This window comes from Hallella mizrahii, assembly GCF_009695775.1.
Classification (GTDB): Bacteria; Bacteroidota; Bacteroidia; order Bacteroidales; family Bacteroidaceae; genus Prevotella; species Prevotella mizrahii.
On sequence record NZ_VUNG01000007.1, the window covers coordinates 1 to 104,037 of the forward strand.

Below are 104,037 nucleotides of genomic sequence, written 5' to 3' on the forward strand. Positions count from 1 at the left end.
AATCTTTACAGTCACATTCTTGCGGGAGTACCTGTCCTTTCTCAGAACCTCGATGCTATAAGCACCTGATCTGTGGCGTTTCTTGTGTACGAACATGATGCAAAGATAGCTTGCGCCACCCAAAAATTCAAATACAAAGTGTCACTTTATTGATTTTTAATGATTTACGGCCGTTAACGGCTATTAACGTGGAAAACAGGTGTTTTGTTCTTTCATTTTGCAAAAATACAATCCAATTATTACCGTGCCAACTTTTTACTCATCTTTTTTAGATTTTCCTTTCATCGCATTGAGATATGCGAGGGTTCTCGAAGCGAAGCGGAGAGGTTCATCGCGTCTCTCAATGCGAAAAAATCTATACTCCGCAGGGTATCAATGAGCACACCGGTCGGTTCACAGTTGCAAACATAGTAACTATTTTCCTTGAGTTATGGACCTCTCTAACCAATTATGAACATATCGGCCCACGGGAAATATCCAGTGCGCCATAAAAACATGTGGCACGGGAGTGGAATGATTACCATCACGGGGGTGAGGGCGAGGAGAACGATTACCGACAAGGGGGTAGGGGCGGGGATAAACCCCGCCCCTACTCCCACCTCTTCAAACGACGTTTAGGGTCGGAGACAATTCCCCGCAATTCAGTGTCAAGGGTGACAATGTAGGGGCGGGGTTCATCCCCGCCCTAACCCCGCAAAAGATATAAAAAACGGCGCACTGGATATTTTCCGTGGAATCATAGTGAGAGGAAATATAAATCTTTATACTGCCATTATCGCTTTGGCATTTTCAAACGGAAAAGAGAAAAGAAAATCATGGTCATGCTTATGCTCCCCAAGGAGCAATGGGTCTAAAGCTATGGGATAGTCTTGCGAGCAAGCTCGCCGCCTACCCCATAGCTTTAGCCCCACACCTTTGGTGTCAAGCCTGACCATGACGAAAATCGCTAACGCGTAAAATTGCCCCTTGGGCATAAAATCCTGCAGCCGAAAGATAGTCCATAGCGTCTTGAAAGTCTGCCCCATCACTTACACACCATAGCTCCATCGGGAGCTTAAACCTGCCTATTTTCCTTGAGTTATGGACCTCTCTAACCAATTATGAACATATCGGCCCACGGGAAATATCCAGTGTGCCATAAAAACATGTGGCACGGGGGGAGAATGATTACCGACAAGGGGGTTAGGGCGGGGATAAACCCCGCCCCTACGAACCCACCACTTCAAACGACGTTTAGGGTCGGAGACAATTCCCCGCAATTCTGTGTCAAGGGTGACAATGTAGGGGCGGGGTTTATCCCCGCCCTAACCCCGCAAAACATATGAGTGGACCGATATAGTCACCAATCTTAGAACTTGGGTGTCCCAATAACGAAAGCAGGAAAAACATCAATACCTGCGTCGGTATTAATGGGTTTTGTCGTATGGGCGGGGTTTATCCCCGCCCTCACGAACCCACGATGTAGCGACGATGGCATCCGCCCCTACACTAAAACCGGGTGTGTACCGCCACCTTTTTGCTCCGGTTGTTCACCGTCACGATATACACGCCTTGTACCAAAGGCTGAGTGACAAAAGTGTCGGACATAGCCCGTCCGCGTGTCACCGACATACCGGAAAGCGCACGGACAGTCACCAGATCACCGGCCATAACACCCTTGACTTGCAGACAACCGTCTACCACATGTACCGTCCACAACGCATCGGCCTCATCACCATGGAGCTTTGTGCCATCGGGCTGTACACCTCCGATCTGCAAGGTCAGGCGGTTGTCGGTGTAACCTTTGGCTGCCTGGAACTGATAACTGCCTGTGGTGAGGTCCGTGACGATACCCGTCTCATGATCCGTGAGCCATACCTGCTGTCCGTCGAAGGCGTCCGCGTCGGGCAGCGACACCGTGAGCACACCGTCCTTCGCGGCACGGTAGCCCATCGCCATCTCCACGCCCACCGGGGCGTTGCCTGCCAACGAGAGCGCCACACCACTGTTGTCCAGGAGATAGACCTGCGGCACGCTGTCGTTGAAGCTCTGCCATTTCACGCCGTCGGAACCGAGGTTGAAGGCGAGGGCTTTGCTGTCCTCAGAGGTCCTCACGACTACATCGTCGGTCACACCGTTCTCATCGGCAAGCGACACGAAAGGTTTGGCGGCAGGGCTCAGTGTCTTATTTAGCAACTGCGGCAGGGCGAAGGTCACCGTCTCGGTGTTCTTATCGCCAATGACTGCCGTCTGGGTGAAGAAGGCGGAACCGAAGTCGAGCGTGGAGCCATCATTCCAGCTCTGCTTGGTGGTAAAGTTATTGCCGTCGGCGGTAACGGTGTAGAACATGTGTGGCGCACTCATGTCGTAGCCCTTGCCGACAGCCCAGGAAGCGGTGTTGTATCCGCTGACGAGCCACGGCATACCCTTGAGGTTCCAACCCATGTTCTCCAACTTCGTGAAGTGAGCGGAGCCGTCGTTCAACACCTTATTATATTGTATCAGCGTCACGGTCTTCGCCGAGCCGTCCTCACTATAGACGTAATCGCCGTCGGTACTGCCGAAGCTGGTGAAGCGGATGTCGACAGCGTCGTTGAGTGGTGAGCCGAAGTTCAGCAGCCATCCGTCGCAGGCGTTCACCTGCGTGGATTTCATCGTCTCCCAGCATGGCGAGTCGGAGTTGTGGAAATCATAGTCCCAGGCAGAACGTTTCTCTCCGTCGTAGGTCTTACCTGGCGAGATCGGATACTTCGCCTCCGAGATATTACCATTACCGTCCGTCGTTGTTGTCAGCGCGTTGGCGTAGTCGTAGGGGAACGGCAACGACATCAGCGTATATTGCATACCCTTGGGGAACGAGCGCTCGGCAGCGACGTAGGCAGCATGGATGATGTTGCCGTTGCCATAGAGCGACGCCCCGGACTTCAGCAGCAGATAGCCCGGCATGAAGGCGTTCTCACCGGTGAAGATCTGCTGCGATGCATCCTCTGTACCTCCAAGCGACAGCGACGCGTTCTTGCCGATATACACCACCGAGCCCTCATGGGGATAGTGGTTGTTGTCGGCAGTGGCGTAGCGCGATTCACCGTCGGCGATGCTCCAAGTCTCGAAGCAGCCCATATCGACGGCACCGCCAAGGGTGCGTGGATTGCCGAGGAGGTCACGGTCGTTCGACAAATCGACATAGGCCTTGAACCTGTCAGGCAACGTGAAGTCCTTCGTGCATGCATTGATAGCCAGGCTGTTCTCGTGCAACTGATAATAATACGGTGCATGACCGGTGAGGAACGCAGGCAACGTATAGGTATTGCCCGTGTTCAGATACGGCGCGAAAGGATTACCCGTGACGGCGTAGCAGTTCGTATATGTCCCGCTGCCCGACTTGTTCTCCTCGTCAGCCGCCTTGTCAGCACTGTTGTAGTCTAGGCCGTTGATGACCGCCCCGGCATTGTCGACTGTCTTTTGCCCTGCAGCCTCAGCCACCACGGTGCAGTTGAGCATCGTAGCGTCCGTACCCACACTGACAATGGACTGATTGGCAGCGACGGTGTTGCCGTAGAGCAGTGCGTTGTAGAGCAGACCGTACTGGAGGTTGACCACGGGCGCTCCGGTACCGTTGTTCTCACTCACCGTATTGCCGTCGATGATCATATTGCGCAGCACGAGGTTGCCGATATCGTCTTTGATATTGATGACGGGATCCGTAATAGTCTTTGTATTGTCGCCACGCACCTCCACGCCATCGACGAGGGTGCCGAAATCATAACCCGTCTTCATCGCCATGGTGGAGATGGACGCCACGCGCGTGCGGTGCGTCGTCTTCGCAGCTAAACCCGGACGGGACGCCTTGACCTTCTGGATATAAGTATCTATCGCTTCATTCTCAAAGGTCCGCGCCCCATTATTAAGGAGCACGTTCCCGGTTTCCTTATCTTTCGTGCCTTCCGGTTCCTCGGTGTATCCCGCGGCGATACTGCCGTAGACGCTCACGCCGTTGCGCAGCGTGATGGCCTCCGGAGTGGCATTGTCGTTGTTGGCGCCTTTGACAAACACGTACGACTTTGCCCGTTTGGCATCCGTGGCATTCTTATTAAAATAGGTATATACCGCCGCGGCGTCGATGGCGCGCTGGATGGAGCCACTGCCATAGGCATTCTCCCACGACAGTCCCGTGGTCTTATTCGTATTGATCTTCACGGGGTCGACGAAAAGCACGCGCTGCATCGCCGACGAGCACTCGTAGGCGCCACGTTCCATACTGCCGTCATAGAGACGTACCTTGTTGGCAAGGTCCTTGGTGTAGGCAGTGTCGGCAAGCATCGTCAAGATATTCTTCTCATCAAGAGTTACTGACGCACCATCCTTACCCTTGATGGTCATCTTCGGCACCCAGCCGAGTACCTTTCGGGCATAGAGCAGGTAGTTGGCACGTGTCAGCGTGCGCACACCCGGATTGATATGGTAGTCACGCAGGCTGACATCCTTGCCGTCGCCGTTGACGAAGTTAGGACCCTCCATAGCGTTGTAGTTACGGTCGTCGAGACCCACGTTATGCCGATACGCGTCATTCTCTTCAACATTCTCAATGCCAGTGATGGCATTGTACTGTACCGAGTCGGTTGCAGCATTATAGGCGGTAAAGCCCTCGTACTGCGTCTTCATCTCATTGTTGCGGTCGTCCTGCCATATGATGGAGTTGTAAAGCGAGGACGTACCCGTAGCAGCGCCGCTAAGCTTAATATGTCCGCCGTTCATGGCGAAGGTGCAGTTGACGATACTCACGGCGTCGGTACTCTCCAACGGATTGCCCGAACCGGAGTGGAACACGCTGTTGTAGATGAGCGTGCGGCCGCCACCCTGCTCCACACGCACGGCAGGCACCGTCGTGGCTCCTTTGGCACCGTTCTGCTGGAAGATACAGTTTTTGATGGTCAACTTCGGTACGTCGGTGGCGTCGAGGTGATCTGTTGACTTCGTGCCCGTGTTACCCGGACCGGTTTCTATGGTCTTGAACTGCTCCTTATAGTAGATAGCCGCGCCACCGATGGTCCCCGTGCTTTCCGTATGTTTGGCATCCGCATAGTTGTTGACGAAGGTCAGACCGTCGAAGGTGATCGGCATCACCTTGCCGGTGGATCTGGAGGATTTAGTGATACCCCCCTGAGTAACATCTGTAACGTCTATCGTCTCTCCCGTTGTGCTACCTCGGTTTCCCTGCGTCTCCCACTGTTCGGCATCGGAGATAAGGAAGAGGTGCGCCATGTTGTCTGCTGTCGATGTCGACTTGTTCGCCATCTCCAAGATGGTGGGGTACTGTTCGATGTCGCGTGCCCCGACGATCTCCTTACTGTATCCGCCCTCGATGGTCAGACTCTTCGCCTGATAGTCATATCCAGACTTAATCGTCTTCTTCAGTGCCACCATCCCGTCGTTGGCGCCGGTGTGGATCTGGAAACCGTTGTTGCTCTCGTCGAGGGTGTAGGTCGGCGAGTAGGTTCCTCCCATGATCTTCACCACCTTCGGCTTGTCGTTACGGCTCAGAAGCAAGGTCTCGATAGCACGCTGCAGGTCGCTGGTCGGGGTGTACCAGGAACGTCCGTCGGCGGTTTTCGCACCCGTGCGCTCCTCGTCCGACACCCACATCACGTCGATGCTGTCGCCGTCGGCGACGGTGAGCTGAGAGTGCTGGTACTCGTACACGCCGATGTCGATATAGTCCTTGGTGGTGTTACCCAACGGGTCGGCGGAGATGCGATTCATATTCTCCTTGGTGTTCTCCTCGTTCTTGTCGTCGGCGTAGTTCATGTACTTATCCTTGCCCAACGGCAGGAGGGTGAGCTTGAAGCTGTTCTTATAGTAGGTAGAGAGCAACGGATAGATGCCATGCGCCTTATACTCGCCATTAGTATCCGTCTGATAGTTTCCTTTCTCATCCTGGTCTATCTCTCCCCATCCGGCATCGGTGAGCAGGTTGACGCGCGAGATAAGCCAGTTGGCACTCTGCATATAGCCGTCGACACCTGCCTTCGACGACGGCAGGATGAAGTTAGGACCGTCCACAGCTTCGTTGTTGTCGCTGATGATGACATTGTTGTTGTTGTTGCCTAAGAAAGAGAAGAGATTGCTCAAATTTTTATAGGCGACATCCGTGCCTCTCAAATCTTCTGTCGATGTCTTCACCGTTTGTCCGTGTCCATCCTGGTAGGCACAGAAGAACAGCGCCTCGGCCTGGTCGCTGCCGAAGTTGGCAAGCCGTTTGTCGCCGTCTGCATCGACCTCGTTGCCCCAGAAGATACTGTTGACGGCGATGTGCATCTTATTCGACGAAGAGTTTGGCATCGTGTTGTAGATAGACGGGAAGCTGTGTGCCTTGTTGCGCACGGAGTTGCAGTTGAGGATGGCGATCGACGAGTTGTCGCCTGCCCACAGCACGCCGCCATAGCCCAGCGCATCGTTGTTCTTCGTACCGCTTCCATCCGTATGCTCCGTTAACGTTCCCGTACCTTTCTTTGCTTCGTTGTTGGCAAAGATACTGTTTACGATCGTCACCTCATCATTCGTAGCGATGGCACCGCCACCCGACCAGGCGACATTAGCACAGTCTTCGGTATCGGTTTTGTCAGGACTCTTCGAATAGTTCTGCACGAAGGCACAGCCTACGACGTCGAGCTGTCCGTTGGTGTAGATGGCGCCGCCGAGACGCGCGCTGTTGTTCTGGAACAGCGTGTTCGACACCACCATCGGGATGCTGCGCATCGGTGTCTCCATGCCGGAAGTGGCATCCACTTCCTTATCCGCAATCGTCGTACCGTCGATGAAGATGCCGCCGCCGCGGTAATACCACTGTTTGTTCTGTACCGTCGTCTGATAGCCCATGGCGGACCCGTCACGGATGGTGAGGCCGTCGAGGATGATCGTCCGGTTCAGACGGGATTCCAACGACTCACCCTTGGCATCCGTCGTCGGGGTCGTCAGATTGGGATCACTGAAATATTCCGGCAGCTGCCCCACCGACTTCTCGTCCGCATTGCAGTTGATGACATGATAGACGTTTTTCACCTGCAGGTCACTGCCCACGGAGAGTCCGGAGAGGATGGTCTGACTCTTCATCTCCCACGGCTCGACGACGGAGTTCTTGTTGATGTCATACCGCACGCGACTGTTACGAATCTCGTCGGTAGTACTGCCATAGAGGGTGACCGTGACGTCTTTGGCAGTAATTGTTTTCGTCCCCGATGTCTCCTGACAGTACATGTGCTTCGGATCGCTCACGTCGATACCTCCGATGACGGTCACGCCCTCGGGAATATTAAACGTATTGGAGCGCACGTCACCCTGCTCACCGTACATATTTGTATATGGATAGTAGGTGCCGCCCGCCACGAAGACCTCGAAGCGGTGATTGCGCGCCTTACTGGCGTCGATATCGGTGCGCTTTCTCACATTCATGATATAGTCGAAGGCGTCGCCGAGGCGCTGGAAGGGGTTGGCGAAGGAGGAGCCCACCTGCTTGTATATCTCATCTTTACTCTCCAAGAGCGCGTTGGCATTGCTATTGGAGACGTTCGTAGGATGGACGACGAAGAGACGGTAGAAGACCTTGGCGGCTTGAATCTTGAAGGCGTAATTGATGGCACGGGCGCCGATATCCGTCGTGACATTATCCTTCTCGACAAGTGCCGTACCATCATAAGCAGATTTCACCGCGTCGTTGGCTGTCTGTGCCATACGCTTCACGCCGCTGATGTCGACGGAGTCGATACCTGGGAAGAAGCGAATCATATTGCGCATAGTCGTATAAGGTAGGGCGGCACGGGTCAGCACCGACGACTTCTGTAAGGCGTAGTACTGATACTGTCGGGTATCGGTCTTCAGCTTACTGTCCGCCTGCCAGCGCACGCCCTCGTCGGACTGACTGTTGACACTGATATTGTTCACACCTGCCTCACGGACATTCGTCACGGCGGTGTAGTTGACGGGGAAGTTCCACACGTCCTGCGAGGCATCGACATTGACGACGCCGGCGATATCGCTCTGGTCGTTGCTTATGTTCTGCCATACCACGTTACCGATGGAGCGTAGGTTGGTGTTGAAGAAGATGCCGCCGCCGTTCACGGTGGCGTTGTTGTACACAATCGTGTTATAAGCCAGAATGGCCCAGGTGGCAAGTCCGACTTTGTCGGGCTCGTCGATGGCGATGCCTGCCCCATACGCCGCCTTGTTGTCCTGGAGGATACATCCCGAGACGATGCCCGACGGCTCCACATACAGTCCACCGCCATAGCCGGAGGCACTGTTATTCTGTATCACACAGTTGGAGATATCGGCGAAGCCCGTGACGACGGCGGCACCACCGCGCTGGTTCTCCGGCAGCACACCGTCGGCCTGCCCTTTCTCGATGTAGCAACCGTTGATAAGGGAGCGCGAGAAGAGGTTGTTGACCGGCGTATTCTCCCAGGTGGCCTTGTAGGTAGTAAACTTGTCACTGAGGAGTTCGTATATAGGCAGGCCGTCGGCATCCTTTTTTTTGCTGATACGGTTTCCATTCTCATCGAAGACATAGTCGGTGAAGGTCACCACATGATAGGCGGTCGAGGTACCATCACCGTAGTTGAATGTACCCTTGAGGAGTGTCTTGTTGTTCAACGGGTCGCGCTTCGTGAAGTCGTCGTTCCAGCCGCCCTGCACCTCCACGCCGTGTGGTATCTGGATACTGAACTGTCGAGGATTGATATCCACGTTCGTGTTATAATCGGTGGTGCGCGACGGGGCATAGCCACCATCTTGCACTTGAGCAAGCTTCACCACAACATGATGCGTTGGGTTGGCGTACTTATACCGTCCGGCGGCGTCGAGCACCTGCTGCAGCTTGCTGTTACAGGCGGCATTTTTTGCCGAACTGGCATCGGCGACACCATCACCGTTCTGAGAGACGTAGAAGGTGGCGACTTGAAATTCGGTATCGGTACCCTTCATATCGCTCACCTTTGAGTACACCCTGTGTTTCTCCGTTCCCATCTCTGGCGAAATCTTGCTGGCACCATTATACTCATAGGCTCCCTTGTCGATACGACAGTCCTGAATGCGGTCGGCACCGGCAATGTCCTCGGTGATGCCGTAGGTTGTCTTCAGCGTCCCGTCATCCTCACCCATGTTGATACAATACTTTGCAAGGTCGGAGCCAGAATTGATACTATAGGGGTTGTCGGTCTCAATATACCCTAACTTGCTGGTCGCAGAATTGTCAGGATAGCCACTATATTGGCTTTCGTTGAACAAATCTTGCGCCTTGCATAAGGTATAATAATTATTAATCGACTCTACAGTATAATCATCTACAGAAGTAAGATTGTTCGTATTATAGACGCGAGTAGGATCACTCACAGTCTTATTATCACCAGAACCTTGAACGCCCTCATTTGCATAATAGGCTCGAGGCACAGAATGATAACAGTTGAACATATAACCACTCACACCAAGGGCACTTTTCCACCATCCTCGACAAATGGTATTATAGTTTTCACCGGTGCCGCCATAGCCGAAATTACTCCAAAAAATAGTATTATAAAATCTTGAGGCATTGGGCACCCAATTACCGGAGGCTCTTGTGGCATTATCCCAAACAGGAGAGATGGCATCTGTATCATAACCTTGATTATAGGCGATGGTACAATCGTAAATATCTGATTTTGTGCCGATGTAAAGAGCAGAGCCCAAGATATTAGTCCCTGGATGGTCCTTGTCACTATGGTTTTCTACTATCAACGAATTGATAAGCGTTGCACCAGTCATATAGATACCTGCCCCACTTCCTTTTTTATTACATCTAACCATGTTGTTGCGGATGATACTATTCTCAACTATGCAGCCTTTCATATACAATCCACCGCCACCATGATCATAGTCCATCGCATAAACATAGTTTTTCCTAATGAGGCAGTTTTTCATTTTTATCCCACTACCATCCAAATAGGCTCCACCTCCAAGGCCATTGGTTGTTAGTGAGCCGTTCTGTATCGTCAGTCCTTCCCACATGGTAGCCGTTGTGATACCAGAGCCATATACCACCCGCTTATTTCCGCCACCATCCAATATCGTCTGGTACTCGCTCTTGAGGTTGGAGATATCGCGTTCTCCCTCACGCATTCCCGGGTTGCCATAGGCTTTGAAGCCGCCATAGACGTTCACGCCATTGACCATATTGACGGTACCCGACTCTTTATACGTACCTGCTGCAATCCAGATATTCTTAACGTTATTTGCTTTGGCTTGAGTCAGGGCTTTTGACAAGGTTTCGAACGCTGTAGCCCACGACAATCCGTCATGGTCAGGGTTATCGTCGTCGCCGCCCGTGTCCGGAGTCCTCACAAAATACGTGGTGCCGTTCTCAGGCTGTGTGGTGTTCTCGATGGCGCCGACATCCGGCTTGCCGCCGTAGTTGCGGTGGTTAAGGACGAAGTCGGTCTCGGTCGTGACATCCTCGCCCTCTGTCACGGAAGCAGCGTTGACCATCGGGTTCATATTCATCGGGGTGTAATCGATGGTACCGCCATAGAGTGTCGGGTCGTCGGCATTGCGCTGTACGAAGATGGTGCGCACGGGGTTGACAAATCGCGGATAGGTATGGTCGTTACTGCGGTCGTTGCCGAAGGTAGGCTTGAAGTCATCCTTGCTCGCATCACCTATGCCTTTCGTATTGTATAACAAGTCTATCTGGTTGTTGCTGCCCGTGGGCGCGTTGCCGTTAGTGCCGTTGTAATATAACGCCGCGAGGTTGGTGCCATCAGTTTTTAACTGCGTACGGTCGGTGAGCGAGTCGGTGGCATTGGAGTAGATGGCGGAGTTGGTCACGGTAATAGTGGGCGAAACATTGCCGTTGTGTCTCATGGCAGAGAACACCGTACCGACATTGTTCACCACGGTGCAGTGGTTCATCGTGATCGTGGCTTTGCCCACAGCCTCGATGATTCCCGCCGACGCGCGCCACTGGTTCACGGTATTTTCCGGCTTGTTACGTACGCCATTGTTATGGATGATACAGTTCTCCATCGTCAGCTCAGCCTTCTGCAACGTCGACGTGTTGTCGGTGCGATAGTTATCTCCACTGACGAAGACGGCGGCGCCACCCATCGGTGCCCAACAGTTGGAGATGACGCAGTTGCGCACGACATTCCCCGTCATGTCTTTACGGTCGGAACGAGAACGGGCACCGATGAAAATACCCGCCCCATAGCCGTACGCCTGACGGTAGCTGTAGGAACCCTCCGGGTCTTTGTTGTCGTAATTGGGATCGTCCGGCTTCTCGGCATTGCCGTAAGAGATATAGAATCCGTCGAGGACAGCATTCTGCACATTCGGGAAGATGACACAGTGCACACTGTTATACTTATACTCGCCGACGATGTTTCCGTTGATACGTGTGACGTTCTCCTTCGGGTTGCGAAGACTTACATCGGTGCTTTTCAGAGATGACGAATAACCCCCGTACATCAACATATTGTCCAGCAGGTGGAGGGCGGCACTTTCAAGGTCGGCCTCTCCGGTTATCGTGTCATAGAGATAGGAGCTCGAACCGGCCGTGGTGATAGTACCCTGCTTGACGAGGATCTGAGTCTTCGAGGTATTAGGGTATTGTTTGATATATTCCTCCATGTGCTTGACAGCCTCACTCACATTGTTCAAAGGCGTGTCCCAACTTATCCCGTTGTTTATTTCATCCTTATCTTTTACGACACGGTTCGGGTCAACGAAGAGGGTCGGGATTTCTGTATTTGGATCTTTCCCGTCCACCGCAGGCAGATAGGCGACTTTATACTGCTCATCCATAATGGTGAACGCACCGAGTGCCGATATGGGGTTGAAGACATTGCGGACGAAGTCTTTGGCCGAATGACTCTTGGTGATGATATCACCGAAGTTGTTGAGCTGTGACACCTGCACGCCTTTCTCCTGGAGATAACTCATTGGATTTGGCATCCAGTCCATAGGTGTCGCGGTAGCACCATTGGCTCCCGCCGTCGTTGACGGTGACGTAAAGATAGGATAGTTGCCCGCCGTTCCAGAGGTGAAATTCTCCTTACTGATCTGGAAGACATTACTGCGCAACGTATTACCCCAGTCGGTGATATCGAAGTTGCTGAACGCCATATAGCTTAAGCGCGGACGCTGGGCGGTGGCATTCGCATAGAGGTCGGTAGTGGCATAGTAGCCGTACTGGATGTTGTCGTTGGCGGCACAGGTGTTACCCCATACCACACTGTTGAAAGCCGAGCCGGCGCCATAGATGAACAGACCGCCGGTACGGCCGTAGCGCACGCCGCCGATGGTGATGTCGGTACCCGTGCACTCATTGTTGGCGATGGTGCAGTGGTTCAGTACGCCACCTCGATATAATACCACGCCGGCACCCTCCGTATTGGCGTTGTTGTTACTGAAGACGCACACCGAGGCGTAGGGGTCGAAGTCATCCTTCGTGTATTTGGTGGAGTAAGGGTGCTTCTCTGGGGTGTAGACGACCATCAGTCCTCCACCGGTACGTGCCATATTGTTCGTGACGTTACAATGGCGCATCGCGCCGTTGTTCTCCATGCACACACCGCCGCCGTAGCCGTCGATGACGCCGATGCCGAGGGTCTGGCACTGGTAGATGTTACAGTCTTTCACCGTTCCGCCGCGGTCCATATACACACCGCCGCCGCGCCGTGATGCCGAGCAACGGCGGATGACGCAGTTGCGTACCGTGGCATGCTGCACCATATACACACCCCCACCGAAGGCGTTCAGGTCGCGGTCGGCCGTGGAGCGTCCCGAGGCGTTACCGTCCTGGATGATACAGCCGTCGAGACTGGCACCATAGACGAGGGAGTCGGCATAGAGAGTCTCCTTACCCTCGGCGTCCTTGACGTAGCCGTTGGTGGCAAACCACACCACATGGTACGAGTTGCCGGGGAAGCGGGTGTCGTACTGCTTCTTGTTGTCGTTCCATTTGAAGGTCCCCATCACGGTGTTGTGGTTGCCGGAGAAGATGGTGGCGTTCTTGAAGTCGTAGCGCATGATGGTAGCGCCAGCCGTCTTTTCCTTCTTCACCAAGTCGCCCATGGTGATGGTCTGTTCATCCGCCGTACTCGTACTCTGCTTGTCATTGGCTAAGCCCGAATGACCGTCGCGCCAGGCGGGCGCAGTGGAGAGGACACGCAGGTCAGGCGTGGCCTCCGGACTGTCAGCATTGAATCCTCCATAGACATGGATGCCGTCGTAAATCTTGAACGAGGTCGACAGTACCGATGAGCCGTCACCGGTACTCTCCGACGGGGTGTAGGTGCCAGCGGCAACGTACACGCTGCCGGAGTGCACGTTTTGCGTCTGCATGTAGTTGTACAGGTCGTTGATGGCGTCCTGCACGTTGTCCTTGGCAGTGTCCCATGTCTTGCCGTCGTTGGCGTATTTACCCGTCCTGGCATTGACATATCGGATGGTGTCGCGCTGGGCAGAAGCCGAGAGAGCCGACATCAAGAGTATAAGTATATATAATAGTCTGTTGCGCATAGTCGTTGTTTTTGTTGTTGTCCGTCGGGGCGGGGTTCCGGTGCGTCCGTAGGGGCGGCGGTTTATCCCCGCCCTAACCCCGTTCGTAAGGGCGGCGGTTTATCCCCGCCCTAACCCCCTTGGCGGTAATCATTCATCCCCCACGCCACATATTTTGATATGTTTTGCGGGGTTAGGGCGGGGATAAACCCCGCCCCTACGGTGTCACCATCAATACCGCCGTGCGGTGGTCCGTCGGGACGGTGTCACCATCAATACCAGTGATCAAGGGTGGCACCCGGTGCGTTCGTAGGGGCGGGGTTTATCCCCGCCCTAACCCCCTTGGCGGTAATCCTTTCCCCCCCGTGCCACATATTTTGATATGTTTTGCGGGGTTAGGGCGGGGATAAACCCCGCCCCTACGGTGTCACCATCAATACCACCGTGCGGTGGATTCGTCGGGACGGTGTTACCATCAATACCCGTGAGCAAGGGTGGCACCCGGTGCGTTCGTAGGGGCGGGGTTCATCCCCGCCCTAACCCCCTTGACGGTAATCATTTCATCCCCCCGTGCCACATATTTTAATATGTTTTGCGGGGTTAGGGCGGGGATAAACCCCGCCCCTACGGTGTCACCATCAATACCGCCGTGCGGTGGGTCCGTCGGAACGGTGGCACCATCAATACCCGTGATCAAGGGTGCCGTCCGGTGCGTTCGTAGGGACGGCGGTTTATCCCCGCCCTAACCCCCTTGACGGTAATCCTTTCCCCCCTGCCACATATTTTAATATGTTTTGCGGGGTTAGGGCGGGGATAAACCCCACCCCTACGGCGTCACCATCAATACCGCCGTGCGGTGGGTTCGTCGGGACGGCGTCACCATCAATACCGACGGGCGGTGGGTCCGTCGGGACGGTGTCACCATCAATACCCGTGAGCAAGGATGGCACCCAATGCGTCACCGTGCCTTCACCGGCGGGGGCGTACCCAACTCCATATCGCGGACGGTCTTCATGATCTCGTCAGGATCCTTACAATCCGGGTTGAGATGATCGGCGGTCCAACGGATGGGATTCTCATCCACATATCGCAGGATATACTCAAAGGCACGCTCGTTACGGATGACATGGTCGTAGTAGCTCCGCTGCCACAACCTATCATGATACCGGGGCCATCCCTGTTCCTTCACACCGACACCGTAGCGGTAGGTGGTGAACCCTTTGAACCATTCTATCATTCCCGGCACTGAGACCCGTTCGTCATACTTGCCAAGGACAAGATGGATATGGTTGGGCATGATAACCTGCTGGAGCATCTCCACATCAGGATAGCGGTCAAGGAGGACACTTAAGGTGTCGCGTACCATCTCCCCTGCCGGTGAGAGGTTGACATGATCATCTTCGACCCTACCGAAGAGGTTCAGACGGTCGTGGACCACGAGGGTGATAAAATAATCCGCCGCCGTGGTGTAGTCGAAACCCGTCCACCGCATTGTTTTCCGATTGTGGAATGGGTGCGGCGCATGTGGGTCATAGGGTGTACCATCCTTGCGTGCCATATCGTGTGTTTTTTATTCGTTTTCCGTCAGGGCGGGGTTTCCGGTGGGTCCGTCGGTCAATACCGCCGTCCGGTGCGTCCGTAGGGGCGGGGTTCATCCCCGCCCTAACCCCCTTGGCGGTAATTATTCCGTCCCCCTTGACGGTAATCATTTCATTTCCCCCCTGCCGCATATTTTAATATGTTTTGCGGGGTGAGGGCGGGGATAAACCCCGCCCCTACGGTGTCACCATCAATACCGCCGTCCGGTGGGTTTGTCGGGACGGTGTCACCATCAATACCGCCGTGCGGTGGGTTTGTCAGGACGGTGTCACCATCAATACCGCCGTCCGGTGGGTTTGTCGGGACGTGTCACCATCAATCCCCGTGATCAAGGGTGGCACCCGGTGCGTTCGTAGGGGCGGCGGTTTATCCCCGCCCTAACCCACTTGACGGTAATTATTTCATTCCCCCGTGCCGCATATTATATATGTTTTGCGGGGCGAGGGCGGGGATAAACCCCGCCCCTACCATTTGGTCACCTTCACCGTACCGTATATCCAGGGGACGAAAATAGCGGAAGAAGTCGACGGTTCCGCCTTGGCGGTGGTTGATCTGTCTTTGTTTTCCTCGCTACTCAAACTGTTCGTGAGGGTCATGGGAAACTGGTATTTGCCATCCGTCTGCACCGGAATGACATACGTGGCCTTGCGACCGTACCACTGGTTGCCTGCGTCGAGGGTGAACGTCTCATCGTAGGTCGATGACGACTCCGTGTTCTCCAACGGCTTGAAGAGTTTGCCTCCTCTGCTGAGTCCCGTGAGTGTTATCTTACTGAGTTTTACCTTGTCTTGCACCTTCGCATCAACATTCCACTGCACGTCGAGTTTAGAGGCGACATGGTAGAGCACCATATTGATATATGGACTGTTACTTTTGTAATCGTTGACAATTCCGTAGTAGCCGTTGGAATTGTTGAGGTTATAAGGCGAGGAATAGAGATTCTTCAGTGCCTCACTTTTGTCTTTGACATCATCACCGAGGGTGAAAGTGGCATCTTCAACGCCCGTACCTGTATAGGTTACTGCTATCGGCACCGTGGACATGGCGGCATAGACGACACCCTCGCTACGGTTCTCGGGAATGATGATGCGTATCTGGTCGGTGTAAGTGTATATGGAGTCCTTATTGTCGGTGGTGATTGTCTTCGTCCATTTGTCGGCTTTTAGAGTATAGCCGCTCTGCAGGTTCATGCCTTCCGGTGTTAGGACCACCTTATCAGTCCCGTTTATCGACGTGTTTATCAAATAGATATATAAGTATTTGGGCAGTTCGAATTTCTCATACGTCCCCGGGTCACCCTCGGCACGCGTAGCCTTGGCACCCGCCGAACCGGTAGTGAGTTCAGCATTGTTGGCGGGAATGGCGAGTACAATGGGCATGCGCACGACATGGTCGTCTTCCACCGACGGATCGGTAGAGGAGCAGGCAGTGAGCGTTCCGATCCCCAGAACGAGGAATGCCATCCGATGTATTATGTTTTTTATTGTCATCATTGTTATGAACGTCGGGGCGGGGTTCCGGTGGGTTCGTCGGGGCGGGGTTTATCCCCGCCCTAACCCCCTTGACGGTAATCATTCCATCCCCCTTGGCGGTAATCATTTCCTTTCCCCCTGTGCCACGTATTATATATGTTTTGCGGGGCGAGGGCGGGGGATAAACCCCGCCCCTACGGTGTCACCATCAATACCGCCGTCCGGTGGGTTCGTCGGGACGGTGTTACCATCAATACCCGTGATCAAGGGTGGCGTCCGGTGGGTTCGTAGGGGCGGGGTTCATCCCCGCCCTAACCCCCTTGACGGTAATCCTTTCCCCCTGCCACATATTTTGATATGTTTTGCGGGGTTAGGGCGGGGATAAACCCCGCCCCTACGGCGTCACCATCAATACCGCCGTCCGGTGGGTTCGTCGGGGCGGCGTCACCATCAATACCGCCGTCCTAACCCCCGTGGGTCATATCTCCGGATTATACTCTCCGCCTTTTTTCCAATCCAATGTCACGCTGGCGCCGACGTTGCTGTCGGAGGTGCTGACACCACCGTCGTCATTGACGTGGATGCGGATGACACGGATGTCGCCGGCCTTCAACGGCTCGGTCATATACAACACGGAGCGCGTGGTGGTGCCGTCGGGCAGGTCGCTAAGGATGACGACACGCCACACGGCACCTTTTGCAGCGGCGACATCGGGGTCGATGGTGCCGGGAGCCTCCATCCGTGAGGGGAAGGCGATGCCACAGTAGGCCACAGAGTCCGTACCCGTGACATCGACGGCATCGGTGCGTACCAGACTGTTATGCTCCCAGTGCCACGTGCTGTCGTTAGGAGTGAAACTCGTGGCCAGGTCGGCGAGGAAGACGCGCGTCCGCACGACATTGGGGTTCTTCTTCATCACAACGGCCACAGCGGCATCTGCGGGATAGAGGTTGATCTCCCAACTCTGGTTGGTGTTGTTCGTGACGGACATGTCAAGTGTTCCCGCGAGGGCCGCATGGTTATGGCTGTCCACGGTGTCGTTGAGGAACTGCGTCAGGCGGGTTGTCTCGGCAGAAGTATTATCATTGATGAAGATGGAGGGATCCTCCTGACCGATGATGGCGATATGCCGGTAGTCGGCAGCTGGGATGGCGAGAGAGAAGGCCGTGCGCAGTCCCTCTGTCTCCCGGTCGTAATGGACAGGGTCACTGCCATCGGTGGGAAAGAAGCTCAGGTGCACTGCCGACGCCGTCGGCTGCAGGATGGGATCTAGATAGCTGTTGAGCGTTGCCAAGGTCTGCGACCCCGTACTCATCTGCAGCTGTTCACTGAGCTGCAGGTTGATATTGCTGACCACCTTCAGCTGATAGTTGAGTGAGAACGAGGTCTCGCAGTCTGAACGGTCGTCATCAATAAACGTGCAGCTCTGCAGTGTGAACAAGAACAGAAGTGCCGTGGCCAATGCCTTGAAAAAACGTATCATTGGTAATATTTTTTAACGTAGGGACGGGGGTCATCCCCGCCCTAACCCCCTTGACGGTAATCCAAACACCCCGTGGCGGTAATCCAATTTTCCACCCCCGCGCCACATATTTGATATGTTTTGCGGGGTGAGGGCGGTAATCATTTCCCCCCGTGCCGCATATTTTTAATATGTTTTGCGGGGTGAGGGCGGGGATAAACCCCGCCCCTACGGTGGATGGCATCAATACCGGCAGCGGGGAGGGTACGTAGGGACGGGGTCCATCCCCGCCCTAACCCCCTTGACGGTAATCCAAGCGCCCCGTGGTGATAATCCAATTTCCCACCCCCGCGCCACATATTTAATATGTTTTGCGGGGTTAGGGCAGTAATCATTTTCCCCCCGTGCCGCATATTTTTAATATGTTTTGCGGGGTTAGGGCGGGGATAAACCCCGCCCCTACGGCGGATGGCATCAATACCGGCAGCGGGGAGGGTACGTAGGGGCGGGGTTCATCCCCGCCCTAACCCCCTTGACGGTAATCCAAACACCCCGTGGTGATAATCCAATTTTCCACCCCCGCGCCACATATTTAAATGTTTTGCGGGGTTAGGGCGGGGATAAACCCCGCCCCTACGGTGTCACCATCAATACCACCGTCCGGTGGGTTCGTAGGGGCGGGGTTCATCCCCGCCCTAACCCCCTTGGCGGTAATCCAAACACCCCGTGGTGATAATCCTATTTTCCACCCCCGTGCCACATATTTAATATGTTTTGCGGGGTGAGGGCGGGGATCCAAACACCCTGTGGTGGTAATCCAATTTTCCACCCCCGTGCCACATATTTAATATGTTTTGCGGGGTTAGGGCGGGGATAAACCCCGCCCCTACGGTGGATGGCATCAATACCGAGGCACAATGCAATATTACATGCCAATATTGAATGTCAGGCCCGTCTGCCAGTTCAGGTCAACACTCAGACCGATGCTCAATGCCGGTGTACGCAGGTCTGGGATGACGTTGTAAGCAGCACCAAGACCCTTGTCGTGATTGGCGACGTCACTGCCGTTCTCCAAGATAGTCAGGTTAGCCGTAGTAACATAGTCCTGTTGGAAAACCTTCGTCAGACTTGTTGACGTTTCCGGCTGTTTTACCTCACCGTCCGTCGTACTTTTAGGATCGAGTTTGGCTACCATGTAGAAGTTAGCGCCATTCTTGATGATGTCACCATTATGTCCGGCAAAGTCCTTACCCGTATTGTTCTCCAGTTCCACGACCATATACACCGCCTGATTTTCAGCGGTCTCGAGAACGAGTGTATGGTTCACTGTAGAACCATTTGAGATTGCCGCCATACCAGTGGGCACATCCTTGTCATAAATTGTATACTGTGGCGCATCGTTTGCGCTGACAGGCACAAACTCCCAGTCGACAGCTTTCTGACCACCAACGAGTACCGACTTGATGGGGAATCCAGCATTATTAGGGGTCACTGTAGCACCAGTGTGGTCATAGAGCGTACTTGCGAGCGTCACCTTCGTATCCAGACGACCTACAGCATACTGTATCTGATTCTTCAGCGCAATAGAACGTGTGGAAGTCTGAACGGTCGCATCTTTATTGGCATATTTTCCAAGAATCGTTTCCCATGAATTGTTATCCACATAGTCTCCGTTTCTCTCTGCGTCGTCGGTATTGATCTTCGTGTTAACAAAATACCAGAGGTTGGCAGGATAGACATAAGAGTTCATTGCTGCGATGCTGGTACCATCGTCCAAGACGCTCTTGGCGGTATTGGCAGAGAACTTCTTATTGGCGTTGTCCCACGTCACCGTAGCGGCACCATCAGGCAGGTTGTTGTCCTCAGGATAACCGGAAATGGCATCGGTAAATGTCAGTTTGTCACCAGTTGAAGCGGAAGCATAAGTCGCATTTGTAATTGCTGTCTTAATAGCATCAATGATGCCTTGGTTGTCCGTTGTCTGGTCTTTCAATCCGACAAGTGAGGTATAGAGATCCTGTACCGCCAGCTGGATATTCTTAGAAGAGCCGGCAGTCATGGAAGTGAAGTTCTTGTATAAGGTAGCTAAGGCTTTGCCTTGACCAGAAGTACCATCTTCTTTGACATCGCTCCAAGCCTTTCCATTATCGCCTGATGCTTTTGCATTTGCGATAGACGTCAGATAAGTGGCAATCGCCTCACCCTTCGTTGTCGATGGCTTGGCAGCTATAGCAACGGGAGTAAAGCTGACAGCGGAGAGTGTAGCCTCACTGAGTCCGTCGGCCGTCAACGTGCCATATTTAAACATATCATCGGTCGTTGACGCATTTGTTCCTGCATTAGCATCGACGGCTTTACCATAAAAGAGGAAAGCGTTGGTGCCCACCGGAACGCTCACGTCGTTGTACACATGTGCGTTGCCCGTATTGGTAAGATTTGTCAATGAGTTAGGAGTGGTATTCGGCAATGTGATGTTCTGGTCACCTTCGCGGGTATCAGTACTACTAACATTATTCCCTTTAATGGCAAACGGAATCAGGCTGATGTTGTCAATACCCCGGAACACGGGCGTCCCTTGTGCCTGGGTGATGTCTTCGCTCATACGTGTGCCAAAGTTACTTTTGGCACCGTTGGTGCTGTTACCTTTCGGCAGACCTACGGACAGGGTGAAGGATGTCTTCACAGTCTCGCCGGTATATGGTACCGGTGTATCATTGGGTGCATCATCCGATGACGAACACGAAGAAAGGAAGAGAGGGGTGGCCAAGGCCATGGCACCCATTCCAAGGAATAAAAAATTCTTCTTCATAATGTATAATTTTTATATGATATTTTTTTCGTTTCGTGGGGGGCTCTCAGAACGAGTAGACGAGGTCCACGGCCGCCTTGGGGAGGAGGTAGACCTTGTTCTTTCGCGCCACGGGAGCACCGCAGTGCACACAATCGTAGACCCGGTAACGGGTCCAGCTCAAATCTACTCCGGTCTGCACGTCCACGCCAAAGCCACTGCCAAGGTCCCAGGCATAGCCCGCAAACGAGCCTCCGCCATAGAGATTGCCTTGCATGCGCCGGTGACGGGCATCGCCAAACATACCAAAGTAATTGAGCTTGAGATTAGAGAGATTATAGTGAATCCACAAAGCATCAAAACCATAATAGAAGCCACGCCACGGCGTACCCCTTGTCCACTTACGAGTATAGAGATCCAAACTCAGATGACGGTATTTGCGCAGTGCCTTGTCATCAGTAGGCCATGGGCGAAAGCCTCCCCACAGCCCCACCGTCCAAGTGCTGTCCACACGCGTTTCAAAACCGAGATTAGGAGTGAGCGTGGCCGAATAGACCACATTATTACTAAGAGAGAAACTTTGGGCGTCTCCTCTCACTGCTACAATAAGCCCTAACACTATACTTATTATAACCTTTTCCCTGTATAGTCTCCATACTCGCATCATATACTTCTACAACAACTAACTTATACATCTCTTTTACGAGACTCTATTATATCCTATTAGTTAATATCAAATAGTTATTCCCTTTATGTTGCAAAGATAATGATTTTAAAAAAAGAAATGTGTGATTAGCCTAATTTTAACATAAAAAATTGTTCTTTCTTCATCGATTATTAATAAAAAACAGAAAAACACCCTAAAAAGAGGGTTGCTTTACCATTTTCTTTCCTCTCATCAATAAAACGAAAAGGTTGAAACAAGATTATACAAGGACATTCCGAATATCATTCCGGACGAGATGACAATACATTCCGGACGGGGTGACAATGCATTCCGAATGGGATGACAATACATTCCGAATGGGGTGACAATACATTCCGAATGGGATGACAATACATTCCGAATGGGATGACACCGTAGGGGTGGGGTTCATCCCCACCCTAACCCCGCAAAACATATATATATGACATTCGGGGGCAATTAAATACCATGCAGGGAATACAGCGGACGATTAATTACCAAGTTGGGGTTAGGGCGGGGATAAACCCCGCCCTTACGGTGGATGACATCAATACCGGCAGCGGGGAGGGTACGTAGGGGCGGGGTTCATCCCCGCCCTAACCCCCTTGACGGTAATCCAAGCGCCCCGTGGTGATAATCCAAATTTCCACCCCCGCGCCACATATTTAATATGTTTTGCGGGGTTAGGGCGGGGATAAACCCCGCCCCTACGAACCCACCACACTCCTCTCCCTTTGGAGGGGGGGAGTGAGGCAGTAGGCTTCCTCTTAATTATTGAGAATTCTTCTTGCGCCCTGATAGCGGTTGTCGTAGTAGTTCTCGTTGATATCAGAAATCGTGATGCCGTTGGAGCAGGAGGCGTGGATGAACTTGAAGTCACCGTTGCCCTCAACCTCTGCCACAATGCCTACATGGTTGATGCGGGCGGAAGAACCGAAGAACACCAAGTCGCCCACATGCACGTCGTCGCGGTCGTTGATGGCGAGCCCCTCCTGCCATTGGTCACGACTGCTGCGACCCAGACGGATGTTGAGCGACTTATAGACAAAACTGGTGAAACCGGAACAGTCGAAGGCGTAGGGACCCATGCAGCCACGACGGTAAGGCCGACCGATATAGTCCTTGGCTTTCTCGATGATCTGAGAACCCGTAACGTTGAACAAGGCTTCCAGCTCAGAGTGCTCCATCTCGTCAGGCATGATATAGGGAATCATTTCCTCAGTGTTGGCAGAACTGTTTTCCGGTGTGCCAGTGCCGGCGAAGACGGGAGTGACTGCAAAAGCCACAAACATGGAAGCGATGGTTACGAGTTTCTTTATCTGCATGTATATTTCTCCTTATTTATATATAGTGTTGGTGAATTGTCGTTTTGTATTTTCAGCCCTTCAAAACAGTGCCAAATGCACCAAAAGAGCTGCTGGGTTTTTAATTCTGATACAAAAATAAGAAAAATAATCGAGAAATGAAAATGCCCGTTTACACTCTTTTGCACGAAAGTGCTTAAATGTGCAAGTAAAGCGAGAGGCTCTTATTTGACCTATATCAATCGTTTAGCCTCTTTCTTCTCCTATTTCGCTACTATATTGTTCTTGTTTTCCTTAAGGTCTTTTTGCGGATTTTAACGGGAAAGAAGAAAAGCAGCCTCACCCCCTACCCCTCTCCAACAGCCTCACCCCCTACCCCTCAGCCTCACCCCCCTTACCCCCTCTCCAAGGGGAGAGGGGGAGTAGAATGCTGGATAAACAATAGTCATCTACTCGTTTTTTAGGATGATTAAATTTGTCTGGCCTCGATCGATAAAGTCGTGTAGTAAAAGGAAGAGAACATTCATCCCTTGAAGGTAATTACTCCCCTCGCCTTTGGAGAGGGGTTGGGGGTGAGGCTGTTGGAGAGGGGGCGAGGGGGGTGAGGCTGAGGGGGGTGAGGCTGAGGGGGTGAGGCTGTTGGTGAGGCCGCTGGGCTACTAATACGTATTTGAAACATTTGATACGTAATAAAGTAACATACAGCAAAGCAAATCTGCGGCAAAAAGTGTATCTTTGCAGCAAAGAATCAAAAAACAAATAACTAAGCAAACCTAAGTAATGGAAAAACAATCTCAACAAGGGGGTAGCCGTGCCTACCTCATCAGCATCGTCATGGTGGCGGTGCTCGGCGGTCTGCTCTTCGGCTATGACACCGCCGTGATCAGTGGTGCCGAGAAAGGCCTGCAGGCATTTTTCAAAGGCGCCAAGGATTTTGAGTACAACGATTTTCTTCATGGCTTCACCTCATCGAGTGCCCTCATCGGCTGCATCATCGGGTCAGGGCTCTCCGGACTCTTCGCCTCACGCTTCGGGCGCAAGCGCTCACTGATCTTTGCCGGCATCTGCTTCTTCCTCTCTGCCTGGGGTTCGATGACGCCGGAGACGTTTGGACTCCTGCCCTACGGCAAGCCGACATGGACGCTGCTCGTGGTCTTTAACCTCTACCGCGTGCTCGGCGGCATCGGCGTGGGTATGGCATCGGCCATCTGTCCGATGTATATCGGTGAGGTGGCACCCTCGCGCATCCGTGGCATGCTCGTCAGTTGGAACCAGTTTGCCATCATCTTCGGCCAGCTCGTGGTCTACTTCGTCAACTTCCTCATCCTCGGCACCCATGCCAACCCCGTCTACGACGCTGCCGGAGCCATTGCCAACATGGCCGACGCCGAGTGGACGATCACTACAGGATGGCGTTATATGTTCGGCAGCGAGATGGTGCCCGCCGGTCTCTTTGCCCTGCTGATCTGCTTCGTCCCCGAGACGCCGCGCTATCTCGTCATGGTCGGACAGGACCAGAAAGCACTCTCCATCCTCAGCCATATCAACGGCAGCAGCGAGGCACAGACCATTCTGAATGACATCAAAGCCACGATCACCACCAAGACCGAGCGTCTGCTGACCTACGGCTGGATGTGTATCTTCGTTGGTATCATGCTCAGCGTGTTCCAGCAGATCGTCGGCATCAACGCCGTGCTCTACTATGCGCCGCGCATCTTCCAGGACATGGGTATGCAGAGCCCGATGGTGCAGACCGTGATCATGGGCATTGTCAACATCTCGTTCACCCTCGTCGCCGTGTTCACCGTGGAGAAGGTGGGCCGCAAGCCACTGCTCATCTGGGGTTCCATCGGCATGGCCATCGGTGCCTTCGGCGTGGCACTCACCTTCGGCAACGCCTCGCTGAGCATCGTCACCATGCTGAGCATCATGGTCTACTCGGCCAGCTTCATGTTCTCGTGGGGACCTATCTGCTGGGTACTCATCGCCGAGATCTTCCCCAACACCATCCGCGGTGCCGCCGTAGCCATCGCCGTGGCCTTCCAGTGGATCTTCAACTTCCTGGTGAGCTCTACGTTCGTACCGATGTTTAACATGCATCTCACTGCCGGCGATGACTTCGGTCATTGGTTCACCTACGGCTTCTACGGTCTGATGTGTGTTCTCGCCGCTCTCTTTGTCTGGCGACTCGTGCCCGAGACCAAGGGCAAGACACTGGAGGACATGACCAAGCTGTGGAAAAACAGAAAATAACACCACGGAACAAAAGACTCCTGGCGAATGTATAGAGAATAAGCATATAAAAAGACAACACCTGCTTTCGTCATTGGGACACCCAAGTTCCAAGATTGGTGACTATATCGGCCCTCTCATATGTTTTGCGGGGTTAGGGCGGGGATGAAATGATTACCGACAAGGGGGTTAGGGCGGGGATAAACCCCGCCCCTACGAACCCACCACTTCAAACGATGTTTAGGAGCGGAGACAATTCCCCGCAATTCAGTGTCAAGGGTGACAATGTAGGGGCGGGGTTCATCCCCGCCCTAACCCCGAAAAAGATATAAAAAACGACGCACTGGATATTTTCCGTGGAATCATAGTGTGAGGAAATATAAATCTTTATACTGCCATTATCGCTTTGGCATTTTCAAACGGATAAGAAAAAAGAAAATCATGGTCATGCTTATGCTCCCCAAGGAGCAATGGGTCTAAAGCTATGGGGTAGTCTTGCGAGCAAGCTCGCCGCCTACCCCATAGCTTTAGCCCCACACCTTTGGTGTCAAGCCTGCCCATGACGAAAATCGCTAACGCGTAAAATTGCCCCTTGGGCATAAAATCCTGCGGCCGAAAGATAGTCCATAGCGTCTTGAAAGTCTGCTATGCTGCTTGTGTTCTGTTGGGCGGCACAATATTTTATGCGCCTTGGCGCAATTTATTATTTTATGCGCTTATGCGCAATTTATTATTTTATGCGCCTTGGCGCAATTTATTTTATGCGCTTATGCGCAATTTTATGCCAAGGCAATTTTCGTCATAGGCTGGCTTTTAACCCGTCAGGGATGGTGTGGAAGTGATGGGGCAAACTGCGAGCTTGCTCGCAAAGGCTGCCCCATCACTTCCACACCATAGCTCCATCGGGAGCTTAAGCCTGCCTATGATTTTCCTTGAGTTATGGACCTGAGTTATGGACCTCTTTAACCAATTATGAACATATCGGCCCACGGAAAATATCCAGTGCGTCATAAAAACATGTGGCACGGGGGGAGAATGATTACCGACAAGAGGGTTAGGGCGGGGATAAACCCCGCCCCTACGGTGGATGACAGCAATACCAGGGTGGGTTCGTAGGGGCGGGGTTCATCCCCGCCCTAACCCCGCAAAAGATATAATGAGGGTGGAATGATCCCCGCCCTAACCCCGCAAAAGATATAATGAGGGTGGAATGATCCCCGCCCTAACCCCGCAAAAGATATAAAAGCCATGTGCACGGGGGTGAAATGATTATCGTCATAACCCCGCAAAAGATATAACGAGGATGGAATGATTACCATCAAGAAGGTTAATATTTTTTATCTCAAACCCTCGCTGAGAATCGATTCTTTGGAAGCGAGACAAGAAGTAGCATGAAAAGAACGGATTTTTAGGCAAAATAAGTAAGTTTCTGTTTATCAGCCTATTATAAACACAACCATCTTTGAGAGCTTTTTCTTACACTCAAAAAACGGACTTTTACCTTGTCATCTCAATGAGATGACCTGCACATCTCAGTGAGATGACCTCTTCATCTCGGTAAGATGACCACCTCATCTCAGTGAGATGACTGACTCATCTCACCGAAATTGAACCAAAGCGCCGGTTGTTGCCCTCTCTTTTGCACCTTTTTCCATCATTTTCCACTTGCTGTCCCCTACTCCACTTTCTATTTTATTTATTTTCGTTGACAAGGCTTTTTACTTTTTGTAAAATATTATCCTAACTTCGTCAATGCGTCACCTTGAATCGAGAATAAGTTTTTGGAAAATAGTCGCGTACAGACTTTAGCTCCCCATGGAGCTATGGTGCTGAGGTGATGGGGACAGCCTTACGAGCAAGCTCGTCGGCTGCCCCCATCACCTCAGCACCACCCCCCTACACAAAGCGGGGGACAAAGCCTGCCCGTGACGAAAATCGCTATCGCGTAAAATTGCGCAGAGCGCATAAAATATTCAGTCCCCCCCTAAATCTGCTCACAATTATTTTAGAAAGCCCTGATGATATCGTCGTGGTAATAATAACGCTCTATCTGTGCTTTGGGCCATGTACCGAAGTTCACCAGAATGGCTATTGGAAACGATGTGCCGCGAAGATAACCAAACGTCTGAAATTGCTCTTTGTTCGTGATAGCCTTGATGGACTTGCACTCTATGATGACATTGCCACGGGGCATTATCACGACCATATCCATCTTGATGTAGCTTTCGAGTTGTTCTCCGTCGAAAAACGGATGATATATGAACTCCTTCCTTGCATCAAATTTTTCTTTAACCAATTTTCTGCACAAAGCCTCCTAGTAGATATATTCCGGCATTCCGGGTCCCAATTGTCTGTGGACATATTGCATACAGCCAATAATGCCATAAACATATTGAATGAGGGACTGATGAAGATCAGGGTCGAGGAGAGAACGGGAAATAGACAAATCATTCATGTACCGCGTTTTACTTTTACGTTTTACTTACAAACGACTATTCAGCCGCTATATTTTATGCGCTATGCGCAATTTTATGCCTTGGCAATTTTCTTCATGTACAGGCTTTGACCCCGAAAGGGGTGAGTCTCAACCAGTGGGATAGCCGTCGAACTTGCTCGTAAGGCTATCCCGCTGGTTGAGACTCAGAGCTCCTCATGGAGCGTAAGCCTGTACATGATTTTCTTTTTTCGTATCATCTGGAGATGGCAAGGCAATATGAGTCAGGACAAAGACATTGACTGTCTGCCGGGCTGTTAAGGAGGGATATCATTCCATAATTCGTAATTGCGTCACCATCAATTGCTGAAATAAGCTTATAACTAACTGATAATCAATGATGACACTTTATCCAGCCAAAGATGTGATGAAGTCAGGAAAAAGACGGGGAAAAGTAGTCGGTAAGAGAATCGAACTCTTATGCCAAGATTGAGAATCTTGTATCCTAACCGTTAGATGAACCGACCGTTAAGCGATAAAAAATCCTCTCTGTACGAGGCGGAGAGGCTAATGAAGTAGTCGGTAAGAGAATCGAACTCTTATGCCAAGATTGAGAATCTTGTATCCTAACCGTTAGATGAACCGACCGGTTGAAGGTATAAACCTTGCGGAAGCTGGGGGATTCGAACCCCCGGTACGCGAAAAAGCGCACGGCAGTTTAGCAAACTGCTGGTTTCAGCCACTCACCCAAACTTCCAAAGTTGGTAAACAACTTACAGCATTTTCCAAATGCGGTGCAAAGGTAATACTTTTATTTTGTTCCACCAAACTTTTACTAAACTTTTTATTACTAAAGCCTGTATAATCCTCAAAATCACCTTGATTCTGGTGTCGTTACAGTGCCTCGATGGTCTCTCTGCCGTCGATGGATGCCAGCCTGGTACTCGTTGACACGGAACAATGGACGGAAGGATGCCGCGCTTCACCGCTGTGCAGAATGGCCGCCTATGCTGACTCACCATATATATAAAGGAGAACACAGGCGGATCCGAAACGCCAAGAAAGAATCAGCAGCACCCAACCGCAAGCCGGGGCTAAGGCAGACTACCAAGGCAACGTGTTCTTGAAGAGCACATCCTTGATATCCTTCTCGTGGTCGTAGAAGAAACGCGCCACGATGGACGAAAGAATGGCGGAAGTCGGCAATTTCTCGTCACCGGCATACTTCAGGCGGTCGAGCACGTTTTTCAGCGTCTCGTCGATATAGATCGTTGCCAGCTTTCCACCCCCTACCTTGTAGTCATGAGCCAAGTCGAGGAAGAGCTGCCAGGAATCCCTGCTGTCGTCGCGCGTCACATGATACTCACGCTCAGCGCCAGCCTCTGACTTAGGACGGCGTCCTCGACGCGACTGAACATCCTCCCTATTTGTCGCACCTTGCATGTAAGCAGTTGATGCTGAACGCGATGGCTGCACACCATTGCGCACGTTTGCCGGACGGATCACGCCATTGCGCTGAGAAGGCTGCTCCACAGGCTGGTCGTCGTGATGGTAACGGTCTTCATGCACCGCAGAGGTATCGTCACCACGCTCCTCCGCGCTCTCAGCCTGCTGATAACCATTGCTGTCTGCAGAATCCGGAGTAGGGGAGAGCGGACGCTCATCCACAGCAGCAGACTCCACCTGATCCGTAGCAGTCTGCTCAGCCGTCTCCTCGCTCTCAGCCTGCACTGTCTCTTCGCGCTGGTGCTGCTCTTCCCGCGCCTCGTCGCCCTGTTGCTCACGACTATTTTGATTCGGCTGTGCTCCACTCTGGAGACCTTTCACAAGATCAGAGATGCTGCCGGGAAGCAAGACTGATGTTTTCTTCTTAGCCATATTTATATCTTTATATATTTAATTGTTTAGATGTTTAATTCAATATACTTATATATTATATAAAAATATAAAGGAACAAATATAAAAACATACTATGTAACATACAGATTTCCAATGGTTTATTTTATACATATTCAGTTATACATAAATATATAAAAGAATAGAACAAAGAAACAAGTATGCTTATATATAATAATGTGTTTATATCAGTCTCTAAATATTTTTATTGTTTGTCTCTGAAGCGTTATTCCTTGATTCTGCGGATGATAAACTCGAAAGCAGGACGTACGGCATCGCGCTGAGAGGGGGTAATCTCGAACGTGTTGATACGCTTCAGTGCGGCACGGGCTGTGATGCGGGGCGTCACAGCACCCAATTGTTTGAAGATGGCATCCGTCTGCTTCCACATCTTCAGTTCGTCCGTCGTTCCGATACGCACGTCAATACGGTTCGGCACGAAAAAGAGTTTGGCTTGCATCTCAGGCGTCAGCTTACGCAGGGCATTGATCACCTGCACAAACATGCCGGTGGAGTCGAGGGTCTTCTCCTCGTACTCGTAAGGACAGATGATGTAATCGGCATTGGTGAACATCGGAACAAGTCCGTCCTCTGAGACATTACCCGGTGAATCGAAAAGCACATAGCCTTCGGTCTGGGAAGCTGAATCCATAAGCTGCTGCATGGTTTCAGGATCTGCCACGTCGAAATCCTGTACATTGTAAGGCTCATCGGTGTCGGGGTAGAGCTCACAATCTTTCTTTCGCTGCATCATGATGGTTTTCTGCAAGTCGGTATCGATGATACATACATCCTGCTTCTTCCATGCCAGATAGTTGGCAAAGAGGATACAGAGGGTGGACTTGCCGACACCACCTTTTTGGTTAGCGAAGACTATCTTTTTATTTTTCATCTTTATCTATTCGTTTATCTATTCAAATATCTAAGTATATAAATAGTGGAGTAGGGCGGTATATGAACATATAAACCTATACATATATAAGTAAATAAAAACATATCCACACATCCACTGATTTACAGTTGCAAATATAAGAATAAAAAATGATATAGACAAATATACCTTTAAGTTTTAATACTTTTAAATATAAGAATAAAGGTATTTAAGCATATAGATATATAAAAACATTCATTTAAAGATACAGATATATATAGATGTTTTTATGTTTTAAATTATATACATATATACACATAGGTTTCTTTATACTTTTATATTTGTATACATGTACATAAATAGATCTATCTTTATATTGCTACATAATCATATATAGATATTTGTATATATTTAAATAGACATATAAAAAGACTTATAAGCAAATCAATAACTAAATATACACTACATAAAAAAAGAGCAGCTGGTATCGATGAATTCGTTGAAAAAAAGAGGTGGTTTCTATTTTTTATATATTTATGTATATATTTCTTTAATTGTTTACATAATTTACAATTGTCTATCATTTAAGGAGTTAAATAAAAGATTTCCAGAATGGAGTAGGGGAACAATAACAATAATACGCGTCGATTTCATCGAAAGTCCATAAGATCAGAATCAAGAAAGATAATGGAAAAACTGGTCGGGATATAGAAAAATAAGTATGGATAAAAGCGAATATATGTTTATATAAAACATTGTATGTCTAGAAATATATAGAAATAGAACTATATTAGATTGTTTATATACGTGATAATATAAATCATTATTTATATATAGATATACTTTAATAGAAAGTTTTATATATTTATAAATACGTATATAGATATATTTTACGATATAAATATACTAATATAAATAGTATCTTATATATGTATATATAGAATTAATAATATATTTAAAGCTAAAGACAAATAAATGTATGAGTGTATACGCTAAAGAATAAAGAAATAGATATATATTGCTATTGATAAAGGAATATATAAAAGGAGGTATGCGTAAATGAATATATAAATAGTGATGCATACAGATAAATGGATAAACAATTGCGTAGACGGATGTATATCAAAAGAAAAATTTAATTTTGAAAACTTCAAAAAGGTAGACTATCTTTAGAGATCTTTTAGTATCATTGATTAGTAGGACGCTGTATAACCCTTTAAATCAATTAGTTACACGGTTGTTTGACGACATATTAGTAAGGTGGTGCGACATATTAGTAAGGTCTCTGCGACATATTAGTAAGGTCTCTGCGACATATTAGTAACATGTTTGCAATGTCTGCGACATATAGGGAGACTGTTGGCGACATATAGGGAAACTGTTTCTGTGATCGTGAGTTTTGTTTTACGTATTCTGCCTCTATTGCGCTCTTTTCTTGATCGATGTATCTTTGCGGTATTGTTGCTTTGCTTTTATTTGATGGCTATAATATGTTGATATACAATATCTTTATGTTTCTCTGCGACAAATTAGTAAGGTTTTGACGGGGGCTCCTGTTGGGGAAGTGCGACAAATTAGTAGGTTGCTGATTATCTTTTACAAATTCCGCACCTTCTATTTTTCGCGATATTTCGACCAGATGGCCGTTCGCTGGATTTTTTTCAATTCTCATGGCTGTTTTTCTTTTGTCTTTCCCTTTATTTACTGGGGTTGACGCAAAAAAAACGTGTTCTGTTTTCATTGTGTTTTAGAAGTGAAGATGGGCATTTTGGCTGTTTTTCCTGCTTTATCTTTAGATAAAGCTGAATGATTGCGTGTGGGTGGCGATTGTAAAGGGGAATGGTTTGGGCTTTTGGTGTGAGGGTTTATTCTGTGGTCGGGAAGGTCTTGATGTCTCCGGCGACACATCAGTGATGTATGTCTCTTTGCCGTTTGAAAATGCCAAAGCGATAATGGCAGCATAAAGATTTATATTTCCTCTCACTATGATTCCACGGAAAATATCCAGTGCGTCGTTTTTTATATCTTTTGCGGGGTTAGGGCGGGGATGAACCCCGCCCCTACATTGTCACCCTTGACACTGAATTGCGGGGAAATGTCTCCGCTCCTAAATCCGTTTGAAGTGGTGGGGGTAGGGGCGGGGTTTATCCCCGCCCTAACCCCCTTGTCGGTAATCATTCTCCCCCCGTGCCACATGTTTGAATATTCCCCACGCAGATTCCGCGGATCTCGCAGATTTTCTAATCAGATATTATTATGTAGTGCATGAATGCACTATAGATCTGCGTAATCTGCGTAATCAGCGTGGGAAAGAAATATTCAGCGTGGATATTCCCACGCATATTTCGCAGATCTCGCAGATTTCTATTCAGATGCTATTATGTAGTGCATGAATGCACTTGAGTGGGATCTGTTTAATCCGTGAGAAAAAATCAGCGGGAATATTCGGCGCACTGGATATTTCCCGTGGGCCGATCTGTTCATAATTGGTTAGAGAGGCCCATAATTCAGGTCCATAACTTAGGTCCATAACTCAAGGAAAATAGTCATAGGCAGGCTTAAGCTCCCGATGGAGCTATGGTGTGTAAGTGATGGGGCAGCCTTTGCGAGCAAGCTCGCAGTCTGCCCCATCACTTCCACACCACCCCTGACGAGGTAAAAGCCAGCCTATGACGAAAATTGCCTTGGCATAAAATTGCGCATAAGCGCATAAAATAAATTGCGCCAAGGCGCATAAAATAAAATAATAAATTGCGCATAAGCGCATAAAATATGATACCGCCCAACAGAACACAAGCAGCATAGCAGACTTTCAAGACGCTATGGACTATCTTTCGGCCGCAGGATTTTATGCCCAAGGGGCAATTTTACGCGTTAGCGATTTTCGTCATGGTCAGGCTTGACACCAAAGGTGTGGGTCTAAAGCTATGGGGTAGGCGGCGAGCTTGCTCACAAGACTACCCCATAGCTTTAGACCCATTGCTCCTTGGGGAGCATAAGCATGACCATGATTTTCTTTTCTCTTTTCCGTGCGGTCGTGTATTGTATCGGCTGTTGTTTATATCTCGCAGAAGAAGGTGACAAGGAAGGGGACGCTGAAATCCATGCAGAAGCCATGGAATACGGAGAGCGTGACGAGGTCTTTGCCACTGTAGCGTGAGATGATCGGCAGTGTGGTATCCATCGAAGTGGCGCCTCCTACACTGATGGGTGCCAGGGGACCAAACCACCGGACGAGTAGGGGAGAGGCGAGCAGGGTGATGAGTTCTCTGGCGATATTGGCAAGCAGGGCCACTGTGCCGAGTGCCGCACCGCGGTATTGGGTGATGAAAATGCTGGAGAGCGAGTAATAGCCGAAGCCGGAACCAATGGCCAGACAGTCGGTGAGCCGGTGTGTGGACGTCAACAGGCTGACGGCGAGGCAGCCTGCCATCGTGCCTACGAATGTGCAGAGCGGCAGAAGCAGCAGCCGTGGGTTGGTATGCCGGAGCGTTTGCAAGACACTGGAGTCGTTGCCGATGCTGATGCCTACGCAAAAGATCAGGGCACAGAGAGCGAAGTAACTCGTGTTGCCTTGGGTGAGCTGGGATGGCACGAGATGCAGCAGGCCGCAGACAGTGCCAAGAATGAAAAAAGCGATGATGATGAGACTGCCTTTCATTCCTGCCCTCCTTTCGACTTGCCAGCATAGTGCCATAACCTATTCGCTGCCACCGCGGATCCTACGGCACCACCTGCCGCGAGCAGAAGAGCATCCTTTCCCAAACGGCTGATACTGTGAAGGATGGTCTGATCACCGCCTACCTCCAGTCCTAAGAGAAACAGTAGGATCCAAATGAGAACTGTCGTCAATGGTGACAGCCACCTTAGCTTTCGGTGTCGTAGTGTGCGACCTATGATGATACCGCACACCATCATCAGCATAATCTGTAGCATAGCTCCTTATGGTTTGTCTGTTTGCAAAGTTACACATTTTTTCTTTCTTTCCGTCATGTGGGGGCACATAACGGTGATACTACAAGGTAGCTAATCAGCGAATTCCTTTCGGCAGATAGCATCCACATCGTTTGGGTGGTTGTACCCTGTTAACGGCTTCACCGCACCGTTAAAACGATGTTAATGTCATCTAAAGTAGGGGCGGGGTTTACTCAGTGTTCTCAGTGTGAGAATATTACAGACAAGGGGGTTAGGGCGGGGATGAACCCCGCCCCTACGGCTTCACCGCACCGTTAACAGGGCAATACCATAAGAACGATGTTAATGTCATCTGCCGTAGGGCGGGGTTTACTCAGTGTTCTCAGTGTGAGAATATTACAGACAAGGGGGTTAGGGCGGGGATGAACCCCGCCCCTACATTGTCACCCGTGCCTCTGAACTGCGGGGTTAGGGCGGGGATGAACCCCGCCCCTACGGTGGATGATGTCACTACTGCTGGAGAAGTTAGTAAGTGGTGATTCGTTAGAAGTAGACTTTTGCTGCGTTGTGTTTGTATTTTTTCTGCCTCTCGGCCTATATCCGGTGAATCGTTACAATACAAAGCGATAAGGCTAAACTTTCAGAAGAGATTTTTTCTCATTAACAAAAATTATTAAGATCTTCGGGTTATAACATAAAATAAAACCGTAAGTTTGCAGTGATTTGACCTCAACGCTTCCAACCCATGACGCAATACCTAACGACATCTATGAGAAATACTCGCTGTGCTTCACACTGTTTGCTGAAGTCTTTTCTTCGACAGAGGAAGGCGACAGCCTTGCTGCGTATGTTGCTGCTCTTCGCTTTCACCTTGTCTGTGCCCCTCAGTCTCCATGCTCGGCAAGACATCATCGACATCAGTGGAACGTGGATGGTGAAGCTTGCTGACGGACGTAGCGTGGCGGTCAGGCTTCCCGGTACGACAGATACCAACCGTCTCGGCGACGCACCTGACGACACCACCGAGACTACGCACCTGACAAGAGCTTACAGCTACAAGGGTGCGGCAGCATACAGTCGCTATATCGACGTGCCGAAGACGTGGAAGCACCGTCGCCTCACGCTGTTCTTGGAGCGCACCAAGCCGACGTGGATCTACCTCGACGGCCTGCTTCTCGACTCGTGCAACGACATCTCCACGCCACAGCGCTATGTGCTGCCCCGACGGGTGAAGGCGGGACGCCATCTGCTGACCATCGTGGTGGACAACAGCCGGGGCGTGCCGTCGCAGCTGTATGCATCTTCCCACGCCTATACCGAAGACACACAGACCAATTGGAACGGCATCATCGGCAGGATGGAGCTTTGGGCCGATGATATGCGTCAGGAAGAGAATGGAGTGGGGCAGGGCAGTAGGGCAGAGGCCACATACGGGCGTACGGCATCAGCGAGTGTCCGTCCCCGGCTGACAACCGACGGACATCATTTCTACGACCATGGCAAGATGGTGTTTCTGCGCGGCAAGCACGACGCCTGCGTATGGCCGCAGACGGGACATGTGCCGATGGACACGGCGTCGTGGTTCGCCTATCTGCGTCTGCTCACCGCCTACGGCATCAACCACGTGCGCTTCCACTCCTGGTGTCCGCCTGAGGCTGCTTTTGTCGCTGCTGACAGTCTGCATGTCTATCTGCAGCTCGAGTTGCCGTTCTGGGGCGACTTCAATGAGAAAGACTCGCTTCTGATGACGTTTCTGCACAAAGAGGGCATAAACATTCTGAAGGAATATGGTCGTCATCCGTCGTTCGTCATGATGGCCTTGGGCAACGAGCTGTGGGGCTCTGTGACGGCGATGCGTCGCTTTGTCGACGACTTCCGGCGGGTGGCACCACAGATTCTTTTCACCTTCGGCTCTAACTATTATTTGGGTTACAAGGGCATTCAGCCTGGCATGGACTATGTCACCACCTGCCGTCTCGGCGGTGAGGCATGGGGCACATACGGCACGCATACGCGAGGCTCGTTCAGCTTTGCTGATGCTGCTGACGGTGGACTACTCAACCACCGGCGGCCAAATACCTCGATGAACTTTGACGCGGCTTGTGACACGGCCTCTGTTCCCGTCATCAGCCATGAGACGGGACAGTTTCAGTCTTACCCCGATTTCGACCGTGAGATACCAGAGTACTGTGGTGTGTTGCGGCCTTACAACATGCGTGTGTTCCGTCAGCGGCTTGCCCGTGCCGGCATGCTCGACCAGATGGCAGCGTTTCACCGGGCCAGCGGAGCATGGGCAGTGGAACTCTATAAGGCCGACATAGAGATGGATCTGCGCACGCGCAATATGGCAGGCTTTCAGTTGCTCGACCTCCAGGACTATCCCGGTCAGGGCAGTGCCTACGTGGGTGTGCTCGATGCCAACCTGCACGACAAGGGTCTGGTCACCCCCGGGCGATGGCGGCAGTGGTGTGCCCCTGTCGTGCCTCTGCTTGTCGCCGACAGTCTGTGTTGGGAAGAGGGTGACACGCTGAGGTTGGACGTAGAGGTCGCCAACTATTCGGGGCAGAAATTAGTGGGGAAGACCTTGCGATGGACGTTGGAGGCTCTTGATCCCCAGGCCGCCGCCGCTCAGCCCATCGGCATGGAAGGCTCGCTGACACTGCCCGACGATGAAGGTCTGATCCGTGTGGGGACACTGCCACGGACGAGTGTGGCAGAGGTGCTGCGACGTGTCCGTGCGGCGATAGGAGAGGGCTGGCAGCGTACGAGTCTGCAGCTGTCTTTGGCTATTAAGGGTACAGACTATCGCAACAGCTACCAGCTTTGGTGCTATCCTAATGATGATTTAGAGCAAGCGAAAAAGGGTATTCTCATCACCCGGCAGATGAATGACGCCATGGTCAAGCGCTTGCAGCAGGGAGCGCGCGTGCTGTGGATGCCCGACACCACAGCACTGAAGAATACCGTAGGGCCGCTCTTCATCACCGACTATTGGAACTATCGTATGTTCAAGACGATTTGTGAGAACAATCATAAGCCAGTTTCGCCGGGCACACTGGGCATCCTCACCGATCCCAGCCATCCGCTCTTCAACAGCTTTGCCACCGAGAGCCATACCAACTGGCAGTGGTTCCCGGTCATCAAGGATTCGCGGCCGCTGATTCTCGATAACCTGCCGACCGCTTACCGCCCCATGGTGCAGGTCATCGACAACATTGAGCGTAACCATCGTCTTGGTCTGGTCTGTGAGTTCCGTGTGGGTCGTGGCTCTTTGCTGGTGTGCATGAGCGACCTCGAGCAAGCCGCCGCTCATCCCGAGGGCCGTGCCTTCTATCTGTCGCTGCTTCGCTATATGCATTCCCCGGCATTCTCGCCAGCCGCCTCCTTCTCATGGAGCGAGCTGCACAGCCTGCTGACGGGCAACGTCAAAGAGGGAAGGCTCAACCAGCTGTTCAACACCACGCAGTACTAAGCTCTTGGATCCTTATTAAGCCAGAGCATACAGTTATTTGTATGTGAAGGTAACCTCCACGGGCTCACCTTGATGATAATAAGGCGCCTTGAAATAGAAGTGACCGGTAGCGTTGGCACTGTTGTCGCGTACATTCTGCATTGTGATCGTGTGCGTGCCGGTTGTGTAGGCTTTATAGACAAACCAGCAGTTCCAGTCTTCTCCTCCACTGATCTCTGTTGTGGAGCCCACCTCCACGCCACAGTCCTTAGGGTTGATGTCGTTGGAGGCAATGCGCAGCTCCACGGGCAGCAGTTCCACGGGATAGTTGTCAGGAACGGTGAAGGTCAGTGTCGCCGTGGCGATGTCTTGTGAGTTCATTGTCGTTGGGAAGTGGTAGGTATATCCAAACTCCTTGATGCTGTAGATGTTGATTTTCCGGCTCATGCCGTGCTTTTTGTCGATCAGTCGCAGAGCAGCTTCCTTGAGGTTGTTGGTGATGGCGGCGAGGGCGAAGGATACCTTTCCCTCTCCTGTGGAGCTGTTGTATGTCAGTGAAGGCTGCGTGTCGGGCGAAACCGCTTCGTTTTTGAGCCACGTCACGTAGAAGTCAGAGGGCGACAGGTCTGAGCCGACAGATCCGTTGAGGTTATAGGAGAAGAGGATCTCTGCCCTCGATCCCGACTGCACGACGACGGACGTGCCCTGTTTGATGGCGAGCGTATAGGTGCCGTTGGTGATCTCCGGGACGATGTCTGCCACGGCAATCCACGGGTTGTTGGCCGCCGTACCGGATACGGCCCCCTCGAAGGAGTCGTAGCCGAGGGACTCTTCGAGTTTGCTGATGAGTATGTGGTATTCGTGGTTGCGCTTGATGAGGTATGGCTCGTGGTCGTCGTTTTCCAGCAACACCTGGTGATATCGCACCGTGCCGTCGTTGTATGTCACCTTGAGGATGGCCTTTACCGGATTGTCGCTGCTGTTTTTCGATTCAAAGGTGTATGCCACGTCTGCCAAGTCTTCCTCGGTGCCATTGATGGTCTGTGTCGCCGTAGGCAGGGTGATGGCCGCGGCCTGCCAGTTTTTTGTGATTTGTGGAAAGGCGAGCGTCTCCCGGTCAAAGGGAGCCATGGAGCCCACACCCTCGCCGTTGACCACGGTGAGCAGGATGTTGCTGATGTGGGCGTCATCGTCGGCTGCGACCGTGATCTTGGCGCGGTCGCGGAGCATATAGACGACATTGGCCGGGCTGTCGGTCATAAAAGACTTTAAGGCTTCCGGCGATTCTTTCTTGACATATCCCCAGTATACCACCTTTTGGTTTTTTTCGGCGTTGCTGACCATGGCGGTCATCAGCGTGTTTTCGTGCATACCGATCCACGACGCCTGGTAGTCAATGCCACTGTTGGCAAGGAAGTGGATGCGTGCCGTGGCGTTGGGAACAAGTGCCGAGAGTCGATATTGTCGTGTGTCGCCGGAGGTGTTGGCCTCGTTGGATATTTCCTCACCGAGTCCGAGGTAGAAGCCGTCGCTGTCGAAGCAGAGTATTTCCAACGTGTTGTCGTCGATGCCCTCAACTCCTTTCACGGCGGCGCGTGTCTCAAGAGCATAGTCGGGCACAGCGACGGTGAATGTCATCTTCGTCGTGTTGGACTCTGGTCTTGTTGTCGTGTCGTCGGCGATTCTGTCGGCCGTGCAGGCCGTGAGCAGTACGAGGACGAGGAGTCCTGTGAGTCTTATGAGTTGCTTCATCTTCGTTGGTTTTTTGCGTGGTTAATCTTTCTGCTGTTCCAGTCTCTCAATCTCGGCGGGTGTCAGGTCGCGGACGCATCGTACAAAATTTCCATTGTTGTCACCGCTGATGCCTGTTGCCTGTCTCTCCTTGCTCAGCGTACGGTAGTGGCTGCCGGCAAGCACTACATCGATGGGTGAGTTGCTGTCGCCTTGGTAGTCGATGATGATGTTCACCTCTTTGTTGGTGGGCAGTCGCCATCCGTCGTAGACGGTGCCGTCGGTGCCGACTTCGCGGTAGGTCTCGCAATGCTTGAGGGCTTTGGTGGCATCGAACCCTGAAGAATTCACTGCTCCGAGCTGCGAGGCGATCATGAAGGCGGGCGAGACGACCTGGTCCTGGGAAGAGCCGTCGGAGGCAAGCTTTGGATGACCGATGCTGTACTTGCCGTTGGTGCTTTTCACCTGGATGACATACATGCGGTTGTTTGTAAGGCCGTTGACATCGTCTCCATTGTCATATCCGCCTAAATAACGTACATAACCGTCAGCATAATATTTTGCGTAATATCCATAGTTGTTGGTCCAGCCAATCCGATAGTCACGGTAAGTCTTCCCCCTTTGGTTGTTGGGTGTGATCCAGCCGTTTGTGCTTCTCGACGAGTACCATCCCGTGATATTCTGTGCAAACTCCAAGGGATATTGTTTGATGGTCAGCGTCTTGCTGAGGTTGCCGCTCTTGATGGTGAACTTGATAAACTTCACTGTCAGGTTGTCAGGCACTCGTGAGTTGATGGCTATTTTTCCGTCTTTGTTTCCCGCGACGCCGGAGATGGTGGGATACTGTGCGCTGTAGCTGGGAATGTTGATTTTATTGCCGTTCTTGTCGTAGTAGTACACCGCGTCGATCGTGTAGGAGCAGTAGTCCGAGGCAAAGAACTGTATGGAGTTGTCCATGCTGATGTTGTGCATGACCAGGAAGTCCTCGGTGACCATGAGGTAGTGCTGCTTGTCAGCGTTGATGTTTGTCGTGTGCACTGTCCATGGCAATATGGCGTATGTGGCTTGCAGTGGAGTCTCATTGGTGAGTTCCGTGCTGCTGCCGAGCGTGGCGATGGTGACGTTGGCCTCATAGAGATGGTTGCGCTTGATCTCTGTGACAGACTTTCCGACGAGAGGGATGCGATAGTAGTAGATTGTGGTAGTGGCATCCTTGGTCAGTGGCAGGCGCAGTAGGATCATGGGAGCGTAGTTGTGTCCGTCCCATGTCTGTGCGTAGCTGTAGGTGTTGATGCGGTATTGGTTTGTGACAGTCTTTGTCACGATGCTGTTGTAGGGTCGGGTGCTGACGTCAGCGGTGGTTTCGTCGTCGGTGGGTTTGAAGACGTGCGTGTTGGTATTGAAGTTGTCCACGCGCCATGATGGAGTGCCGATCTCATATCCTGGTAAGTCCACGTTCAGGTTGACGACCAATTTTGCGGCGGCCCTTTCAAGCTGCACGTCGATGGTCTGGTCAGCCCGTGTGGTGACGGTGTAGTCTGTCGAGCCGCTCATGAGGAACGTCTTACCGTTGTTTTCCGTGGTGTCGTAGGGCTTGTAGATGTCCACGTCCTGCTGCTCGAGTGCGCCGAGTGCCTTTTCGTCGATGCCCGTTGCGGGTTGCTGCGTGGCGTTAGCGATGGCATATACCTTGAGGCGACTTCCTTCCGGCATGATGCTTTTCCAGTCTCCGGTGACGAGCAGGTTGGCTTGTCCGGTCTGCACGCCCGTGAGTCTTTTTTGCATCACACCGTTGTTGGTGTTGTAGATGATCACGTCGAGGTGTTCGATAGCCGTTTCGTTCAGGCTCTCATCGGAAGCAGTAGACGCCCGTGTCACCGCAGCGGCATTCTCTATCTGTGGACTGAGACGCAAAGCCTCGCCGGAGGATGCGGGCATGTCGTCGGCTGCGCATCCGCCTAACAGTGCGGCGAGCGCCATTGTGCCGACGGTATGGAGGAGATGTTTGTCAAACGTTGCCATAGTGGTTGTGGTTTTTTATCGGGTTGTTACTTTTCCTTTAGCTTCTGATAGTCGTCGGGAGTGACCTGACGGAAGTCGATCTCATAGGGTGTACCTTCCAGTTTGCCGTCGCCCTCATTGATGACAGCCTTGATGTTTCCCAATTCCGGAATGACGAGAAACACTTTTGCATCGCGGTTGTGCGGGTTCACCATGTCGATGGGTTGCCGTGCGACGAGTTGGAAAGCGAAGGATGCCGTAGTGCCGTTGCCTGTGATTTTTTCCGAGACGGTGCCGTCTTTGTAGAAGGCAAACGCCGGGTTGTCGGTCTGTATCGTCCATTCCAGTCCGCTGGTCATGAGTTTTTCCACGGTGATGACCGGTGACATGCTTGGCGCACCGTTGGCCTGATAGGCGATAGCCACCGCTGGTTTGCCGTTTTCTTCAGAGAGTTTGTAGGCTCCGCGTGAGATTTTCACCTCAATGCGGTTGCTGTAATCGACCGAGGAACCGTCGTACCAGTCCATGACGACGGGTTTGACGTGCAGGTTGCCGCCCTCAAGGAAGTAGGCATAGACGAGGAGCTCGTGGTTGCGTGCTGCTGCGGTCTTGTCGGCGGGAATGGTGAAGGGCACGCCGCGCTCACGCGAGTCAGCGTCGATCTTGTAGTAGATCATGCCGGTGAGAGCTTTGTCGGTTTCGCGCAGGTAGACTCTGTCTTGCGAGTAGAGTCCCGCGGTTTGCAGCCGGGCAATGTAGTGCATGGCGTCTTCGTCGTCACCGCGTTCCAGGTCGGTGGGGTCGTCGACTTCGGGGATTTGTGCGTTGTCGATAGCTCCGAGGGTGATCGTGGCATCAAGGCGTCTGGTTTCCGAGGTGTATCCTGTGGCAACAAGTCCTGTGGTCTTTGTCTGTGCGTAGGGCGTGGCGTCGGGGAAGACATAGCTATAGTCCGGCAGCAGTTGTCTGTCGATGACGATGCGTGTGATGTGTGCGCGCTCTGTACCAGCGTTGGCTTTGCGAGCCACAAAGAAGTGGAGTTTTGACACTGCCCGGACCAAAGCCACCTCAATGCCTTTGGCGGCTGCCTCGGTCGGAGAAGTAGAGATATGATCATCCAGGTGGATGCTTGTCACAGCCCGCGAGAGCGGCAGTCCCGATGACGGAATCTCGGTGGCCTGCGGTTTTCCGTCGTCGGTGATGGCGAATCGCTGTCTGATCTGTGCGTTTTGCAGTTCGGCGCGTGTGAGGCTCATGTTTGAGCCGTCGGCAGCTTTGAGCGTTTCCAGGCTTTCGGAATTAGCGAGGATGAATAGGTCCAGTCCGTTGTAGCTCATTCCCGCCACTTTTGGCGGCAGTGTCATGCTCAGCGTGTGCTGTGTGGTTTCTCCGCTGACGGTCTCTTCCTTGTATCCGATGGGCAAGTCAGCGGCCCCGTTACCGGCACGGAAAGCCCAGACGCGCAGGCTGTGGATGTAGCTTTCCGCGGTGGGGCTGGCCTCGCTGTTGTTGTCCACGGCCCTTGTCACGGTGGGTTCCTGGGTGTAGAAGTTGAGGTGGAGATAGGTGCTGTTTTCGCCCTCCGTGTCGGTCAGGACATCATCGTTGATGCACGACGCGGCGGCGATGGCCACGAGGGTCAGGGCAAACGCCCTGACGGTGTGGCGGAAAAGTTTTCGCGTGTTGTACTTCATGGTGTGTCCTCCTTATTTATTTTAGTCCGACTTCTTGCAGGTTGACGACCCAGTCGTTGATCTTGACCTTGGCCGAGAGATAGAAATCTGTTGACGGGTTGGCGACGTAGAACGTCAGGAAGTAGTTGTCCTGTCGGTCGAGATATTCCTGATCACCCCATTGCAGGTTTCTCAGCGATCCGTTGTACAGAGCCATGAGCCATGGCAGCGAGTGGTTGAAGAGTTCCCGTCCGGTGCGTTTGTCGGTGATGATGATGCGCTGTTCGGGATGATTCTCAAAGAGGCGCGAAGACTTCAGGTCGTAGACCAGTGCCTTGTCGACCGGTTGTCCGTTGACGTTGGCCTCGTTGCTTTCGTTGGTGATGAGTGTAGACCGGTAGGGCGTGTAGATGATGTTGCCGGTACCGACGCTCTTGCCATTGATGTCGAGGGTGTTGGCGATGCCAGTAATACGCACGTCGAAGTTTTCGACATCGAAGCCGTCCATGTTGCTGGAGTATGGGATGAGGACGACACGGTATCGGTTGGTCCATTTTTTCAGACAGATCGTGTCGGTGATGCTGCGTCCGTTGTATTCCACCGTGGTGTGTCCGCTGAAGAGAGGTGTAAACTCGTAGTCGTTGACAGGGGCGTTGATCGAGGCGTTGAGGTCGTCGACGCCTGAGGCAGAACGTGTGAGCTGAGAGAACAGGAACTCCTTATCGGTGTTGGTGATCTCGCTCTCCTGCTTGCCGCGTGCCATGCAGGCGAAGGTATACTTACCAGGCTCCAGCCCAGTGAAGTCCATGGTGTAGTCGGCGGCGAACTGCTCCGCCGACTGACACTGCTTCATGAGATATTTCCCGTTGCCATCGAACACGTACACGTTGACATTTCTTACCCTTGTCGAGAAGGCATCGGCATCCTTCAGGTTATAGGTATAGTTAAACTGGATCGACACCTTGCTTGCCGGGCAGTCGTCCATGTCGTCCTTGACGCATGATGACAGTGAGAGCAGCGCCATGGCTGCGCAGAGAAATGTTTTGTGCCAGTCGATGTACATAACAGTTGGTATTTAAGGTTTCTTATTTCAATATCACGTTTTGCGTATTGAGGACCCAAGGATTGACAGATACCTCTACTTTGAGATAGTAGAATTCTGTCTCCTTGCCGTTGTCGCCATTGGGCACGTCAGCCCCGATATTCCAAATGCTCTTGACGTTGAGTCTGTAGATGGTGTTGCGCAGGATGGAGAACCAGTTTTCCCGTGTGTAGTGTGTGTCCTGGATGAGCTGGCGGTAGTAGACCATTCCTTGCGGGAATATCTGGATGTTGTGAGCGTTGCGGAAGGCCTCGAGGGCAGCCTCGTTGGCACCGAGCTTGCCGTCGGTGCGTTGCAGATCCTCTGAGAGCACTTCATCAGCGGTCTTGCCGAAGGGGTTGTTGCCATACTCGTTGCTTTCGATGATGTCGGCCAGACGGGTGAAGATCTTGCCGTCGTAGCGATAGAAGGTGCCGTCGGTGAAGTCGGCTTTCTCGTAGGACTTCAGCTCCACCTTGTACTGGAAGTACATAGCCGTAGCGTCATTGTTGAGAGACGTCGTGTTCTCGAAGACATAGTCAGCAGAGGCACCGGTGACTGCCTTGAAGAAGTCGGGGTTGTCCTGTCTTGTCGCTGTGCCAAACTCATCAAAGGTCTGCCAGTAGCCTAAGCTGTTGGTGGGGAGGGTGAGGTATCCATTGTCCGACCAATGCTGCATGATATAAGTCTTTTTGGAGAGGTTGGAGATGGCATACTTTTCCAGGGTGATGCTCTTGACATTGTCGCGAGCGTCCTGAAGCGCCTCCTTCTGCTGCGTGGTCATATTGGCGAGGTCTTCAGCCGAAGGCTCCGTGAGGTTGGTAGCTTCGTTTGTCGGTACATCGATACGAGCTACGGCGCGCTCGATGAGAATGGGACTGGACAGCGTAGCTGGCTTATCCTTGTTCTTGTTCTCTTCGGTAAAGGTCACGGTGTACTGGTTGGCAAGGTGTCCGGGATCGTTCTGGCTGAACATGATGAACTCTCCGGGCTTGGCATAGCTATTGACAAACTTTACATCTCCGGCTTCGATGGTGCTGTTGCCGGGATCGTCCTCAACACCTTTGCCGTTGGCGAGGAAGTAGACCCTATAGGAGGTGCCGACGGTGACGTTCTTGATGGGTAGTTTCACCGTGATGGAGCCGTCCTGTCCTTGTGCGGGCACCTTGGCGTCGTTCCACTCGGCGGTACTGATAGTCTTCTTGTAGGCCAACGTTCCGGAGCCAACAACACCGCTGAAGAGGTAGAGCGTGCCGCTGTTGACGGTGCTCTCGTCGGCGGTGGCCGCCTCTGTGGGTTCTTGCACCGCGGTACGTGTAGCCTTGGCGTTGGTGCCGTTGGCCTCGGTGCCCTTGATGGTAAGGGTCATGTAGAAACCATCCGCGGTCTGCGGAGTCGGGGCGCTGTCGGTAGTGTCGTCACTGCTGCATGCAGTGAAAGAGGCGCATGCCGATAGGGCAAGCATTGCCGTGAACAGATAATGGATCGTTTTCATAAGCTTAAGTGTGTTTTAAAGGGTTTGAAATATGATTATGTACGGAATGTCTATTTTTCTGTCTCGCGCTTGTAGACATAAAATATGGTGTATTCAGTGCGTCGCAGGGTGGGATAGACCTGTTTGATGAGGTAGCGGTGGGCTTCGCCGGCCTTAGCGGCGATGGCGCGCTCTTTCTCATCGGGCGAGAGGCTTCCGGTGAGGATATTTTGCACGATGGCTTTTTGTGGCATGTCGTTGTGCTCAAGCCAGTCGCTGAGGCCTTGCCAGTCTTCGGCCGTGGAGTTGGTGGTGACGATGTTGGGATCGACATGATAGACCTTGGTGATGTAGTCGGTGATAGCCTTTGCGCGCATGAGGGCGAGTCGCTCGTTGTTGGCATAGTTGCCGTCGGGTGAGGCGTAGCCGTGGATGAGGATAGAGGTGATCTTCATCGTAGTGTCGTTGCGCACCTGTGAGATGGTCTTGTCGATTTTGGCGAGTTCCTCGCGGTTGTTGCCCATGTCGGCCTGTATGTCACCTTTGTTGACCGGGAAGGCGAGGCGTGCCACTCCCGTGACATTGTAGGTCTTTACCTCTTTGGTTTTCGGTTTGGGCATGACGACAGGTTTGTCGGGTTCCAGCCACTGTCCGGCTCCGGTGAGACGATTGTCGGCGATGAGCGTCTGGTCGCATCCGCATGTGCCTTCGGCGATGAGCAATTGCGAGCGTTCCATCCATTTTTGGAAGTCAGTCTCGTAGAGATAGTTCACCGTCTGGTCTACGCCGTTGATTCTCTGCCTGACGGTCATCGGGTTTGGCGTGGCAGATCGTTTGTTGCGCAGATAATAGATATATCGTTTGTGGCCCATGATCTCGACGGGCGGCATCCTTAGAGTGTCGCTGCCGTTGGCGAGCATAGGGGTGAGCACCAGTCCTTTGTTGCTTTTGAGCATCAGTTTGTCCATGTTGAGGTCAATGGCGACGTGGACCTTGTTGCCTTGTCGTGTGACCTGCTTGCTGTGGACATCCACCTGTCCGCCGGCGAGCTGTTGGGCCTGGGCTCCCGTGCCGTAGGCCACGAGGAGCAGGGCTGCTGCGAAGGCACGTCTGATTGTGCCGGAGATGATGTAGCTTTTCATGTTTTGGTCCTCCTATGGCTAAAAGACATACACTAAGTTGAGGGCGGCCTTGGTGGGGCCTACATAGTGGTGGGGTGTGTTGGTCTCGACTTTCTCGCCGCATTTCTCACATTCAAACTTGTCGTGTCGCGAGAAGGCGTAGCCGATGCCGATCTCTGCCTCCATGTTCCAGTGGCGAGACAGTGGCCAGGCATAACCGTAGGCGATGCCAGCTCCTACTGCCCATCCTTCGAAGCGGTGGTGCTTGAGTTCTGAGAAGTCAATGCCCAAGAAGGAGAAGTTGGCATTGAGGCCGCCTATATTATATTGTCCGCCGATGGCGTGGAAGCCTACAAACGACCCCATCATCTTGTTGCAGAACCAATAGCGAGCCTCAGGCTGCACAAACCAGTGCTTCCACTTCTTGTTGTCGGAAAACGTCCATGGATTGTAGTTGCCCGACACGTCGAGAGTCCATTTCGGAGCAAGAGAGAGTTCCACACCTAAGTTGAAGGTCGTGGTGACATCATAGACGAGGTTGCTCTTTACGGCCACGCGCTGCGCATGGGTGTGAACCGCTAACGTCAGCAGTGTCAGCAAGGCCAGCAGCCTCCTTGTCTTGAGGGTGAGAGAGGATGTGTTCATATCATTTGCTGTTTGATGAAACCAGAGATTTTCTGCGGCAAAGATAGGAAAGAAACTTTAAACAGATGGTGACAAAGGCGTGTCACTTGGTGACACTGTCTAACAGTTGTTGTGACATTAATACATTTTTTAATAGTAAGATTTATGCGAAATAGTTGCATGATTTTGTAAAATATCTTATCTTTGCCACAGAAAGGTGACAGCAGTGTGTCATTCCCCTTTATTTAAAGGGTGTCACCTTGCCATCAGTACGAGAAAACCTAAACGCGATATATATATGAATTCTCATCGAGTCATCATAGCTATCATAGAGCTCATTTTTGCCATGATGGCGTCTGCTGCCACAGGAAAAACGGTGGATAGTTTGGATATTGAATTTATTGACAAACTCTATGTCAAAGAGCCTGAGCGGGCCTATCAGTTGCTGGGTGCCGCCTACCACCGTTTGGTCCAGACACGGTGGCGGGGCTGTACGCGTGAGCGTTACGAGTATGTGGCGGGTCACGTGTGTCTTTACAACTTCCACTACAATGAGGCTTTTCAGCATGCCATGGCCCTGCAGCGCATGGGAGGGAGAGGTAAGCTGGATGTATGGGTGAGGGGTATGAGCCTGCAGTGTGCCGTGGAGCATGCCTTGGGCGACTATGGCCGTCTTTCCGACACCTTTTGGAAGCTGCGCCGTGCCGTCACCGAAGCCAGCGACGATGCGCTCTCTCCCGAGAGCAGGGTCTACAGCCTGTTGGAGTGTGACTATTACCAGATTCTCTGCGAATTGAAGCCCCATCATGTCTCGTGCGTGCTGAAGGCGTTGAAAAAGGCGCGCGGCGACATGCAGAAACTGCAACAGCGCTATCCGAGTTCCAAGGACAACTGCCATATCTTCGGACATATGCTTGACCGGCTGGAGGCCGACATCTATCTCGACAATAAGAAATACGCTCAGGCGGCGACCTATATCCCCAAGGTGCTTGCCGCTCTCGATGGAGAACAGCGGCGCGGTGGCGATGGTGTCACCGATGCTCAGGGCTATGATATCTATCGGCTCGACCTCATCGTGCGGCTCGGACAGGCTTATGCGGCACTGGGCCAGCGGCAGAAAGCCTTGCAGGTGGCTGACAAGGCTCTGGCACTGCTCCGCGTCTATCCTCATAGCGATCAGGTCACAGGACGTCTGCTCGGTATCTACTGCACGCTGAGAGAGATGCCGCCCAAGGAGGCCGTGGCCTTGGGAGAGAATTTTGTGACTTGCAACATGGGCAGCACATCGTCGGAGATGAGGCCAGTGTGTGAGAGCCTTATAGAGATCTATACCCATGAGGGAGACCACCAGAAGAGTCTCGCCGTGCTTGGGGTGCTCAGAAGCTATGGTGAGGATGTCATGGAAGCGCGGCAGAGCTATGCCCTTGTGAGCGACAGCATTCATCGCGAGGTGACGAGTTTGAGAAGGGATCTTGAACTCTTCCATCTGAGGAAATGGGTGATGAGCGGAAGTATCGTGATCTGTCTGCTGGCCATCGTACTGTTGATTTATCTTCACCATCGGCTGATGCACGACTCTCATTATCTCTATCGGCACGTCAAAAAGGCAGTGAACCGCACCGTGAAACAGAGCGCAGAGCCTGTGGTGGTGGGGGACATCCGCGACCGTGTCTCGGCGGTGCTGTCGCGTGACAACCTTTATCGCCAAGCCGACTTTGAAGCCTCGTGGTTGGAGAAACCGATGGGGATGAGCCTGGACGAGATCAACCAACTCCTCGAGCGGCAGCATACCTCAGTGGCGGATATTGTCACGGAGTTGCGCCTGCGTTATGCGTGCCTGTTGCTGGAGACGACAGACTACGTGCTGCAATACATTGCGGACGAGGCGGGCTTCAATACGCTCCGCACCTTCTACCGGCAGTTTAAAAAGAAATATAAGTTCACTCCCACGGAATACCGCCGGCTGTGTCTCCACATCAACAAGCAAAGGGAAGCGAGCAGGTAAAGCATATGCCCTCTCCCGGCTCACTCCCTAGCCTCGTCTCCAAAGGAGAGGGGAGTGAGATACGTGATAAGCGGGTACTATATGATGGATGATGATAAACGGCTTGCGCATGATGGATGATGAATAAAGGCTGAAGAGAGAAAAACAGCTCTCGCGGTATGGATGATCGTTTCTTTTTTATATGCGGGAGATGGAGACGTTTATATGCGGGAGATGGAGAAGAAATCCGTCGTAACCAAAAATTCATATTTGCCTGTTGTATCGTCTTGTTTTTTTTAGTATCTTTGCATCGTGTAGCAACATATATGTTATATCCATATCTATATAATTTATTTATTAACACTTTAAAATACAATTGTCTATGAACAAAATTCTACGCTTAACTTTCGTGGCACTGCTGGCAATGGTCAGCAACATGGGCTTCGCTCAGGATGCTCAGCCTGCCGTCACTTTGGACTTTACTTCCAATGCTGCTTGGAAATTACCAACGAAATATGCTAAGGATAAGCAGTCGTTTACGAACGGTACTTATACCATTACGCTTGAAGCAGCAAATAGTGGTTATAAGTTCAATACTAACAAAGACTCAGGATATCTTATTTTTGGAAAGAAAGACGCAACGCTGACTCTTCCTGCTTTTGATTTTGACGTGGAGCGAATTGACATCGTCGGTGCATCTAGTGCTTCTGGAAAGACTACTCAGAACATCTTCGTTGATGGAAATGCAGTGAGCACGGAGACAACAGGTGCAAAGGGTACGCATGAGTACAAGATCGCAGATGCTTCGCAGAAAGCTGGTACTATCTACACTTTGAAGGTGACGAATGACAACAACACCCAGGTATCGAAGATCATGATTTGGAAGAAAGGTACAGCACCAGCGCCTGTAAGCATCAAGAACACGCCGGAGACTGCTTACACAGTAGCTAAGGCTAAAGAGTTGTTTGATGCGGGCAAAGGCTTGGACGACTTCGTTTACGTCAAAGGTATCGTGTCAAATGTTGATTCAAATCCATTTGAGCAGTATAAGGAACTGAATATCTACATCAGTGACGATGGTCAGGTAGAAAAAGAGAATGCTTTTGAAGCTTATAGTTGCAAGAGCTTCGGTAATACTGATTTTACTGCTGCAGATGCAGTGAAGACAGGTGACAAAGTGGTTATCTATGGAAAGCTCACTTCTTTTAGTGGTAAATACGAACTTGATCGCGGTTGCTACCTCTATTCTTTGAATGGATCTACCACCGGTATCTCCAAGATCCAGACTTCTGCTGCCAAGGCTGTCCGCTACAACCTCGCCGGTCAGAAGGTTGGTGCCAACTACAAGGGCGTAGTGATCGAGAACGGAAAGAAGATCGTGGTGAAGTAATGCCCCCCCTCTAGCTCCCCCCGAGGGGGGAGGACAGCAATACACCCGTGCTGTCGATATGTGAAGAGGTTTTAGGGTCTAAGGAGAGCACAACAATAAAGAAATCCCCTTACACCAGCGTGTTGAGCGCATGGTGTAAGGGGATTCTTGTTTCTGATCTTATGACATTGCCTGTCCTAATCGGTTGCACCATCACCCCTTGAAGGTAACTTGCTCCCCCTCTCCCTTTGGAGAGGGGGGGTAGGGGGTGAGGCTCCTCCCATTGGAGAGGGGGCAAGGGGGGTGAGGCTTGTAGGCTCCCTCTTATTTTATTTTTACTCTACCGTATGTATCTTTCCGTCTTTGTCGACCTGCAGTTCAGCGACCTTGAGGCTGCGCAGCCATGTCGTGTCGTGGCTGGGCACACAGTCGTGGTGGAAGAGATACCAGTGGCCGTGATACTCCAGGATGCTGTGGTGCGTGGTCCAGCCGACAACGGGGTTGAGGATCACACCTTGATAGGTAAAGGGACCGTAGGGATTGTCGCCGACAGCATAGCAGAGCAGGTGACTGTCGCCGGTGGAGTAAGAGAAATAGTATCTGCCGTACATCTTATGCATCCAGCTGGCCTCGAAGAATCGGTGCGGATCGTCGGCGGTGAGTGGTTGTCCCTGCTCGTCGACGACGACGACGGGACGTGGCATCTCGCTGAACTGCATGCCGTCGGGTGTCATACGCGCCACACGTGCGGGGATGGCAGGCTCCTTGCCCTTGGGGAGGTACTCGTCTTTGAGTGCTTTGTTGTCGCGGTACCACTGTAGCTGTCCGCCCCAGATGCCACCGAAGTAGACATAGATCGCCCCGTCGTCGTCTTTGAAGACACAGGGATCGATGCTGTAGGACTTGCGGATCGGGTCGGGCTGCGGGATGAACGGACCCTCGGGGCGGTCAGCGATGGCCACGCCAAGGCGGAAGACGCCATTGTAGTCCTTTGCCGCGAAGATTAGGTGATACTTGCCGTTGACTTCCACGACATCGTTATCCCACATCTGCTTCTCCGCCCAGGGCACGTCCTTGACGTCGAGGATCTTTCCGCAGTCGGTGACGTCGGCTTCCATCGGGTCGCCGTCGATGCGCAGCACGTGGTAGTCCTTCATCTGGAAGTGACCGCCGTCGTCGTCGAAGGCCTCCCCGCTGTCCCAGTCGTGGGAGGGGTAGACATAGATTTTGTCGTTGAACACATGGGCTGATGGGTCAGCCATATAGTCCTGAGGAAAAAGATATCTGCTCATAGCTTTTATGATTAGTTGCTGATTAATAAAGGAAGGAGGGGGAGGGCAGCGGGGCTGCCCAGTGGGACGGTGCACAGCACCGTCGTACCGAACCGAGCACAACCTACAGAGGAACAGGGCCCTCAGCGCTGTATTGCCCTTAGCGCTGTGTTGCCCTTTAAATGGTGCTGCCCTCAGCGCTGTGTTGCCCTCCGGTGCGGCGCTCCCGACCCCTTGAAGCATTTTACTCCCCTCTCCTTTGGAGAGGGGTAAGGGGGTGAGGCTTGTACATCTTCACGATCTCCTTCACCACCTTCTTAGCCTTTCCCGCTCTGTCGAATAGCAGGGGATAGTTGGTGCGGCCGGGGATGGGCCAGTCGTTGAGCCATGACGTGGCGTCGGTGACCCCCCACAGCGTGACGCGCTCTATCTGAGCGGCGTGGCGGCGGTAGATGTCGAAGAGAGTAAGGTAGCGGCTGTCGAAGACTTTCTGCGCCTTCTTGTCGAGGCCTTTGACATAAGGGTTGTACTCCTTATTATATTGATAGCGCTGGCTGATCTCCGCGCCGCCGAAGCTCTTTGGGTTGGGCAGCATGTTGAGATCCAGCTCCGTCATCTGTACCTTCACGCCACAGGCAGCGATGGAGTCGATGCTTGCCTCGTATTGTTTCAGGTCGGGATAGTTGTATCCATTGTGGCTCTGCATGCCCACGGCGTCGATGCGTATGCCTTTGGCTTTCAGTGCGCGCACCAATTTGCAGACGCCCTCGCGCTTAGCCGGTGTCGACATGTTGTAGTCGTTGTAGTAGAGTTCGGCGTTGGGGTCGGCGGCATGGGCGAAGCGGAAAGCCAGCTCGATGTAGTCCGGACCGATGATATTATAATAAGGAGTGTGTCGCAGCGTGCCATCCTCGTTGAAGGCTTCGTTGACGACATCCCATCCTTTGATGCGCCCACGGTAGTGGCTTACCACCGTGGTGATGTGGTGATACATGCGGTCGATGAGCACCTCGCGTGTGACGGGCTTGCCCTTGTCGTCGGTGAACATCCAGCGTGGCGGCTGGGAATGCCACACGAGGCAATGACCAAAGACGGTGAGACCGTGCTTCTCAGCAAAGGTCATCGTCTGGTCAGCGTCGCGCCAGTCATAGCGGTTCTCTTCGGGGTGAATGATCTCACCCTTCATGCAGTTCTCGGCCACGATAGAGTTGAAGTTATCCTTTACGATGTTTGCCTCCACCGTGTTTCGCTCCCATACGCAGGACGTGTTCACGGCGGCACCGATGTAGAAATACTTTCCTACGGTCTCCTTGAGCGTGGGCGTGCTGTCCTTGGCACTGGCGGCCATCGTGGCTACGAGGCTGAGAGCAACCAGCAGGTTGCGTTTGATGTTGTTCATGTTGGATTAGTTTTGTTGTTTTGGGAATCTTTTCTACTCCTTTATATTATGGTATCAATCCTATGATATGCTTCTTTTATTCCTCCTCCAAGTGTCTGCGCTCGATCTCCTCGTTGATAGCGTCGACCTTCTCGTCGGTGAGCTCATATTTTGAGATGATGAACATAGCGAGGACGAGCAGCATGGCGGGGATGACACAGACGAGCCATCGGATGCCTTCCTGAGCCTCAGGAGACTGCAGTTCCAGGTCGTTCATGAAATAAGCGCCGGCGGCATTGCCCACCGACATCATGGCGAAGGCGGTGATGAAGAACAGGGCGAGGACACGCAACGGACGGTTGCGGAGAAACTCCTTCCAGAGGTCGCTGACCTTGACGTTGGCGGTCTCTTTCTGATCCATGACCACGCGCTCCTTGGTCTGAGTGAAGCAGAAGAGCAGGAGCACACAGCCTACGAGGGCATAGATGAGCATGGCATAGAACCACGCGCTCGGGTCTTTCGGCAGCGTGTTGGCCTGTGCGGTCACATGATAGCCCGTCATGGCCAGTACGATGCCGGGAACGACACCGCCGAGCGCCATGCCGGCTTTGAAGAAGATGCCCGTCAGCGCATTGACAATACCCGAGATGCGGCGTCCCGTCTTGTATTCCGCAAAGGAGATCACCTCCGGCACGAGTGCCCACATATAGCCTGTGGCGACGATGACACCGGTGGACTTGATGAACTGGGCGATATACACGGCCGTCATATTCGTCTTCATGTCGAAGAACTTGCTGATGACATAGAGTGCCGCCATGCCGATGATGGCAATGGTGAGGAAGACATAGAACATGTTTTTCTTGCCGATCTTGCGCTTGATGGCCGGTACCATCGGCATGAAGATAAACGAGGGCAACGAGCCCAAACCCATGAAGAGCGCCATCTGCAACGGCAGTTTCTGTGCCGCCATGACGGCGACGAGGATGGGCACGCCCGCTGAGACAGCCAGTCCACCGACGTTGGCCATGAACATACGCACGGAGGTGAGGATGGTGATCTCGTTGGTGTCGCGCGTCAGTGAGCTGTTGAGGGCACCGTAGGGCACGTTGACGAAGGTATAGCACATCGACATGCCGACATAGGTGACGTAGGCATAGAGCAGCGAACCGCTGAAGCCGTCCCAGAAACACAGGATGGCAAACGCCGTCAGCGGCAAGCCCGCAAAGACAAGGTAGGCACGGTACTTGCCCAGTCGTGGGTTGTGCTTGTCGACATAAGTGCCCACGATGGGATCCCAGAGCACATCCACGAGACGCACCACAAGAAACATCGTCGCTGCCGCTCCGGCATCGAGACCATAGATATCGGTATAGAAGAACAGCAGGTACATGCAGATGGTCTGGTAGATCAGGTTCTGAGCCAGATCACCGGAGCCAAAGCCGATACGCTGCAGCCAGTTGAGCTTGTAGAATCCGCGCGCAGCCTGAGCATCCTGGGCCACGGCGGTAGAATTGTTTACGTTTTCTTTCATCAGATATTAGGTTCTTTTGTCTGCAAAGTTACTCATTAGCGTTGGAATGACCTTGTTGTAGTGTTACAAATACATTCTTATTTGTTTCATCAAATAAAAAAAAGCCATTTTAGTTTGCTTTAGCTTCTTTTTCGCTGTAACTTTGTACATCATCAAATCAACCATCACCATGCACCAACACCTATTTATATTACGTTATGTCTTCATCGTACTCTCTGCATTGGCAGTGACACCTATTTACAGTATGTCGTCCGAGGTTCCAAGCGACAACGACGAGGTTGGGGCAACGCTGTGGCTGCCGCGCAAGGCCTCGATGCCCGCCCATGTGGTCTGTCCCAAAATGGCTGACCATACCGCTGCGTCTACCATCGCCATTGCCCGCCACGAGTTGCAGGAGAGCTGGCAGGGTGGTCAGGTGACGCTGCGCCTTGTCTCTGAAGGCAGCGACAACGACGGATACCATATTAAATATAAGGTCGCCGACCATAGTGCCGTGGTCTCCGCGCGCCGCCCTCTCGGCCTGCTCTACGGCACCTACGCGCTGCTGCGCTGGCAAGAAACTAAAGAGGGCAATGACCGGGACACCACCTGGACGTCGGCACCCGCTCTGCAGCGGCGTATGCTCAACCACTGGGACAACCCAGACGGGAGTGTGGAACGTGGCTATGCGGGAAAGAGCATCTGGAAATGGGAGCAGATCACGAAAAACGGCATGACCGACTCGTTGCGACAACGCCTGACCATCTACGCGCGCGCCAACGCCTCGGTGGGCATCAACGCCATGGTGGTGAACAATGTCAACGCCAGTCCCAAGATGGTCACGCGCCCTTATCTCGAAAAACTCAAGGTCATCGCTGACCTGCTCCGCCCTTACGGCATCCAGGTTTGGCTGAGCATCAACTTCGGCTCGCCGCTGGCTTTGCATGAGACCAAGACGGCAGATCCTCTCGACGCTGCCGTGCAGCGGTGGTGGCAGCGCAAGGCACGGGAAATCTACAAACTGATACCGGACTTCGGCGGTTTCCTCGTTAAGGCCAACAGTGAGGGACAGCCCGGGCCGGGAGACTATCACCGCAGTCATGCCGATGGCGCGAACATGCTTGCCGACGCGCTGAAGCCCTACGGCAGTACGGTCATCTGGCGCTCCTTTGTCTATGGTGCCAACCACAAAGGTGAGGACCGCGTGATGCAGGCCGTGTCGGAGTTCAAGCCCATGGACGGGCTGTTTCATGACAATGTCATCCTTCAGTCGAAAAACGGACCGCTCGACTTCCAGCCGCGCGAGCCTTACGCGCCCATCTTCGACAACATGACGAAGACACCGCAGATGGCTGAACTGCAGATCACGCAAGAATATACCGGGCAGTCGCTCCACTTGGTCTATCTCGCTCCGATGTGGAAGGAGTTCTTCAGCTACGTCGATCCTGTGGCCCGCGGACTGAAAGGCATCGCGGGAGTCGCTAACACGGGCGACGACACCAACTGGTGCGGACATCCGTTCTCCCAGTCCAACTGGTATGCTTTCGGCCGTCTGGCGTGGGATCCGTCCCTGACCTCTGAGCAGATAGCCCATGAGTGGCTGCTCCAGACCTTCGGCCGCGGCGACTCGGTGACGGTGGCGGCACTGGAAGATATGATGCTCAGCTCGCGTGAGGCGTGCGTGGACTATATGATGCCGCTGGGCCTGCACCATATCTTTGCCTTTGACCATCACTATGGACCACAGCCCGATGGCTACAAGGCAGAATATCCTTTGGAGTGGTGCCCCGTCTATTATCATAAGGCCGACAAGCAAGGATTGGGGTTCGACCGCACGGTCGCCACGGGGTCAGGAGCCACGGCACAGTATCGTGAGCCTTACCGTTCGCTCTATGAAAACGTGAAGACTTGTCCGGAACAGTATCTGTTGTGGTTCCATCATGTGGCTTGGGACTATCGTCTCGCCAATGGCCGCACGCTGTGGCAAAGCCTTTGCGACCACTACGATGCCGGTGTGCGACGCGTCGCCGCCTACCGCGTGCTGTGGCAGTCTCCGGCCGTGCGCAACTATGTCGACAAAGTACAATGGCAACAAGTCGACAAGCTCCTCGCCACGCAACTCGACAATGCCCGACAGTGGCAGCATACCTGTCTCGACTATTTCAATGGATTCAGAAGCTATTGATATTTAGGAGTAAAGCGTATGAAAAAAGTTATGATGACAGTTCTTTTCCGTTTGAAAATGCTAAAGCGATAATGGCAGTATAAAGATTTATATTTCCTCTCACTATGATTCCACGGAAAATATCCAGTGCGTCACGGGTAGAGATCTCTGTGTTCTCTGTGTGATAATATTACAGACAAGGGGGTTAGGGCGGGGATGAACCCCGCCCCTACATTGTCACCCTTGACACTGAATTGCGGGGAATTGTCTCCGCTCTTAAATCCGTTTGAAGTGGTGGTAGGGGCGGGGTTTATCCCCGCCCTAACCCCGCAAAAGATATAAAAGCCATGTGCACGAGGGTGGAATGATTACCGCCCTAACCCCGCAAAAGATATAAAAGCCATGTGCACGAGGATGGAATGATTACCGTCCTAACCCCGCAAAAGATATAACGAGGATGGAATGATTACCATCAAGAAGGTTGATATTTTTTATCTCAAACCCTCGCTGAGAATCGATTCTTTGGAAGCGAGACAAGAGTAGCACGAAAAGAACGGATTTTTAGGCAAAACAAGTAAATTGCTGTTTATCAGACTATTATAAACATAACCATCTTTGATAACTTTTTCTTACACTCAAAAAACGGACTTTTACCTTGTCATCTCAATGAGATGACCTGCACATCTCAGTGAGATGACCTCGTCATCTCGGTAAGATGACCACCTCATCTCAGTGAGATGACTGACTCATCTCACCGAAATTGAACCAAAGCGCCAGTTGTTGCTCTCTCTTTTGCACCTTTTTCCATCATTTTCCACTTGCTCTTCCCTACTCCACTTTCTATTTTATTTATTTTCGTTGACAAGGATTTTTACTTTTTGTAAAATATTATCCTGACTTCGTCAATGCGTCACCCTGAATCGAGAATAAGTTTTTGGAAAATAGTCGCGTACAGACTTTAGCTCCCCATGGAGCTATGGTGCTGAGGTGATGGGGACAGCCTTACGAGCAAGCTCGTCGGCTGCCCCCATCACCTCAGCACCACCCCTTACAAAGCCTGCCCGTGACGAAAATCGCTATCGCGTAAAATTGCGCAGAGCGCATAAAATATTCAGCACCTCCTAAATCTGCTCACAATTATTTTAGAAAGCCCTGATGGTCCCAATTGTCTGTGGACATATTGCATACTGCCAATAATGCCATAAACATATTGAATGAGGGACTGATGAAGTCAGGAACTAAACAGACATCGACGATGAAGAAAGATATCAATCCCGAGTATCTCGCTTGTCCCATCCGGCAGGTCATCAGCCGCTTTGGCGACTTTGCCACTTTTTTGAAGTAACAAAGTTAATAGCTTAGAAACGAGCCTGTGAGCCTTGGAGATCTTGCGGATTTGGGTGTCACAATGACGAAAACAGAACTTTTTCATCATCCTTCTCTTTTCATCAAATGAAGTGGTTGATGTGTCGTGTGTAGGATATTACAAGCCTTTCAGCCATTGAGCCATATCAGCCAGCACGTCCTCGGAGATGGTTTCCTCGATGTTGGTATATTCTGCTGGTTGGCCTGTCTGACAGTGCTGAAACAGATGGTTCAGGCCGGGATAGCTCTTCACCATTGAGAACTTATTAGCCGGCAGCAACTCCTTGATAGCTTTCAGATTGTGGGCTGCATCAACCTGAACATCCTTGTCGCCATTGATGGCCATGACGGGACAGGTTGTTGCCTTGATGTCGTTGGAAGGGTCGTAGTTCAGAAAAGCTACCATCCAAGGGGAAGGGTCGCTGTCCATGATCTTTTTTCTCACTTCCTCCTTGGTGATGTTTGTGGGCATGCCAACCTGTTTAAGGGTATTGACATTCTGGAGATACAGGATGCTGTCCATCGGAATGCCGGGGCCGGCCATTGATACCAGGAAGTCCAATTTCTTTTGTGCGCCGAGGATAAATCCGATGCTGCCGCCCTCGCTGTGACCGATGATACCAACTTTAGAGAATTGTCCTCGTTTGCGTGCATAGTCTAACTCATGAGATGCGTCTTTGGCAAAGTCAAATGTGGTGGCGTTGGCCACATCTCCCGTTGAGCCTCCCACGCCACGGTCATCGCAGCGCAGGGTTGCGATTCCGTTTCTTGCTAAGAAGTCTGCAATCACGAGGAAAGGCTTATGACGAAAGATCTCTTCGTTACGGTCTTCCTGTCCGCTGCCAGTCACCAAGACAGCTAATGGTACCTTTTTGCCCTGTTTCCAGCCCACGGGATAGGTGATTGTTCCGGCAAGCTTGGCGTCCGGTGTACTGATGGTCACTTCCTCGGTCTTGTAGGGATAGGGCTCCTTGGGCTCTTGTGGTCGGTTATATACTTCTTGAAAGCGGGTGAGGGTGAGGGGGAAGGTCATTCCCATCTGCGTGAACGTGCCCACAAACTGCCCGTCTTTGATTTTTCCTTGATAGCCGGCCTCCAGACCGTACATGATAACCGTCAGGGACGTGTCAGTGAGCTCTTTGAGCGAGGCGGGTATGCCGAATGCACATTGTGCGGGAACATCCAGTGTACACGTGTCCTTGCTTACATGAAAAATCAAGGACAGCTTCACTTGGCCTACTTTCAAGTCGCCTTTCCATGTGCCTACAACAGCCTGAGCAAAAGCACTCAACTGAAGCAGACAGACCAGCAGTAACAAACAGATTCGACGCATCATCATATGGGTTTACGATTATTATTTTTTAAACACCTTGCCACATTCAATGCATTGGTAGTACTTGTAGTCTTGTTTGGGTAATACCAGCAAAACGCCACCAAGCAGTACAAACGGAGATATGATATAACCATATAGCCGAAGAGACGCAAGAGCCTCCACAAAACTAGGCAGGATTAGCCCTGCGCAGCTAAGAATCATCAAGACAATGCCAAGAAGGATTGCAGGTGTTGATCTTTTGCCCTCTTTGTTCGGCAGGGCTTTAATCTTGTCACTCCCACAACGAGGACACCATGGCAACTGTTCTGAGCGAGACGTCCGTATCTCCTTAAGGATGCGCAGACTTTGCTCATAGTCTTTCTTGAACACCCTCACCTCAATGCCTGGATTCGGCCCGTATGCGCCATACGCAGGGTCGTTGAGTTCGTCATGAAGGGAAGCGGTGATACCATTGCTCGCCAACTTCGAGGCGATCTCGTCGGCAGCAATCGTGTTGCCGCACTTTGTTAAGGTAATGAGTCCCTCGTTGTCCATAATCGAGATTGTTTAGAGTGGAAGTTTATCTTTGCTACAAAGATACGTTCTTTTTTCATATTTGTCCGGTTGTGGCTCAAAAAAGTTCAAGAGCCACCATGTTTCCTATTTACGAGAGTGAGATAACGGACAGGCAATGGAAGCCATCGCAGGGGTAGCCAAGAAGATGTTGTCCGCAGGATATATTAAACAGGCATGGATACTCCTTCCAAGGAGAAGACATCAGAAGTGGAAGTTGAGCGTGGCGGTCAAGTCGTGGAAGTGGTAGGATCCGGATTTCCCAGGGTAGTCTTTTTCCAGATTGAGCAGTCCGACATGCCCTTGCAGTCCCAGTCTCCAGTGCTTGCCCAGTTGGTAGTAGATGCCGGGCTGCAGACCAAAATCGAACGACCGGTAGATGTCCTTGTCGTTCAATGGATGGTAGGGATTGGCATCATTATAATATTGGTTGTTGGAGGCAATGAAAGAGAACACGGGGCCGCATTCCACCACAAGTCCGCTCTTACGTGGATTGGAGAGATGATATTGGATTAGGACGGGAACATCGAAGTACGAGCAGTCGTAGGAACCTATACCTGCCTCGTAATCTCCTACTTCAAACTTCGCACGATAGCCGATGCCCGGCATGACAGACCAATGGCGCGTAAGATAATAGTTCAGACCATAGCCAATATGAAAAGCTGAGGGGTCATCTTCGCCTTCAAAAGAATGCGCACCACCTAAACCTATGTAGATGTTGTGTTCGAAATGTTTGTCTTGTCCTGAAATAGGAAGACTGAGCAACATGGCTACACTCAGAGTAAGCAGCACTCTCTTAAATAAACTTGTCATTTTACAAATTAGTTTTTATCACTAGTGTCCCGTTAAAACGAGACGATTTAAATATAAGTTATTAAAATAGAATGATTTAGACTCGATATTTCTTGTACACGATTTGAATTGACTAACTTTGCTGTCTTTATCAAAGAAGCGTGTTACATGAATGTCGGAAAGATCGTATTCGCACAGATTATGCAGTTCATACCTCGTAGGGAATTCAATGATATTGTTGCCAAGTACAGAGGCAATTACAGGGTGAGAAACCTCACCTGCCATGACCAGTTGCTGGTTATGTGCCTGGCTCAATATGCTGATAAGAATAGTCTGCGCGATATAGAGGCAAGCCTGAGATGGATGAGCCTTTCGGCCTGTCGTCAGGACGGCAACACGCTCATCGTGTTGTCGCACTTGGTCAAAGTAATGATTTCCTCGTTCTCCATAATTGTAATTGTTTAGGGTTGAAGTTTATCTCTGCCACAAAGATACGTTATTTTTTCCGTATTTGTCCGGTTGTAGCTCAGGATAAATCACTCTACCTTCCATTCGTCCACCGTGTGCTTGTCGGCATCGAAGCGGATGCCGACCTTGATCACCCGCCGGCCGTCGGTGAGATAAGGCTTTGCATAGCCACGGGCATCAATCTGGTCAAGAGCATGGCGTGCCGTGTCACCCACCTTCAACTCCATGACGTAGATGGTGTCGGGCATGAAGATGACCATATCCACACGTCCACCTGCCACCTTCACCTGCGTGCGCACATAGACATTGAGCATAGAGAAGATGAGATAAAACGTGTATTCATAGAAGCCTTCTTTCGTAGTTGCTTCGGCCAGTTTCTGCTTGAAGCCTTCGATATACGGAATTCCGGCGAGATAAGACTGCATGTGACTCATGGCAAGGTCGATATCGTCCTGCTTGAGTGCTCTCCAGAATTTCAAGGCAAAGCCTACTTGCACGTCACCGCTGTTTAAGCCTGTATAAGTAGGCAGCAAACCATTAACATAGCCTACGCGTACTTCTTGATTGGGAATGGACAGAAAGTAGGTCTCGCCTTCTGCATCGTAGTCCTTAATCGTGAGATAACCGCTCTGATAGAGCAACGGCAGAGCATCTTTCATATTCTCTGTGGGCTGGTCGAAAGCCGACTCGGGCACATCGAGCGAATCGAGCGTGGTGATGTCGGTATGGAAGTGCTGCATCTGCTTGATGAGGAAGGTCGGAGTGCCGGAGGCAAACCAGTAGTTTTTCAGCAATCGGTCGCCTAAGGCATTGAGCAGGCTGAATGGATTGAACACCGCATCAGCACCACCGGCAAAATGGTAGCCGTCGTATTTGAACTTGATTTTGGCGTACATCTCCTTCGGAGTCAGCTTGAAGTCCTTGGCCATTTCGCAAATGTCCTGTTTAAAAACAGTCTGAACCTCATGCTCGGTAAATCCACAGATGGTGGCAAACCTTGGGAGCAAGGAAACATTCTTCAAGTTGTTGATAGTAGAGAAGATGCTCAGCTGCGAAAACTTTGTGATGCCGGTGATGAAACAGAACTTGATATACTGCTCATTAGCCTTGAGTGGCACATAGAACTCCTGCATGACCTTGCGCATCGCCTCGAGCGTGGTTTGATCGTGAAGCGAGTCAAGCAAAGGGGCGTCGTACTCGTCGATGATTACCGCTACCTGCTTGCCCGTCTTCTTATAAAGTAGTCTGATCAGTCCGTCGAGTTTCTCTCCTGGTGTCAACTCGTCGGGATTATCCTCGTAGACGTCCAACCGCTTCAGCATCAAAGTCAGCGCCCGTTGAAGCTCTTTGGCTGTAGACCTTCCTTTTGTGGTACTCAAATCGAGATGAAGCACGGGATATTGCGTCCATTCCTTCTCAAGGTTCGTGATCTTCAATCCCTCAAACAACTCGCGGTCACCTTTGAAATACGATTCCAAAGTAGACGTGAGCAGCGACTTGCCAAAGCGGCGGGGACGACTCATGAATACAAAAGTAGCATAGTGGGCCAACTGCCATACCAAGTCGGTCTTGTCTACATAGACAAAACCTTCTTTAATGATTCTCTCAAAGGTCTGTATCCCTACCGGATATTTTCTCGTCAATAGCTCCATCGCGCGTTTATTCTTGTTCCTTTTGCAAACTTACGCAATTTATTTGGTATTTGCAAAAGCTGATGATGAAAAGTTATCTGTATATCGGAACATGACTTATCTGCCTAACCATGCTTTCAGCGCTGAGGCTTTCTCTCGGCTGCACAGCACTTAAGACTTCATTAAGATTGACTTAAGGTAAAGTTGTATCCGATTTGCCTCTTGATTTTGTTGCCTGCCAAGCGATCGTTCGCTGCGTAGCTTTTGGTCATTGCCTGCGTAGCAAACGATCTTTTTAAGATTACAACAATAAAGGCGCAAAGAAGGGGTCGTTGCGAACCTACGTTCTCCCTATCTTCGCGCCTATATGGCACCATGAAACAAGTGGATGCTATCGTGTCACTATCAGCCGCAGACTGTCGGCATGGGTGCGTTCCTTTAGCCACGACTGCATGCGGGCGCGCTCACTGGCACTGAGTACGCGCTGGGTGCTGACCACCGCCATGACATAGTGCGAGGCCTTGGTCGTGTCGGTTTTCCAGTCAGCAACCCGCGAGACGCTGACTGCCGTCACTCCCGGCCATACTGTCCGGGTCTCTTTGCCAATCTCTGCTCCTAAGGAAGCATAGAGCTCGTAACCTTCGAGACGCTTTTCCAACTCTTGTATGCGCGCACTCTGCTCCACCATTTTCTGTTTGCTGGCTTCCGTGGTGGTGTTGGCCGAGGCGAGTGCCTGGCTGAGCAGTATGCTGTCAGATTGTGAGCCTTGGATGATGTTAAGGCGGTAGTCATCGAGCTGGTATTCACCCATCATGGTCCTTGCACGGCTGATCTGCTGGCTGCTGATGGATTTGCCGACAGCCACCAAGTTGAGCGTCTTCGACTTTTCGTTGGTCGACTGCGAGATGATCTGCGTACCGGGGAACGAACATTCGTTCTTGACAAACTTGCGGATGTTGTTTTCCGTGACACTCTTTCCAATGATTCCTACGGTCATGTATCCGGCAGGCAACATCGTGAGCACCACCACGCCCAGGATATATCGGTTGACGACCTTCAGTCTCTCGGCATTGACAAATTGCTTTCTCCTGAAATGCATCATGCGCACGCCGAGATAGGTGGCCAGCGAGATGAACACCGTGTTGATGAAAAACAGATAGAAAGCGCCGAAGAAGAAAGAAGCCTTGCCCATGGCCAGTCCATAGCCAGCCGTGCAGAGAGGCGGCATGAGGGCCGTGGCGATGGCTACGCCGGGGATGACATTGCCCTTGCCCTTTGTCGAGAGCGCCAGAATACCGGCAGCACCGCCGCAAAGCGCAATCAGCACGTCGTAGAGCGTGGGCGAGGTACGGGCGAGAAGCTCGGACTGTGCCTCGTTCAAGGGCGTCAGCAGGAAATAAACTGTAGCCGTGAGCACACTGATGACGGTGGCGACAAGATAGTTCTTGGCCGACCGCTTGAGCAGTTCCAGATCGCTGATGCCCACGGCGAGGCCCATGCCGATGATAGGTCCCATGAGCGGTGAGATGAGCATGGCGCCGATGATGACGGCCGTAGAGTTGACATTCAGTCCTAACGAGGCAATGAAGATGGCAAAGATGAGCACCCAAAGGTTGGCTCCATGGAAGGTGACGCCACTGCTGATCTGGCTCACGGTGTCGGCTTCGTTCTCTTTGTCGGGCATGACGTTGAAATAACCTTTCACGACTTGCCACAGTGTTTTAGGTTGCTGCTGTTCCATAGCTGAAAGCGTATATATATAATAATGTGTAGATTATCTCCGTGAGAGTATTCTGTAGCCGATGATGCCGCCGAGGATCGAAGCGGCAAAGATGCCCACTTTGGCCTGACCATAGGCTTCGGCAGAGTTGAAGGCCAGCGTGGTGACAAACATCGACATGGTGAATCCTATGGAAGCGAGGAAGCCCAGTCCGGCAAGCCGTCGCCATGTGAGTTGCTTGCTGCGTCGGCCCAGCCCCAGCCGTTCCATCAGCCATACCGAGGAGAGAATGCCAAGAGGTTTGCCGGCAAGCAGGCCCAGCATCACGCCCACGGCGATGTGGTTGTCGAAGAGCTGCGCCAGATCCATGTCGACAAACGACACGCCCGCATTGCCCAGCGCAAAGACGGGCATGACGAAGAACGACACGAAGGGATGAAGGCTGTGCTCGAGCCGCTGCAAGGGCGGCAGGGCCTGGTTGGCATCGGTCTTCACGCGGGCGATGATCTCAACCTGGTCGGGTTCCAATGTCCTCACGTCGTTGGACTCGGCCTCGTCGAAGCGGCGGGTGAGCTTTCTCATGCGGGCCACAAACGAGTCCTCGCTGATCTGCGAGTCGGCGGGGATGACCATGGCAGAGAGCACGGCGGCTATCGTGGCATGGATGCCGGAGAGCAGGAAAGCTGTCCATACACCACCAATGCCCAGGATGCCGTAGAACCAAATAGACTTCACGCCCATCTTGTTGCCAACAAACATCACGAGTAAGAAGGCTAAACCCACGAGCAGGTTGACCATAGAGAGCTGCGATGTGTAGAACAGGGCGATGACGAGCACCGAGCCCAAGTCGTCGACAATGGCCAGCGTGGTGAGAAACACCTTCGCCGACACCGGCACGCGGTCGCCCAGTAGGTAGACCACCGCCAGAGCAAAGGCAATGTCGGTGGCCATGGGGATTCCCCACCCGTGTGCCACCGGAGTGCCGCCGTTGAAGACAAGATAGATGAGCGCCGGGAAGACCATGCCCATGATGGCGGCAGCCACGGGGAGCGTGACCTTGCGCAAGTCGCGCAGCTCGCCACCGATGAACTCCCGCTTGAGCTCCAGTCCTACGACAAAGAAGAACATGGACATCAGTCCGTCGTTGATCCAATGCTCAAGCGTGAAGTTGAGGCAGGGTTGACCGTCCACGACAAAACCGAAATGGTGGTGGAGAAAGTGGGCATAGTCAAATCTTAGCGGACTGTTGGCCAGCACCAGTGCCAGCACCACGGCAAGTCCCAAGACGATGCCGCCGGACTTTTCCTGATTGATGAACTGCATGGCAGGCAGGACAATCTGCTGCCGTATCTTTTGTTGGTAATGTATCATAACTAAGGGGTTGTAAATGAAATAATGTTTTCTGCGCTGTCCTACATCACTGTGGTTTCTTGTCGACAAAGACCATGGCGTTTCTGTTGTCACTGATCGAGCTGATGTATCTGCCATACTCCCTGAGCACGTCGGCGATGATCTCATCCTTGCTGAGATATTGTATGTCGTTGCCCGTGCGTCCGTCGGAATAGTAGGTCACGGGGATGTATTGTGTGCCGTTGTCGGCGTCAGGGGTGTTGTCCTCATCGACGAGATAGTCGGAGAGCACCCGCTTCTCCGCGGTCACGCCATAGCGGATGTTGCCCAACTTGCTGAAGGCGACAGCCAACAGGAAGATGACAAAGAAAGAAACCAGCAGAATGTACATCCAACTGAGATTCTTGTAGATAAACGACTGTACGAAGGTCAGCCAGTTGTTGACTCTTAAGGGAAATAACGCCGAGAGCAGCGAGAGCAACACCAGCACGATGATGCCCGGAAGAGCTACATTACGGGTAAAAGTAGTGTTATGTATGATTTTCTTTAGCATAATCTGAAATAAATATTAAAGATGAGAAAGACTGTCAGAATGGAGAGAATCCGTGGTAGGTGACAAAAGCTTTCACCCGCCCACAGCTACAAAGGTAATAAAAAAAATCGAATCTGCAAAGCTTTTCTCTTATTAACTGTAACTATCTTGCCCGTTCTGCTTCATTTTTCTATTTTTCTATTTCAGTCACTTTTCTGCTTGCTCGACGGTGGAAATACGATACTTTTGCAATCAAAAGTTATATTATGTCACGTCATACTCTCATACTCAGGATAACGCTTTGTCTGGTCATAGGTCTTCTATCTGCAATACTCCCCGATCATGCTATCCTATGGCTTGGGCGCACTGGGACTGAAAAGCGAATATAGTATAGTGGAAAGAACGGAGCGGCTGGGGCTGTCGTTTGCTGTTATCACGTTCATCCCCTCGGTGAGCATCGTGGTGTCGCTCATCGGCACCTTTGCCTTCATGCAGTTCATGGGCTTCAGTCTCAACCTGCTGACGCTCTTTGCCCTCGTGCTCGCCATCGGTATGGTGGTCGACGATGCCATCATCGTCGTTGAGGCCGTGCAGGCTAACTTTGACAAAGGCTACCGCTCGCCTTATCTGGCCTCTACCGATGCCATGCGCAGCGTAGCCATGGCGTTGCTCACCTCCACGATCGTGTTTATGGCGGTCTTTATCCCCGTGAGTATGATTGATGGTACATCGGGAGCTTTCTACCGTCAGTTTGGACTGACCATGGCTGTCGCCGTGGGCATCTCGGCGATCAATGCATTCACGCTCTCGCCGGTTCTCTGTGCCCTGCTGCTCCGGCCTTATACCGACGAGAACGGACAGCAGCGCAATAACTTCTCGGCCCGTTTCCGCAAGGCTTTCAATGCCGTCTTCAGCGTGATGAGTCAGAAATATGCTGCCATCGCCTTTCGCTTCATCCGTCATAAATATCTTTCGTTTGGCATCATCGCTGCTGCCGTGGCATTGCTCCTCTTGCTCGTCAAGGCAACGCCGACCTCGCTGGTACCCGATGGGGACACGGGTATGCTCTATGTCAACCTCACCACGAAGCCCGGCATGACGCTCAACGAGACCGACCGTGCGCTGCAACAGCTCGACAAGAAGCTCGCCACCCCCCCAGCATCGCCCACCGTGCTAAGGTCAGCGGCTATTCGTTTACCGCGCAAGGCAGTAACTCGGGAATGTTCTACGTGCCGTTAAAGCCTTGGAACGAACGCGGCAAGGGGGAATCGCTCAACGATATCACGGAGAAGATCAACCGCGCCGCTGCCGACATTGCCGGAGCGAGTGTCGTAGTGATGAGTCCGTCGCTGGTATCGAGCTTTGGCATGAGCAGTGGCTTTGACCTCAACTTGGAGGACCGTAACGGTGGAAGCATCTCACAGTTCCAACAGGTGAAGGACCGTTTCGTCAAGGAACTCAGCCGTCAGCCGGAGATTGGTTCAGCCTATTCTCACCATGCTCCTTGGCATGTTGCCCCTGATGGTGGCTACGGGAGTCGGAGCCAATGGCAGCCGCTCATTAGCCTCCTGTGTGGTGGGTGGCATGGTGTTGGGTATCCTTGCCCTGTTCTTCCTCGTGCCCGCCCTGTTCATCATCTTCCAGTGGTTGCAAGAACGGCTGATGCCAAGGAAAATGGTGGCGTGATAGAGGTTAATTATTCTAAATAATATCGCGTTGAGCAATACAATGTCATAGGCATTTTGTAATATTGCAGGCAGATATGATTTAGGATAACATATATGACTTCAAAGACAGTTCCTTCGGGAAGTATGGCCCATCGGCTCAGCGTGATGGGTCTGTTAGTGACTTTAGGCATCGTTTATGGCGACATTGGAACGTCACCGCTCTATGTCATGAGAGCAATCATCGGTGCCACTCCTGTTATTACCACCGACTACATTATTGGTGCAGTGTCGTGCATCATCTGGACGCTCACTATTCAGACAACATTGAAATATGTTGTACTGGCACTGCGCGCCGATAACAAAGGCGAGGGTGGCATCCTGGCGCTCTATGCGCTCGTGAGGAAACATGGCAGGGGGTGGCTCTATCTCCTTGCCATCATCGGAGCGAGCACACTCGTTGCCGACGGAGTCATCACACCTTCCATTACTGTTTTGTCAGCCATAGAGGGGCTGCGCGCTTATGAGCCTTCCACCCCCGTCATCCCTATTGCCATTGCCATCCTTACGGTGCTGTTCTTTATCCAGCAGTATGGTACCAGTGCCATCGGCAAACTTTTCGGTCCGTTGATGCTATTGTGGTTCTCGATGCTTGGCATACTGGGACTGACACATATGGGTGACAGTTGGGTGATCCTCAAGGCTTTTAATCCCTGGTATGCCATCCGTCTGTTGACTACCAGTCCGGAATGGTTCCTCATTTTGGGTGCTGTGTTTCTTTGTACAACAGGCGCTGAGGCTCTCTATTCCGATTTGGGCCATTGCGGTAAGCAAAATATCCGGGTGAGCTGGGCCTTTGTCAAGACAATGCTCATCTGCAATTATCTCGGTCAGGGTGCTTGGATCATTTCCCACGCCGACCAGCTTGCGACGGGCACGAATCCTTTCTACGCCATTATGCCGCATGCCTTTCTACCTGTGGGCATAACGATGGCCACCATAGCAGCCATCGTGGCCAGTCAGGCACTTATCAGTGGGTCGTTTACTATCTTTAGTGAGGCCATGAATCTCCATTTCTGGCCACGGCAGCGCATTAAATATCCTACCGATATCAAAGGGCAGTTGTATATACCGTTTATTAATGTCAGCCTTTACGTACTGTGCATCGTCGTCATCTTGTTTTTCCAGACTTCCAGTAATATGGAGGCAGCCTACGGACTGGCTATCACGGTGACAATGCTGATGACCACCTTGCTCTTAGGTTGCTATCTCAAGCAAGGCAAGATGCAACGGAGTATCGTGATTCTCGTCATCAGCTTTTTCGTGGTTTTGGAGAGTATCTTCTTCGTGGCTAACCTGGCCAAATTCATGCATGGCGGTTGGGTGACGATGCTATTAGCTGGAACCATCTGTCTTGTGATGTATGTGTGGTACAATGCCGACAAGATCAGAAACACCTTTGTGGAGCACCGCGACATCCGGAAGTACTATGATATACTGTCGGATATCAAGGCTGACACGTCAATCTCTAAGTTTGCTACCAATGTCGTTTATATGAGTCGGTTCGGTGGCAAGTACGATGTGGAACAGAAGGTGCTGTACTCCATTATCAACAAACATCCCATGCGCGCCGACCACTATATCTTGCTGCACACGGATTATGAGGACACGCCCAATGAACGCAGCTACGACTTCTATGAACTGATACCGGGTACGCTTTACCGCATCAACCTTCACTTAGGATTCCGCGTGCAGCCTTATGTCAACCTCTATCTCCGTCAAGTTATCGAGGATCAGGTGGAGAAAGGCAGCTTTGCGCTTGAGAGTGGCTACGACTCGTTGCGTCGCCATCATGTGGCGGGAAACTTCATCTTCGTGTTTATCAAACGAGTATATGCAGAATTCAATGTGTTTACTCCCAAGGCCCGTTTCATCATGACCATCTATAATTTTGTACATCATCTCAAGCAGAGTGCTCCGAAGGCCATGGGCTTGAGCACCAGTAATGTCTTTGTAGAGACCGTTCCGCTTGTAGTTCGGACAAGGAAGGTGGAACGTGTGAAGCAGAATTAATAGGATAACTACCAAAGGTTTCCCGCTTTTCTCTTTGTAGTTTGCAGAAAGTTTGTTATTTTTGCAGAAAAGACATCCTATGCCGACCATATTTATTTTCTTTGGATTTAGATTCATGTTCTATAGTAATGACCATGCTCCAATTCATGTACATATATTGAAGGATGGTCATGAGGCCAAATATAATGTTGATCCGGTAGAGCAGGTTTTTAATCATGGTTTTAAGAAACATGATATATTACTCATAGAATCAGTACTCGAAGAGAATCGGGAGATTGTCATCGACCGTTGGAAAAATTATTTTAAGGAGGAAAACAATGGATAAGCTTTATATTACTCGAATTTGGTTGGACGGACATCACCTCTATGCGATGACAGAGTCGGGAGAGATTGCTGATTATGACCTTTCTACGATGAGAGGATTCCGTCACGCATCACCCTCGCAGCTCGGTAACTTCACAGTAGTGAACGATAAAGACATTCACTGGCCAGACCTTGGTGAGGACATCAATTTGGAAGGTATGCTCTATGACAATCATCTCTGTCTACTTACTGCTACAGAGGACTCGGTTTTATACCGGCCGGAGCCGCAGAGTCACGACTGTGTGGCTGACCCTATCGGTTCTGCTGATCCCGCTACCTCAACCTCTATGAATTCATAGGATTTGACAAAAAAGTTGCAATTACACCTAAGGTGGCAGTTGGTATAGGTTGGCAAAAAGAATCATCCCGTTAGCATTTCTCCGGAAAATAGTTGTCAACTTGATGGTCAAACGTTCGTTGTACGTTCGGTCAAACATTCGTTTTACCTTTGGTCAAACGATTGTTTAACTAATAGTCAAACGTTCGTTTGACTATCTGCTGAAAACCATTTTGATGCCTAATGCATTGCGTGATATGGTGTTAAGACTTTAGGTGAGTGATGGAAAAAATGTCTCGAAGGCAGTACGTCTGCGCATAGAGGATACTTGCACTCATGCGATACTTCATAAGATCTGTATGGATAAAAAGGTCATGCGAAGAGAAAAATTGGCCTTAAGGAAATCTTAAGAAACAGTTAAGGTGATCTTAAGATTCTTTCGTTTGAAAGTCCGTACCTTTGCAGCGTCAAAAGAAAACAAGACTCACAAACGATTAAAAATATACAGATTATGGACAAGAAGGTCCGACGGCAGGAAGACAAAGCTTAGGGCAAGCAGTCCTTTTCGCCGTTTCTTCATGATGGCTACTATATATAATAAGGTATATAGTTCATTATTTCTTTGCCGGTCTGAACAGCATCCAATAGGCGTTTTCCTTGATCTTGTTCATCAGAGCGGCGCGCAAGCCTTGCTGCCATGCTTTTTGTCGCTCATGGTCGGCAATCCATGAGTTGACGGTTTGCCGGGCTTCGGCAGAGTGATGGTCGTCCATCAATGCTGAGAGCCAGTAACCGGGGAAGAAGATGTCGGAGGTCTGTTGGATGTCGACGATGGCATCCAAGGCAGGCTTTAAGTAGTTGTTGGCTTGCGTCTCTCGTGTTGGGTCGCATAAGAGCGACAGGGCACTCTCTGCCCACGGCTCAACGAGCCGGCCCGACTTGGGAATGAGGCTGAGGAACAAGCGGTGCTGCGCGGCTGTGTCGGACGTGCAGGCGCGGGCGATGAAGTCAAACTCGCGTTGCTCGTCGGTGGTCTTTAGCCGTTGATGCTGCGTGGCGAGGATATGTAGACAGCTGTCGGGTAGGATGAGTGCGAGGTGATAGGCCAGTCGGGTGTAGTCGCGCTCGTTGAGCAGTGTGTCGTCGTGGCATAGCCATTTGCGGTAGAGGCTCCCGGTCACGACTTTCGAGGTGGCAACGTTGGCCAGACTGCGTGTCAGCTGTTGTCTGACGGCTTTGAGAGGATGGGAGGCAGACAGCGCGAAGAGTCTGCTCTCCATGCTGTCGCGTTGCTGTTTGTCAGTTGTCAAGTGGAGTAGGGAAGCGAGATTGCGGCAGAGTGTGGAGGCAGTCTGCTGGCCTTGGCATTGCGTCAGCGAGTTGCACAAGAGTTGGAACAACGCTGCTGTGGAGGCATCGGACACGCCTTGTCGCTCGGTGCAGAGTAGGTAGTTCTCATAGAGTGTGAGAAGCACGCTGTATGCTGCCGTGTTGTCGTCGTGGATATGCCGTGTCATCCATGCGGCGCAGCCCTGCCGGTCACTGTCGTTGATAATAAAGCGGCCATAGCCCTGTCCGTTGATGTTGGGAATGATCGTTTCGGGATGGCAGGGAACTTTGACGTGGACCTCAGAGTGATGAAAGTCCACGGTCATGGGGATGAGGCTGTCGCCACACAGCAGTCCATAGGTGGCTCGCTGAGGCCAGAAGAGTGAGCGATGGAAAGGATCGGACTGTCGGACGGTGAGCGTGTCGCCGTGCAGGCGGTAGGAGATGACGGGCACTCCCTTTTCGCGAACCCATACGTCAGAGAATTGGCGCACATGAGCCTGTGGCGCTACGGAGTCAAAGATAGCTACCAGATCGTTCCATGTGGCGTTGGCGTAAGCGAAAGTCTTGAGATAGCGTCTGAGTCCCTCGCGGAAAGCATCGGGTCCCATCTGTTGCTCCAGCTTATCCATCATGATAGGTGCTTTCTCGTAGATGATGTTACCATAGAGCAGTCCGGCACGGTTGAGGTTGTCCAAAGGCTGCTGGATAGAATGTGTGCCCAGGGTGCGGTCGGTCGACATGGCTCTGGGATAATACGATTTGAGGAAGTTCAGGTCGTGGTTGATCAGTGGGAATTGCTCGCGTGCTATCTTGCTGGCCATGAAATTGGCAAACACCTCCTTTGTCCATACGTCATCGAACCAGCGCATTGTGACCATGTCGCCGAACCAAAGGTGGGCAGTCTCGTGGGCGATGAGCTGCAGGCGCGTCATCTCCTCATCGGGAGTGGGCTGCGGTCCGAGAAAGATCTCTCTGTCGGTGAACTGTATGGCACCGGGATGCTCCATGCCACCAAACTGATAGCCGGGCAACACCACAAAGCCGTAGTCGCCGAAAGGACACGACCGTGCCGTATAGCGTTCCAACCATCTCAAGGCCAGAGCAGCCTCGTCGAAGCATTTGTCGAGTTGGGCTACTTTGGCGGGATCGGTCTCACGATAGAGCGCAGTCATGTGCCGTCCGTCGCGTACGACCGTCTTGGTCTGGAACTTTCCGGCTACAAAAGAGAACAGATAAGTCGGCAGCACATGGGTGGAGTCACTGCAGCGTGACACCCAGCCGTCGGGAGCCTGCAGCGTGCATTTGAAGAGCGCCTTCAGGTCGGGCTGGTCGAAGCAGGGGAACACCGTACGGGCATTGGCAGGAACAAAGAGAGAATAGAGATAGTCGGCATGGCGGTTCAGGCTCTTGTCGGCAGCGGTGAAAACCAGGTCAACGACGTTAAGACCTCGGCGCAGTGCCTGATGAGGGAGCAGGATGTGCTCGCTTTGCCATTCGGCTTTGAAGGACTTGCCATTGATGTGACCGAGATGCTGTACGTCCTTTCCCGCGAAGTCTAAAGGGAGGTCGGTCTTGGTATTGGTCAGATGGAAAGAGAGACGCAGTCGTCCCGTGACCGGCTGAGCGAGGTTGTCGGGAATACGGAAGTTGAGTTGGTATGTGATGTTGCTGACGCGGATCGCCCTTGTGACGGCAAGGCTACGTGCCACGCCCGGCTCCTGGGCACTCAAGGACAGAAAGGCGAGAAGGGCAATGGCTGTCAAAGCCAATGCCCTGCGAACTGTATCATTGATTTGTGGGAAGGGTATGGAATGTATCATCTGATGGAGTTTTCTGCAAAGTTAAGTAGAATCCATCAGATATGCAAGCGATCCGAAGGAAACATGCGGGGCTTGTCCTCGCGGAAGGTTCAGCGCTACGCTGCAGACCATGCCTATGGGCCGGTTGTAGATGGTGGAGGCCAGTACATAAGTGGCAATGCCTATCAGTGCAGCGACTAAAATCACGCAGGCCCAAAGGGCGAGAGGGTGCAGGAAGAAAAGCGCAACGGCGATGCCGGCGGCCACGATGACGGTCAGCGAGCCTTGAACCTTACAGAGTATCCGACTGACTTTGTCCGTAGCGTCTTGCCAGTGGTAGAGCAGACAGACCACACAAAGCGCGCATTTGGTACAGCCCGTACAAAGCCGAGCATTTTTGTCATCAATGGCACGGCCTCTTTTGAGATTCTTTATTATATCCAAGGCTCTTGGGTCGATTACCAAGTCGGCCTTAGTTATTTAGCTCTTCTGGTTTTCGCCGATAGCCTTCCTTACATATCGGCTGATGCGCTCGATGAGGTTGACATCGTCTATCTCCTTAATGGAGTTGAGCAAGGATGCTTTTAGTTCGATTGCTGTCATAATTCCATTTTTTAATCCTTACGTTGCAAAGATAGCGTTTTTATTTCAAAGTTCAAAGCGAAGAGGGGGGTGGAAATGTGTTTTGGCGGTCTTCCTTTCAGCATTGCGATAGAAAAAGGTAGAGAAGATTCGGGTATGACCAAGAAAAGTAGTAATTTTGCCTGAGATAGAATCTTATGTTGACAGCAATGGACAAAGATAAAGTTTATCAGCAACTGACGGCACAGGCAAAGAGTCTGGTCGATGGTGTAGACAACGTAGTAGGGGCCTTGGGCAATGTAGCAGCTCTGCTGAAAGAAGAGCTTCCATTTTTCTTTTGGGTCGGCTTCTATGTGGTCAAAGAAGGGAGCCTGCAGTTGGGACCCTTCCAAGGTCCGGTGGCCTGCTACAGCATCGAGAAGGGTAAGGGCGTCTGTGGCACGGCTTGGGAAAGAGCGCAGACTCTTGTGGTGCCCGACGTGCATCAGTTCCCCGGTCATATTGCCTGCTCCTCACGCTCCAATTCCGAGATTGTCGTGCCGGTCTTCCATGGTGGAGAGGTCGTTGCCGTTATCGATGTGGACAGCGAAGACTTTGATGCCTTCGACGAGGAAGACAAACGCGGCTTGGAGACGATAGCCCAAATCGTGGCACCGCTCCTTGCCGCAGGCTATTGAGAGCTGTCCTACTCTTGCAATAGTCACTAAACCTGTATGAAGAAGTTGAATATGGACATTCGCATCATCATCCGTAAGCTCAAGGACAAGATGGAGACCAGCTACAGTCTGCCTTGGCGGGAAGACTTCGGAGGGTATCTGCTCCAGCGTGGTTATCTGCTCTACCAAAATCTTTTTATCAACCGTCACTGGGGCTTCGCTGCCCAACTCACTTATATCATTCACTAAAGTTTCCATCCTGACTTCGTCAATGCGTCACTCTGAATCGAGAATAAGTTTTTGGAAAATAGTCACGTACAGACTTTAGCTCCCCATGGAGCTATGGTGCTGAGGTGATGGGGGCAGCCTTACGAGCAAGCTCGTTGGCTGCCCCCATCACCTCAGCACCCCCCCCTAAAGGGGGACAAAGCCTGCCCGTGACGAAAATCGCTAACGCGTAAAATTGCGCAGAGCGCATAAAATAAATTGCGCCAAGGCGCATAAAATATGATACCGCCCAACAGAACACAAGCAGCATAGCAGACTTTCAAGACGCTATGGACTATCTTTCGGCCGCAGGATTTTATGCCCAAGGGGCAATTTTACGCGTTAGCGATTTTCGTCATGGGCAGGCTTGACACCAAAGGTGTGGGTCTAAAGCTATGGGGTAGGCGGCGAGCTTGCTCGCAAGACTACCCCATAGCTTTAGACCCATTGCTCCTTGGGGAGCATAAGCATGACCATGATTTTCTTTTTTCTTCATCACCTGGAGATGGCAAGGCAATATGAGTCAGGACAAAGACATTGACTGTCTGCCGGGCTGTTAAGGAGGGATCTCATTCTATAATTCGTAATTGCGTCACCATCAATTGCTGAAATAAGCTTATAACTAACTGATAGTCAATGATGACACTTCATCCAACCAAAGATGTGATGAAGTCAAGATATTCCTTTGTCTTTGTCGTATATATCCGGCAAAAGCCCTTCCGCCATATTGCTTCTACATGGCGAAAGGGCTTTATTTTGTGTCTGCCAGACAGCTGTGGTTGCCTGTGCGACAAAAGGTTTCTCCCGATGGGGTAGGTCCTTACTTGATATTGTCGTAGGCGTTGATGGCCTCAGTGAATCGCTGGGCCACATCGTCAAACGAATACAGGCCGTCGGCGTTGGCGGTGAGACCGCGCAGTTTGAGCGGATAGACCATCGGCGGATTGTTCAAGTCGAGCATCGTCAGTCCGCGCAGCTGTGCGGTAGACTGGTAGACGAGGTTGACGGCCACGAACTGTTTTCCGCTCTTGTCGGTCCATTTCTCAAAGACCACCTTTGAGCCGATCGGTGTCTTCTTCTCAATGGAGTTGGGCAGCGAATAGTCTTCCACGCCCAGTGCGGCGTCGACGCTGGCAATGTTGCTGTCGTGACCACAGAGGAAGGTGAACTTGCGGTTTTTGGCGTGAAGCTCGTCGCTGATATACATCAGCAGGGGATGAGCGACATTGACCGCAACGATGGGAGCGGTGAAGAGCACGTCGCCGTAGACATCTTTGATCTGTGCGATCTTCTCCCAGTCTTGGGCAGTGATGTCGTGTCCGAAGGCTGCCTTGCGGGCGTCCGGCTCCTCGTAGTATTGCAGGATAAACGCGTCGGAGGCAGAGTTGGCGAGTTTGAGCGAGCCCTTCATCTGCGGTTCGTCGCCTAAGCGGAAGATGATCTGCGTGTCATCGTCCTTGAAGCCACAGGTCTCACCGCTCTTGCAGGCTGGCGAGTCCTTGAGGTCGAGGACTTTGGCGGTGACGGCATAGTTGGCCTTCAGCTTCTCGCCGATCCCTTTCAGTCCTTTCTTGCCGCCCATGGCGGCGATCTGCTTCATGGCTTCTGCCTGGAAAGCGTCACTGACCTTGGTAAGCTTGGGACAGAAGACCGGGTCCATCGTGCTCGCCGAGAAGCGGTGGTTGACATGGATGTTGGCCAGAGGCATGAAGCCGGAGGAGAAATATAGTGCTGTGGCGATGGTGCGCTGCATGCTGTTGGCATAGAAGTTCACGTCGTCGGCCGACGGTGTGGCGTTCTCCTTGAAGAGCCCCTCACTGACGAGCCACTTGCGGAAATACTGTCCCATCATCGTCTCCAGCACACCGCCGCGCAGTGTCAGTTCGCTGGCTGCCGAGGACCACTGTGTCCACTGATGAGGCGTGAGTCGGCCCAAGGCACTTCCGTTGGTCGAGAGCGGTGAGCGGATGCTGTGGCGGCTCAGCACGACGACCTCGGTGAGCCGGTATTGCTGTCGAAAAGCCTCGCTGCGCTGCAGCTGAGCCCATGCCCATGACGGGCAGAGCATCATCAGCAGCAGAAAGGCAGAAAATATTTTTCTCATAATCAAATGAATCTTTAGGGTTGATTAGAACTTGATCTGCAGACGGGTCTCCAGTGCCGTGAAGTGATCATCGTCGTATCCGGCGCGGTTGCTGACCTTGGTATAGGATCCTCTGACACGCCAGATCATGTATTTGTTGATATAGTAGTTCATCGTAGCGGAGAAGTCGTTGCTGCGTCCGCCGCGGATGTTTGCTTCGGGATCCGACATGTCGAGATAGTCATAGGCCAGCACCAGCTCGAGGCTGCCGCGCGCCGGCGTGTCGATGCCACCGTCCCAATAGTTATATTTGTATTGCTTGCCAAGGATAAGACCGCGCAGGGCTGCGTAGCCGCCGGTAGCCTGGAAGCTGTGATAACCGTTGTCGCGGGTGACCGAGTTGTAGAAGTACTGTGCTTCCAAGCCCAGTCGGTTGTAGGCAGCGCAGACTTCGGGCGTGAACTTATACATGGCTTTGGCGTGGTCGACGGTAGCCTGCATCGAGGTGACCTGGGCGATACGTGTGGGCCAAGTGGTGGAGAGGACAAACGACTTGTGGTTGAGTTCGCTGTTGCTGTTGTAGCGCGGACTCTCGTAGGCACCCGAAATACCCACGTGGAAGATGCGGCCCGGTTCGGTGAGCGGACGGTAGAGGGCGCGTGCCATGACGCCGATGCCCTGGTTGCCGGTCTTGTCGCTTGTCATCTTCATGGCATCAGTCTCGGAGAAGAAACTGGTGGTGACGAGATAGCGGAGGTCGGAGTGCTCAAACATAACGCCGAGCAGACGAGAGTTGTTGAGTGCTTGGTTGCTGCGAGGTTCCTCCATGGAAATCTTGAAAGAAGAGCTTGTTGCGCTCTGCAAACCGTACTGATGAACGAAGTAACCGGCGCGGATGAGGCTCTTCTTGCCTAAGGAGTGCTCGATGAAGACGTCCTTCATGCCTACCTTGCCGTAGGCGTAGCCGATGTCGACCTTAGCGGTCCAGTCCTCATAGGTAGCCTTGAATCCCACACGCATGTCGGGGATGCCCATACCGTCGTTGAGTTGGTTGTTGACTTCGTCGCTGGCGTCAAAGACTCCGGCATCCAAGAGAACACGGCCCGAAGGCTTGACGACAAGTTTGCTTTCTGTCTTTTCCTGGGCTTGCAGCGTCGTGGCGGCGAGCAGTGCAAGTCCGAAGAGTATTGTCTTTTTCATGGTGTTTACTGTATGTACGATGATTTGCGGTTGTCCGAAATGTTGTTTATTTTGCAGTGTCTTCTGCCTTGCGCTCTACTTTGGCTACTTTTCCCTCCTTGACGAGTTTTGCGAATTCCTTCTTAGCCTTTCCGAGTTGTTTCATGAAGTTGTCGTTGGCGTGGAGACGTGCCACAACGGCGCTGGCTACGAGGCGTGCGGCGTCTACGTCGCTCTGGAAGTGATAGCCACAGATCACGCGGCTCTGTCCCATCTCATAGCCACGCTTGAGAATAGAGTCCTGACGGTCGGGGTTCACCTCAGCGAGAACGAGAGCAGTGGCCCAGCCAATGGAGGTGTGACCAGAGGGGTAGCTGCCGTTGGTGGAGAGCTCTTGCTGCTGCTCGGGGTTGCAGGTCATCTCGTGATAATAAGCGAAAGGACGCACACGCATATAGTGGTTCTTGGCAGCACGTGTGGCCAGGTCACCGGCATCCTCGCGCATGTTGATGACGAGCTTATAGATTTCCGGTGTCTCTTCCTTGCTGATGCGCACACCGAAAGCGTCGGAGAAGGCGTTGGGCACACCGTCGCCGTTGACACGTGCGTCGGCGGCAGCCTGGTCACCGCGTGGCGTGTCGCGCTGGAGCTTGCCCCACTGATACTGTGCTTCATCGTTGAGCCACAGGATGGAACCCTGCTGGGGAGGAGGAGGCAACAGCGAGAGACTGTTGGCGACTTCGTCGGCACGCAGGAAATAGAGGTCGGGATTGGTACGGACATCCTTGATCTTGGACTGACCGAAAGAGGAAACAGCGATGAGCGTCAGCATGAAGCTGACAACAAGTGACTTGACGTTGTTCATGATCTGTAATATGTTTAAGTTTTGAAAATGTTGATTTCCGGTTTTTGCGATTGCGCTGCAAAGTTATGATGAAAGGCGGAATAAAAAAAGTTGCATTTGATGTTTTGTGCGATTCTCTCAAATGCAACTTTTTACAAAGTGTTGTTTATGAGACGGTTATGACAAATCGGTGACAACAAAAATACTTTTCTTGTTTTCGTCATTGGGACATACAAATTCCAAGATAGGTGACTCAATCGACCCAATCATATAGTTTGCAAGGTTAGGATGGGGATCAATCAAAGCTGCAGAAAAAGTCTCTCACAAGTTACAGATTGAATGTAACATTACCCCGTTAACGGTGCGGCAGGCGGTGAGTAGGGGCGGGGTTTATCCCCGCCCTAATCCCGCAAAGATATAACGTGGGTGGAATGATTACCGCCAAGGAGGTTAGGGCGTGGGTGGAATGATTACCGCCATAATCCCGCAAAAGATATAGCGGGGGTGGAATATTACCATCAAGGAGGTTAGGGCGGGGATAAACCCCGCCCCTACGGTGGATGACAGCAATACCGGGGTGGGTTCGTAGGGGCGGGGTTCATCCCCGCCCTAACCACGCAAATGATACAAAAAACATGTGGCATGGGGGTGGAATGATTACCGTCAAGTAGGTTAGGGCGGTGATAAACCCCGCCCTACGGTGGATGATATCACTACTGCTAGAGAGGTTAGTAAGTAGTGATTTGTTAGAAGCAGGCTTTTGCTGCGTTAACTTTTTTATTTTTTCTGCCTTTCGGCCTGCATTCGGAGAATAGTTACTTGTCGATTTCTAAGCAATTAACTTTTTGACCCCGAAAAAGTGACGAAAACAGGAAAGAATCGATTCTCAGCGAGTGTTTGATGAAAAAATATAACCATCGGACAACGCGGACAAAGTATAGAGGGAGTGCGGTTCGTGTACGTCCGTGACGTCCAATGGCTATGTTTCGATATTGTGTATGTCCGTGTTGTCCGATGGCAGGCATTAATCCTTGTTATGGTTGTGGAAGTACTTCCACAGCGGTGCGACCATCATGGCCTGATGGATCCTACCGTCCTTGAGCATGGAGAAGAGCTCGCCTTCCGTGACAAAGAAATAGCGGAGATCCTCTGTGGCGTCGAGGTGTTGCGTAGTCGTCTGTTCCACGCCGCGTGCCACGAAGGTATAGCAGTGGTTCGTCGCCGTACTGCTGTTGGGTGTGGTGACGAGCAGTTGCTCCCATGTGCCGCCGGTGAATCCCGTCTCTTCGGCGAGCTCACGTTTGGCAGCCTGCAGGGGCGACTCGCCTTTCTCCACGACGCCGGCGGGAATCTCCAACGACACCTCGCCGACGGCCTGCCGCCATTGCTGTTCCATGATGACGCGTCCGTCGGTGGTGATGGCGATGACGTTGATGAAGTCGGGATATTCCAGTACATAGTATTCCGGCTGCACGCGGCCGTCGGGATGCACGACGACGTCTTTCCGTGCTGTGAGCCACGGCCGGCGAATGATGTATTCGCTCGACCGTGTGGTGCATTTCATGTCTTTTTCTTTCATGATGATCTACCTTATATGATTATAGGTATAACGTGAGCTTCGCCGTGATATTGCGTCCCATGTCGAAGAGTCCGGTTCGTCCGTTGTCAGGATTCACGCCACCGATATATTTCAATCGGCTGAGATGGTTTTGATAGATGCGGTCGAAGAGGTTTGTGGCCGTGAGAGACAGTGCTGCCAGACGTTTGCCGCCGTGCCTGAAGTCGGTGCCGGCCGCGAGTCCAAAGAGCGTGTAGCTGGGCGTTGCCGTCTCCGTACCACCGAGCATGTAGTAGTGGTTTTGTCGCAGGTTGCACTCCATGTTGGCAGCCACAAAGGTGTGGTCGAGTGTCTTGCCGTCGCGGATGAGTGTGTAGCGCAGTTCGCCGTTCCAGCGTGGGGCAGGGGTGAAGGGCAGGTAGCGCGACGCGCGCGGCTGATGGCGCAGCACGCTATTGACATAGGAGAAGCTGTTTTGCCAGTGCAGACGCTCCACGGGATGGAAGTCGATCATCGCCTCGCCGCCGAGCAGGCGTGCGTTGCCTTGTGTATACTGGTAGAGTGGCAAGTCTTCGCGTTGCTGGTCACCCTGTCGGGCGGTAAAGATGTAGTTGTCGATGTAGTTGGCGAAGAGCGATAGCTGCGCCGTCACCCATCGCGAGGTGAAGTCCCACCCGGCATCCACCTGCCAGCTTTGTTCAGCCTTAAGCTGTCCGTTGCCGATGACATACTGTTGCGTGCCCTCATGCACGCCGTTGGCCGATAGTTCACTGATGCCCGGTGCGCGGAATCCTTTCGCCGCGTTGAGTCTCAGCGTCATGTTGTCAGCGACATGATACACGGCACCGATGGATCCCGACAGGCTGGTGAAGTCACGTGACAGAGGATCGAAATCATCGTCCAAGGCGAAGGCATGTACATGTCGGTGGTCGAGGCGCAGCCCGCCCGACCACGTCCAGGCATCTCTTTTGAAGGAAGCAGTGGCGAAGGTGCCCAGATCGAAGAGCTGATAACCGGGAATGAGATATTCCGAGCCTTTGTTCATGTTGCGCTGCCACATGCCGTTGGCACCGATGGTAGCCTTCCATCCGCTCTTCTCCGGCAGGATGTAGCGGATGTCGTAGTTCAGCGTGTGGAGCATCATGTCCAGTCCCGGCTGTTCGGCACTCTCCTCGTATTCCTGTCTGCGGTTTTGCTGATATCCGACGATGGCGTGCAGCGTGCTGTTGCCGATATAGTAAGCGTTGTCGCTCACCACCTTGTAGTGATGGATCTGCTGGAAGGGCAGCGTCTTGCTGTAGCTCTTGCTGTCGTCGTCGCGCGCTCCTTCGGCGATGCCCGGGGTGAGGTGATAGATGCTTGCCGTGAGATGGCTGTAGCCCCATCCGCCGTTGTATCCCGCCATTGCTTCCGCGTCCTGCTCGCGGAAGCGTGAGCCAACGACATAGTTGTCGGCGCGGTTGTGGTAGTCGTGTGCCCGCTTATCGGTCCAGCGTCCGTTCCATACCCATCCGTTTTGGTTTCCGCGGAAGTTGAGCGAGTAGTTGATGAGTCCTGTGTTGCTTTGGTATTCCGTGGAGGCCTCCCCGCCGATGGTGTTGTGTGCCATGACGGGATCGCCGTGGAAGATGATGACGCCGGCGAGCGCGTCCGAGCCGTACATGAGCGAAGCGGGACCTTTGATGATCTCTGCAGAGGAGATGCCTTGTGCGTCGATCTCCACGCCGTGCTCGGCGCCCCACTGGTTACCCTCCTGACGTATGCCGTCGTTGACGACGACGAGGCGGTTGAAGCCAAGGCCGCGGATCACGGGTTTGGAGATGCCGCCGCCCGTGGTCACCTGCGACACGCCTGGCTGATGGCTCAGTGCGTCGATGATGTTGGTGGAAGGCGTCGTGCGCAGCATGTCGGCGTTGACGAGAGAGATGGGTGTTGGGGAGTCCTTCATGAGCGACTTGCCTGTCAGTCCCGTGACGACGACCTCGCCGAGCATGGCATTTTGTTCCTTCATGACGAAGTCGAGTTGCGTGGTTTTCTTCAGGTCGATCTTCTTCACCTGAGTCTGGTGTCCCAGGTAGCTGGCCTGCACGCTGACCGTGCGCTGGGGCAGAGCGTCAAAGACATAGTTGCCGTCGGCGTCTGTTGTGGTACTTTCCTGAAGTTCAGGTATAGAAACGATGACACCTACGAGCGGTTCGCCGTCTGAGGCATCAGTGATATGACCCTTGAGCGTGGTGGTGATCAGCGCAGGGTCTGCTGTTGCTGTCAGGCTCAGTATGAGTCCTAACAGCAAAAGATATAATGATTTCATAATGAATATGAAGCCCTAACCTAACCAAGCCCAGCCTCACCCCCTACAGCCTCACCCCCAACCCCTCTCCAAAGGGAGAGGGGAGTGATTACATTGGGTGTTGGGGTAGTATTGCAATTTCCTCACCAAGTGGGAGGGAAAGGCAGTACACACAAGAGAATGGTTATGAGAGCTTTGTTGTTGTTTTGTTGTTTTATGGTTTTGGTGTAGGGGCGGCCCTCTGTGGCCGACCTAACTTCAATCCCCAGCCTTTAACACTTCTGGCCTCACCATCAGTACTTCCAGCCTCAACCACCAGAGCTAACACTATCCCTGTCTATTTATGAGAAGGATATTGTTTATCACTCATTTTACTCCCCTCTCCTTTGGAGAGGGGTTGGGGGTGAGGCTGTAGGGGTTGTTAAGTGTGAGGTTTAGTATATTGGAGGCCCTCTTAGTGTAGGAACGCCATGACAGTACGATGATAGGCGCGAGACTGTGGCCGTCGTGGCGGTGAGTATAATATAATAAGGTGTGGCGATGGCTAACGCGGCAGTCGCCAGGAAAGGCAGTGAGAGGAAATGGCAGAGCACACAGTCACCGGTATGATGCGCCATCGTGTTGAGATGCGCATCGTGGTGGATGTGGTGGAGACAGGCATAGCATACCCCTGCCTGACTTTGCTCCACAGGTACGTGGCGGTGGAGCGAAGCCAGGAAAAGCATAGGGATGAATACCGCCATGAGTATCCATGCCGCCGTCTGTCTCTTGTGGCTATTCCTCATTGCCGTTTGTTTGTCGCAACCATGTACAATCAGCGATGTACTTTTTGCGGCATTTTCTTTTCTTTATGCAAAGTTAAAGATAATAATCTCAAACGACGTGGTTCTTGTCTTAAAAGAGATTTATCGGGTGTTAGAAAATTCTAAGCGGTCTACTTCTTGCCGAGTATGCGGTTGTTGACGTAGGTGAAGAGTTTGTCGCGGTACATATCACCGATGGGCAGTGGGATGTTGTCGCTGAGGAAGACGCGTGTCTTGTTCAGCTCCGTGATGCAGTGCAGGTTGATGAGGAAGGATCGATGGATGCGCATAAAGTTTTTGGGCAGTCGGTCCTCCATCGTCTTCATGCTTTGGAGGATGATCACGGGTTTCTGTTCGCCTTGTGTGTGTATTTTCAGGTATTCGCTCATTCCCTCGACATAGACGATGTCTTTGATGGGAATCCTGACCATTTTGTGTTCTGTGTGCACGAAGAGGTCGCCGTTTTCCTCGAGTTTTGTCGCCGAGGCATTGGCGTTTGCCGTGCTACTGTTTTCCTGCAGTTGTCTGTCAGCGGCTTTTAGTTTGATTTCAAAGATTTTTTTCACTTTTATCGCTACTCTTTGGAACTCTTCCAAGGAGAAAGGCTTCAGCAGATAGTCAATTGCGTTGACCTGATAGCCCTCAACGGCGTATTCGCTGTAGGCCGTTGTGAAGACGATGAGAGGAGGGTCTGCCAGACTTTTGACAAAGTCCATCCCATTGACATCCGGCATGTTGATGTCGCAGAAGATCACGTCGACAGCGTGTTGCTTCATCACCTTCCAGGCTTCTTTCGTACTCAGGCAGCTGGCCATAAGATGGAAGAAAGAAATTTTTTGAATATACGATTCGAGCTGCTGGAGAGCCAGAGGCTCATCGTCTACTGTAAGTACTTCAATCTTTGTCATTAGAGAAAATTCTTGTTATGAGGTATCGTTAGCACAACGCTGTAACTTTCTATTCCGTCGTTTATCTCCAAATGGTAGTCGTCGCCATAGATGAGTTGCAGTCGTTTCTTGACGTTCTCCAATCCGATGCCACCCGGAATTGGCATGCGCTTCTCGTGTTTGGAGTTGGCACATTTGAAAACAATACGTTTGTCAATGACCTGCAAGCTGATATGGATGAAACTTGGCGCGTCGTAGCTCACACCATGCTTGAAGGCGTTCTCCACAAAGACGGACAGGATGAGCGGTGGCATCTGATAGCTGTCGGGCAGGTCGCCCACCTCAAAGCGGATGTCCACCCGGTCGGCATAGCGCAGTCGCAGCAGATGGATGTAGCTGCGGATAAACTCAGCCTCCTTGGTCAGCGGTATGGTGGTGTGGCCTCCGTCGTAGAGTAAGAATCGCAGCAAACGGCTCAGCTCCATGATGCTCGTCTGTGCCTTGGCAGCGTCCAGCCCGATGAGCGCGTGGATGTTGTTGAGTGTGTTCATCAGGAAATGAGGATTGATCTGGTGGCGCAGATGTTGCAGTTGGTCGTTGAGCTTCTCCTGGGTGAGTTGCGCCAATTGCTTGTCGCGCCGCTCACTTTGGAAATAGAACTTCACGCCGGTGTTGGCTCCCATGATGAGCAGCATCATGGCCACGCTGAGGATGTCGCTCTCGGTGGTGTCGATGGAGGGATGCTCCGGTGTCTTAAATTCGGCCGTGGCGTGCTGCCCGTCGCTTCGATCCTCCCTCTGTATGGCCTGTTGCCCGCCGAGCTCAAAGTGTTTCCACTCATACTGCTTGAATTTGGCTTGCAGTATGGAGAAAACACAGATCAGCACCAGCGAGGCAAAGACATACAGATGTACTCTCTTCCTGTAGATCAGCATGGGTGCCAACGCAAAGTTGTGGATGATGAATAATATCAAATAGACACAAAACAACATCCACACATGGAAAACTGGCCACCAGTGGAAGGTCAGGTCGCTCTCTACTTGGCTGCGTATATAGAAAGCAAGGAAAGGCGCGAGCAGGAAAGTGGTCCAAACCATGCTGTAGATCAGCCATTCCGACCGACAGTTGGTCTGTTTAATCACATATTTGATAGTCTTCCGTAGTCTCATCTTCCACTGTTTTTATGTCTTCCACCTTATTTCGGCAACTTGGCGTCGCCGATGCACTCATTGGGCATCTGTATGTGGAGCAGCTCACAGATCGTCGGCGCGATGTCGACGATATGGGTCGGCTCAGCAGTCTGTCCGTGTGGGATCTGCCAGCCAAAGAGCACGAAGGGGATATGTGCGTCGGTAGGGTTCCACAGTCCGTGGCTCGTGCCGCGGTAGTCGGCGGCGTTGCTGACATCCTCCCAGTCGGGGCGTGGCACATAGAAGAGGTCGCCGCTGCGCTTCTTGTTATATCCGTTGACGATCATCTCGCGCAGGCGGGATGGCAGCGACGTGGTGAGCACCTTGTCGTAGTCCACGACATAGAAGATGTTGGAGTCCTGCTCCAGTGTCTCGATCATCTGCTGCTTCACGTCGGCGAGTTTCTTTCCGCTCTTGGCGATGGCTGCGCGGTTGAGGTAGATACGTCCGGCGTCGACACCGGTCACCAATGGGCTGATGCCGGTCTCCTTCTCGAGTTGCGGCAGCCGGCTGTTGAGCCAAGAGTCCTTGCCCCAGGTGTTGAGGCCGCCCGACGGCAGGTTGTGAGCCTTGAGGAAGTTGGGGTTGTGGGCAGCACCGTGGTCGGCAGTGAGGAAGAGCAGGTAGTTGCCGCGTCCCACTTTCTCGTCGAGGAACTTCAGAAACAGTCCTACCTGTCGGTCGAGTTCCATATACACGTCGTGGTTTTCCTGTCCGCGTGTGCCGTATTGGTGCCCGATGGCGTCTGTCGACGACACACTCATGGCCAGCAAATCGGTGATGCTGTCCTGTCCGAGCTGTTCCCCGTCGATGGCAGCTTCTGCCATCTGGAAGGTTTTGGTCACGCCGGGCACAGATGTCTTGACGTTGGTGCCGGGTTTTGTCTGTATCTTCTTGTTGATGTCCTTCACCCATTTCGGCAGTTCCTTCATGTAGTAGGAGGAGGTGATGAAGTGTCCCGCACTCTGGTCCCACCAGTAGGCGGCATTGGCAGCATGTCCGGCGGGCAGGATGGCGGCGCGGTCTTTCAGGGCGATGCCGATGACCTTGCCTTTGAAGTCGGTGGCGATGCGCAGCTGGTCGCCGATGCCGGAGGCCAGCAGGTTGCGTGGCGACATCTTTCCCTCTTTGGAGTTGGAGCCCACGGAACGGACGTTGTCGTCGTCGCAGCAATAGACTTGCTTGCCGTCTTTGACAAAGTTGTTGCCGGCAATGCCGGTCAGCGCGGGCACCGAACCGGTGTAGACGCTGGAGTGGCCTATGGCGGTGACGGTCGGCACATAGTTGATCAGCGTGTTCTCGTAGCTGTAGCCCTCGTCGACCAGGCGGCGCAGACCGTCAGTGCCGAACTGTGGGTAATAATAATAGAGGTAGTCCCAGCGCATCTGATCTACCATCAGACCTACAACGAGTTTGGGTCGCTGGACGTTGCCGCCTGCCAGCATGGGTGCTGCCAACAGGATGGCAGCCAAGAGCGTGAAAATCTTTTTCATCTTTTACGTATAGAGTTTTATGGAATTCATAGGATCTATAGCCTCTATAGAGAAGCTATAGGTGCCGTCTACCACAGTCCCAGGTCGGCTTCTTTCTCTACCTTGTCCTGCACCTTTTTGTTCAGTCCGTGGAAGAAGTCATAGCCGGTGATGCGCTCCACCTCGTCGATGCTGTTGACATAGTCGCCTTTGGGTCGGTTGCCGTCGGTGTTGCGATAGATGAAGCCGATGGCCTTGGGCGTTCCTTTCAGGCAGAGCACCACCTTGAAGAAGGCTTCCGGCACGGTGACGCGGTGCTCCTGCCCGATGGTAGCATGCTTGCCGCGGTAGAGGATGGGGCCGGCGACGATATACACCTCGCCGTATTCCTTGGCCCAACGGCGGCACTGCATCTCCATCTCGTTCCAGTCGCCGGCGTTGAGGCCGTGGTTCTGTGGACACATATTGGTCATCAAGAAGCACTCGTCCATGGCCCGGCGGTCCCAACGGTTATCAGCGGCGGGGCACATGTGGCCACGGTCGTAGCCCGACTGCATGTAGTCGTAGGTGGTCACGCGGTAAGGCTCCGGCACGTCGTCGTCGGGATGGAATTTCACGCCCTTGCGCTGGATGTCGCCGTCGGTATGTGCCGCGGTGAGCTTCCATGCTACCCAGTTGGGCATGAGCGTGGTGCGGTTGAACGAGCTGACGTAAGCCTTCCGCCTAAGCCGTTGCTCCGGTATGCCTTTTGGGGTCAGAGGCAGGAGTGAGTCGGGCACGGTGTAGGAGGCGTCGCCCGCTGACGCGCTTTCGTCAGCAAGGCTGCTGCCGGCGTTGTCGCCAGTCTTGCTTGTTTCACTGTAGTTCCCGGTGGTTTCCGTCTGGCTGTTGTCGGCCGCAAGCGCACTCCGCTGTCGTGGCGAGAGACCGCAGGAGAGCAGCGTCAGCGCCACGGCGAGAAGCGCAATATGTTGTTTGTTTCTGTTCATGATGTCAGCTTTTCGCTTCTTCTTTGTAGAAGAGGACAGAAAAGAGAACTATAGTCAGGCTTCCTCCAGACACTTGTCGAGCTCGGCCTCGATGGCCTTGCGGTCGAGGTTCTGGCCGATGAAGACGATCTTCTCCATGCGGTCGCCGAACTTCTCGTCCCAGTCTTTCTTCACGCCGGGGTTCTGCTCCATGAACTCCTTGAGCTGGTCTTCGGGCATCGTGGCGTACCATTGTCCCGCATTGGTGATGTTGAATTGCTTGCCGCTTTGCTCGAAGAGGTAGCAGGTCTCCGGTTCGTCGCGGAACCAGCAGATGCCTTTGGCTCTGACCACGCCCTTGGGCCACTTCGTAGAGACAAACTCGTCGAAGCTGCCAAGGTTGAAAGGCAGACGGCGACGGTAGACAAAGGTCTGAATGCCATACTCCAGCGCCTCACCGCTCTCCTCGTTTTCCAGACTCTCGTCATCGTCGTCCTCCATGGCCTCAATCCACCGTGCCGACGTGGCTACCTTGTCGAAGTCGAAGAGATGGGTGTTGAGGATCTTGTCGAGGTCGATGTCGCCGTAGTCGCAGGGCATGATGAGAGCCTGCGGCTGTATCTCCTTGATGACTGCCGTGAGATGGGCGAGGTCGTCGGGCGAGATCTCCGATGCCTTGTTGAGCAGGATGATGTTGCAGAACTCGATTTGCTGGATCACGAGACTGGCGAGATCTTCCTCACCATGCTCCTGCTGGAGGTGGTCGCCGAGTCCGAACTCATCTCTCATGCGCAGTGCGTCGACGACGGTGACGATGGCGTCGAGGCGTGCGGCACCGTTTTTCATGGCTGAGGGAGCCACAAGCTGAGGATAGGTGCTGATGGTCTGTGCGATCGGCGCGGGCTCGCAGATGCCGCTCGCCTCGATGACGATATAGTCGAAGCGCTTGGTGTTGATGATGTCATTGAGCTGTTTGACGAGGTCCATCTTCAACGTGCAGCAGATACATCCGTTTTGCAGTGCCACGAGGCTGTCGTCGCCCTGCCCTACCACGCCGCCTTGCTGGATGAGGCTTGCGTCGATGTTCACCTCGCCGATGTCGTTGACGATGACGGCGAAGCGGATGCCTTTCTCGTTTTTCAGAATACGGTTCAGAAGAGTGGTCTTGCCGCTTCCTAAGTAGCCCGTAAGCAGCAGAACGGGTGTTGTCTTTATTTCTTTGTCCATTGTCTTTGATAGTGCTGAATGTACTACAAACTGATTTTTGTTGGGCAAAGATACAAAAAAGTGTTTAAACATTGTAGAAGCGCAACGTTTTTTAAGGCTTGACATCAAAATGAGATATTGGGGAGCCTCACCCATACTTCCCTCAACGGCCTCACCCCCAAACCCCTCTCCAAGGGGAGAGGGGAGTGATATGCTGCGAGGGACGATAAACTACCGTAAAGCCGCAATGGCCGCAAAGAAGGTGGTGATATGCGCTCGCAAAGGCACAAATGGAGTAAAGAATGTGGTGATAAAATCCTTGCAAAGCTTTGGTGAAGTCGTGGAATAGTGCTATATTTGCAAATGGTAATGGCCATTACCGTAATGGCGGTTACCGTTTAAGCAAGAAACAGAGGCAGACCATGAAGTTCTACGATCGTAAAGAAGAGATAGCGTTGTTGGAGCGCATCGTGAAGCAAAGTCGTGAGCAGTCGCGCATGACGGTGCTTGTAGGGCGCCGGCGTATTGGCAAGACCGAACTGGCCAAGCGCTGCGGCGACTCGCTCGTCCTTTATTTCTTTGTTGCCAGGAAGGCTGAGAGCCTGTTGTGCGACGACTTTGTGCGGGAAGCAGAGGCGAAGCTCGGCATTCCCATCGGTCATTTCACCTCGGTGGCAACGCTTTTCGGCTATTTGCTGCAGCTGTCGGCGCAGCGCCCTTTTACGATCATCATGGACGAGTTCCAGGATTTCTATCGTGTCAATCCGGCTGTGTTCAGTGAAATTCAGAACCAATGGGACAGGTATAAAGACCAAGGTCATCTCAATCTCATCATCAGCGGCAGCATCTTCACGATGATGAAGCATATCTTTGAGGATTCCAAGGAACCGCTTTTCTCGCGTGCTCAGAAGAAGATCACCGTTCTGCCTTTCAAGACCGTGGTCCTTAAGACGATTCTCAAAGATTACAATCCTCACTACACGCCCGACGATCTCCTGACACTCTATGCCATCACCGGCGGTGTGGCATGGTATGTCACGCTGCTCATGGACGACGGCTATTGCGACCGTGAATCGATGCTCGCCGCACTCACAGCGCGCGACTCGCTGTTCATCAATGAGGGGCAGAATATGTTGGTCGAAGAGTTCGGCAAGGAATATACCACCTATTTCTCGATTATGAGTTGCATTGCCGATGGGCTTTATAGTCGTGGGGAGATAGAGAATCGGCTGAACATGACTAATCTTGGCAGCTATCTGAAGCGGTTGGAGAACGACTTCCTGCTGATCAAGCGTCACGTGCCTGTCTTCGAGAGCGCCAGCTCCAAGAAGACGCGCTATGAGCTGAACGACAACTTCCTGATCCTATGGTTTCGCTTCTTCTATAAATACCAGGCGATGGTGGAGAACGATGCGCTCGGGCAACTGGCTCGTATCGTCGTTCGTGACTTTGACCAGTTCTCGGGGCTGTGCCTTGAACGTTATTTCCGTCAGAAGCTGCGTGAGTCCGGGCGCTATACGCGCATTGGCGGCTACTGGAACCGAAGTGGTGAGAACGAGATCGACCTTGTCGCTGTCAATGAGATCGACGGCGTTGCTGACATCTTCGAGGTAAAGCGCCATAGGAGTCGCTACGACGAAAAGTTGTTGCAAGACAAAGTCGCCGAAATGCTGAAGACCTGCAAGCCGTTGCAAGGAATGAAGATCACGCTTGGTTGCCTCTCGTTGGAAGATATGTAGGAGCAAAGGGAGTATGCCTCTGTTTTTCTTTAACTTAAAAAACGTTGGGCAGGATGCTGTCTTTGTCTCTATTTGTGTAATTTTGCAGGCGATAAAAAACAATATCAGAAAAAAGACACAAAATGATGAAGACAAAGATGATGATTGCCGCAGTGGCTGCTGCTACGCTTGTCAGCGGCGCCGCGCTGGCTGCCGGTAAGGGAGATAACGTGATGTCCAAACTCAAGGACGGTACCTACGTGGTCAACACCACGACGCTCGCATCGAATGTGCGCGGCTATCATGGCGCTACACCACTGGAGGTGTATATCAAGAAGAACAAGGTGGTGAAGGTGGTGGCCTTGCCCAACAAGGAGACACCGAATGTCTTCGCCAAGGTGAAGTCTGGCATGCTGCCCAAGTATGCTGGCAAGAAGACCTCTGCTGTCAGTGGTGTCGACGGCGTGACGGGTGCCACCTATTCCTCCAAGGCTGTCAAGGCCAACGTTGAGGCTGCTGTGAAATACTACAAAGCACATAAATAATCTTCATGCTTATAGATAAGGAGTTGCCCGTCGGTTGGCTACGGGCTTATCTGTCAGCATGCATATAGAAGTCCCGCGACAAGTGCTCTCAAGCGCTTGGGGGCATCGACAGAAGAAAGGGCGGAAAGAAGATTCCCGCCCTTTCTTCGTTTCTGTCATCCTTTTGCCCTTTTTACCCGCGAACGGCAAAAAAAGCATAAATTCCTTTGTCGTTACGTCCATTTCGCTTAACTTTGCAAGGGATAAGTGACGTTTTTATCGAGTTATTTGTTAAGATTTAGGCTATGGAAGAAGAGAAGTTTGCGTTTACACCGGAAGAATTGAAGGAAACAAAGATACTCCATGACGACCTTAAGGACAAGCTCGCCGACAGCTTGATGCCTGGCGATGAGGAGCATCTGACCGCTTTCATAGAGCACACGATGGAGCAGGGCGGCGTCCACCGCGATGTCTTCGGACTGAACCCTATCCTCACCTCTTTGCAGACAGCACGCATCACCGTCGACGAGATAGGATTGCGCCGCGACGGTGTCATCGCCACGATGCTCTATGGCTGTCTCGGCGATCACCTTGAGGCAGTGGAAGAGATACGCAAGGCTTTCGGTGACAACGTGGCGCGTATCGTCCACGGACTTATCCGCATCCAAAAGCTCTATGAGAAAAATCCCGTCATCGAAAGCGAGAACTTCCGCAATCTGCTCCTGAGCTTTGCCGAGGATATGCGCGTGATCCTCATCATGATCGCCGACCGTGTGAACATCATGCGACAGATCCGCGACACGCCTAACAAGGAGGCACAGCACGAGGTGTCGGAAGAAGCCAGCTATCTCTATGCGCCACTGGCCCATAAGCTTGGACTCTATACGCTCAAGAGCGAGCTCGAGGACCTCTCGCTCAAATATCTCGAGCACGACGCCTACTATATGATCAAGGAGAAACTCAACGCCACCAAACAGGCGCGCGACGCCTACATCGACCGATTCATTGGACCTGTCAAGGCGCGGCTCGAGGAAGCTGGGCTGAAGTTCCACATCAAAGGGCGCACCAAGAGCATCCACTCTATCTGGCAGAAGATGAAGAAGCAGCAGTGCGGCTTCGAGGGCATCTACGACCTCTTTGCCATACGTATCATCCTCGACTCTCCATTGGAAAAAGAGAAACAACAGTGCTGGCAGGTATACTCCATCATCACCGATATGTATCAGCCCAACCCCAAACGACTGCGTGACTGGCTCAGCGTGCCGAAGAGCAATGGCTACGAGAGCCTGCACATCACTGTGCTCGGACCGGAAAACAAATGGGTGGAAGTGCAGATACGCACCGAGCGCATGGACGATATTGCTGAGCACGGACTTGCGGCTCACTGGCGCTACAAAGGTATCAAGAGTGGCGGGCAGATGGATGAGTGGCTCGCCAACATCCGCTCGGCCCTCGAAGCCGGTGACGGCTTGCAAGTCATGGACCAGTTCCGCATGGACCTGACACCCGACGAGATCTATGCCTTCACGCCCAAGGGCGACCTCTTTAAGTTCCCCGCTGGCGCTACGGTGCTGGACTTTGCCTATCGCATCCATTCCAAGATCGGCAACAGCTGTGTGGGCGGACGCGTCAACGGCAAGGTAGTATCCATGCGGCAGGAACTCCACTCGGGCGACAGCGTGGAGATCATCACACAAAGCAACCAAAGTCCAAAGCGCGACTGGCTCAACATCGTGAAGACCTCCAAGGCTAAATCCAAGATCCGCCTTGCCTTGAAAGAGACGCAGGCCAAAGAGGGACTCTATGCCAAGGAACTGCTTGAGCGGCGATTTAAGAATAAAAAGGTGGAGATGGAAGAGAGCGTCATGGGCCATCTCATCAAAAAGATGGGCTTCAAGGAGACCTCTGACTTCTATCGGCAGATCGCTGATGGAAAACTCGACTCCAACGAGGTCATCGACCAATACGTGGCTGTGCGCGACCATCTGCAAAACGCTGCCAAGGAGCACGAGATTGTCTCGGCCGAGAACTTTGCCTATGAGAGCCCCAACGAGGAACTCACCCACAGCGACGACGACGTGCTCACCATCGATCAAAATCTTAAGGGCATCGACTATCAACTTGCGCCCTGCTGTCATCCTATCTATGGTGACCGGATCTTCGGCTTCGTCACGGCCGGTGGCGGCATCAAGATCCACCGCACCGACTGTCCCAACGCTGCCGAGATGCGACGCCGCTTTGGCTACCGCATCGTCAAGGCACGCTGGAGTGGCAAGGGACAATCGAAATACGCCATTACTTTGCGCGTCATCGGCAACGATGATATCGGTGTGGTGAGCAACCTGACCAACATCATCTCCAAGGATGAAAAGATCGTCATGCGCTCCATCAACATCGACAGCCACGACGGACTCTTCTCTGGCAACCTTGTCGTGCAGCTCGAGGACACCACACGACTGCAGAGCCTTATCAAGAAGCTCAAAGCCGTCAAGGGTGTCAGAGATGTAAGCAGAATATAAGCCGGGCTTGTCCCTTCCTGTATAATTTTAAGTCTACCTTCAGTTTTGAACGCATCATATCGCATCATATCCCATCTCCGTCTGTTGGCTGTTGCCGTAGTGTGGCTTGTCTGTACGACACAGCTCTGTGCTTTTCAACCGAAGCGCTACCATCTTGATGTGCTTGCCATGAGCAATGGCTTGCCCAGCAACTTCGTTGACGACATCTATCAGGACAGCTACGGCTTCATCTGGGTATGTACACGCGCCGGTGGACTGATACGCTACGATGGTTACACCTTCGACTATTTCGACAGTAAGGAGTGGGGTGGGGCACTGCTGCGCAGTCATTCCTGCAAGAATGTCGTAGAGGATAATTACCGCCGCCTGTGGATTGCTTTCGACGACTACACGGGTGTGCTGAGCCTCGACAATATGAAGGAGCAGATGCCAAAGTGTGCCACGCCGGATCTGACGAAACGGCTGCAAAGCGCGTTGCGCGAAGGCGGCATCAGAACCTACAAGGACGGACGGGGTAACATCTGGGTGGCAACCACAGGCCATCTCTATTGCCTCTCCTTCGACACGAAGGGCACTGCGGTGGCACTGGCCGTGTTGCCCTACCGGCTCAATGCTCCCGACGTGGCGCTGTATGACGTTGACGGAAAGGGCAACGTATGGCTGGGCTGCAACACCAGCATTGCGCAGCTCACCGTGCAGGGCAACCATGTCATCGCCCATAACCGCAATGCTCTCTTTGCCCCTATCATCGGTAGCATCTTTGCCATCATACCTTATCATGACCAACTGTGGCTGGGTACCTTCTCCGGCATCTACATCAACGACAATGCCAAGACCCATCTCTCGCAGGGCACCTCTCCCATGAGCCTGACCCATAACCTTGTGACCAGCTTTGCCCTCGGTGCTGACCACGAGTTGCTGATTGGCACGTTGGGCGGCATGGATGTCTACGACCCGCGTGCCCACCGGATTACACATTATAATATGAGTAGCGCTGACTTGCCGCTCACCAGCAACTTTGTCAACTGCTTCCTTGTCTCTCAGGGCCAGATATGGATCGGCACTGAGTCGGGCGGCATCAACAAGCTTTCGCCGCGTCTGCTCAGTCTGGTCAACTACGTCCACTCGCCGCGCGACGCCGGCTCAATCTCACCTAACTGTGTCAACGCTATGTATGCCCAGCACGACGGTACACTGTGGGTAGGCACTGTCGAGGGAGGTCTCAACCGCAAGGCGGCAGGCTCCGACACCTTTGTCCACTATACCACTGCTAACTCCGCACTGACCCACAACAGCGTCTCGACGCTCACCGCCGACCGCGCCGATCACACGCTGTGGATCGGCACGTGGGGTGGCGGCGTCTGTTCGCTCGACATGCAGCACCCGTCGGTGATCCGCCCCTTGGCACTCCAGCCGCCCATGCAGCGGATGCTCGACTTCACCGGTGCTCTGGCTGTCGACGAGCGCAACCAAGGACTGTGGGTCGGCAGCAACGTGGGACTGTTCTTCTATGACTTTCGTCGTGGCGTGCTCATCGATCCCTTCCCCGGCAACCGCATGGTCACCGGATGCATTGGCAGCGTCATCACCCACGACCATCAGCTTTTCATCGGCTGTCAGCAGGGTATGATACAGGTGGACCTTACGTCGCGACGAGGCACAAGGTTTACGCGCTACCGCCACTATACCTATAAGCTCGACGATCCGAAGAGCGGCATTCTGGAGAAGATACAGTCGTTTTGCGAAGGCCGCGACGGCACGCTGTGGATCGGCAGCAACGGCTATGGTCTCTACCGCGCCGTACGCCACGGGCGCGACTATCGCTTCCGGGCGTACACCACTGCCGACGGACTGCCGAGCAACGCCGTGAAGGGTATCGCCGAGGACCGCAAGGGACGCCTGTGGATCACCACCGACCATGGTTTGTCAATGTTGAATGTTAAGGCAGAAAGCTTCGACAACTTCTATGAGGACGATGGATTGGTCAGCTCACAGTTCTATTTCAACTCTGCCCTTCTCTCGCCCCAAGGCATTGTCTACCTTGGCTCGTGTAATGGTCTGACGGCACTGATGGGACTGAACAGTCAGAACGCTACGGCCGCGCACCTGTGCTTTACTCGTCTCTTTGTCGACAACGAGGAGATCAGAGCGGGCTCGTCGATTCTGAAGGAAAACATTGCACGGGCACGCACGATCCGTCTCCACGAGAGCAACAAGTCGTTTGCCATCGAATTTTCTACGCTTGACTATGGCCGTGGCCACGACGATGTCTACAGCTATCGCATGAAAGGTTATGAGGACGACTGGATCCGTCTGCAACCGGGACAGCACAGCGTGCGCTACTCCACCCTGCCGGCGGGCCACTATCAGTTTGAGGTGGCGTATGGCAGTACCGTCGAAGGGCATCCGCTGCGCACGATAGCCATTGGCGTGGTGGTCACTCCTTATTTCTATAAGAGCTGGTGGTTTATACTCCTTATGCTTGTCGCCGTTGCGGTCAGCGTCATCGGGCTCTATCGTCGTCGCCTGGCTATGATGCGCGACCGCGAGGCAGAGCGGCTCTACCGGCCTATTGAGATGGCACTCAAGGAGAGTGAGAACCCTACTGAACTGCAGACACGCGTGCAGACGATCCTCAGCAACCAAAAACGATACACGCAGAGTGTGACGAAGACACAACAGGCCGACAAGCAACAAATAGAAAGGTCGTCACACTCATTCATGGATCGTGTGATGTCAACGATGGAGTTGAACTATAGCGATCCGGAATTTGGCGTGGAGCAGCTCTGCCATCAGCTGGGCATGAGCCGCTCCACGGTGAGTCGGAAACTCAACGACGAGACGGGGGAGTCCACGACACAGTTTATCCGTAACTATCGCCTCGACTTGGCGCGCCGGATGTTGATGGAAAACGTGGGCAACCGCAACATTTCAGAGATTGCTTTCCGTGTGGGCTTCAACGACCCGAAGTATTTCACGCGCTGCTTTACTAAGAGATACGGGCAGTCGCCCAGCATGTATCAAGGATAGTTGGTGGTGAGGCTTTTATACGCTTCCACCACCGTCTCGTGTTTCAGCAGTCCTTGTGTCATCACGTCTTTGCCGCACTCCTCCTCGGCCATTGCCTCCACGAGGAGCGGCCAGAAGGCCGACTCCGGGTCCAGGGGCGGCAGTGGTTTTGTTGGCGCCCATCTTGTGCGCTGACAGATATAGAGAAGATAGGTCGAGGGATTGTTCTCCGGCGGTGGAGCCCATCGGCAGATCACCTTCTCCAGCGTGTTGAGATGGTGGCGCGTCACATAGGAGCGCAGCACCATGAAGGCGGCACGCAGGCCGAAGCGCATCTCCGTGAACTGACAAAAGGCGGGATCGGTCTGTCGTGGCGACAGACCCTTCCATCGTGACCGCCCAAGTCTGATGTTCAGGGGATTGTTGTTTCTAATTCCCCTTGGGTTAGTCTTTTTCTTTGTTTTCATCGGTGTCGTTCTCGCTTTTGAGGTTCTTGGCATAGTTGATAACAGCGGAGAGAATACTGGCCAACAGGCTCAGAAGTTTAATCCAATTTTTGATATTCATGTTTTTCATAGTTTTAGTGAAGTGAACTATCGTGGAAAAGGCGTGCCACGCCCCTCTCCTTGTGAGAGAGGGACTGTGGCAGAGTTGTTAGGGCGTTAAGACAGCGTTTTCGCTATGCGTTAGTGGGCTTGTTGCCGCTGCCCTCAGTGGGCGTGTCGCTTCCGCTCTGTTCGCTGTCGTCGGTGGCGGTGGAGTCCTCGATGACGTCTCCAAACTGGCTGGCATGCTTGGCCGTGATGCCCTCCAAGAGATAGTAGTTGTTGACACGCTTGGCCACGTACTTACCGTCGACGTAGCTGCCACTGGCCTTCATCACGCTATGCTCGGGCGTGAAAACCACGCGGTAGCCGGTGATGTTGTTTCCCTTGAACTCGCTGGGGTCGGTGACGCCTGCCGACTTGATGTTGATCTTGAAGATACCCAAGCCGTTGATGCGCACCTTGTTGGAGCTCTGCATCTTGTCGCGCATGACCTCTACGAGCTCGGTGAGGCAGGCTTTCACGTCGGAGCGCTTCAGTGTACAGTTGCGCTCGATGATGTCGCTGATGTCGTCGAGGTCCACCATGTCGGTGTGGACGGCACGGGCGAAGTACTTGCCGCAGGCCTTGTTGTTCTTCATCTTGTTTTGATACAAACGATAATAAATAGACATAAAACTGAAAAAATTAAGATTAAAACAGGTTCCTCTTGCCTCGGTCTCTTATTAGGAGGGTAGGTGAGGTCTTTTGTTTACGTTTGCAAAGTTACGGCATGGGACGTTCTTGAGTGCACGTTTTTAACGGTTATGGTAGGTTTTTGCTTGTTATTGACGATTAATAATAGGTATTTAGGTGGGAAGCTGTTTTTTTGAGGCCATAAAAAACCGCAGCAGCCCATGGCTTCATCGGGCGGTTGCGGTAAGAAAGCGGTGGAAAGTCACCGTGGGAAGCGGGCTTTTACTTGTTGACCGCGTGTTTGCGGGAATAGTAGCCCATGTTGTCAGAGGGTTTGAAGACGAGTTTGTCGTGAGCTTCCACGGTCATCTTCTCACCGGTGGACGGGTTGACATATTGTCTTGCCGCCACGTTTTTGACAAAGAAGCGGCCGAAGTCAGGGATGGCCACCTCTTGGTCTCCTTCTGTGAGATTGTCGGCGATGGCTCCCAACACGGCGTTGATGCAGTTGCCGGCCTGGTTTTTTGACACTTGCAGGGAAGCGGCTACTGCGTCGATGAGTTGTGTTCTGTTCATGTTGATAGGTATTTATTATTGCAAAGGTAATCATTATTTCTCAATCAACGCTCAAAAAACTTGTTGTTTTGTCGTTTCTTTGTCAAGCTCCCCAGTTCTTTTCTTGCAAGTGAATGAGCGCCTCGCGCGCGCGTAATATATAATAAGGAGTGACCAGAGGCTTTCGCCCCTGGTCACTCCTTTAAAAGTGTGTCAGTTTATTCTTTACTCCTGATCATCGCCCCATACCGAGGAGCTGAAAGAGTTGTTTGACTTGGCACCGATCTCGCCGGTGTTCACGTCTTGGGATTTGCTCCACGTTGTGTCGCTGACGGTTACTGACGTAGCTTCCAGGACGGGCTCGTTGGTAAAGGATACCACCTTGATTTGTGGTTTGAGATATTTACTTTTCATAGGGTTGTCGTTTATTATTTCATGATAACTTTCTTGTTGTTGTGGACAAACACGCCGTGTTGCGGGTAGTTGATTTCCCTGCCGTTGAGGTCATACCATTTGCCGTCGTTGTTGTGGCTTGTGGAGATGGCATCAATGGCCGTCGTCGTGTTGTCGTTGCCAAATACCAGTTGCAGTGTAGCCTTCGCGTTGGTCGATGCCGGCAATATCAGGTAGGCTTTGTGTGTCGGGAAGTTGGCGATCGGTGTGGTCACCTTGACGAGTTTGCCAGTTGTTTTCTGCATGATATAGACGGGTGCGGCCTCTGAGGCGTCGACCGTGATGTTCTCTTTCATCACAGGTGTCAGCAGGTTGCTGCTAATGGTGTAGCTTGTGCTGTCGTGCTCACCAATTGTGTAGTAGAAGTCCGTTGGTGTGGCTTTGTCGCTGTTGTCTTTGACCATCAGCAGCACGCCGGTGTTGGCGGGTACATAGCCGTGGGCGTTCTCATTGTCGGTCTTGTAGCCACCGTTCTCGTCGATACTCGTCATGTGCACGTAGTTTACCGTGTTGCCGTTCTCGTCGGTTCCCTCATGCTCATATCCGGCCACGAAGGCAGCCACGTCAGCCTTGTTGTTTGTCTTGTAGTAATCAGAGAAATCGGTGTCGAACTCGCGTGCAAAGGTGCCGTAGGTGCTGGTGATACCAGCAAAGGGAAGTTTGTAGTCAATTTGCTCCTTAAAGTGGTCCAGGGCAGCTTTGAAAGCATTGATGGCACTCTTCTTCACATAGATCTTCTGTTGATTGGAGAAAGCATAGTAGTTGCCGGCCTTGTCGAGGTCGTAGTAATCGCTCATCATCACCTCCGGTGCCTTGTTGCCACAGAACACGACATCCTCGATGCTGGTGCTTTCCGGTGCGTAGGCAGTAACGCCGTCGGTGGTTGTCTGCTTCAGTTTTGTGTAGAACGCCAGAGCGCCGAGCGAGTAGATATTGTTCTTGAAGACGACCTCCTTGATGCCGTCGCAGTTCTCGAAGGCATAGTTGTCGATCATGTTCACGTTGCGCTTGTAGCTGCTCTCAGTGTTGTCGCCGCTATTCACCACCTCTTGCGGTGCCACATACACGGGATCCTTGCTCTTGGTTTTGATAAGCAGCAGACCTTTCTGCGACAGAGGCAGGAACTCGTCGGTCTCATCAGTTGTTCCACCCGGATGCTGTACGGTGAAGGAAGTCTTGATGGCCTTGAACTTTTTCCAGAAGCTATTGTTTTGGTAGGTATCCATCAGGTCCTTGCGTACGTAAAGGGTGATGTTGCTGTACATATCCGTGCCCAGCGAACCATCGTCGAAGCTCATGTCAGCTGCCGTGGTGTTCACATTGTCTTCCGGGATGACAGCATCGCAGAGCAGTGTGATGGAGTTGAGTTTGTTGTCGAGGCCGAAGGCGCGTACGCCGATTTTCGATACTTTCTGGGGGATGACGACATTGGTGAGGTTTTCGCAGTCATAGAATGCGTAGTCGCCGATGGCAGTGATGGAAGGCGGAATCACCGTAGCCTCGTCGTTGATCAGTCCGGCAGGGTAGAGTTTCAGTGTGGTCTTAGCTTTGTCGCAGAGCATACCCTGAGAGGCTGCGAAATTCGGGTTGTTGTCGTCGACTGTAAATGCCTGTATACCTGTGCAGCCTTTAAAGGCTGATGGCTCTATGCTCTTCACCGTGGCAGAGAGATGCACGGCCTTCATCTGTTTACAATCACGAAAGGCCTCTTTACCAATGGTCTCAATATGGTCGGGCAGGGCAAGCGATTCAAAGCCGCAATCGGCAAAGCAAGCATCGCCCAGGTTTTTGACCTGTGAGCCTGTGGCAAAGATCAGGTTTTTCAGTCCCGAGCAGCCATTGAAGGCTCTATTACCGATAGAGGTAACTGAGGCAGGTATGGTGAAAGACTCAAGGTGGGTCATGCCTTTGAATACTTCGTCACCGATGGTAGTCAGCGCAGACGTACCCTCAAAAGTGAAGGACTTCAAGGCTGGAGCATCAAGACTGCCCTGATCAAGTGTAGTTAACTTTGAACCATTTGGCACAACGATTTCCTCCAGTGCCGGGCAATCTCGGATGCCACGTTCTCCTATTTTCGTAATTCCCTCAGGGAGAATTATTTTCTTGAGTTTGTGTAAACTGATAATGTTCTGCCATCCGAGGGAAGTCAACTGGGATCCTGCGGCGAAGTCAAGTTCAGTAAGATTTGGCATGTTGGCAATGCTTTCTTCGGTTAGGCTGTTCACTGATGCTGCAATGGTGAGTTTTTCCAGTGGACTGTTGTTGAACGCGTTCATTGCTATCGCTTGGGTTCCCTCTGGAATGCTATATTCCTTATCGGTCTTTGTAGCGGGATAAAACACAAGCCTCTTTCCGTCTTTGGTGAATACGATACCGCCTATGGATTTATAATTGTCGTTGTTCGAATCTATATTATATGTACTGACGTTCGGACAATTGGTTGTGATGCCTTCAATATTCTTCACACTTGCAGAGATGCCGATGGTTGTGAGATTCTTCAGATTGGACAATGCTCCGTTATAGATGGTAGCAGTCTTGTTGAGGTTGACAGTCTTGATATTGTCGTTGTTGGCTATGCTGTTGGCTGTCAGCACCGTCACGTCGTCGGGCACGGTAAAGGTATCTCCTTGATAGGCGATGGGGTAATAGATCAGTGTGTCAGCATTGTTGTCAGTGGCGTTGGTCATAACCAGTGCACCGTGTTCCACCTTAAAATGTGTGTTGCCGGCAGCCACCTCTATGGCAGCCACTTCCTTGTTGTTTGGGTTGGTGAAAGCGCCGTCATTGATATGCTCCAGCGAAGCAGGGATGCCGATGGTCGTCAGGCCGCTTATTCCGGCGAGCACCTCACTGTAGACGGTGGTCACGCCTTCGGGCAGCGTATATTTGCCGTCAACAAGCGCTATTGAGGACGGCACTGCGTAGAGCACCTTCTTGTCAGCACTGTAGAGTACGCCGTCCTCGTCAGACACAAAATTCTGATTATTCTTATCCACATGGAATTTTGGGAAGTGCGTGGCTACTGATCCAAAATTTTTGTCAATGGTGGTTACAGAGGATGGAATGTAGAAGTCGGTCAGTTTATTGTTGCCAGAAATAGCCATCGAGTTGATCTTGGTCACCGTGTTGGGCAACTTAATTACCTGTACATGCCACTCTTCTGACCAATCACCACCAAACTCCACAACGGTGAAGAGCTCATCATTGTGGGTGACCGTCGCGGGGATGTCCACTTCTGATGCGGTGTTGTTGTCTGCAATTCTTGTGGCACAAACGGTTCCGTTATCTTCTAGAACCTTGTAGTGTACCCCCCCCCTCATCGAAGGTTTCGTTCGTTGTCAATGCGAGGGAGGTTGCCACGTGCGCAATCAGCAGCGCTGTGACGAGCATAAGCCTCCTTAGCGTGTTGCCGAAGCGACAGATGAGCGTTTTTGAGATCATGTAATTGTTTTCTCTCATATACTATTTTAAATTACTTAATTATGAAATTTATAAATTATAAAATCAATTTTAGTGCAAAGGAACATAAAAACAAGATATTAATTATCTGATGATTTTATTTATTAACATAATATATTGTTTCAAAGGCTATCGTTAACATAGAGTTAACTCTCCGTTGCTATTCAGCTGCCATATCGCCCTTTGGCGATAACAAGTTGTTGATATAACAGGGTTAGTTACTAAAGTTTCCCACTTGCAAATAGCTCGCCCTTAAAGTCTTAAAAATCAAGAGAAAAGAGAAGGAATGTCCAAAAGTTTTTGTATCTTTGTAGTGCAAATAAATCATTGATACATAAACGATTAAAC

The 104,037-nt window shown here is 52.1% G+C and carries 65 protein-coding genes, 3 tRNA genes and 1 pseudogene; 16 read left to right on the plus strand and 53 right to left on the minus strand.

The features are described 5' to 3' along the window. Positions 1-1,488: 1,488 nt before the first annotated feature. The 7 genes from FYJ73_RS04555 to FYJ73_RS04585 form a co-directional block, all read right to left on the minus strand. The gene (locus FYJ73_RS04555) at positions 1,489-13,524 is read right to left on the minus strand and encodes a right-handed parallel beta-helix repeat-containing protein (protein WP_154533530.1); all 12,036 of its coding nucleotides are present in this window, start codon (positions 13,522-13,524) and stop codon (positions 1,489-1,491) included. A 937-nt stretch (positions 13,525-14,461) separates the two neighbouring features. Beyond that, complete coding sequence (locus FYJ73_RS04560; protein ID WP_154533531.1) at positions 14,462-15,061, minus strand: transposase; 600 nt, start codon at positions 15,059-15,061, stop codon at positions 14,462-14,464. Positions 15,062-15,566: 505 nt separating this feature from the next. After that, positions 15,567-16,565, minus strand: a complete 999-nt coding sequence (locus FYJ73_RS04565) for a hypothetical protein (protein ID WP_154533532.1) — start codon at positions 16,563-16,565, stop codon at positions 15,567-15,569. A 487-nt stretch (positions 16,566-17,052) separates the two neighbouring features. Next, a complete protein-coding gene (locus FYJ73_RS04570; protein WP_154533533.1) occupies positions 17,053-18,057 on the minus strand; it encodes a hypothetical protein in 1,005 nt (334 codons plus the stop codon). A gap of 904 nt (positions 18,058-18,961) precedes the next feature. Continuing rightward, positions 18,962-20,845, minus strand: coding sequence for a hypothetical protein (locus tag FYJ73_RS04575; protein WP_154533534.1), 1,884 nt, complete (start codon positions 20,843-20,845; stop codon positions 18,962-18,964). A 46-nt stretch (positions 20,846-20,891) separates the two neighbouring features. Further along, the gene (locus FYJ73_RS04580; protein ID WP_206081685.1) at positions 20,892-21,443 is read right to left on the minus strand and encodes a DUF3575 domain-containing protein; all 552 of its coding nucleotides are present in this window, start codon (positions 21,441-21,443) and stop codon (positions 20,892-20,894) included. Between the two features lie 833 nt (positions 21,444-22,276). After that, entirely contained in the window at positions 22,277-22,834 is a 558-nt protein-coding gene (locus tag FYJ73_RS04585; protein WP_154533536.1) for a C40 family peptidase, read from the minus strand. A 759-nt stretch (positions 22,835-23,593) separates the two neighbouring features. Between FYJ73_RS04585 and xylE the strand changes: the two genes are divergently transcribed. After that, entirely contained in the window at positions 23,594-25,066 is a 1,473-nt protein-coding gene (xylE, locus tag FYJ73_RS04590; protein WP_154533537.1) for a D-xylose transporter XylE, read from the plus strand. A gap of 1,984 nt (positions 25,067-27,050) precedes the next feature. Here the strand turns inward: xylE and FYJ73_RS04595 are convergent. The 9 genes from FYJ73_RS04595 to FYJ73_RS04635 all read right to left on the minus strand — a co-directional run bounded on the left by FYJ73_RS04595 (position 27,051) and on the right by FYJ73_RS04635 (position 34,182). After that, positions 27,051-27,353 (minus strand): GxxExxY protein, encoded by a 303-nt coding sequence (locus FYJ73_RS04595; protein WP_154533538.1) that lies wholly within the window; start codon positions 27,351-27,353, stop codon positions 27,051-27,053. 581 nt (positions 27,354-27,934) lie between these two features. After that, positions 27,935-28,006: transfer RNA gene (locus FYJ73_RS04600), tRNA-Glu, on the minus strand. 49 nt (positions 28,007-28,055) lie between these two features. Next, a tRNA-Glu gene (locus FYJ73_RS04605) sits at positions 28,056-28,127 on the minus strand. A gap of 20 nt (positions 28,128-28,147) precedes the next feature. Beyond that, positions 28,148-28,236: transfer RNA gene (locus tag FYJ73_RS04610), tRNA-Ser, on the minus strand. Positions 28,237-28,583: 347 nt separating this feature from the next. Beyond that, positions 28,584-29,357, minus strand: a complete 774-nt coding sequence (locus FYJ73_RS04615; protein ID WP_154533539.1) for a hypothetical protein — start codon at positions 29,355-29,357, stop codon at positions 28,584-28,586. 244 nt (positions 29,358-29,601) lie between these two features. Beyond that, positions 29,602-30,267, minus strand: a complete 666-nt coding sequence (locus FYJ73_RS04620) for a ParA family protein (RefSeq protein WP_154533540.1) — start codon at positions 30,265-30,267, stop codon at positions 29,602-29,604. A gap of 1,462 nt (positions 30,268-31,729) precedes the next feature. Next, entirely contained in the window at positions 31,730-31,987 is a 258-nt protein-coding gene (locus tag FYJ73_RS04625; RefSeq protein WP_154533541.1) for a hypothetical protein, read from the minus strand. Between the two features lie 1,317 nt (positions 31,988-33,304). Then, a complete protein-coding gene (locus FYJ73_RS04630; protein ID WP_154533542.1) occupies positions 33,305-33,907 on the minus strand; it encodes a LysO family transporter in 603 nt (200 codons plus the stop codon). Continuing rightward, a complete protein-coding gene (locus FYJ73_RS04635) occupies positions 33,904-34,182 on the minus strand; it encodes a LysO family transporter (protein ID WP_154533543.1) in 279 nt (92 codons plus the stop codon). Before FYJ73_RS04635 ends, FYJ73_RS04630 begins: the two co-directional genes overlap by 4 nt. A 748-nt stretch (positions 34,183-34,930) precedes the next feature. Between FYJ73_RS04635 and FYJ73_RS04640 the strand changes: the two genes are divergently transcribed. Continuing rightward, positions 34,931-37,633 carry a glycoside hydrolase family 2 protein gene (locus tag FYJ73_RS04640; protein WP_154533544.1) on the plus strand — a complete coding sequence of 901 codons (2,703 nt, stop codon included), beginning with the start codon at positions 34,931-34,933 and terminating at the stop codon, positions 37,631-37,633. A gap of 33 nt (positions 37,634-37,666) precedes the next feature. Here the strand turns inward: FYJ73_RS04640 and FYJ73_RS04645 are convergent, their stop codons facing one another. Genes FYJ73_RS04645 through FYJ73_RS04675 form a run of 7 tightly spaced genes read right to left on the minus strand, consistent with a single transcriptional unit; the run spans position 37,667 to position 47,338 of the window. Next, positions 37,667-39,364: a hypothetical protein gene (locus FYJ73_RS04645; RefSeq protein ID WP_154533545.1), complete on the minus strand. Its 1,698-nt coding sequence runs from the start codon at positions 39,362-39,364 to the stop codon at positions 37,667-37,669. Between the two features lie 21 nt (positions 39,365-39,385). Beyond that, complete coding sequence (fimD, locus tag FYJ73_RS04650) at positions 39,386-41,365, minus strand: fimbrial tip adhesin FimD (protein WP_154533546.1); 1,980 nt, start codon at positions 41,363-41,365, stop codon at positions 39,386-39,388. A gap of 26 nt (positions 41,366-41,391) precedes the next feature. After that, on the minus strand, positions 41,392-43,038 hold the full coding sequence (locus tag FYJ73_RS04655; RefSeq protein ID WP_154533547.1) for a hypothetical protein: 1,647 nt from the start codon (positions 43,036-43,038) through the stop codon (positions 41,392-41,394). A 16-nt stretch (positions 43,039-43,054) separates the two neighbouring features. Then, on the minus strand, positions 43,055-44,080 hold the full coding sequence (locus FYJ73_RS04660) for a FimB/Mfa2 family fimbrial subunit (RefSeq protein ID WP_154533548.1): 1,026 nt from the start codon (positions 44,078-44,080) through the stop codon (positions 43,055-43,057). Positions 44,081-44,102: 22 nt separating this feature from the next. Beyond that, positions 44,103-45,593: an Mfa1 family fimbria major subunit gene (locus FYJ73_RS04665; RefSeq protein WP_154533549.1), complete on the minus strand. Its 1,491-nt coding sequence runs from the start codon at positions 45,591-45,593 to the stop codon at positions 44,103-44,105. A gap of 50 nt (positions 45,594-45,643) precedes the next feature. After that, positions 45,644-46,714: a DUF3868 domain-containing protein gene (locus tag FYJ73_RS04670; RefSeq protein WP_154533550.1), complete on the minus strand. Its 1,071-nt coding sequence runs from the start codon at positions 46,712-46,714 to the stop codon at positions 45,644-45,646. Between the two features lie 18 nt (positions 46,715-46,732). Then, entirely contained in the window at positions 46,733-47,338 is a 606-nt protein-coding gene (locus FYJ73_RS04675; protein ID WP_154533551.1) for a DUF3575 domain-containing protein, read from the minus strand. A 277-nt stretch (positions 47,339-47,615) separates the two neighbouring features. Here FYJ73_RS04675 and FYJ73_RS04680 point away from each other — a divergent pair, with 277 nt between their 5' ends. Then, positions 47,616-49,322, plus strand: coding sequence for a helix-turn-helix domain-containing protein (locus FYJ73_RS04680; RefSeq protein WP_154533552.1), 1,707 nt, complete (start codon positions 47,616-47,618; stop codon positions 49,320-49,322). Positions 49,323-49,683: 361 nt separating this feature from the next. Next, positions 49,684-50,691, plus strand: coding sequence for a single stranded DNA-binding domain-containing protein (locus FYJ73_RS04685; RefSeq protein ID WP_154533553.1), 1,008 nt, complete (start codon positions 49,684-49,686; stop codon positions 50,689-50,691). Between the two features lie 314 nt (positions 50,692-51,005). Here the strand turns inward: FYJ73_RS04685 and FYJ73_RS04690 are convergent, their stop codons facing one another. From FYJ73_RS04690 to FYJ73_RS04700, 3 genes are all read right to left on the minus strand, one after another. Beyond that, the gene (locus FYJ73_RS04690; protein ID WP_154533554.1) at positions 51,006-51,962 is read right to left on the minus strand and encodes a glycoside hydrolase family 43 protein; all 957 of its coding nucleotides are present in this window, start codon (positions 51,960-51,962) and stop codon (positions 51,006-51,008) included. A gap of 223 nt (positions 51,963-52,185) precedes the next feature. Next, positions 52,186-53,331: an endo-1,4-beta-xylanase gene (locus FYJ73_RS04695; RefSeq protein WP_419471130.1), complete on the minus strand. Its 1,146-nt coding sequence runs from the start codon at positions 53,329-53,331 to the stop codon at positions 52,186-52,188. Positions 53,332-53,416: 85 nt separating this feature from the next. Beyond that, positions 53,417-54,850, minus strand: a complete 1,434-nt coding sequence (locus FYJ73_RS04700) for an MFS transporter (protein WP_154533556.1) — start codon at positions 54,848-54,850, stop codon at positions 53,417-53,419. Between the two features lie 244 nt (positions 54,851-55,094). Between FYJ73_RS04700 and FYJ73_RS04705 the strand changes: the two genes are divergently transcribed. Continuing rightward, positions 55,095-57,014, plus strand: a complete 1,920-nt coding sequence (locus FYJ73_RS04705; RefSeq protein ID WP_154533591.1) for an alpha-glucuronidase — start codon at positions 55,095-55,097, stop codon at positions 57,012-57,014. Positions 57,015-58,476: 1,462 nt separating this feature from the next. Here the strand turns inward: FYJ73_RS04705 and FYJ73_RS04710 are convergent. From FYJ73_RS04710 to FYJ73_RS04720, 3 genes are all read right to left on the minus strand, one after another. Continuing rightward, a complete protein-coding gene (locus tag FYJ73_RS04710; protein WP_154533557.1) occupies positions 58,477-59,697 on the minus strand; it encodes an alpha/beta hydrolase family protein in 1,221 nt (406 codons plus the stop codon). Between the two features lie 15 nt (positions 59,698-59,712). Continuing rightward, a complete protein-coding gene (locus FYJ73_RS04715; RefSeq protein WP_154533558.1) occupies positions 59,713-60,225 on the minus strand; it encodes a putative signal transducing protein in 513 nt (170 codons plus the stop codon). A 222-nt stretch (positions 60,226-60,447) separates the two neighbouring features. Next, the gene (locus FYJ73_RS04720; protein ID WP_154533559.1) at positions 60,448-61,056 is read right to left on the minus strand and encodes a porin family protein; all 609 of its coding nucleotides are present in this window, start codon (positions 61,054-61,056) and stop codon (positions 60,448-60,450) included. A gap of 147 nt (positions 61,057-61,203) precedes the next feature. Here FYJ73_RS04720 and FYJ73_RS15845 point away from each other — a divergent pair, with 147 nt between their 5' ends. Then, positions 61,204-61,500, plus strand: coding sequence for a DUF4372 domain-containing protein (locus tag FYJ73_RS15845; RefSeq protein WP_235899228.1), 297 nt, complete (start codon positions 61,204-61,206; stop codon positions 61,498-61,500). Between the two features lie 71 nt (positions 61,501-61,571). On the opposite strand, the gene FYJ73_RS04730 is transcribed toward FYJ73_RS15845, so the two are convergent. From FYJ73_RS04730 to FYJ73_RS04745, 4 genes are all read right to left on the minus strand, one after another. Then, positions 61,572-63,155, minus strand: coding sequence for an ATP-binding protein (locus FYJ73_RS04730; protein ID WP_154533560.1), 1,584 nt, complete (start codon positions 63,153-63,155; stop codon positions 61,572-61,574). Positions 63,156-63,525: 370 nt separating this feature from the next. Continuing rightward, a complete protein-coding gene (locus tag FYJ73_RS04735; protein ID WP_154533561.1) occupies positions 63,526-64,875 on the minus strand; it encodes a TIGR00341 family protein in 1,350 nt (449 codons plus the stop codon). 33 nt (positions 64,876-64,908) lie between these two features. After that, the gene (gene nhaA, locus FYJ73_RS04740; RefSeq protein WP_154533562.1) at positions 64,909-66,225 is read right to left on the minus strand and encodes a Na+/H+ antiporter NhaA; all 1,317 of its coding nucleotides are present in this window, start codon (positions 66,223-66,225) and stop codon (positions 64,909-64,911) included. 46 nt (positions 66,226-66,271) lie between these two features. Then, a complete protein-coding gene (locus FYJ73_RS04745; RefSeq protein WP_154533563.1) occupies positions 66,272-66,757 on the minus strand; it encodes a BCCT family transporter in 486 nt (161 codons plus the stop codon). 468 nt (positions 66,758-67,225) lie between these two features. Between FYJ73_RS04745 and FYJ73_RS15850 the strand changes: the two are divergent. From FYJ73_RS15850 to FYJ73_RS04775, 4 genes and pseudogenes are all read left to right on the plus strand, one after another. Further along, a pseudogene (locus FYJ73_RS15850) lies at positions 67,226-68,445 on the plus strand (efflux RND transporter permease subunit). A gap of 72 nt (positions 68,446-68,517) precedes the next feature. Next, positions 68,518-70,473 (plus strand): KUP/HAK/KT family potassium transporter, encoded by a 1,956-nt coding sequence (locus FYJ73_RS04765; RefSeq protein ID WP_154533566.1) that lies wholly within the window; start codon positions 68,518-68,520, stop codon positions 70,471-70,473. A 115-nt stretch (positions 70,474-70,588) separates the two neighbouring features. Beyond that, a complete protein-coding gene (locus tag FYJ73_RS04770; protein WP_235899235.1) occupies positions 70,589-70,798 on the plus strand; it encodes a DUF4160 domain-containing protein in 210 nt (69 codons plus the stop codon). Beyond that, positions 70,791-71,135, plus strand: a complete 345-nt coding sequence (locus tag FYJ73_RS04775) for a DUF2442 domain-containing protein (protein WP_154533568.1) — start codon at positions 70,791-70,793, stop codon at positions 71,133-71,135. The genes FYJ73_RS04770 and FYJ73_RS04775 overlap by 8 nt, the downstream gene beginning before the upstream one ends. 592 nt (positions 71,136-71,727) lie before the next feature. On the opposite strand, the gene FYJ73_RS04780 is transcribed toward FYJ73_RS04775, so the two are convergent. From FYJ73_RS04780 to FYJ73_RS16130, 3 genes are read right to left on the minus strand one after another with little or no spacing between them, the layout of a single operon-like run. Continuing rightward, on the minus strand, positions 71,728-74,265 hold the full coding sequence (locus tag FYJ73_RS04780; protein WP_154533569.1) for a M1 family metallopeptidase: 2,538 nt from the start codon (positions 74,263-74,265) through the stop codon (positions 71,728-71,730). Positions 74,266-74,286: 21 nt separating this feature from the next. Beyond that, the gene (locus FYJ73_RS04785) at positions 74,287-74,688 is read right to left on the minus strand and encodes a hypothetical protein (protein ID WP_154533570.1); all 402 of its coding nucleotides are present in this window, start codon (positions 74,686-74,688) and stop codon (positions 74,287-74,289) included. A gap of 36 nt (positions 74,689-74,724) precedes the next feature. Next, the gene (locus FYJ73_RS16130; protein ID WP_262885116.1) at positions 74,725-74,847 is read right to left on the minus strand and encodes a hypothetical protein; all 123 of its coding nucleotides are present in this window, start codon (positions 74,845-74,847) and stop codon (positions 74,725-74,727) included. 188 nt (positions 74,848-75,035) lie between these two features. Here FYJ73_RS16130 and FYJ73_RS04790 point away from each other — a divergent pair, with 188 nt between their 5' ends. Beyond that, a complete protein-coding gene (locus FYJ73_RS04790; RefSeq protein ID WP_154533571.1) occupies positions 75,036-75,503 on the plus strand; it encodes a GAF domain-containing protein in 468 nt (155 codons plus the stop codon). A gap of 36 nt (positions 75,504-75,539) precedes the next feature. Further along, positions 75,540-75,731 (plus strand): hypothetical protein, encoded by a 192-nt coding sequence (locus FYJ73_RS04795; RefSeq protein ID WP_154533572.1) that lies wholly within the window; start codon positions 75,540-75,542, stop codon positions 75,729-75,731. A gap of 838 nt (positions 75,732-76,569) precedes the next feature. Here FYJ73_RS04795 and FYJ73_RS04800 read toward each other — a convergent pair. The 11 genes from FYJ73_RS04800 to FYJ73_RS04850 all read right to left on the minus strand — a co-directional run bounded on the left by FYJ73_RS04800 (position 76,570) and on the right by FYJ73_RS04850 (position 90,250). Continuing rightward, entirely contained in the window at positions 76,570-77,853 is a 1,284-nt protein-coding gene (locus FYJ73_RS04800) for a histidine-type phosphatase (protein WP_154533573.1), read from the minus strand. A gap of 24 nt (positions 77,854-77,877) precedes the next feature. Continuing rightward, on the minus strand, positions 77,878-79,032 hold the full coding sequence (locus FYJ73_RS04805; protein WP_154533574.1) for an OprO/OprP family phosphate-selective porin: 1,155 nt from the start codon (positions 79,030-79,032) through the stop codon (positions 77,878-77,880). A gap of 46 nt (positions 79,033-79,078) precedes the next feature. Beyond that, positions 79,079-79,843 carry an acid phosphatase gene (locus FYJ73_RS04810; RefSeq protein ID WP_419471131.1) on the minus strand — a complete coding sequence of 255 codons (765 nt, stop codon included), beginning with the start codon at positions 79,841-79,843 and terminating at the stop codon, positions 79,079-79,081. A gap of 1,036 nt (positions 79,844-80,879) precedes the next feature. Then, positions 80,880-81,434: an NUDIX hydrolase gene (locus FYJ73_RS04815; protein WP_154533576.1), complete on the minus strand. Its 555-nt coding sequence runs from the start codon at positions 81,432-81,434 to the stop codon at positions 80,880-80,882. Positions 81,435-81,453: 19 nt separating this feature from the next. Beyond that, entirely contained in the window at positions 81,454-83,724 is a 2,271-nt protein-coding gene (locus FYJ73_RS04820) for a TonB-dependent receptor (RefSeq protein ID WP_154533577.1), read from the minus strand. A 413-nt stretch (positions 83,725-84,137) separates the two neighbouring features. Then, positions 84,138-84,488 (minus strand): hypothetical protein, encoded by a 351-nt coding sequence (locus tag FYJ73_RS04825; RefSeq protein ID WP_154533578.1) that lies wholly within the window; start codon positions 84,486-84,488, stop codon positions 84,138-84,140. 149 nt (positions 84,489-84,637) lie between these two features. Continuing rightward, positions 84,638-85,414, minus strand: a complete 777-nt coding sequence (locus FYJ73_RS04830; RefSeq protein ID WP_154533579.1) for a LytR/AlgR family response regulator transcription factor — start codon at positions 85,412-85,414, stop codon at positions 84,638-84,640. Beyond that, a complete protein-coding gene (locus FYJ73_RS04835) occupies positions 85,414-86,562 on the minus strand; it encodes a sensor histidine kinase (protein WP_154533580.1) in 1,149 nt (382 codons plus the stop codon). The genes FYJ73_RS04830 and FYJ73_RS04835 overlap by 1 nt, the downstream gene beginning before the upstream one ends. 26 nt (positions 86,563-86,588) lie before the next feature. After that, positions 86,589-88,076, minus strand: a complete 1,488-nt coding sequence (locus FYJ73_RS04840) for an alkaline phosphatase family protein (RefSeq protein ID WP_154533581.1) — start codon at positions 88,074-88,076, stop codon at positions 86,589-86,591. A gap of 68 nt (positions 88,077-88,144) precedes the next feature. Further along, complete coding sequence (locus tag FYJ73_RS04845; RefSeq protein ID WP_154533582.1) at positions 88,145-89,044, minus strand: DNA/RNA non-specific endonuclease; 900 nt, start codon at positions 89,042-89,044, stop codon at positions 88,145-88,147. 54 nt (positions 89,045-89,098) lie between these two features. Continuing rightward, positions 89,099-90,250 carry a CobW family GTP-binding protein gene (locus tag FYJ73_RS04850; RefSeq protein ID WP_154533583.1) on the minus strand — a complete coding sequence of 384 codons (1,152 nt, stop codon included), beginning with the start codon at positions 90,248-90,250 and terminating at the stop codon, positions 89,099-89,101. 401 nt (positions 90,251-90,651) lie between these two features. Between FYJ73_RS04850 and FYJ73_RS04855 the strand changes: the two genes are divergently transcribed. The 4 genes from FYJ73_RS04855 (at position 90,652) to FYJ73_RS04870 (ending at position 98,020) form a co-directional block, all read left to right on the plus strand. Continuing rightward, positions 90,652-91,968 (plus strand): ATP-binding protein, encoded by a 1,317-nt coding sequence (locus FYJ73_RS04855; protein ID WP_154533584.1) that lies wholly within the window; start codon positions 90,652-90,654, stop codon positions 91,966-91,968. Positions 91,969-92,093: 125 nt separating this feature from the next. Then, positions 92,094-92,492 carry an FMN-binding protein gene (locus tag FYJ73_RS04860; protein WP_154533592.1) on the plus strand — a complete coding sequence of 133 codons (399 nt, stop codon included), beginning with the start codon at positions 92,094-92,096 and terminating at the stop codon, positions 92,490-92,492. A gap of 284 nt (positions 92,493-92,776) precedes the next feature. After that, complete coding sequence (locus tag FYJ73_RS04865; protein ID WP_154533585.1) at positions 92,777-94,990, plus strand: RelA/SpoT family protein; 2,214 nt, start codon at positions 92,777-92,779, stop codon at positions 94,988-94,990. 45 nt (positions 94,991-95,035) lie between these two features. Then, the gene (locus FYJ73_RS04870; RefSeq protein WP_235899232.1) at positions 95,036-98,020 is read left to right on the plus strand and encodes a two-component regulator propeller domain-containing protein; all 2,985 of its coding nucleotides are present in this window, start codon (positions 95,036-95,038) and stop codon (positions 98,018-98,020) included. On the opposite strand, the gene FYJ73_RS04875 is transcribed toward FYJ73_RS04870, so the two are convergent. From FYJ73_RS04875 to FYJ73_RS04895, 6 genes are all read right to left on the minus strand, one after another. Beyond that, a complete protein-coding gene (locus FYJ73_RS04875) occupies positions 98,011-98,466 on the minus strand; it encodes a hypothetical protein (RefSeq protein ID WP_154533586.1) in 456 nt (151 codons plus the stop codon). The genes FYJ73_RS04870 and FYJ73_RS04875 overlap by 10 nt on opposite strands. Further along, a complete protein-coding gene (locus tag FYJ73_RS16135) occupies positions 98,444-98,566 on the minus strand; it encodes a hypothetical protein (protein WP_262885117.1) in 123 nt (40 codons plus the stop codon). Before FYJ73_RS16135 ends, FYJ73_RS04875 begins: the two co-directional genes overlap by 23 nt. 112 nt (positions 98,567-98,678) lie before the next feature. Further along, positions 98,679-99,218 (minus strand): HU family DNA-binding protein, encoded by a 540-nt coding sequence (locus tag FYJ73_RS04880; protein ID WP_154533587.1) that lies wholly within the window; start codon positions 99,216-99,218, stop codon positions 98,679-98,681. A 283-nt stretch (positions 99,219-99,501) separates the two neighbouring features. Then, positions 99,502-99,795, minus strand: a complete 294-nt coding sequence (locus tag FYJ73_RS04885) for an HU family DNA-binding protein (protein WP_154533588.1) — start codon at positions 99,793-99,795, stop codon at positions 99,502-99,504. Positions 99,796-99,999: 204 nt separating this feature from the next. Continuing rightward, complete coding sequence (locus tag FYJ73_RS04890) at positions 100,000-100,188, minus strand: hypothetical protein (protein WP_154533589.1); 189 nt, start codon at positions 100,186-100,188, stop codon at positions 100,000-100,002. Positions 100,189-100,202: 14 nt separating this feature from the next. Next, positions 100,203-103,550 (minus strand): leucine-rich repeat domain-containing protein, encoded by a 3,348-nt coding sequence (locus tag FYJ73_RS04895; RefSeq protein WP_154533590.1) that lies wholly within the window; start codon positions 103,548-103,550, stop codon positions 100,203-100,205. Positions 103,551-104,037: the final 487 nt, after the last annotated feature.

What these genes read in the sequence shown, in the direction of transcription:
- FYJ73_RS04850 (WP_154533583.1), bottom strand. Translation starts at nt 90,250, where the DNA reads ATGGACAAAGAAATAAAGACAACACCCGTTCTGCTGCTTACGGGCTAC.
- FYJ73_RS15845 (WP_235899228.1), top strand. Translation starts at nt 61,204, where the DNA reads ATGAATGTCGGAAAGATCGTATTCGCACAGATTATGCAGTTCATACCT.
- FYJ73_RS04805 (WP_154533574.1), bottom strand. Translation starts at nt 79,032, where the DNA reads ATGAAAAAGACAATACTCTTCGGACTTGCACTGCTCGCCGCCACGACG.
- FYJ73_RS04820 (WP_154533577.1), bottom strand. Translation starts at nt 83,724, where the DNA reads ATGAAATCATTATATCTTTTGCTGTTAGGACTCATACTGAGCCTGACA.
- FYJ73_RS04890 (WP_154533589.1), bottom strand. Translation starts at nt 100,188, where the DNA reads ATGAAAAGTAAATATCTCAAACCACAAATCAAGGTGGTATCCTTTACC.
- FYJ73_RS04710 (WP_154533557.1), bottom strand. Translation starts at nt 59,697, where the DNA reads ATGATGATGCGTCGAATCTGTTTGTTACTGCTGGTCTGTCTGCTTCAG.
- FYJ73_RS04815 (WP_154533576.1), bottom strand. Translation starts at nt 81,434, where the DNA reads ATGAAAGAAAAAGACATGAAATGCACCACACGGTCGAGCGAATACATC.
- FYJ73_RS04625 (WP_154533541.1), bottom strand. Translation starts at nt 31,987, where the DNA reads ATGAAAACAGAACACGTTTTTTTTGCGTCAACCCCAGTAAATAAAGGG.
- FYJ73_RS04795 (WP_154533572.1), top strand. Translation starts at nt 75,540, where the DNA reads ATGAAGAAGTTGAATATGGACATTCGCATCATCATCCGTAAGCTCAAG.
- FYJ73_RS04835 (WP_154533580.1), bottom strand. Translation starts at nt 86,562, where the DNA reads ATGAGACTACGGAAGACTATCAAATATGTGATTAAACAGACCAACTGT.
- FYJ73_RS04685 (WP_154533553.1), top strand. Translation starts at nt 49,684, where the DNA reads ATGAACAAAATTCTACGCTTAACTTTCGTGGCACTGCTGGCAATGGTC.
- FYJ73_RS04680 (WP_154533552.1), top strand. Translation starts at nt 47,616, where the DNA reads ATGAATTCTCATCGAGTCATCATAGCTATCATAGAGCTCATTTTTGCC.
- FYJ73_RS04895 (WP_154533590.1), bottom strand. Translation starts at nt 103,550, where the DNA reads ATGAGGGGGGGGGTACACTACAAGGTTCTAGAAGATAACGGAACCGTT.
- FYJ73_RS04720 (WP_154533559.1), bottom strand. Translation starts at nt 61,056, where the DNA reads ATGACAAGTTTATTTAAGAGAGTGCTGCTTACTCTGAGTGTAGCCATG.
- FYJ73_RS04615 (WP_154533539.1), bottom strand. Translation starts at nt 29,357, where the DNA reads ATGGCTAAGAAGAAAACATCAGTCTTGCTTCCCGGCAGCATCTCTGAT.
- FYJ73_RS04825 (WP_154533578.1), bottom strand. Translation starts at nt 84,488, where the DNA reads ATGAGGAATAGCCACAAGAGACAGACGGCGGCATGGATACTCATGGCG.
- FYJ73_RS04875 (WP_154533586.1), bottom strand. Translation starts at nt 98,466, where the DNA reads ATGAAAACAAAGAAAAAGACTAACCCAAGGGGAATTAGAAACAACAAT.
- FYJ73_RS04770 (WP_235899235.1), top strand. Translation starts at nt 70,589, where the DNA reads ATGTTCTATAGTAATGACCATGCTCCAATTCATGTACATATATTGAAG.
- FYJ73_RS04860 (WP_154533592.1), top strand. Translation starts at nt 92,094, where the DNA reads ATGAAGACAAAGATGATGATTGCCGCAGTGGCTGCTGCTACGCTTGTC.
- FYJ73_RS04745 (WP_154533563.1), bottom strand. Translation starts at nt 66,757, where the DNA reads ATGCTAAAGAAAATCATACATAACACTACTTTTACCCGTAATGTAGCT.
- xylE (WP_154533537.1), top strand. Translation starts at nt 23,594, where the DNA reads ATGGAAAAACAATCTCAACAAGGGGGTAGCCGTGCCTACCTCATCAGC.
- FYJ73_RS04715 (WP_154533558.1), bottom strand. Translation starts at nt 60,225, where the DNA reads ATGGACAACGAGGGACTCATTACCTTAACAAAGTGCGGCAACACGATT.
- FYJ73_RS04730 (WP_154533560.1), bottom strand. Translation starts at nt 63,155, where the DNA reads ATGGAGCTATTGACGAGAAAATATCCGGTAGGGATACAGACCTTTGAG.
- FYJ73_RS04645 (WP_154533545.1), bottom strand. Translation starts at nt 39,364, where the DNA reads ATGAAGCAACTCATAAGACTCACAGGACTCCTCGTCCTCGTACTGCTC.
- FYJ73_RS04655 (WP_154533547.1), bottom strand. Translation starts at nt 43,038, where the DNA reads ATGAAGTACAACACGCGAAAACTTTTCCGCCACACCGTCAGGGCGTTT.
- FYJ73_RS04885 (WP_154533588.1), bottom strand. Translation starts at nt 99,795, where the DNA reads ATGAACAGAACACAACTCATCGACGCAGTAGCCGCTTCCCTGCAAGTG.
- FYJ73_RS04700 (WP_154533556.1), bottom strand. Translation starts at nt 54,850, where the DNA reads ATGAAAGAAAACGTAAACAATTCTACCGCCGTGGCCCAGGATGCTCAG.
- FYJ73_RS04670 (WP_154533550.1), bottom strand. Translation starts at nt 46,714, where the DNA reads ATGAAAAGCTACATCATCTCCGGCACAATCAGACGTGCCTTCGCAGCA.
- FYJ73_RS04575 (WP_154533534.1), bottom strand. Translation starts at nt 20,845, where the DNA reads ATGAAGAAGAATTTTTTATTCCTTGGAATGGGTGCCATGGCCTTGGCC.
- FYJ73_RS04880 (WP_154533587.1), bottom strand. Translation starts at nt 99,218, where the DNA reads ATGTCTATTTATTATCGTTTGTATCAAAACAAGATGAAGAACAACAAG.
- FYJ73_RS04620 (WP_154533540.1), bottom strand. Translation starts at nt 30,267, where the DNA reads ATGAAAAATAAAAAGATAGTCTTCGCTAACCAAAAAGGTGGTGTCGGC.
- FYJ73_RS04800 (WP_154533573.1), bottom strand. Translation starts at nt 77,853, where the DNA reads ATGAGAAAAATATTTTCTGCCTTTCTGCTGCTGATGATGCTCTGCCCG.
- FYJ73_RS04675 (WP_154533551.1), bottom strand. Translation starts at nt 47,338, where the DNA reads ATGAACACATCCTCTCTCACCCTCAAGACAAGGAGGCTGCTGGCCTTG.
- FYJ73_RS04840 (WP_154533581.1), bottom strand. Translation starts at nt 88,076, where the DNA reads ATGAAAAAGATTTTCACGCTCTTGGCTGCCATCCTGTTGGCAGCACCC.
- FYJ73_RS04830 (WP_154533579.1), bottom strand. Translation starts at nt 85,414, where the DNA reads ATGACAAAGATTGAAGTACTTACAGTAGACGATGAGCCTCTGGCTCTC.
- FYJ73_RS04585 (WP_154533536.1), bottom strand. Translation starts at nt 22,834, where the DNA reads ATGCAGATAAAGAAACTCGTAACCATCGCTTCCATGTTTGTGGCTTTT.
- FYJ73_RS04565 (WP_154533532.1), bottom strand. Translation starts at nt 16,565, where the DNA reads ATGGCATTCCTCGTTCTGGGGATCGGAACGCTCACTGCCTGCTCCTCT.
- FYJ73_RS04555 (WP_154533530.1), bottom strand. Translation starts at nt 13,524, where the DNA reads ATGCGCAACAGACTATTATATATACTTATACTCTTGATGTCGGCTCTC.
- FYJ73_RS04660 (WP_154533548.1), bottom strand. Translation starts at nt 44,080, where the DNA reads ATGTACATCGACTGGCACAAAACATTTCTCTGCGCAGCCATGGCGCTG.
- FYJ73_RS04560 (WP_154533531.1), bottom strand. Translation starts at nt 15,061, where the DNA reads ATGGCACGCAAGGATGGTACACCCTATGACCCACATGCGCCGCACCCA.
- FYJ73_RS04570 (WP_154533533.1), bottom strand. Translation starts at nt 18,057, where the DNA reads ATGATACGTTTTTTCAAGGCATTGGCCACGGCACTTCTGTTCTTGTTC.
- FYJ73_RS04690 (WP_154533554.1), bottom strand. Translation starts at nt 51,962, where the DNA reads ATGAGCAGATATCTTTTTCCTCAGGACTATATGGCTGACCCATCAGCC.
- FYJ73_RS16130 (WP_262885116.1), bottom strand. Translation starts at nt 74,847, where the DNA reads ATGACAGCAATCGAACTAAAAGCATCCTTGCTCAACTCCATTAAGGAG.
- FYJ73_RS16135 (WP_262885117.1), bottom strand. Translation starts at nt 98,566, where the DNA reads ATGAATATCAAAAATTGGATTAAACTTCTGAGCCTGTTGGCCAGTATT.
- FYJ73_RS04845 (WP_154533582.1), bottom strand. Translation starts at nt 89,044, where the DNA reads ATGAACAGAAACAAACAACATATTGCGCTTCTCGCCGTGGCGCTGACG.
- fimD (WP_154533546.1), bottom strand. Translation starts at nt 41,365, where the DNA reads ATGGCAACGTTTGACAAACATCTCCTCCATACCGTCGGCACAATGGCG.
- FYJ73_RS04630 (WP_154533542.1), bottom strand. Translation starts at nt 33,907, where the DNA reads ATGAAAGGCAGTCTCATCATCATCGCTTTTTTCATTCTTGGCACTGTC.
- FYJ73_RS04640 (WP_154533544.1), top strand. Translation starts at nt 34,931, where the DNA reads ATGAGAAATACTCGCTGTGCTTCACACTGTTTGCTGAAGTCTTTTCTT.
- FYJ73_RS04780 (WP_154533569.1), bottom strand. Translation starts at nt 74,265, where the DNA reads ATGATACATTCCATACCCTTCCCACAAATCAATGATACAGTTCGCAGG.
- FYJ73_RS04705 (WP_154533591.1), top strand. Translation starts at nt 55,095, where the DNA reads ATGTCGTCCGAGGTTCCAAGCGACAACGACGAGGTTGGGGCAACGCTG.
- FYJ73_RS04665 (WP_154533549.1), bottom strand. Translation starts at nt 45,593, where the DNA reads ATGAAAACGATCCATTATCTGTTCACGGCAATGCTTGCCCTATCGGCA.
- FYJ73_RS04775 (WP_154533568.1), top strand. Translation starts at nt 70,791, where the DNA reads ATGGATAAGCTTTATATTACTCGAATTTGGTTGGACGGACATCACCTC.
- FYJ73_RS04810 (WP_419471131.1), bottom strand. Translation starts at nt 79,843, where the DNA reads ATGCTGACGCTCATCGCTGTTTCCTCTTTCGGTCAGTCCAAGATCAAG.
- FYJ73_RS04855 (WP_154533584.1), top strand. Translation starts at nt 90,652, where the DNA reads ATGAAGTTCTACGATCGTAAAGAAGAGATAGCGTTGTTGGAGCGCATC.
- FYJ73_RS04765 (WP_154533566.1), top strand. Translation starts at nt 68,518, where the DNA reads ATGACTTCAAAGACAGTTCCTTCGGGAAGTATGGCCCATCGGCTCAGC.
- FYJ73_RS04735 (WP_154533561.1), bottom strand. Translation starts at nt 64,875, where the DNA reads ATGGAACAGCAGCAACCTAAAACACTGTGGCAAGTCGTGAAAGGTTAT.
- nhaA (WP_154533562.1), bottom strand. Translation starts at nt 66,225, where the DNA reads ATGATACATTACCAACAAAAGATACGGCAGCAGATTGTCCTGCCTGCC.
- FYJ73_RS04865 (WP_154533585.1), top strand. Translation starts at nt 92,777, where the DNA reads ATGGAAGAAGAGAAGTTTGCGTTTACACCGGAAGAATTGAAGGAAACA.
- FYJ73_RS04635 (WP_154533543.1), bottom strand. Translation starts at nt 34,182, where the DNA reads ATGCTACAGATTATGCTGATGATGGTGTGCGGTATCATCATAGGTCGC.
- FYJ73_RS04790 (WP_154533571.1), top strand. Translation starts at nt 75,036, where the DNA reads ATGGACAAAGATAAAGTTTATCAGCAACTGACGGCACAGGCAAAGAGT.